A 110,868-nucleotide genomic window follows, 5' to 3' on the forward strand; every position below is an offset into this window, starting at 1 on the left:
CAGGCCGGCGCGTGTGCCGAAATGATCGTAGACGACCGGCTTGGCGATTTCAGCCCGCTCCGCCAGACGGCCAAGCGAAAGCGCCTCTGTTCCTTCCTCCCGCACCAATTGCCAGGCGACGCGAACAAGCTGCTCGTGCCGGTCCTGCCGCGACAGGCGGCGTCTGGTTTTCACCAGCGATGAAATCGGTTTTGCCACGCTTGACACCACTATATACCAAAAGTAGGTTACTAAAAGTATATAAGCAAAACCGCCTCTCGGCAAACGATCAAAAAGGATTTCCGATGCATGCTCTCATTGTTGTCGCACACCCCAATTCCAACTCCTTCACCCACGCACTGGGCAGGCGTGTTGCCGAGGGCATCTCCAAGTCAGATTCGCTGCACACTTTTGAATTTGCCGATCTGGCCGCCGAACAATTCGATCCGCGCTTCACGGCCAGCGATATCGGTGTCCACCTTCGGCAGGGGCCGACGTCGGACGACATTGCCGCTGAGCAGGCACGCATCGACCGGGCGGATGCGCTGGTGCTGGTCTACCCCGTCTACTGGTGGTCCATGCCGGCTTTGCTCAAGGGGTGGATCGAACGCGTCTTCGCCAATGGCTGGGCCTATGACGAGGGCGCAGAGGGGAGACTGGTCAAGAAGCTTCAACGTCTCCCGGTACACCTGATCGCCAGCGCCGGCGCCAATCAGCGGACCTATGCGCGCCACGGCTATTTCGGCGCCATGAAGACGCAGATCGACCACGGCATCTTTGACTATTGCGGTGCCCGCGTCGTCACCTCGGAGTTGCTGATCCAGCCCGATGCCCAGGATCTGAATGCGCTGCTGGAAACGGCGGAGCGCATCGGGCGCTGGGTTTTTGGCCGGCAGAGGCAGGACGGCGTGACCAAGGCGGCGTGATCAGTCCGGTCCGGTGATGCATAGCCGGTTCCGTTTCGGGACAGTGGTGGGCAGGTCCGTCCACCGACAAGATGGCATAAGGCAGTCGTTCCGGTTGTGTTCCGAGAACGGCTGCGCTACTCCAAGGCGTCATGCGGAGAGTCTCTTGATCGGTTCCCACATCCTCTCCAATCCCCGAAAAATCGCTTCCGGTCCGGCGTCCGTCTGATGTCGGCACAGGCAGCGAGTGTCCGGGCCGAGGATCCCAAGCGGCGCGTCCTGAAGGACGTGTTCGGCTTCGACGATTTCCGCCCCGGCCAGGCCGATGTCATGGACGCGCTGCTCGGCGGGCGCCATGTGCTGGCCGTGATGCCGACAGGTGCGGGCAAGTCGCTCTGCTACCAGGTGCCGGCGCTGGTCATGGGCGGGCTTACCCTCGTCGTTTCGCCGCTCGTGGCGCTGATGCAGGATCAGGTCGCCGCCTTGCGGCTGGCCGGCGTTGGCGCCGATACGATCAATTCCTCGCTCGACCGCGAAGCCAATGTCGCGGCCTGGCGCCGCGTGGCATCCGGCCAGACGCGGCTGCTCTATCTGGCGCCGGAGCGGCTGATGACAGAGCGCATGCTTGAGGCGCTCTCGAGGCTCGACATCAGCCTGATCGCCATCGACGAGGCGCATTGCATCTCGCAATGGGGACCGGCGTTCCGGCCTGAGTATGAGGATTTGTCGCGGCTGCGGCACATCTTCCCCAACGTGCCGATCATCGCGGTGACGGCGACGGCGGACGAGAGCACGCGCAGCGACATCGAAGCCAGGTTGTTCGCCGAGCGGGTCGAAACGCTGGTGCTGGGTTTCGACCGGCCCAACATCAAGCTCGCCATCGAATCCAAGCAGGACAGCAAGCGGCAATTGCTGCGTTTCATCGAGCGTCATCCAGGCAAGAGCGGCATCGTCTACTGCCTGTCGCGCAAGAAGACCGAGGAGATGGCGGCCTTCCTCGAGAAGAACGGCGTCACCGCGCTCGCCTACCATGCCGGCATGAGCAAGGAGGCGCGCGAGGCCAATCAAAACGCGTTCATGACGCTGTCCGGCGTCGTCATGGTGGCGACCATCGCCTTCGGCATGGGCATCGACAAGCCCGATGTCGCCTATGTCTTCCACACCGATATGCCGGGCAGCCTTGAGGCCTACTATCAGGAGATCGGCCGCGCCGGGCGTGACGGACGCAAGGCCGAGGCGCACATGCTTTACGGGCTTGGCGACATCCGTATGCGCCGGCTGTTCATCGATGACGAGGATGCAGCGGTGGAGCACAAGAGGCGCGCGCATCGCCGGCTCGACACGCTTATCGGCTATTGCGAGACGGCGCAATGCCGTCGCCAGGTGCTGCTTGGCTATTTCGGCGAGGAAGCCGAACCTTGCGGCAATTGCGACAACTGCCTGAACCAGGTGCCGCGCGCCGATGGCGCCGCCGAGGCGCGCATCATCCTGGCCGCCGTCGCGCAGAGCGGCGAGCGCTTCGGCGCCGCCCATGTCATCGACATCCTGCTCGGCCATGAGACCGAGAAGATTTTGGCCAGAGGCCATCAGAGGCTGGCCAGCTTCGGCGGCGGCGCGGCGCACAAGAAAGATCTTTGGCTGTCGCTGATCCGGCAGCTTGTCGCCGGCGGTTTCCTCGAGCCGGACCCGAGCGGCCATGGCGGCCTCGCCATTGCTGAAAAAGGCCATGCGCTTGGCCGCGGCGAGGTGCCCTTCCACTACCGCGTCGAGATGCGCAGCCGCGCCCTGCGCAAGATGCGAGCGGCGGAGGGTGCCAACGCCGAAGGCGTCGATGCTTCGCTGCTGGCCACGCTCAAGACGCTTCGCTTGCGTCTCGCCAAGGAGCGCCAGGTGCCGGCCTATGTGGTGTTCTCCGACCGCACGCTGATCGACATGGCTGAACGGCGCCCGCGCGACCTCGACGCCTTCGCCGAGGTCAATGGCGTCGGAGGGGCCAAGCTCAAGGAGTTCGGCGAGATTTTTCTAAAGGCGATTGCCGGACACCAATCCGGCCCATCGAGCTGAAGAAGCGCTTCACGGTTCACGTCACTTGTTGAAATTCGCGATAAACTGCCCGAATTGCTGGGTGGGAGGGTGCGCGAACATCTCCTTTGGCTCACCCACCGAATCCACCTCACCCTTGTGAAGGAACATCACCTTGCTCGATACGTCGCGGGCAAAACTCATTTCGTGCGTTACCACCAACATGGTGCGCCCCTCCTCGGCAAGCGAGCGCATGACGCGCAGCACCTCGCCGACCAGTTCCGGATCGAGCGCGGAAGTCGGCTCGTCGAACAGCATCACCTTGGGATTCATCGCCAGCGCGCGCGCTATGGCGGCGCGCTGTTGCTGGCCGCCTGACATGTGAGGAGGATAGTAGTTGCGACGCTCCCATATCCCCACGCGCTTCAGCAATGCCTCGGCCTGCTCCACGCATTCGGCGCGCGGCCGCTTGAGCACATGCGTCGGCGCGGCGACAAGGTTCTCGAGCACGGTCATGTGCGACCAGAGATTGAAGCTCTGGAACACCATGGCGAGATTGGCCCGAATCCGTTCGACCTGGCGCATATCGGCCGGCGCTTGATGACCGTCGCGGCTTTGCTTCATCTTGATGAGCTCGCCGTCGACCCGCACTTCGCCGGAGTCAGGGGTCTCAAGGAGGTTGATGCAGCGAAGCATCGTGCTCTTGCCCGAGCCCGAGGAGCCGAGGATAGAAATGACGTCGCCCTTATGGGCTTCGAGCGAAATGCCCTTGAGCACCTCATGATCGCCAAAGCACTTGCGCATGTCCTTGACGCTGATGGCTGACTTGTCGTCCGGGGACGATGCTGCTTTCGCGGCAGCGGCGACATTTGCCGACATCACAACACCTCCGGGACGGGCTTGATTTGCTGGGACTGATCGGGCGCGGGGCGCAGATGCGGTGAAAGCACGTATTCAACCCAGGCAAACAGGCGCGCGATCGACAGGTTGAGCAGCAGGTAGATCACGCCGGCGCAGGTCAGCACCTCGATCGGCCGGAACGTGTCGTGCTGGATCTTCTGCGCCGTTCCCATCATCTCCATGATGGTCACCACGGAAGCGAGCGCGGTCGCCTTGGTCATCAGGATGATCTCGGTCGAATAGGCCGGCAAGGCCAGGCGGAGCGCTATGGGCAATGTGACAATACGGAAGCGTGTGAATGGAGACATGCCGAAAGCCTTGGCCGCCTCGATTTGCCCGACCGGCACGGCCCGGAGCGCGCCGCGGAAAATCTCGCTCTCATAAGCGGCGGTGTTGAGCGCCATCGCGACGATCGTGCAATACATGGGGTCCCGCAGGATCGGCCACAGGATCGGGCTGTGGCGCACAAAATCGAACTGGGAAAGCCCGAAATAGATCAGATAGAGCTGCACCAGCAGCGGCGATCCGCGGAAGACGAAGACATAGGCGCGGGTGAAATATTCGCCCGATTTGTAGCCCGAGGCCCGCAACCAGGTCAGGCCGGTGGCGATGACCAGGCCGAAGGCGATGCCGAAGAACCAGATCTCAAGCGTCAGCGGCAGTGCTTTCAGCACGCTCCACATGGTCGAAAGGTAGAAGTTGAAATCCACCGCCACCTCCTATTTCGGACGCAGAAAGCTGCGTGAGGTGTAGCGCTCGGCCTTGTCGAAGATCGGCGTCGAGATCGACGTCATCACGAGGTAGAGGATGCCGGCGACGGTGTAGAAAAGCAGCGAGTGGTGTGTTGAACGCGCGGCCTTGTTCGCCGTCAGCATCAGCTCGGCGACGCCGGTGACCGAGATCAAAGCCGAATCCTTGATGGTCAGCTGCCACACATTGCCCAGCCCCGGTACCGCCAGACGCAGGACCTGAGGCATGATCACGAGGCGAAAACGCAGCCAGGCCGACATGCCATAGGCGCGCGCCGCTTCCAGCTCGCCGCGATGGATCGCCAGGAACGACCCGCGGAAGACCTCGGCCTGATAGGCGCCCGAAATGATGCCGACAGCGAGCACGCCGCCGAGGAAGCTCGGCATGTTCAAGATGTCGGCCGAACCGATCGATCCCGTGGACCTTGCCACGCCTGTCAGGATCTGCGTGCCGCCATAGTAGAAAAGGTAGATGACCAGAAGCTCCGGCTCGCCGCGGAACACGGTCGTGTAGCTCTCGCCGATGAATCTCAGTCCGCCGCGATGCGATAGCTTGGCCGCCGCCACGAGCGAGCCCAGCACGGCGCCGATCATCATCGAAACGAGAGTGACGGCGAGCGTCCAGCCGATGCCCCAGAGCAGCTGCAAGCCCCAGCCGGCCGCCAACAGCTCATAGGCCGTCGACAGCTGATCCTTGAGACTGTTGAGAAAGTCCACCTACGCCTCCCCGGGCGTCGAGATGATGCAACGACGGCTCGCCTTGCTTCGGTGCATCCCGTTTCCCGAAACCGCCTGGCATTTTCGGGCGACATGCACTCGATGCAAAAAGGGAGCAGCCCTGGCTGCTCCCTTTGCGACATTACTTGGTAATGTCGATCTTGAACCACTGCATCGAGTATTTCGACACCGACCCGTCATCGAGAGCGGCCTTGAGCGCCTTGTTGTAGATGTCCTGCAGGTCCTTGTCGGTCTTGCGGAAGGCAGCACCGATGCCCGGTCCGAGGATCGGACCGCCCTTGAACTGCGGCCCGACGAATTCGAGGTCCTTGGCGTCGGGCTTGGCCAGCGTGCCGAGGAAGTATGTGGTGTCGGCGAAGGCCACGTCGAGGCGCCCGGCCATCAGGTCGAGATCATGCTCGTCGGTGGTCTTGTATTCGTGGACGTTGGCGACATCCTTGAGATATTTGTCGGCAAACGTCGCCTCCGTGGTCGAAACCTGCAGGCCGACATTCTTGCCGGTCAGCTCCTTGCGCAGCGTGTCGAGCGCCGCCTTGGACTCGGCGTCGTCCTTGGAAAGATCGATCATCTTGCCGCTGTTGGACAGCTGTGCCAGCGGCCCATTCTTGTCGGCGAGGAAAGCCACCGGCGATGAGGCATAGGGGATCGAGAAGTCGATGGTCTTCAGGCGCTCATCGGTGATCGACATGCCGTCCATGACGATGTCGAACTTGCCCGCGGTGAGGCCGGGAATGACGCCGTCCCAGTCCTGCGCCTGGATCTTGCATTCGAGCTTCGCGCGAGCGCAGACGTCGTTGAGGATGTCCACCTCGAAGCCGACGATCTTGCCGCTGGGGTCGGTCTGGTTCCATGGGGCATAGGAGCCCTCCATGGCAACCGTCACGGTCTTCCAGTCCTTGGCCAACGCCGGGGTTGAAAAGGTCAGCGCCAGCGCGGCAAGCGCAATCCAACGTGATGATGTCACGATACTTTCTCCCATTTTTATTCTTGGAACCCTCAGATACCAATTGCTTAGCCTAGCCCCAATTCCCCCACAAGTGCTGTTTTCCGCTCCGCATTGAGCGCATTCTTGAGGCTGCGCGGGTGCAGGTTCCGCGGCACGTGGAAATCCGGCGCGATGGCGGGGTCGCCTTGCTAAGCCATTGTCTTGCCGGAGTAAGCCATCGCGCGGTGCTGCCCGCTGGCTGTTCACAGCCTTCGCTCTGGCGCCAGTGCCGTGCGTGATCAGCGCCAGGCGTGTCATCAAGATCTCGTGAAGAGGCGAAGTCCGCGAAGTCATTTTGAAAGCCTCTAGTGCCAGAGGCAAACCTTGACGTCCTTCCCGACATAGCAGGCGCCTTCGCGACGAAGCTCACCCCAATCGAGTTCGTCAGCGTGCGTTTCGTCAATCTCCGAGTTAGAATAGCCTGTCCAGGAATCTTCGTCCTTGTAGACAACCGCCCAGTAATCCCGGGACATTTCACCGGCCCCGCTGTGCGGGTCAGGATAGTCGATACCTGCAAAAACCTGCTTAGGCCCCTGGATATTGAAATCGCCGCCCGTCTCGATTTGATAATAGCATTTTCCGGATATGCGGGTCTGGCCGTGAACAACAAGCAGGCACCGGCCCCATTTATAGCCGCTCGGCAAGCGATGCTGTGGTCGTGCATGCGCAGGCGAGAGGGAAACCGCAATTGCAAAGGCAGCCGCCAGTGTTCGCCCGATCATCTTGTCACCCGTTGTGAAACAGCCGATCCAAAGAGCGATCGGACGCTGTTGGGTTGCGCGCGGAGCGCATATCGAAACGGTTCTCCGCAGGATGGTCCCTTCGAGATCCTGTTATTGATCGACCATAGCCGGATTTTTGTCACGTGACATGTGCGCCGCTGCACGGCGAAAAAAGCCAGCCAGCGTGAAAAATCGTTACGTATCAGATAGATAATAAATTTATGGCGGAGAGGGAGGGATTCGAACCCCCGATGGGCTTGCACCCATGCCGCATTTCGAGTGCGGTGCATTCGACCACTCTGCCACCTCTCCGCGGTCATGGTCGGCCGTTGCCGGCGCGGCGCACTAGATAACGGCTGAACGGGCAGGTTACAAGGCCAAATCCACCGATATTTGGCTTGCCGCCTGGCCTGCCGGGCAAGCCGCTGAAACAGGGCGGGACTTTGCAGCCAAGCCCATGCGATTTCACGGGTCGGCAACGCATCCTCGCCGCCTGGCGACGGCAACGCCTGGGTGGTCATGCCTACTTGCCCGGTCTTTGCCGGCCAATGACTGTCCCGGCAACGGCTGTTGCCTTGACTCCTACGCAACCTTCGGTTAGGGACAGCGCGCAATCGGCGTGGAGGGTTCTTCCGCGCCGCTTGTTTTTTGAACCCGCAGACTGACAAAAAGACGGCCGAACCGCCTCAGGCGGTTCATCAAGGCCGACCGAACAGCGAAAGGCAAAAAATGTTCGCAGTCATTAAAACGGGCGGTAAGCAGTATCGCGTTGCCGCCAACGATCTCCTGAAGATCGAAAAAGTCGAAGCCAATGTCGGCGATATCGTCGAGATCGGCCACGTGCTCGCGCATGGCGAGGGCGAGAATGTCACGTTCGGCGCGCCGTTCGTCGATGGCGCTCTGGTCACCGCCGAAGTCGTCGAGCAGGGCAAGAACCGCACGGTCATCGCTTTCAAGAAGCGTCGCCGCCAGAATTCGCGCCGCAAGATCGGCCATCGCCAGCTTTTGACCACCGTGCGGATCGCCGAGATCCTGCTGGGTGGCGCGAAGCCCGCCAAGAAGGCCGCCGCGAAGGCGGAAGCCAAGGCCGAAGTCGCCGCCGACGCTGCGCCGAAGGAAGCCAAGGCCAAGAAGGAAGCTGCTCCGAAGGCAGAAGTGACGGCCGAGACGGCCGCCGCGCCGCTGTTCAAGGCGCCGAAAGGCGAGCCGGACGACCTGACCGTGATCAAGGGCATCGGCCCGGTCGCCGCCAAGGATCTCAACGAGCAGGGCATCATCACCTTCGCGCAGCTCGCCAAGCTGACCGACAAGGATGTCGCCAAGATCGACGAGCACATGCCCTTCAGCGCCGACCAGATCAAGGACTGGCGCGAGCAGGCCAAGGAACTGGCGAAGAAGTAATTTTTCCGGCGAAACATCCGCCGGATCGGACTTGAAACGGAACGCGAACGCGTTCATAAGGCCTTTTAGGCGCCTTGCGGCGCAACGGAGTTAGTTAGATGGCACACAAGAAAGCTGGCGGCTCGTCGCGCAACGGTCGCGACTCGCATTCCAAGCGTCTGGGCGTGAAGAAGTTCGGCGGCGAAGCCGTCATCCCGGGCAACATCATCATTCGTCAACGCGGCACCACCTGGCATCCCGGCGTCAATGTCGGCATGGGCACGGACCATACGCTTTTTGCGCTCGAATCCGGCGCCGTGACGTTCAACAAAAAGGCCAACGGCCGAACCTACGTATCGGTCAACCCGATTACCAAAGCCGCGGAGTAGCCGGTTCCGCACTAGAACACCGGCGCCCATCTCGGGAACCGGTGTCTGGCAACGCCAGGAAAAGGATCAGGGGAGATGGGTTTCCATCTCCCCTTTTTCTTGCCTGGAGGACTAAAATGGTTGCCGAAGCGGAAGACTCAGAAGACGAAAGTTACGCGATAGACTGCCCGGTGCTGGTCACCGAACGGCTGGTGATGCGGGCGCCGCGCGAGGGCGACATCGCCCAACTGGTCGAGCTTGCCGACAACCGTCACGTCGCTGAAATGCTGGCGCGCATGCCGCACCCCTACGGCGAGGCCGAGGCGCGCGCTTTCCTGGCCATGACAAGGTCGCGCCGCTCCGGCATCGCCTATGCCTTGACGCTGGCCGGCACCGGCACGTTTGTCGGCTGCGCCGGGCTCAACACCACCGATCGCGGGCTGGAGCTCGGCTACTGGATCGGCGAACCCTACTGGAAGCGCGGCTATGCGACGGAAGCCGCCCACGCGCTGGTCGACCTCGCCTTCCAGAAGACGTCGGTCCAGGTGCTGCATGCCTCGACGCGGGTCATCAATCCGGCCTCGCGCCGGGTGATCCACAAGTGCGGCTTCCAGTATGCCGGGCAGGGCATGCTGAACTCGATCGTCGCCGGCCAGGTGCCGGTCGAGCGCTACAGGCTTGACAGGAAGACGTGGACCAGCCTGCGCAACTGGGTGCATTTCTGATGGATGGCGCCGGGCAAGCCAATGGCCGATGACAGCAACGATATTGAAACGATCGCGATCGCGCCGATAACGCCGGATCGCATCGAAAGCTTTCATCGCGCGCTCGATCTCGTTGCGCGTGAGCGCAAGTACCTGTCCTTCCTCGAGGCGCCACCGCTCGATCAAGTCAGGCGATTCGTATTGGACCGTATCGCGGCAGGCGATCCAGGTTTCGTTGCCGTTGTTCGTGGGGAGGTTGTCGGTTGGTGCGATATCTCACGCCATGACCGGGTCATCCATGCCCATCGCGGCACGCTGGGAATGGGGATTGTTGCCTCCCATCGCGGGCGTGGCCTCGGATCGCGGCTTATCAATGCGGCCCTGGCGCAGGCACACAAGGCCGGCTTTGTCCGCGTCGAGCTGTGCGTCCATGCCGACAATGCCCGCGCCATCGCTCTTTACGACAAGGTCGGGTTTGTCAGGGAAGGCGGGCAGCGCGACGCCATCCGCATCGACGGGCAATATGGCGATACGATCATGATGGCGATCGTCGAACGCGAAAACGCAGCCGGATGAACAGCCGTCAGCCCAGTTCGGCCCAGACAGGCAGATGGTCCGAACCGGTCGCCTTGTGGTCGACCCACAGGCGCTGCAGCGACCGGGCAAGCGAGGCGCTGGTAAAGACGTAGTCGATGCGCTTGTGGCGGCTGGTGTTTGCCGGGTCCTTGGGGTCGACCCAACTGAAGAGGTCGTCGCCGGTGACGTTGAGGCGCACGGCGGCATCGACGGCGAAGTCGGCGGTCAGCGGCATGCCGAACTGATGGTCCGGCCGGCCGGCGAGTTCGACATATTCGGGCGAGCCGGCCAGCATGTTGAAATCGCCCATCGCCACAAAGGCCTCGGGGTGCGGCAATTCCGGCAGGCCGATCTCGGCGACGCCGGACAACGCGCCGCCTTCGAGCGCATAGTTCAACAGGCGCCGGCGCAGGAACTGGATCTGGCTGGCGCGTTCGACCGGGCTGCGGTGATCGAGATGGATGGAATAGAAGCGGATGAAACCCAGCGGCGTCTCGATCAGTGCCTCCAGCGCGCCGCGCTGGAAATTCATCATCTCGAAGCTGCGGCTGCGCGGCAAAAGCAGGTTGCGCGACAGATGAATGGGTGTTTTCGACAGCATCATGTTGCCAAGCTGGAAGGTGGTGGTGATGGCGCGGCCGTTCTCGATGCGCGAGCCGAGATTGGCCTCGAAATTGCTGCCATAGACGGCGAAATAGTCGGGCAGTGCCTCGCCGATCTCGGCGACCATGTCGCGCCCGCCGTTCCTGGGATTGTTGCGGGTGACCTCCTGCAGCGCGATCACGTCGGCGCCGCGCACCGTGTCGGCAATGCGCGCGACATCGTAGTGGCCATCAAGCCCGATGCCGTACTGGATGTTATAGGTTACAAGCTTCATAGCAACATTTCTCCGGCCGACCCCAAGCGGCCATTGTCACAAAACGGCCTCGCCCTTGGCCGCGCCTTGGTTTAGAGCAAGGCCCAAGGTTTAGAGCAATGCCGCAAGGCCAATAAAAGAAACTGCAATCCCATGAAATTTCTCGATCAAGCCAAGGTCTATGTCCGCTCGGGTGACGGAGGCGCCGGTTCGGTGTCGTTCCGGCGCGAGAAATTCATCGAGTTCGGCGGGCCGGATGGCGGCGATGGCGGGCGCGGCGGCGATGTCTGGCTGGAAGCGGTCGACGGGCTGAACACGCTGATCGACTATCGCTACCAGCAGCATTTCAAGGCCAAGACCGGTGTCCACGGCATGGGCCGCAACATGACCGGCGCCAAGGGCGCCGACGTCACGCTGAAAGTGCCGGCTGGAACCCAGGTGTTCGAGGAAGACAATGAGACGCTGATCTGCGACCTCACCGTGGTCGGCCAGCGCTTCCTGCTCGCCAAGGGCGGCAATGGCGGCTTCGGCAACCAGCATTTCAAGACCTCGACCAACCAGGCGCCGCGCCGCGCCAATCCCGGCCTTCCCGGCGAGGAACTCAACATCTGGCTGCGGCTGAAGCTGATCGCCGATGCCGGTCTGGTCGGCCTGCCCAATGCCGGCAAGTCGACGTTTCTCGCGGCCGTAACCGCGGCCAAGCCGAAGATCGCCGACTATCCGTTCACGACGCTGCATCCCGGCCTCGGCGTCGCGCGCATCGACGCGCGCGAATTCGTCATTGCCGACATTCCCGGCCTCATCGAGGGGGCGCATGAGGGCGTCGGCATCGGCGACCGCTTCCTCGGCCATGTCGAGCGCACGCGCGTGCTGTTGCATCTGGTCTCGGCGCAGGAGGAAAATCCGGGCAAGGCCTACAAGACCGTGCGCGCCGAACTCAAGGCCTATGGCCAGGGGCTGACCGACAAGGTCGAGATCCTGGCGCTCAGCCAGGTCGACACGATCGATGCCGATGAACGCAAGAAGAAGGTCGCTTCGCTGAAGCGCGCCGCAGGCCGCGCGCCCATGCTTCTGTCCGCCGTCACCGGCGAAGGCGTGGAGGCGGTGTTGCGGGCGCTGATGGCTGTCGTTGCAGAGGCGCGGGCGCAGACTGCCGCGCCGGTCGAGACGCGCTGGGAAAAGTAAGGCCATGCAATCGCTGAAGAAATACCGGCGCATCACCGTCAAGATCGGCTCGGCTTTGCTCGTCGACCGCGCGAGCGGCCTGAAGCGCGACTGGCTGGATTCGCTCGCCGACGACATCGCGGTTCTCGCCCAGGGCGGCGCCGAAATCCTCGTCGTGTCGTCGGGCGCCATCGCGCTTGGTCGCACCATCCTTGGCCTCGGCAAGCGCGCCTTGAAGCTCGAGGAGAGCCAGGCGGCGGCCGCCGTCGGCCAGATCGCGCTCGCTGGCGCCTGGTCGGATGCACTCGGCAGGGGTGCGCTGAAATCGGGGCAGATTCTTCTGACACTTGGCGACACCGAGGAGCGCCGCCGCTATCTCAATGCCCGCGCGACGATCTCGACGTTGCTCAAGATGAAGGCGGTGCCGGTCATCAATGAGAACGATACGGTCGCCACGTCCGAAATCCGCTATGGCGACAATGACCGGTTGGCCGCGCGCGTGGCCACCATGATGGGCGCCGATCTTCTGGTGCTGCTGTCGGACATCGATGGGCTCTACACGGCGCCGCCGGCGCGCGATCCGCAAGCAAAATTCATTCCGGTGGTCGATCGCATCACGCCCGACATCGAGGCGATGGCGGGGGCGGCGGCGTCCGAGCTGTCGCGCGGCGGCATGCGGACAAAACTCGATGCCGGCAAGATCGCCACCGCCGCCGGCACCGCGATGATCATCACCTCGGGCACTCGGCTGTCGCCGCTGATGGCGATCGAGCGCGGGGAACGCGCCACCTTCTTCCGGCCGAGCGCCAATCCGGTGAAAGGCTACAAGACCTGGATCGCCGGCCAGCTCGAACCGGCCGGCCGGCTGACGGTCGACGCTGGCGCCATCGGTGCGCTCGCATCAGGCAAATCGCTGCTGCCGGCCGGTGTCAAACTGGTCAGCGGCAATTTCTCGCGCGGCGATACGGTGGCGATCCTCTCGCCCGAGGGGCGCGAGATCGCGCGCGGGCTGGTTGCCTATGATGCCGCCGATGCCGTAAGGATCGCAGGCCTGAAGACGGCCGAGATCGAAACCGTGCTCGGTTACGAAGCGCGTTCGGCGATGATCCACCGCGACGATCTCGTGGTGAGTCACGCTGGAGGCGACATAGACGGAGGATGAGCCATGCTGAAGCTGCATGAAAAATCCGGCGACGACACCGTGGCGCTGATGGCCGATATCGGCCGCCGCGCCCGCGCCGCCGCCCGACCGCTGGCCATCGCTTCGACCGCCGCCAAGAACGCCGCTCTTGCCGCCATGGCGGAAGCGATCGTCGCCCGCGAGCAGGACATTCTCGACGCCAATGCCATCGACATCTCGAATGGCGAGGAGTCGGGGCTTTCCGCGTCCTTCATGGACCGGCTGAAGCTCAATCCGGCGCGCATCCGCGCGATGGCCGACGGCATTCGTGAAATTGCCGAACTCAAGGATCCGGTCGGCGACGTGATCGCCGCATGGGAACGGCCGAACGGTCTGCAAATCGAGCGCGTGCGCACGCCGCTCGGCGTCGTCGGCGTCATCTATGAGAGCCGGCCGAACGTCACGGCGGATGCCGGGGCGCTCTGCCTCAAGGCCGGCAATCCGGTGATCCTGCGCGGCGGCTCGGATTCGCTCAATTCGTCCGCTGCCATCCATGCCTGCCTGGTCGAAGGCCTGAAGGCCGCCGGCCTGCCTGAAGACGCCATCCAACTGGTGCCGACCACCGATCGCGCCGCCGTCGGCGAGATGCTCAAGGGGTTAGGTGGTGCGCTCGACGTCATCATTCCGCGCGGCGGCAAAAGCCTGGTTGGCCGGGTGCAGAGCGAGGCGCGGGTGCCGGTCTTTGCCCATCTCGAAGGCATCTGCCATCTCTACATCGACCGTTCGGCCGATCTCGACATGGCGGTGAAGATCGCCGTCAACGCCAAGATGCGGCGCACCGGCGTCTGCGGCGCCGCCGAGACGCTGCTGGTCGACCGCGCGGTGGCGTCCACGCACCTGGTGCCGATCCTCGACGCGCTGCGCGCCGCCGGCTGCGAGATCCATGCCGATCAAGAGGTGCTGAAGGTGTTTTTCGACGCCAAGCCGGCGACCGTTGCCGACTGGGTGACGGAATATCTCGACGCCATCATCGCGGTGAAGCTGGTCGACGGCATCGGTGGCGCGATCGAGCATATCGAGACCTTCTCCTCGCATCACACCGAGGCGATCATCGCGCAGGACGCGAAGGCCGTGGAGCGGTTCTTCAACGAGATCGATTCGGCGATCCTGCTGCACAACGCCTCAACGCAGTTCGCCGATGGTGGCGAATTCGGCATGGGCGCCGAAATCGGCATCGCCACCGGCAAGATGCATGCGCGCGGGCCGGTCGGCGTCGAGCAGCTGACCTCGTTCAAATACCGCGTGCGCGGGTCGGGACAGGTGAGGCCTTGAGCGCTGGCCTTACCCTCCCCCTTGTGGGGAGGGTGGCGAGCGCAGCGAGCCGGGTGGGGGAAAGACGCTGAATTCCACGATACCCCCACCCCGTTCCGCTTCGCGGATCGACCCTCCCCACAAGGGGGAGGGTGAGGAAGCCGCTTCTTCACGTTATCTCCGCATGCCGCACGCCGAAAAAGGCCTGGCTGTCGGCCTGTTCGGCGGCTCGTTCAACCCGCCGCATGCCGGCCATGCGCTGGTCGCTGAAATCGCGCTGAGGCGCCTGGCGCTCGACCAACTGTGGTGGATGGTGACGCCGGGCAATCCGCTGAAGAGCACCAGGGAATTGGCGCCGCTGACTGAGCGGCTGCAACTGTCCGAGCAGATCGCCAAGAACCCGAAGATCAAGGTCACCGCCTTCGAGGCGGCGCATCATGTGCGCTACACCGCCGACACGCTGGCGCTGGTGAAGGCGCGCAATCCCGGCGTCGAATTCGTCTGGATCATGGGCGCGGACAGTTTGCGCGATTTCCATCGCTGGCAGCGCTGGCGCGAGATCGTGCTGACCTTCCCGATCGCGGTGATCGACCGGCCAGGCGCGACGCTGTCGTTCCTGTCGTCGGTGGTCGCCAAGACCTTCGACTATGCCCGCATCGACGAAGGCGACGCGCCGCTGCTCGCCCGCATGAAAGCGCCGGCCTGGACCTTCATCCACGGTCCGCGCTCCTCGCTGTCGTCGAGCGCGATCCGGAAGATGGCGAAGGGGTAGCGGCTCTCCGCAACGGGGCTCCAGTGTTTCGGCCGCCCGCCGATGTCGTTTTTGCAGCGGCACTTGCCCGACGGATCGGCGATGCTGGCCTGATATGGCAATTCAAACCAAGACCCAACCCGCAGTCGAGCCGGATGATGGCAGCGCGCCGACGCCGCTGATCGCGATCGCCAGCGTCATCGTGTCGATGGCGCTGATCGCCATCGGCAACGGGCTGATGTTTGCCTACATCCCGGTCCGGCTCGGCGTCGAGGGCTTCGATCCGACCTGGGCGGGGCTGATCGTCACCGGCCTTTCGGCCGGCGGGCTTGCCGGCTGCATCCTGACCGGGCCGCTGGTGCGCAGGGTCGGCCATGCCCGTGCCTTCATGGTGCTGTCGGCGCTGATCGCGCTTTCCAACGCGGCCATCGGCGCCGGGCCGCACCCCTTGCTGTGGATCGGCGCGCGCGCCCTCTACGGCTTTGCCATATGCGGCCTGTTCATCGTCGCGCAGAGCTGGCTGAACGACGCCGTCGCCAACGCCATACGCGGCCGGGTGATGGCCTTTTTCTACGTCGCCTATGTCGCCGGGCTCGGCGTCGGCTATGCGACGCTGGCGCTGGTCGACATCAAAACCGCGGACGCGCCGCTGATCGGCATCGTCTTCACCGCTCTGTCGATCCTGCCCGTCGGGATGACGCGGCTTGCGCAGCCGCCGGCGCCGCAGGCGGCCTCGGTGGCGCTGCGCCGGGCCTGGCGGATTTCACCGGTCGGCGTCGCCGGCATGCTGGCGGTCGGCGGCCTGTCCATGTCGATTTCCGGTTTCGCGCCGATCCACGCCACGGCCAAGGGCTACAGCCAAGCCGATGTGGCGCTGCTGCTTTCGGTGATGCCGCTCGGCACGCTGATCCTGCAGCTTCCCTTCGGCTGGATTTCCGACCGCACCGACCGCCGCTACGTGCTGGTCGGGGCATCCGCGCTGGCCGCAGTGGCCGGCATGCTCGCGCTCGGTTTCGACGGCGGCGCGCTGCCGGCGCTGCTGGTGATCTACGTCTTGTGGGACGGCGCCTCGGAATCGATCTACTCTTTGTCCAGTGCGCACGCCGCCGACCGCGCCGGCAAGGACGACATGGTGGCGCTGTCCAGCTCGCTCCTGTTTGCCTGGTCGCTTTCGGGCTTCATCGTGCCGGGCATCGTGACGGCGCTGTCGGCCGTCTTCGGCACGCAGGCCTTCATCTACGTGGCCGTCGTCATCGCCTTCGCCTTCTGCCTGTTCGTGCTGTTGCGCGTGTTCACCACACGGGCGGTGCCCGCCACCGAGACCGGCAGCTTCGCACCGATGACGGCTACGGCGCCGCTGCCGGTCGAACTCGCTTATGCGCCGGAGGAGCCCGCAGGCCGGATCAAGGACTGAGAAGCATTCCCGCAATTTCCTACTGTTTGCGGGCCTGCGGCGCCGGCGCTTCCGGTGGCGGCAGCGGGATAGAGATGCCTTCGCTGTCGAAAGCCTGCTTTGCGCGCTTCGTCATGTCGATATTCGTGGACAAGTAGTCGGCGGCCGAGGTCCAATAGCGCAAGGTGAGCGAAACGGTCGTGTCGCCGAGGCTGGCGACGAAGGCGACCGGCGCCGGTTCACGACGAATGCGCTTCTCGGCGCCGGCGATGGCAAGCAATGTCTTCTGGGCGCCGTCGATGTCGTTCCACGAGCCGATGCTCAGACTGATATCGGCGCGACGCACCCCGTTGCGCGAAAAATTGCGCACCGGCTGGTTCCACAGCGTCGAATTGGGCGCCAGTATGTAGACGCCGTCGGCGGTCCTGAGCCTGGTGGCGAACAGGCCGATTTCCTCGATCGAGCCCGATATGGCGCCGACTTCGACGGATTCGCCGATGCGGAACGGCCGCAGCGCCAGAAGCATGATGCCGGCGGCGATGTTCTGCAGCGTGCCTTGCAGCGCCAGGCCGATGGCCAGGCCGATGGCGCCGATCGCGGCGATGATCGAGGCGGTCTGCACGCCGAACTGGCCGAGCACCATGATGACGACGAGGATCAGGATGGCATAGCGGACGATCTTGGAGAAGAAATGCCGCAGCGTCGCATCGAAACCGTGGATATGGCCGAGCCCGGCGAAGATGGAGCGCTCGGCGAGGCCGGCGACAATGTAGCCGACCACCAGCAGGATGATGGCGCCGATAGCGGAGAAGGAATAGGAGACGATCAGCGTGCTGAGTTGCGCCAGGCCGGCCTGGACGGTGAGAAGGGTGTTTTGCGGGTCGATCGGCATGGCGGGATTCCGGTTGGTCGGTCAGCCGATAACCCATGCCAGACGCCTGGGTTCCGATCTTTTTGCCTGCCCCATGGAACAAGCGGGCAACCGGCGAGTTCGCGTGAGTTGGGGCAGCGTCTTGAAACTGTCAGGGAACTCTGCCTATCTAAGTGGTGTCACCTGCTTTTGGGGGTGATTTGGTTGTTCTTGCTGCGAAAGGAAATACACTGAGAACAGCACTGCGGAAGAAGGCCGACATCGTGCCTTCGCCGGCCGGGATCAGCGTAAACGACGCCGTGTCCCGAGCCATCAACACAGTCCTTGCCAGTCTGGAAGACTCCAAGGCCGAAAACATCGTCTCAATCGACATTCAGGGGAAATCGAGCCTCGGCGACTACATGGTCGTCGCGTCGGGCCGATCGCACCGTCATGTCTCGGCTGTCGCCGACCATCTCCTCAAGGCGCTCAAGGATGCCGGCCTCGGCACGGCGCGCGTCGAGGGGCTGTCCGGCGCCGACTGGGTCCTGATCGATTCGGGCGACATCATCGTCCATGTCTTCCGCCCCGAAGTCCGCGAATTCTACAATCTCGAAAAGATGTGGCAGGCGCCGGATCTCGAGGAAGAGACCCTTCATTAAGCTGCTGCGTGTCGTTGCCCAAAATCGGATTTTCACCTTTGGGTGACGTGCACTAACGGCTTATAGAGGCGGGATGAAGATTTCAGTTCATGCCGTGGGCCGAATGAAAACCGGCCCCGAGCGGGAGTTGGCCGACCGCTATTTCGAGCGCTTCGCCAAGAGCGGGCCGGCGGTCGGGCTCGAATTCTCCGGGATTACCGAAATTGCCGAGGGCCGGTCGCAGAGCGCTATTGAGCGCCAGCGTGACGAAGGCTCGCGACTGCAGGCGCAGCTGCAGCCGGGCACGGCGCTGATCCTGCTCGATGAGCGCGGCAAGAGCCTTTCCTCGCAGGATTTAGCCAATCGCATCGGACAGTTGCGCGACGGCGGGCGCAAGGCGCTGGTGCTGGCCATAGGTGGCGCCGACGGCCACGATCCATCACTGCGCGACCAGGCCGACCTGGTGCTGTCGTTCGGAGCGCTGACCTGGCCGCACCAGCTGGTGCGGGTGATGCTGGGGGAGCAGCTCTACAGGGTGGCGACGATCCTCTCCGGCCACCCCTATCATCGCTCCTGAACCTGCCGCTAGAGTTGCCGCCAGCTGTGATTCGTCGCCCATTGCCCGGATTTCCGCCCCAATGCCGTACTAGATTCAAACCGTGATTTTGATGCATGCCGTTGCCCAAGACGGGGACCATTTTGGGCGACATGTATTCTGGGGTCGGCCCGTCAAAACATGGTTGATGATTCGTTAACGAAGCCGCGGATAGTATAGATCGCGAATGTCTGAAGGCTGGAAATCGACACCGGCCCCAACAGGGGGCTCCTGGCGCGCGCGCTGCGGCATCGCGGCAGCGACGGTCTTTCTGTCGTTCCATGGCGCCTGGGCCGAAAACACGCTCGACATGGCGCCGGATCCGGACCAGAGCCGCGCCGAATACGAGCAGGTTTCCAAGGAAATAACGCTCTCGTCGGAACGGCTGGCCAAGCTCGCCGCCGATATCGCCGCGGTCAAGAAGGACCATGCGTCGATCACCGCCGCGCTGATCCAGTCGGCGATGACCGAGCAGAAGCTCGGCCAGGACATCGAGGATATCGGCGCCAAGCTGGAGGGGCTGAAGGACCAGCAGCAGAAGATACGCGCCTCGCTCGTGGCGCGCCGCGACGTGCTGGCCGAAGTGCTGGGCGCGCTGCAGCGCATGGGGCTCAACCCGCCGCCGGCCATCCTGGTCAAGCCGGAGGATGCGCTGTCGTCGGTGCGCAGCGCCATCCTGCTTGGCGCGGTGGTGCCGGAATTGCGCCAGCAGACCGACAGCCTGCTGGCCGACCTCAAGGAGCAGACCCGGGTGACGGCCTCGATCGAGGCGGAACGGGCACGACTGACGGAGGCGGTCGGCGAGCAGGTGGCGGAAAAGAAGCGGCTCGCCATGCTGCTCGAGGCCAAGCAGAAGCTTGAAGCCGATACGCAGGCGCAAATGGCGGCTGAACAGCAGCGTTCGGAGCAGCTGGCGGCCAGGGCCTCCAGCCTGAAGGACCTGATCGCCTCGCTCGAAGCGCAGGCCGACAAGGCCCGCAAGGCCGCGGATGCCGCAAAGGCGGCCGCCGCGGCCCAAGCCAATAGCGATCAGACCGGCGGCGATACGACGGCATCGCTTGCGGCGCTGCCAGTTCCCGAAGGCAACCGGCTCACCGCGACCGCGCCGTTTTCGGCGCTGCAGGGGCAGATCGCGCTGCCGGTCACCGGCCGCATCAAGCGCCGGTTCGGCGCCGATGACGGTAACGGCGCGGTGATGCTAGGTGACATGCTTGCGACACAATCGGGAGCCATCGTCACAGCGCCGGCGGATGGGAATGTGCTTTATGCGGGGCCGTTTCGCTCCTATGGTCAACTCTTGATCCTCAATGCCGGCGACGGTTATCATGTCGTTCTGGCGGGGATGAGCAGAATCAGCGTCGTGACTGGCCAGTCGGTGCTCGCAGGAGAGCCGGTCGGCGCGATGGGAGAGGCCCGGGTGGCAAGCACCTCGGTTTCGAAGAATGGAAATGCCACGCCGGAACTCTACGTCGAGTTTCGCAAGGATGGAAAACCCGTCGATCCGGCCCCATGGTGGGCGGACCGTTTTTCTGGAAGGACGTGAAATGATGCGGAAACTGTCGCTTCTGTTTGCCGGCGCGCTGATGGGCGCGTCCGCCATGAGCCTTGTCTATGGTGCTCCTGGCTCCTCGGCGAACGCTGCGGGCTCGGAGACCTACAAGCAGCTGGCGATCTTCGGCGACATCTTCGAGCGGGTGCGGGCACAATATGTCACGCCGCCCGACGACAAGTCGCTGGTCGAGAACGCCATCAACGGCATGCTTTCCTCTCTCGATCCGCACTCCTCCTACATGAATGCCGAACAGGCGCAGGACATGCGCGTGCAGACCAAGGGCGAGTTCGGCGGCCTCGGCATCGAGGTCACCATGGAGAACGACCTGGTCAAGGTGATCACGCCGATCGACGACACGCCCGCCGCCAAGGCCGGTGTGCTGGCCGGCGACTACATCGCCAAGATCGACGGCGAAGAGGTTCGCGGCCTGACGCTCAACGACGCGGTCGACAAGATGCGCGGCCTGGTCAACACGCCAATCAAGCTCACCATTCTGCGCCAAGGTGCCGACAAGCCGATCGAGCTGACGGTGGTGCGCGACATCATCAAGGTCAAGGCGGTCAAGTTCCGGGTCGAGAACGACATCGGCTACATGAAGATCACCTCCTTCACCGAAAAGACCTATGACGACCTCGAGAACGCCATCGAGACCATCAAGAAGCAGGTGCCGGACGACAAGCTCAAGGGCTATGTGCTAGACCTGCGCCTCAATCCGGGTGGCCTGCTCGACCAGGCGGTGAGCGTGTCCGACGCCTTCCTCAAGCGCGGCGAGATCGTCTCGACGCGCGGCCGCGATCCGAAGGACGTCACCCGCTTCGACGCCAAGCCGAAGCAGACCGACGACATCAACGGCAAGCCGATGATCGTGCTCGTCAATGGCGGCTCGGCCAGTGCGTCCGAAATCGTCGCCGGCGCGCTGCAGGATCTGCGCCGCGTCACGGTGGTGGGCACGCAGTCCTTCGGCAAGGGTTCGGTGCAGACCATCATTCCGCTCGGTGAGAATGGCGCGCTCAGGCTGACGACGGCGCTCTATTACACGCCGTCGGGCAAGTCGATCCAGGGCAAGGGCATCACGCCCGACATCAAGGTTGACCAGCCGCTGCCGCCTGAACTGCAGGGCAGGGACCTGACGCGCGGCGAATCCGATCTCAAGGGCCACATCAAGGGTGCCGACGAGAGCTCGACCGGCTCGGGCTCGGCCGCCTATGTGCCGCCGGATCCGAAGGACGATCTGCAGCTGATCTTCGCGGAGCAACTGCTGCGTGGACAGAAGACCGATCCGGCCTTCCCGCCGAATCCGGAAAAGGCCGTGCTCAACCAGTAACGGTTTGGCCGGCCGGGTCTGGCCGCCTGAACGAAGCAATGCGATGCTGCCGGGACCGAAAGGTTCCGGCAGTTTGATTCGGGGAGGCAAGACCAAGCCTCCGGATACGGCGCCAGAGGTGCGCCAGGGTTGATGAATTCGCGCATGTCGCCGAAGGGATCGCCTTCGGAACCATGCGCCCCGGGGACAGGGCTTGGCTGATATCGGCAAGGACATCGAACGCCCGCTTGGACAGACCGTCCGGGCGCCGCGCGCTGCCGGCAAGGTTAGCACGGGCATTGTCGCGGCGAGCGTCGTCGTGCTGGCGGTGGTTGGCGTCTCGGCTGCGATCGCGCTCAGGGAAAAGCCGTTTCGCAAGCCGCAAGAGGTCGCCGTTTCGACGCCGAAAGTGACGGCGGCGGCCGAACCTGCCGCGGCGCCATCCGCTCTGGCCCCGGTCGCGGCGCCAAAGGTCGAACCGCCGTCCAAGACCGGCGGTCCGCAGATCATCCATGTGCAGAAGGAGGAGGGCGATGGTCCTCCGCAGACGGCCATCGTCATCCGTGATCCGTCTGCTGTCGGGCAGAACCTCAAGATCGCGCATCTTCCCGACAAGGCGCTGATCGAAGCCAGCGACACCGGGCCCCTGCCGATCCGCTCCGCCGATGGCAGGCGACCGTTCGATGTCTATGCGCGGCCATGGTCCGGCGCGCGCGGCGCGCGGGTGGCGATCATCATCGGCGGGCTGGCCGTCTCGCAGACCGGCACCCAGGCTGCGATCGCCAAATTGCCTGCGGAAGTGACGCTGGCCTTCGCGCCGCAAGGCAACAGCATCGGCCGCTGGATGCAGGCCGCCCGGCAGAGCGGCCATGAGATCGTCATGCAGGTGCCGCTCGAACCGTTCGACTATCCCAACGTCAACCCCGGCCGCAACACGCTGACGGTGGCGGCGAGCGCCGAGGAGAACCTCAAGAATCTGCACTGGGCGCTGTCGCGGACGACGAACTATACCGGCGTCATGAATTATATGGGCGCGCGCTTCTCCGCCGATACGGCGGCGATGGAGCCGTTCATGGCCGAACTCGGCAAACGTGGTCTCGCCTATATCGACGATGGCTCGTCGGCGCGCAGCCTGGCCCCCGACCTGGCGCTGAAGGATGGCGTGCCCTTCGTCGCCGGCGACACGGCGATCGACGCGGTGCAGGATCGCGGCGCCATCCTGAAGAAACTCGACAGTCTCGAAGCCACGGCGCGGGCCAAGGGCACGGCCGTCGGCATCGGCTCGGCCTTCGACCTGACGGTCGACATCGTGACATCCTGGATTGCCGAGGCCAAGAAACGCGGCATCGAGATCGTGCCGATTTCAGCGGTGGCCATCGACCCGCAAAAAGGTTAGCGAAGCCTTCGCAAGATGGCTGGAGAAACTGACTGATGCCGAAGACGAAAAAGGTCGACCGCGAAACGCTGCCCTACCGTCCCTGTGTCGGGTTGATGATCCTCAATGGCGAGGGCCTGGTCTGGGTTGGGCATCGCATCGCCGAACCCGACAGCGAATTCGCCGGTACGACGCAGCTCTGGCAGATGCCGCAAGGCGGCATCGACAAGGGCGAGGAGCCGCTGCAGGCGGCCGAGCGCGAGCTTTATGAAGAGACCGGCATGCGCAGCGTCTCCATGCTCGCCGAGGCGCCGGACTGGATCAATTACGACCTGCCGGACCATCTCGTCGGCATTGCCTTCAAGGGCCGGTATCGCGGCCAGACGCAGAAATGGTTCGCTTTCCGCTTTCACGGCGACAGCAGCGAGATCCAGATCAATCCGCCGCCGGGCGGCCACACCGCCGAATTCGACAAATGGTCGTGGCGGCCGATGCAGGACCTGCCCGACCTGATCGTGCCGTTCAAGCGCAAGGTCTATGAAGACGTGGTGGCGGCGTTCCGCCATCTGGCGCGGTAATCGCGCGTCGAGGTTGCCGCGTTGGTGCCAGGGTCGTATTGATGGCCGATGCAATGAGGGTCGCCATGAACGACGCCGTCAACCGGGCTGCTGCGAACACCATCACCGGTTGGCCGGTCAGCGAGGCGGCGGCTGGCGCGATCCTGACCATCGATCTCGGTGCGGTCCGTGAAAACTATAGGCGATTGAAGGCGCGGCTGGGCGGCGCGCGCTGCGCCGGCGTGGTCAAGGCCAACGGCTATGGTCTCGGTGCGGCCCAGGTGGCGGCGGCACTGACCCGGGAAGGCTGCGACATCTTCTTCGTCGCACTGCTGGCCGAAGGCATCGCGCTGCGCGAGGCGATCGGGACGGGTCCGGACATATACGTGCTGAACGGGCTGCCGCCGGGCTCCGAGCCGGAAGCGATGGCGGCCGGGCTTTGCGCGGTCATCAACAGCGGCACGCAGTTGAAAGCCTGGCGCGCGGCGGCGCATGGCGCCGGTCGCCGGCTGCCGGCCGCCATTCAGGTCGACAGCGGCATGTCGCGGCTCGGCATGGCGCCGGCCGAAGTCGAGGCGCTGGGCGGGGATGGCAGTGCGTTTGACGGCATCGACGTCAGATATGTGATGAGCCATCTGGCCTGCGCCGACGAGCCGCGCCATCCGGCCAACGAACAGCAGAGGCTGGCCTTTGAACGGCTGCGCGCCATGCTTCCCCGGACGCCCGCCTCGCTCGCCAATTCCTCCGGCATCTTTCTCGGGCCGTCTTACCACTACGATCTCGCCCGGCCCGGTGCCGCGCTCTACGGCATCAACCCGACGCCGGGCGAGCCCAATCCGATGCTGCCGGTGGTGCGGCTGCAGGCCAAGGTGGCGCAGACGCGCCATGTCGAGAAGGGCGCCGGCATCGGCTATGGCCACAGCTATCACGCGGACGGTCCGCTGAGCCTGGCAACGATTTCGTTCGGCTATGCGGATGGCTGGCTGCGCCGCTCCGCTTCGGCGGCCTGGTTCGAGGGCGTGCGCCTGCCTTTCCTCGGGCGTGTGTCGATGGATTCGATCATTCTCGAGATATCGGCCCTGCCGCCCGGCAGGCTGCGCGAGGGCGATCTGGTCGAACTGCTCGGCCCCTCGCAGAGCGTCGACGATGCCGCCGGCCATGCCGGCACCATCGGCTATGAAATCCTGGCCAGTCTCGGCCCGCGCTTTCACCGCCACTATGTCGGCGGTTGAGCGGTTTGGCCGCGCTTGACAAGCGGGCGCCTGTCGGCAAGGTTCGAAGCATGAGCAACCTCGCTTACACCAGAACCTTGTTCAGGGTCTGCCCGATCGCGGGATCGTAGCCCCGGCGCGGCCGCCTTCTGGGCGTCCGTCCGTATCGGGGCATCCATACTTCCAGAACCGCCATCAAGCTGTACGGCCCTTCGCGGCTGCCGGCTTTTCATCACGCCGCTGTCAGTGCAGCGGCAGGCGCGCATTCGTTCGATGCGCCGATCCATGAGGTTTGCCATGCAACATGCAACAGGACTGCGTTCACCGAGCCGGATTCTGATCAGCGACACCGACCATGACAGGTTGACCGGCCTGGCGAGGGCCTTGCTCGACCGTGCCCCCGAACCCGCCGAGGAACTGCTTTCGGAAATGGACCGCGCCGTCGTCACGGACGCGGCGGCGATGCCGGCCGACGTGGTGCGTATGGGATCGATCGTGACGGTCCGCGGCGAAGGCGGGGAGATCCAGCGCATCATGCTGGTCTATCCCGGCGAAGCCGACATTGCCGAAAACAAGATTTCGGTGCTGACGCCGATGGGAACGGCGCTCATCGGAGTGTCGACAGGGCAGGCAGTGTGCTGGAGCAGCCGTGGCGGCCGGGAACTGTCGGTGACCATCGAAGCCGTCGACACGCCGGCCTCCGGCGCGCAGCGGCGCTGATCGTGGAGGCCGTGATGAAGAGCACGAATTGCTGTCTGACGACGAAGGACTTCGCCGTCCTCGAAGTCATGCTGGAGCGCCGGCGGGCATTCGCGGATCCGATCGTGCACATGCTCGAACACAAGCTTTCAACCGCCGATATCGTCCCGATCGATTCGGTCGGCCCCGATATCGTCACGCTGAACAGCAGGGTGGTGTTCAGCATCGATGCCGGTCACGCCGAGACGCGCACGCTGGTGCAGAACGAGGGGCGCGGACCGGTCGGCTCCAGCCTGTCGGTGGCAACCAGGCGTGGGCTCTGCATGCTTGGCATGGCACAGGGCCGAACGGCTTTGATCGAGCACGCCGACGGCCGCCGGGAGCAGATCCTGATCAAGGCCGTGCTTTACCAGCCGGAGGCTGCCCGGCGCGCGGTCAGGCAGAAAGACCGGGCAGACGGGCGGCGACCGCACGGGCTCACTCTCGTCTACAGCGCCGCGGACGATTGGCGGCCTCTTGGCGAGACGGCCGGAATGCGGCAGACAGAAGACGACGACCCCGGTCCCTCGGCGGCGTGAATGGCCACGGCGCATGGTCCTCGAAGATCGGCATCGATTTTCGTTCGGGATCATGCGCAAATCGAGAAATGCGGTCGCGTCCATGGGCGTCCCGAGGATGCGCGGCGCGGCAAGGAGTGAACGATGAAGATCATGGTGCTGGGCGGCGGCGTCATCGGGGTGACCACGGCCTATTATCTTGCCGAGGCCGGTCACGAGGTGACGGTGCTCGACCGCCAGAAAGGCCCGGCGCTGGAAACCAGCTTCGCCAATGCCGGCGAGATTTCGCCCGGCTATGCCTCGCCCTGGGCCGGGCCCGGCATTCCGCTGAAGGCGATCAAATGGCTGTTGATGAAGCACGGGCCATTGGTGGTGCGGCCGGCCTTCGACCCGCATATGTGGACCTGGCTGGTCAAGATGCTGCGCAACTGCACGGCCGAGCGCTATGCCATCAACAAGTCGCGCATGGTGCCGCTGGCCGAATACAGCCGCGACACGCTGAAGGCGCTGCGCGAGGCGACCGGCATCAGCTATGACGAGCGCACCCAGGGCACGCTGCAATTGTTCCGATCGCAAAAACAGCTCGATGGCACCGGCGGTGATGTCGAGGTGTTGAAGAAATATGGCGTGCCCTACGAGATCCTAGACCAGGACGGCTGCATCGCGGCGGAGCCGGCGCTGGCCGGCGTGCGCGAGAAATTCGTTGGCGGGCTGCGGCTGCCGCACGACGAAACCGGCGACTGCAAGATGTTCACCGAGAAACTGGCCGAGCTCTGCGTCGCGCGTGGCGTCACCTTCGAATACGACACGACGATCTGGCGCGTCATCCGCAGTCGCAACCGCATCGCCAATCTCAGCACCAGCAAGGGTTTCAAGGCCTCCGATGCCTATGTGATGGCACTGGGCAGCTACTCGGCCGGTTTCATGCGCCGGATGAAACGGTCAATCCCGGTCTATCCGGTCAAGGGCTATTCGATCACCGTGCCGATCAAGGATGCTGCGCTTGCGCCGGTGTCGACCGTGATGGACGAAACCTACAAGGTGGCGATCACCCGGCTGGGTGACCGCATCCGCGTCGGCGGCACGGCCGAGATTTCAGGCTTCGACCTCAGGCTGCATGAATCGCGGCGGCGCACGCTCGAACATTCGGTCGGCGACCTCTTTCCGGGCTCGGGCGCCATGCGCGAGGCGACCTTCTGGTGCGGGCTGCGGCCGATGACGCCGGACGGGCCGCCGCTGATCGGCCGCACCGAGCTGTCCAATCTCTTCCTCAACACCGGCCATGGCACGCTCGGCTGGACCATGGCCTGCGGCTCGGCAAAGGTGCTGGCCGACATCATGTCGAACAAGGTGCCCGACATCGATGCCCGTGCCCTGGCGCAGGAACGCTACCTGAAATAGGGGCGGCACGTCTCTTGGGTGGATGCAATTCCCGACGGAAAACCGCTTTACACTTTTCCTGGAATTGCATCAGAACGCCTGCCTGACCCAGGCCTCGTCGAACAGCAGCCGGTATGCCCATGGGATCGTCACGTTGCTGGAAACCGGGTTCGAGTGGGCGAGATAGTCGTCATAGATCGGCTTCATCCTGACGTAGAAGGCGGGATCGAGCACCATCATGCCGTTCTCTGAATCGTGGAAGAAGCTGCGGTTGTTGAGGTTGACCGAGGAAATGGCGACCAGCTTTTCGTCGATCATCATGATCTTTGAATGCAGCACCACGTCGGGCGCCTTGAACTCGCGGATGTTGATGCGGTCGCCATATTTCTCGACGAACAGCTTGTTGAGCGCGGTGAGGAACTTGCCGCCAATGTCGCCCTTGAGGTCGATGCGGCCGACAATGTCGATCTTGACGCCGCGGGCGAGCGCCCGGTCAAAGGCCTGGGCGAGGCTTGGCGTCAGATTGAGGTAGGGGTTGACGATCTGGATATGGTGGCGGGCGGCGTCGACCAGTTCGACGAAATAGGCCTCCAGCGCATGGTCGTCCTCATAGGGCACGGAAATGAAGTGCCGGGCATTGACGCGGGGGCGGCCATCGCCTCGCACCGGGATGGAGAAGGGGCGCGCCAGATTGGTGTCGGCATCGCGCAACCATATTGTCGACAGTTGCGCGGCGAGCGTTTCGGCCGTCGCCCTGTCGGCGAACTCGATGTCGAAGTCGCTCCAGTTCGAGTAGTAGTTCAGCGAAAACCCGTCGGTCTTGCCGTATTGTTCAAGGTTCGGATAGCGCGACAGGTCGATCGGCTGATGGAACAGGAAACCATCATGGATGTTGCGGCCGCCGATGATGACGCGCGAGCGCGCTGGGTCCACAGCCAGCGTCGCCAGCATCTTGATGTGATGGGTCTTGTGCAGCTGTGAGATCTGCTCGTCGATCGGTGCGCCGTGATCGGCGCGCCAGCGGTATTCCTGCAATTCGACATTGGGGAACTCCGCCGCCAGCCGGTGCAGCAGGGCGTCGTCCTTGTCGCGCTCCAGCACGTCGGTGACCAGAATGCGCACCTTGGTGCCCAGTGCGGCATGATGGCGGATCAGCCGCTCGATGATGCGGCCGGAAAAGTCGGCCTTGAATTCGAGCGAGGACAGATAGATCAGCTTCAGCCTTGGCGCCCTGGAGAAATCGAGCGGCAGCTCCGGGTCGCCTTTGTCTATGGCCGCATCGGACAGCGGCGCGCCCATCAGCGCCTCGACCTTGGCGTTGAAGCCGTCGCGCGACTTGCGCAGCAGCCGGGGCTTGTCGATGGGCAGGGCGCAGGTCTGCGACAGCCAGCGGCTGGCATAGAAGGCGCGCTCGAGCGCGTCGAGGCCGGCGCTGTCGGGAACCGGACAGCGCTCGTAGCGACTGTCGAAGCTGGCGAGAGCAGGATCGGCGATCTCTTCGCGCCGAATGGTGAGCGGCGACCCGCCCGGCGCAAGGCTGGAGCGGATCCTTGCCGTGCAACGGTTCAGCCCGTCGCTTGGAAACAGGTTGACGACGTCGTCCTCACCCGACAGGCGGAACCGGAATGCCGCGCCGGCGGCGATGGTGCGTGAGGCGCCGGCGGCGCGCATCGCCAGAGGACCGTCGCAGGTAGCCTCGATCTCGGCCGGCTGCTCGCCAGCCTGGCGCACGACGATTTCGGTGCTGCGCGCCTGCAGGCCGGAGAAATCGAAAATCTTGGGCGCCGAGGGCCGCGCCGCCGCATCGATGTAGAGCGTCTGCCGCGACACCCGCCAGCGTCCTTCGAAATGACCCTCGCCGCTGCCGCCATTGGCCGGCGGCAGATGCGCCCTGGCGACCGGTCCGGCCAGTTGCTGCAGCGCCGAATAGGTCGCCTGGAAGTCGCTGTTCTGCACGTCGCGGCGGTTGCGTCCGAACGGGCCGGTGCCGTTGGCGCGATCCATGGCGCCGAGCTCATTGTGGGCGAGCAGCGCCAGGAAGCGTCTTTCGTAGTCGCTGGTCTCTGCATTGCCAAAAAACTGCGACGCCTGGGGCCCGGGCGTGCTGGCCGACAAAGACGGCCGCGCGCAGGCTTCCTGTCCCGGCAGCAGATCGCAGGCATTGCGGCCCGTGCCGGCACAACCGGCAAGGGCGGTCAGCCCGAACAGGGCAAGGATGCTAAATGCGTGGCGATTCACCCGGTGGCTCCGGCCTTCATGGCGCTCAACTGTGCCGGGTCGCGCGGCGGCATGAAGCCCTGTGGAAACACCTTGCAAACGGGGATGGCGAAGGTCGCGATCAGCAATTCCGCCTCGCCGCGCATCTTGCGCGGCGCCGCCTTGTCGTCACGGATTGCCCTGGCCGAGGCGACAAGCGCGCCGTCGCAGTCGCAATGATTGTGGCGGGCGATGTAGCAGGCGTCGTGGATCCGGCACACCGCGTCGAGGCGGTCGACCGGCCGGGCCGACAGATCGCCGGTGCGGGTGCCGGGGCCGCAATAATTGCCGATGACGAAAGGCGAGGGGCGCGCCATCGCGTAACGGATCGGCTTGGGCAATTCGGCTTCCGGCACTTTTGTCCACGGGTTGGCGCAGGCCGAAACGAAAATCAGCGGCAGGATGGCAAGAACGGCTCGCATTGTTTCCGCGCCAGCTTTCTGAACGATTTCCCCACCGGCGGCCCTGCCCATGGCCGGCGACCGCATGCCTGATGCCACACTGGCCGGTTTTGTGGCAAGGAAAAGGCGGCGTCCATCACCTGACCGTGTTATCACCGGGGCGGTACAATCTGTCAGGCGCATCGTTCCGGCCTGGCATTCGCGAGCACCCGTGATGCGTATCGGCTTTGTGGTTACCGCTATCGTGTTTCTGTCCTGCACCTCGGCGGCCAATGCCGCCGACAAGACCGTTCACGACAAGGACAACGGATTTTCCCTGACCTTTCCGGAGGGTTGGACCAACGAGGAACCTTCCGGCAAGACCATGCGGCTGAAGATCAAGTCCGGCGATCAGGGCCTCACCTGCCGGGTATCGGTCGGTCTCTATGATCCGCAGGCGTCCGATTCACCAGCCGATCCCAAGGCATTTCTCGAAACGGGCTGGTCGCCGCGGGCCTGGCACGAGATGGTCGGCGCCGCCTTTACCGCGGCGGCCTTCAGCAACGAAAAGTTGATCCGCTTTCCCGATGGCTATCCGGCACGAATGGCCGACATGGATTTCCAGGTCGGCGACGGCAACGCCAGCTTCCCCGGCCACGCCATGGTCGTGCTTTCGCTGCGCGGCACCCGCTTCGGGCTGGTGACCTGCGGGCTCACGGGCGACAGCGCCGAGCAAATGAAGCAGAAGTGGGTGCCATTGGCTGACGAAGCCCAACGGGTGGCGAGATCTCTTGTTCTCGATGGACCGTGAGCACCTTTACAGGAAAAGGCTTCTTTCCCGCTCCACCGCCTTGGTGATGAAGCCGGCGACGATCTGGATGCGGCGCAGCGGCCTGACCGATTCGTGATAGACCAGCCAGTAGGCGCGGCGGATGGGCGCCACAACATCGACGGCCACCAGTTCCGGCATCGAACGCGCCACGAAAGTGTGCAGGATGCCGATGCCGGCGCCCGAGCGCACCGCTTCGGCCTGGCCGAGCGCCGAGGAAATGGCGAAGCTGGTGCGCCAGTCGGCGCTGAATTCGGCGGCGTAATCGAGCGAAGGGCTGACGATGAGATCGGGCACATAGCCGATGAGCGGGTGCTGGCCGAGTTCGGCCGGTGTTTTGGGCAGACCATTGGCGTCGGCGTAGGCGCGCGAGGCAAACAGGCCGAGCGAATAGTCGACCAGCTTTCCCGCCACCAAGCGGCCTTCCGTCGGTCGCTCGACGGTGATGGCGATGTCGGCCTCGCGCCGGGAGAGCGAGAAGGAGCGCGGCACCGGCACGAGCTGGATCGTCAGTTCGCGATGCAGCGCGGTCAGTTCGCCAAGGCGCCTGGCCAGGAAGGCGACGCCGAACCCGTCCGGCGCGCCGATGCGCACGGTGCCGGAGATATCGTCGCCCTCGCCCGAAATGGTCGAGCGCGCAGCGATCATGTCGCCCTCCATGCGCTCGGCAATGTCGAGGAAGCGCTCGCCGGCCGGCGTCAGTTCGCTGCCGGTGGTCAAACGGCGAAAGAGCTTCGTGCGCAGTGCGTCCTCGAGTGCTGCGATGCGGCGCGAGACGGTGGCGTGGTTCAGCTCCAGCCGCCTGGCGGCCCCGAGGATCTGGCCGGCGCGAGCCACGGCGAGGAAGATGCGGACGTCATCCCAGTTCATGGGAATCCCCAGGAGATATCTTGTAGCCTGCCATTTGCGAGAATTGATGCTCGCCCGTCAACCGTTATCTACTTTTCGCACAACGGTTGCGTTCTTCCTCGCGTTGCCTTCGCCACCGCAAAGGCGGACAATGCGCCCATCACAAACAAGGGAGAGATATTATGATCGAATACGGTCATTTCATCGGTGGCAAGCGTGTCGCCGGCACCAGCGGCCGCAAACAGGACGTCATGCAGCCGATGGACGGCACGGTGCGCGGCACGGTGGCGCTGGCCTCGCAGGCGGAACTGCGCGCGGCGGTCGAGAACGCCAAGGCGGCGCAACCGAAATGGGCCGCCACCAACCCGCAGCGCCGCGTGCGCGTGCTGATGAAATTCCTCGAACTGGTCGCCCGCGACTATGACGAACTGGCCGACATCCTGGCGCGCGAACACGGCAAGACCATCGCCGACGCCAAGGGCGACATCCAGCGCGGCCTCGAAGTGGTCGAAGTCTGCATCGGCGCGCCGCACATGATGAAGGGCGAGTTCACCGATGGCGCCGGCCCCGGCATCGACGTCTATTCGATGCGCCAGCCGCTCGGCGTCGTCGCCGGCATCACCCCGTTCAACTTCCCGGCGATGATCCCGCTGTGGAAGATCGCGCCGGCCATCGCCTGCGGCAATGCCTTCATCCTGAAGCCGTCCGAGCGTGACCCGGGCGTGCCGATCCGCATCGCCGAATTGTTCCTCGAGGCCGGCCTGCCGGCTGGCATCCTCAACGTCGTCAATGGCGACAAGGAAGTCGTCGACGCCATCCTCGACGATCCCGACATCAAGGCCGTCGGCTTTGTCGGCTCGACGCCGATCGCCCACTACATCTATTCGCGCGGCACCGCGGCGGGCAAGCGCGTGCAGTGCTTCGGCGGCGCCAAGAACCACATGATCATCATGCCCGACGCCGACATGGACCAGACCGTAGACGCGCTGATCGGCGCCGGCTACGGCTCGGCCGGCGAGCGCTGCATGGCGATCTCGGTGGCCGTTCCGGTCGGCAACGACACCGCCAACCGGTTGATGGAAAAGCTGATCCCGCGCGTCGAAAGCCTCAAGGTCGGCCCGTCGACGGATTCGGCCGCCGATTTCGGCCCGCTGGTGACGGCGCAGGCGCTGGAGCGCGTCAAGGGCTATGTCGACACCGGCGTCAAGGAAGGCGCCACGCTCGTCGTCGATGGCCGCGGCTTCAAGATGCAGGGCTATGAGGACGGCTACTATATGGGCGGCTGCCTGTTCGACAACGTCACGGCGGACATGCGCATCTACAAGGAAGAGATTTTTGGGCCGGTGCTCTCGGTGGTGCGCGCGCCGACCTATGAGAGCGCGATCAAGCTCGCCAACGACCACGAGATGGGCAATGGCGTCGCCATCTTCACCCGCGACGGCGACGCCGCGCGTGATTTCGCGAGCCGTGTCCAGGTCGGCATGGTCGGCGTCAACGTGCCGATCCCGGTTCCGATCGCCTATTACACCTTCGGCGGCTGGAAGGCATCTTCCTTCGGCGACCTCAACCAGCACGGACCGGACGCCTTCCGCTTCTACACCAAGACCAAGACGGTGACCTCGCGCTGGCCGTCCGGCATCAAGGACGGCGCCGAGTTCGTCATCCCGACGATGAACTGACATCGGACACTTGTTTCACCGAGTTAAGGGCGCGGCTTTGGTCGCGCCCTTTTTGCGTGTCATGCGCCGATCTCCAGCCGCGTGATCCGGTCGCGGGTCAGCGTGAAGGCGTAGTGGAGCGTCGCAGGACTGCCGGGGAAATTTCCCGAGACGATGCCGGCGATCCGCCATGCATCGCCCTTGACCGTCGCGTCGGCGACCTCGACGGTCACCCGGTATTTGCGTGTCGTCTCCTCCATCCAGCCGCGGATGGCGGCCAAACCCCGATGGGTTCTTCCTTCGTCCTTGACCGTGGCGTCGGGCGAGAAGGGGACGAGCATGGCGTCGATATCGTGCCTGTTCTTGGCGGTGAAATAGTCGGCCAACGGCTGTGGAAGCTTTGCGGTCATGATGTCATCTCCGGTGCGGGTTGCCGCCATCAGCCGAGGCCGGCGGCGCTTGTCCGGCTTCTAAAATGCGATATGCTGGCGAAATGACAAGAACCGACGAAAAAGTAAGGTACTTACCTGAAGGTAAGGCCGAGCCTGAAGGTAAGGTTCGGCCCGAAGTTAAGCCCGCGACATTGACGCCGTCATCGGCGGCGAGCGGCGTCGAGAATGTGCTGCGCATCCTCGAAGGCCGCTGGAAACTGGTGATCCTGTTTCACCTGTTCGGTGGCAAGGTGCTGCGCTTCTCCGATCTCGAACGGGCGATCCCGGCGATCTCGCAGAAGATGCTGATCCAGCAGCTGCGGCAGATGGAGGCCGACGGCATCGTGCGCCGTATCGTGCATCACCAGGTGCCGCCGAAGGTCGAATATTGCCTGACCGATTGGGGCCAGTCCCTGTGCCCGGCCCTCGACGCCTTGCTGAAATGGGCGGCACTTCGCGAGCCAGCGCAAGACTGACGCGGCCGTTGCCCTGCAACGCGCCGCGCTCCCCGAAATGGTGCTTGTTTTCGGATCAGGACCTCACCATATCGATTCCAGGGAATGATAAAATTCCCATGCCTCCTTTTGCCGGAACGCGGAGGCGAAGGAGGTGCCAAATGGCACACAAATTTTCGTTTCGATGGATCAGGATGGGTGCTATCGGCATCGCGCTGGCGCTGTCGACGCTAGCGGCACGGGCGCAATTCATCTGCGGCGGCCACAGTGATCTTGTCGCGGGATTGGCGCAGGCCTTTCAACAAAAGCAGATCGGCTACGGCGTGGTCGGCCAGGCCGCCATTTTCGAGATTTACGTTTCGGCAAACGGGAGCTGGTCCATGCTGGTGACCGACGTGCAGGGCCAAAGCTGCATTTTCGCGACCGGTGACGGATGGGAGAATACCGCCGTCGCCACCGCGCAAGGAATCTGATCGCCCGTTCAGCGCGTCGCGGCGACCTCGGCATGGCCGCGCAACAGCGCCATCAGCCGCTTGGCATCCTTGGCGGCTCCCTCCTCGTCGCCGTCGAGGATCGAGCGGATCAGCGCGACGTGATGCTCGGCTGACTCGGCCAGGCCCGTGTCCGCCTTGTAGCGGAACCAGAAGCGGCGGCTGTGGGTCTGCAGGGGCGCGGCCAGCCGCGCGGCAAAGGGGTTGTCCGCGGCCATCGCCAGCGCCTCGTCGAGCGCCTTGTCGGCCTGGATGAAGGCAAGCACATTGCCCGAGATGACCGCCTTCTGCATGGCGAGCGCCGCCTCGTGAAACAGGTCGGCGGCCTCGCGGGTGACGAAGCGCGCGGCCGAGCGGGCCAGCACCACCTCGACGCCGCGCCGCGCGTCGAGCACGCGCAGCCAGTCGCCGGGATGCAGCGGCGCGATCGCGATGCCGGCGCGTGGCCTGACATCCAGCAGCCCTTCCCAGGCCAGCCGCTGGATCGCCTCGCGCACCGGCGTGCGGCCAAGGTCCAGCTTTTCGATGAGCGCCCCTTCGGTGACGAAGCTCGCCGGCGCCAGTTCCAGCGTGACGATCATTTGCTCGAGCACGTGGTACGCCCTGGTCGCGGCCGGCTCGGCGGATGCTCTGATTGCTTCGGTGGATATCAAAGGCGGCCTCCTGATATATTTTGAATATATCATAGCAGAATCCGCATTGACAGTCCGTTTCTTAACAGATATACGGCTGATATATCAGATGGAGACACGACTATGTGGACCGGAGTTTTCCCCGCCGTCACGACCAAATTCACCGCCGATGATCGGCTTGACCATGCCGAGATGGAGCGCTGCTTCGGCCTGCAGATGGAAGCCGGTTGCGATGGCATCATCGTCTGCGGCTCGCTCGGCGAAGGGCCGATGCTGTCGGCTGACGAGAAGATCGAGGTGCTCAAGACCGCGCAGAAAGTCGCCGGCAAGAAGCCGGTGCTGATGACTGTGAATGAGCCAGGCACCCGGGAAGCGGCCAGCATCGCCAGGCGCGCCGCGAAGGAAGGTGCCAATGGCCTGATGGTGGTGCCGAGCCCGATCTACCACACCAACGAGGAAGAGACGGTCGCGGCGCTGCGCGCGGTCGCCGAGGCCGGCGACCTGCCGGTCATGATCTACTCCAACCGGCTCGCCTATCGCGTCGACGTCACCGTCGACCAGATGGAGGAACTGGCGTCCGACAAGCGCTTCGTCGCCGTCAAGGAATCCTCCGACGACATCAGGCGCACGACCGAGATCATCAACCGGCTGGGCGACCGCTACGATTTGTTCACCGGCGTCGACAACCTCGCCTTCGAGGCGCTGTCGGTCGGCGCCATCGGCTGGGTGGCCGGCCTGGTCACCGCCTTCCCGCGCGAGACGGTCGCCATCTACCAGCTAATGAAGCAGGGCCGCCGCGAGGAGGCGCTCGCCATCTACCGCTGGTTCCGGCCGCTGCTCGATCTCGACGTCTCGACCTATCTGGTTCAGAACATCAAGCTTGCCGAAGTGCTGGCAATCGATACCAATGACCGCGTGCGCATGCCGCGCCAGCCGCTGTCGGGCGAGCGCCGCAAGGCGGTGGAGAAGATCATACGGGATGCGCTGGCGGTGCGGCCGAAGCTGCCGTCGCTCCAGACGTCTTCTCTACCGGCGGACAAACTGGTGGCAGCCGAGTAAGGGACAGCACCGACGTGCCAGGAAATTCCAAATCCCCGGAACAGGAGCGACGCTCCGCCACTGGGGCACCTTCTCCCCGTTCAGCGGGGGAAGGCGAGGACATCGCCATCATCGGTGGCGGCATCATCGGTATCTGTGCCGCTGCTTTCCTCGCCGAGGCGGGGCGCAGCGTCACTGTCTTCGACCGCACCGGTGTCTGCGAGGAGACGAGTTCCGGCAACGCGGCAGCCTTTGCTTTCTCCGATGTGCTGCCGCTGGCGCACAAGGGCATGATCAAGAACCTGCCGAAATGGCTGGCCGATCCGCTCGGTCCGCTCAGCATTCCGCCGGCCTACCTGCCGCAGCTCCTGCCCTGGCTGATCCGCTTCTGGCGCGCCGGTGCGCCGGCGAAATACGAGGCCAGCCTCGCCGCCCAGGCCGGCATGATGAAGCTCGCCGAGGCGGAATGGATGGGCCTGCTCGATCGCTCCGGCACGCGGCCGATGCTGCGCGAGGATGGCTCGCTCGAACTTTACGAAAGCGAGGCCGAGTTCCGCGCCTCGCTGTCCGGCTGGGCCGCGCGCGAGCGTTTCGGCATCGGCTTTCGCCATGTCGAGGGCGATGGCCTGGCGGGTTTGCAGCCTGGCCTGTCCCCGCGCTTCATCAAGGGCACCTTCGTGCCGGGCTGGAAGACGGTCGCCGATCCGAAATTGCTCGGCAAGGCGGTGTGGGCTTATGCCGAGGCCAGGGGCGCCCGCTTTGAAATGGGCCGCATCGACCAGATTACGGCAGACCAGCATGGCGCGACGCTGACTTTGGCCGACGGCACGACCAGGCAGGCGCGGCAGCTCGTCGTCGCAGCCGGCGCCTGGTCGCACCTTCTGGCGCGGCAGCTTGGCGACCGCATTCCGCTGGAGACCGAGCGCGGCTACAACACGACCTTGCCCAAGGGCGCCTTCGACGTGAAGCGGCAGCTGATCTTCTCCGGCCATGGCTTCGTCGTCACGCCGCTCGATACCGGCCTGCGCGTCGGCGGCGCCGTCGAGCTCGGCGGCATCGAGCGGCCGCCCAATTTCAACAGATCGAAGGCGCTCCTGAAGAAAGCGCAGCAATTCCTGCCCGGGCTCGATCCCTCGGGCGGGCGCGAATGGATGGGGTTCCGGCCCTCTCTGCCGGATTCTGTACCTGTCATAGGCAAGGCATCAGGAAACCGTCCGGTGGTCTATGCTTTCGGTCATGGCCATCTCGGCCTGACCCAGGCCGCGGCGACCGCACGGTTGATCCGGGAAATCATCATGGGGCAGGTTGCGTCTGTTGATCTCGCCCCCTTCAGTCCACAACGGTTTTGAATTTTTTCGAGGAGCGACATGGCCAAGAAATCCTTCTTCTGCATCGACGGCCACACATGCGGCAATCCGGTGCGGCTGGTTGCCGGCGGCGGTCCGCTGCTCGAGGGCGCGACGATGATGGAGCGGCGCGCGCATTTCCTCGCCGAATATGACTGGATCCGCACGGGCCTGATGTTCGAGCCGCGCGGCCATGACGTCATGTCGGGTTCGATCCTCTATCCGCCGACGCGCGAGGATTGCGACATCGCCATCCTGTTCATCGAAACCTCGGGCTGCCTGCCGATGTGCGGCCACGGCACGATCGGCACGGTGACGATGGCCATCGAGCACGGGCTGATCAAGCCGAAGACGCCGGGCGTGCTGAGGCTCGACACGCCGGCCGGGCTGGTCATCGCCGAGTACAAGCAGGTCGGCGAATATGTCGAGGAGGTGCGTATCACCAACGTGCCGTCGTTCCTCCACGCCGAAGGGCTGACGGTCGAATGTCCCCATCTGGGCGAGATCACCGTCGACGTCGCCTATGGCGGCAATTTCTACGCCATCGTCGAACCGCAGAAGAATTACCGCGACATGGCCGATCATTCCGCCGGCGACCTCATCGCCTGGAGCCCGGTGGTGCGGCAGCGGCTCAACGAGAAATACACTTTCGTGCATCCGGAAAACCCCGGCATCAACCGGCTGTCGCACATGCTGTGGACCGGCAAGCCGACGGTGGAAGGGGCCGACGCCCGCAACGCCGTCTTCTACGGCGACAAGGCGATCGACCGCTCGCCATGCGGCACCGGCACCTCGGCGCGCATGGCGCAGCTCCATGCCAAGGGCAGGCTCAAGGCGGGTGACGCCTTCGTGCATGAATCGATCATCGGTTCGCTGTTCAAGGGCAAGGTCGAAAAGGAGGTCACGGTCGCGGGCAAACCGGCGATCATCCCCTCGATCGGCGGCTGGGCGCGCATGACCGGTTTGAACACGATCTTCATCGACGACCGCGATCCGTTCGCGCATGGTTTCGTGGTCAAGTGAAGAGAATCCTGACCCAGCGGAAGGAAGTGTGGCGAAATGACGAACCCTGTCAGGAACGCAACGATTCTTCTTATCACCTAATTTTGACGGTGATTTCTTCGAAACGGCGCGCATGATGCGGCCGAATCGTCAAAGACATTGCGTTATGCCAATGATAGGGTCCGCGATAGTCCAGGGGTCGGGTGCAGAAAACGGGCGGTCGGAACGACGTGAATCGGAAACACGCGGGGCGGTCAAAAAAATCACGTTGCAATCCGGCCTCGAAACTTTACGACTAGGGGAAATACGAAAAGGAATGCGTCTGCATGGGCGACATTCCAGGGGAGCCATGTACACATGCAGTACTTTGTCCAGCAGCTTATCAATGGGCTGACGCTGGGATCGATCTATGGCCTGATCGCAATCGGCTACACGATGGTCTACGGCATCATCGGCATGATCAACTTCGCCCATGGCGACATTTTCATGGTGGGCGCCTTCACGGCGCTGATCGTCTTCCTCATCCTTGGCTCGCTGTTCTATTCGGTGCCCGTGGTCATCGCGCTGCTGGTCATGATGATCGTGGCGATGCTGCTTACCAGCCTCTACAACTGGACGATCGAGAAGGTGGCCTACCGGCCGCTACGCGGATCGTTCCGGCTGGCGCCGCTGATCACCGCCATCGGCATGTCGATCGCGCTGTCGAACTTCGTCCAGGTGACGCAAGGTCCGCGCAACAAGCCGATCCCGCCGATGGTCAGCCAGGTCTACAACATTGACGGTGTCAGCGTGTCGCTGAAGCAGATCATCATCGTCATCGTCACCGCGCTGCTGCTGGTGCTGTTCTGGTATCTGGTCAACAGGACCTCGCTTGGCCGGGCGCAACGCGCCTGCGAACAGGACCGCAAGATGGCCGCCCTTCTGGGCATCGACGTCGACCGCACCATCTCGATCACCTTCATCATGGGAGCCTCGCTTGCCGCCGTCGCCGGTACGCTGTTCCTGATGTACTATGGCGTGGTGGCCTTCTCCGACGGTTTTGTGCCGGGTGTGAAGGCATTCACCGCGGCGGTGCTTGGCGGCATCGGCTCATTGCCGGGCGCCGTGCTCGGCGGGCTGCTGATCGGCTTCATCGAGAGCATGTGGTCGGCCTATTTCTCGATCGACTACAAGGACGTTGCGGCGTTCTCGATCCTGGCCATCGTGCTGATCTTCCTGCCTTCCGGCATCTTGGGCCGGCCTGAAGTCGAAAAGGTCTGAGATCATGGCCGTGACCGTATCTCGCGAAGGCGACAGCGTCGCCACCCCCACCCAGCGCGCGCTTAAGGAAGCGTTCTATGCCGGCGCCATCGCGCTTGGCCTGTTCGTGCTGTTCATCGGTCTGAAGACCGGTCAGAACATGTCCAACGAACTGGTCCTGACCCAGCGCTGGGGCTTGCTCGCCGCTGTGGTGATCGCCACGGCCGTCGGCCGTTTCCTCTATGTCGCCTATGGCCAGCCCTTCATGGCCAACCAAAAGATCGCCAACGTCGCCACCGGTCTGTTGCCGGCCAGCGTGGGGTCGCGCTTCTTTCAGTTGCCGGCGTTCATCGTGGCTTTCGTCGCGGCGGTGCTGCTGTTCGCACTGAACAGCTCCCTTGCCGGATGGGTGGGAGCGGAAGCGGCCGGGTATCTGCAATTCCTGCGCGCCCTGGCGGTCGTCTATGTGCTGGCCTGCGTGATCTACTACTTCCGCGCCTTCATCCACGCCAACTTCACCAAATTGGGCATCACGGCGCTTGTGCTGTACCCGATCCTCGTGGTCGCGGTGCTTTCGCTGAACGCCTGGTCGATTGCCGGAGGGCTGCAGGGCTCGCTGAAATGGGTCGACAATTTCGGCATCCAGATCCTGATCTATGTGATGCTGGCCTGGGGGCTGAACATCGTCGTTGGCCTCGCCGGCCTGCTCGACCTCGGCTACGTCGCCTTCTATGCGCTTGGCGCCTATGCCTATGCGCTTCTTGCCACGCAATACGGCCTGTCGTTCTGGATCCTGCTGCCGGCCGCGGGCTGCATGGCAGCCCTCTGGGGGGTGCTGCTCGGTTTCCCCGTGTTGCGCCTGCGTGGCGATTATCTGGCGATCGTGACGCTCGCCTTCGGCGAGATCATCCGCCTGGTGCTGATCAACTGGCGCGAGGTCACCAACGGCTCGGCCGGCATCTCCGGCATTCCCAAGGTTTCCTTCTTCGGCCTGATGACCTTCAACGTGTCGGACCCCAACTACATTGCCAAGGTCCTGCACATCGCGACCTCAAGCGCCTACTACAAGATCTTCCTCTACTATCTGATCCTGGGCCTGTGCCTGCTTACCGCGTTCGTCACCATCAGGCTGCGCCGCCTGCCGGTCGGCCGCGCCTGGGAAGCCTTGCGTGAGGACGAGATCGCCTGCCGCTCGCTGGGCATCAACACCACCACGACCAAGCTGACGGCGTTCGCCACAGGCGCCATGTTCGGTGGTTTCGCCGGCTCGTTCTTCGCCGCGCGGCAGGGCTTCGTCAGCCCGGAATCCTTCGTCTTCCTGGAATCGGCCATCATCCTTGCCATCGTCGTTCTCGGCGGCATGGGCTCGCTGGTCGGCATCGCGGTCGCCGCGATGGTGATGATCGGCGGCACCGAGGCGCTACGCGAACTCGACTTCCTCAAGCAGATCTTCGGGCCGGACTTCACTCCCGAACTCTACCGCATGCTTCTGTTCGGCATGGCCATGGTCATCGTCATGCTGTGGAAGCCGCGCGGCTTCGTCGGCAGTCGAGAACCGACCGCCTTCCTCAAGGAGCGAAGGGCTGTCTCAAGCTCCTTCACCAAGGAGGGCCACGGCTGATGAATGCGACCACGCAAATGAACGACGCCATCCTGCAGGTCGACCATCTGTCGATGAAGTTCGGCGGCCTGGTCGCCATCGGCGACCTGTCCTTCACCGCCAGACGCGGCGAGATCACGGCGCTGATCGGCCCCAACGGCGCCGGCAAGACCACGGTGTTCAACTGCATCACCGGCTTCTACAAGCCGTCGGAAGGCATGATCACGCTCAATCGCGCCGATGGTTCCAGCTACCTGCTGGAGCGGTTGCCCAACCATGAGATCCCGGCGCGCGCCAAGGTGGCGCGCACCTTCCAGAACATCCGCCTGTTCTCGGGCATGACGCTGCTGGAGAACCTTCTGGTTGCCCAGCATAACAAGCTGATGAAGGCATCGGGCTACACGGTGCTTGGCCTGTTCGGCTTCAGCGGGTACCGCAAGGCATCGGCCGAGTCGATGGACCTGGCCAAGCACTGGCTGGAGAAGGCCGATCTCGTCGATCGCGCCGACGATCCGGCAGGCGATTTGCCCTATGGCGCGCAGCGGCGCCTCGAGATCGCGCGCGCCATGTGCACGGGTCCGGAGCTTCTGTGTCTCGACGAGCCGGCGGCCGGCCTCAACCCGAAGGAATCGGCGGCGCTCAACGAGCTCTTGATCGACATCAAGAACAACACCGGCACCTCGATCCTGCTGATCGAACACGACATGTCGGTGGTCATGCAGATTTCAGACCATGTCGTGGTGCTGGAATATGGCCGCAAGATCTCCGACGGCAATCCTCAGTCGGTACGCACCGATCCGCGCGTCATCGCCGCCTATCTCGGCGTCGACGACGAGGAGGTCGAGACCGTGCTGACCGAGGTCGGCGACGAGGACGTCATCGAGCAGCTCGACATAGGTCCGGATGCCGCGCATGGCCCGGGGACATCGTCATCATACCTGGCCGGACCGGTGAGCGACACGGTCGGACACAGCGATGGCGAGCGTGTCACCGTGTCGAAGGGCGCCTCGAAGGCGGCGCAGGTCGATGCAAAGGCCAATTTGCCAAGAAAGCCGTCCGAGCGGGCCACGGCCAAGCCGACCGGAAAATCCTCGACAGCCAAGCCGCGTGGGGGGCGTAAATAATGGCCGGGACAACGCTGCTCGATATCAAGGGCGTGGAGACCTACTACGGCAACATCCGGGCGCTGAACGGGGTCGATGTCACCGTCAAGGAGGGTGAGATCGTGGCGCTGATCGGCGCCAACGGCGCCGGCAAGTCGACGCTGATGATGACCATTTTCGGGGCTCCGCGCGCCCGCTCGGGCACCATCACCTTCGCCGGCACCGACATCACCCAATTGCCGACGCACGAGATCGCGCGCATGCGCATCGCCCAATCACCCGAAGGCCGGCGCATCTTCCCGCGCATGACGGTGATGGAAAACCTGCAGATGGGCGCCAGCCTCGACAACCTCAAGCACTATGACGAGGACGTCGAGAAGGTGTTCACGCTGTTCCCGCGGCTCAAGGAGCGCATCGCCCAGCGCGGCGGCACGCTGTCGGGCGGCGAGCAGCAGATGCTGTCGATCGGACGTGCGCTGATGGCGCGGCCAAAGCTGCTTCTGCTCGACGAGCCGTCGCTGGGCCTGGCGCCGCTGATCGTCAAGCAGATCTTCGACGCCATCCGCGAGCTGAACCGCACGCAAGGGCTGACCGTGTTCCTGGTCGAGCAGAACGCGTTCGGCGCGTTGAAACTCGCCACGCGCGGCTATGTCATGGTCAACGGCAATGTGACGATGAGCGGCACCGGCAAGGAACTGCTCGCCAATCCGGAAGTGCGCGCCGCCTATCTCGAAGGCGGGCATCACTGAGTTTGGAGCGGAATGTGCATCCGGTACCCCGCTCCAACTTGTTCGTTTGTCGCGTGATCCTTGTCCGAAAAGTCCGCGACTTTTCGGGATCATGCTAGGGAGACTTCATCATGCAGGGCATTCTCTATGAGGAACCCTCGATCTGGCAGTTCTTCTTCGTCACCTGCCTGCTCGGCGGCTGGGCGGCCTGGATGACCGGCAAGGCCAGCGCCCAGACATGGCGCTCCTTCATCCAGCTTTTCGCCTATCTGCTGGGTCTCGGCATCGGCATCCGCTTCATCCATCACGCGCTGTTCGACGGAACGATGTTCTCGCTGCACTACTATATCGTCGATACCATCGTGCTGATGATACTGGGCTTCGTCGGCTATCAATACACACGAACGAACCAGATGGTCACACAGTATAATTGGCTCTACGAAAGAGCTTCAATCTTGAGCTGGAAACCGAAAGGTTGACGTTCATCATTAACGCCGCGTCAGGGATGAATCGGCGTGACAAGTGCCTGAAAATCGGCAAACTATGCTTTCTGCGATAAGGGTGGGCATCGCATGAAAGCTTCATCCACGCCCACTCCGTTAATGGGAGCGTTTAAATGAAAAAGTCACTTTTGTCCGCCGTCGCCCTGACCGCGCTGGTCGCGTTCGGCGGCAACGCGTGGGCTGATGTAGTATTCGCCGTTGCCGGTCCGATCACCGGTCCGAACGCGGCCTTCGGAGCGCAGCTGCAGAAGGGCGCGGAGGCGGCGGTCGCCGAGATCAACGCCAAGGGCGGCATCAACGGCGAACAGATCAAGCTCGAAGTCGGCGACGACGTCTCCGACCCGAAGCAGGGCATCTCGGTCGCCAACAAGTTCGTCGGTGACGGCGTCAAGTTCGTGATCGGCCACTTCAACTCGGGCGTCTCGATCCCGGCCTCGGAAGTCTACGCCGAAAACAACATCGTCGAAATCACCCCGGCCGCGACCAACCCGAAGTTCACCGAGCGTGGCCTGTGGAACGTGTTCCGCACCTGCGGACGCGACGATCAGCAGGGCAGCATCGCCGGCGCCTATATCGCCGCGAATTTCAAGGATGCCAAGGTCGCCGTCGTGCACGACAAGACCCCTTATGGCCAGGGCCTCGCCGATGAAACCAAGAAGGCGATGAACGCCGCCGGCGTCAAGGAAGTGATGTATGAAGGCGTCAATGTCGGCGACAAGGACTTCTCGGCACTGATCGCCAAGATGAAGGAAGCCGGCGTCACCCTGATCTACTGGGGCGGCCTGCATACCGAAGCCGGCCTGATCATCCGCCAGTCGGCGGACCAGGGCCTCAAGGCACCGATGATGTCGGGTGACGGCATCGTGACGGACGAACTCGCCGCCATCGCGGGCGACGCCGTTGCCGGCACGCTCAACACGTTCGGACCCGATCCGCGCCTGATCCCGGCCAACAAGGAACTCGTCGAGAAGTTCCGTGCGCAGGGCTTCGAGCCGGAAGCCTACACGCTCTACGCCTACGCCGCCGTGCAGGTGGTCGCCGAGGCGGCCGCCGCCGCCAAGTCGAACGACCCGCAGGTCGTTGCCAAGGCGATGCATGAAAACGGCCCGTTCCCGACCGTTCTGGGCGATCTCGCCTATGACGCCAAGGGCGACCCGAAGCTGCCGGGCTACATCATGTACGAGTGGAAGAAGAAGGACGACGGCAAGTATTCCTGGTTCCCGAAATAAGCTGCTCAGCAGGTCTGAAATCCATGATGCCCGGCGCGTTGCGCCGGGCATTTTCTTTGGGTTGCTCCGGCGGCCGATGGCTTGCTTTGCCGGGCACTTCTCGATCGGCGAGATCGCATCCAGGATCGAAATTGTCGCCCTTGTTCCGTCCGTTTGGGCCGGGGCGTGCGAGTGTTTGCCGGATAATTGATTTAAATCGGTTTAAATCAGCACTGATTTTGTTTGCACTGCAGCATTTTCACGCTAATCATTGCACCGATTTCCCGTCCCTTCCGCTGCTGGAGCCCAGTCCTTGGCCATCACGAAGATCCTCGTCGCCAACCGGTCAGAAATCGCCATCCGCGTCTTTCGCGCGGCCAACGAGCTGGGCCTGAAAACCGTGGCGATCTGGGCCGAGGAAGACAAATATTCGCTGCACCGTTTCAAGGCCGACGAAAGCTACCAGGTCGGGCGCGGCCCGCATCTGGCCAAGGATATGGGGCCGATCGAGAGTTATCTGTCGATCGAGGAGGTGATCCGCGTCGCCAGGCTTTCGGGCGCCGATGCCATCCACCCCGGCTACGGGCTTCTGTCCGAAAGCCCCGAATTCGCCGAAGCCTGCGCGCAGGCCGGCATCACCTTCATCGGGCCGAAGCCGGACACGATGCGCCGCCTCGGCAACAAGGTCGCGGCGCGCAATCTCGCCATCGAGGTCGGCGTGCCGGTCATTCCCGCCACCGATCCTTTGCCGGACGATATGGAGGCGGTCAAGAAACTGGCCAAGGAGATCGGCTATCCGGTGATGCTGAAGGCCTCCTGGGGCGGCGGCGGGCGCGGCATGCGCGCCATCCGCTCCGAGGCGGAACTCGCCCGCGAGGTGACGGAAGGCAAGCGCGAGGCGAAGGCCGCCTTCGGCAAGGACGAGGTCTATCTCGAAAAGCTGATCGAGCGCGCCCGCCACGTCGAGGTGCAGGTGCTCGGCGACACGCATGGCAATGTCGTGCACCTGTTCGAGCGCGACTGCTCGATCCAGCGCCGCAACCAGAAGGTCGTCGAGCGGGCGCCCGCGCCCTATCTCGAAATGGCGCAGCGCGAGGAGCTTTGCGGCTACGCGCTGAAGATCGCGCGCGAAACCAGCTATATCGGCGCCGGCACGGTCGAGTTCCTGCAGGATGCGGATACCGGAAAATTCTATTTCATCGAGGTCAACCCGCGCATCCAGGTCGAGCATACCGTCACCGAACAGGTGACCGGCATCGACATCGTCAAGGCGCAGATTCACATCCTCGACGGCTTCGCCATCGGCACGCCGCAATCGGGCGTGCCGGCGCAGAAGGACGTCAGGCTGAACGGCCATGCCTTGCAGTGCCGCATCACCACCGAGGACCCCGAGCACAATTTCATCCCGGACTATGGCCGCATCACCGCCTATCGCGGCGCCACCGGCTTCGGCATCCGGCTGGATGGCGGCACCGCCTATTCCGGCGCGGTCATCACCCGCTTCTACGATCCGCTGCTGGAGAAGGTGACGGCCTGGGCGCCGACGCCGGCCGAGACGATCGCCCGCATGAACCGGGCGCTGCGCGAATTCCGCATCCGCGGCGTCGCCACCAACCTCACCTTCCTCGAAGCGATCATCAACCACACGAGCTTCGCCGACAATTCCTACACGACCAAGTTCATCGACACGACGCCGGAGCTGTTCCAGCAGGTCAAGCGGCAGGACCGCGCCACCAAGCTGCTCAACTACCTGGCCGATGTCAGCGTCAATGGCCACCCCGAGACGCGCGGCCGGCCGATGCCGAAGGCCGATGCGGCGGCACCCGTCGTGCCTTACCTCAACGGCAACGTGCCCACCGGCAGCAAGCAGAAGCTCGACGTGCTCGGCCCGGAAAAATTCGCCGGCTGGATGCGCGAGCAAAGGCAAGTGCTGGTCACCGACACGACGATGCGCGATGGCCACCAGTCGCTGCTGGCGACCCGCATGCGCACGCACGACATTGCCAATATCGCCGGCACCTATGCGCGCGCCCTGCCACAGCTTCTGTCGCTCGAATGCTGGGGCGGCGCGACCTTCGACGTCGCCATGCGCTTCCTCACCGAGGATCCGTGGGAGCGGCTGTCGCTGGTGCGCGAGGCGGCGCCCAACCTGCTGCTGCAGATGCTGCTGCGCGGCGCCAACGGCGTCGGCTACACCAACTATCCCGACAATGTCGTGCAGCATTTCGTCAAGCAGGCGGCTGCCGGCGGCATCGATCTGTTCCGCGTCTTCGATTGCCTGAACTGGGTGGAGAACATGCGCGTCGCCATGGACGCGGTCGGCGCCGAAGGCAAGCTGTGTGAGGCGGCGATGTGCTACACCGGCGACATTCTCGACCCGGCGCGGGCCAAGTACGATCTGAAATACTATGTCGGCCTGGCCGGCGAATTGCAGGCCGCCGGCGCCCACATCATCGCCGTCAAGGACATGGCCGGCCTGTTGAAGCCAGCGGCCGCCCGCGTGCTCTTCAAGGCGCTGCGCGAGGCGACCGACCTGCCGATCCATTTCCACACACACGACACGTCAGGCCTGTCGGCGGCGACGGTGCTGGCGGCGGTGGAGAGCGGCGTCGACGCCATCGACGCGGCGATGGACGCCTTCTCCGGCAACACGTCGCAGCCTTGCCTGGGCTCGATCGTCGAGGCGCTGAAGGGCACCGAGCGCGACCCCGGCCTCGACCCGCAATGGATCCGCAAGATCTCGTTCTACTGGGAAGCGGTGCGCAACCAGTACGCCGCTTTCGAAAGCGACCTCAAGGGGCCGGCCTCGGAAGTCTACCTGCATGAAATGCCGGGCGGACAGTTCACCAACCTCAAGGAACAGGCGCGTTCGCTCGGACTGGAGACGCGCTGGCACGAGGTGGCGCAGACCTATCACGACGTCAATCTGATGTTCGGCGACATCGTCAAGGTGACGCCGTCGTCCAAGGTCGTCGGCGACATGGCGCTGATGATGGTGAGCCAGGACCTGACCGTCGCCGATGTCGAGAACCCGACCAGGGACATCGCCTTCCCGGATTCGGTCGTCTCGATGCTGCGTGGCGATCTCGGCCAGTCGCCCGGCGGTTGGCCGGCGGCGTTGCAGAAGAAGGCGCTGAAAGGCGACAAGCCGATCACGGCCCGGCCCGGCTCGCTGCTCAAGCCCGCCGATCTCAAGGCCAGCCGCAAGGAGATCGAGGAGAAGCTGGAGCGCAAGCTCTCGGAATACGAATTCGCTTCGTGGCTGATGTATCCGAAAGTGTTCACCGACTTTGCCGGTGCACAGGAAACCTACGGCCCGGTCAGCGTCCTGCCGACGCCGACCTATTTCTACGGCATGAAGTCGGAAGACGAGATCTTCGTCGACATCGAGAAGGGCAAGACGCTGGTGGTGCGATGCCTTGCCATCGGCGATGTCGACGACAAGGGCATGGTCACCGTGTTCTTCGAGCTCAACGGCCAGCCGCGGCGCATCAAGGTGCCGGACCGGGCGCATGGGGCGTCGGCCGCCAAGGCGCGCCGCAAGGCGGAGCCTGGCAACGAGGCGCATGTCGGTGCACCGATGCCGGGCGTGGTTTCGGCGCTTTCGGTTGCCATCGGCCAGGCGGTGAAGGCCGGTGACGTGCTGCTCTCCATCGAGGCGATGAAGATGGAGACGGCGCTGCATGCCGAGCGCGACGGCACCGTCGCCGAGGTGCTGGTCAAGGCGGGCGACCAGATCGATGCCAAGGATTTGTTGATCGCGTTCGCCTGAGAGCCGGCAAGGAGCAGGCAGGCTGTCGGCTTCTGTCGGCAGCCATTCTGTCTTGTTCGATAACAGCTTGACCCGCCGCCGCCGGTCGGGCATCGAACCGGCTCAAATTTGCCGCCGTCTTTCGCCGAGTCGCGGCCCAGAACCAATTTGGAGAAAAACATGGCCGACGATATCACCGAGACCAGCCAGACTGTTGCCGCCGGCCAGCTGCGTGCCCTCATCGAGCGCATCGAGCGGCTCGAGGAAGAGAAGAAGACGATCGCCGACGACATCAAGGAAGTGTTCGCCGAGGCCAAGGGCACCGGTTTCGACACCAAGGCGATCCGCACCATCATCCGTCTGCGCAAGAAGGACCAGGCCGAGCGCCAGGAAGAGGACGCCATCCTCGATCTCTACATGGCCGCGCTCGGCATGGTGTGAGGCGCTTGGCCGGAAACCGGCGGCTTCTCATCACGAGAGCGATGCTCCGCGCTTGCGCAGGACTTATCGATGAACGAGACCGTTGTTGAAATCCGAAGATACTCCGGGGAGATCGAGCGGCATCAGCACGACTACCCCCAAGTGATCCTGCCCATTTCCGGAGTACTTGAAATCGATCTGGGGCATCATTCAGGACGGGTTTCGGGCAGCACTGGCGCTTTTGTTTCTGCCGGTTGCCAGCACGCGTTCTACGCCAAGCAGTCCGACTCGTTCGTTGTCCTCGACCTGCCGTCCCGCCCCGGCCTCCCGGCGCTGGATGAAGACATACCCGCATTTTTTGCGATCGGCCGGGAGGTTCATGGCCTGATCGACTACATGGCGGTGCTGGCGGCATCGCAGGAGCTTTCCGCCTCGCTTCGACGCGCCTGGTCCACATTGCTGCTGGATCGCATCGCTTCTCCCAGGGATCGTCCGGGTCGCGCAGAGCTTGCTGTCAGAAGAGCCACGGCGTTCATGGAACGAAAGCTTGCCGACCCAATCCGCATTGCCGATATCGCAGAAGCGGCAGGGATGAGCCCAACCCGTCTGCATGAAGCCTTCATCAGACGGCGCGCGACCACTCCGCACGCGCATTTGGTTGCGATGCGCCTCGATGCGGCTGAACGGATGCTTGCCGATCCGCGCCTTTCCATCGCGGATATCGCGGTTTTCAGTGGTCACTCTGACCAGAGCGCCTTGACGCGCGCAATGCGGCGGGAGCGAAACTCAACCCCGGCCGACGTTCGCCGAAATCTGCTCGGAAGAACGGGAGGAAAAGCCTAAAATCCGGAAAGTTTTGCCGAGATATCGGCCTCGCGCGGCGCTACGGATGCGAAAATTTAGCGTGTGTGAGGATCACTGATATGGATTTGGCTCGCTTCAAAGTGCTGACATTCGATGTCTATGGCACGCTGATGGACTGGGAAACCGGCATTTGGAACGCGCTTCAGCCGCTTTTGAGCCTGGCAAATCGCGAAATCAGCCGAGACGAAGCGTTAGAAACCTATGGCGATATAGAGACGCGGCAGGAAGCCGAAACGCCTTCCTTACACTACAGAACACTGTTGGCGGCAGTGCACGCAAGACTCGCTCGGCATTGGGGAATTGCCGCCCAGCCTGATCTGCATGAACGTTTCGGTACGTCGGTGCCCGATTGGCCCGCCTTTCCGGATTCCAGGGAGGCGCTGGCCTATCTGAAACAGCACTTCCGTTTGGTCGTATTATCCAATGTCGACGGCCAGAGTTTCGCGGCTTCAAACCGCAAGCTCGGTGTGAGCTTCGATGCCGTTTACACGGCGGAAGACATAGGCAGCTACAAGCCGGATCTGGGCAATTTTCGTTTCCTGTTCGACAGGCTGAAGCAGGATCTGGGCATTCAGCGGGACGAAGTCCTTCATGTGGCTCAGAGTCTGTTTCATGATCATGCGCCGGCAGAAAGCATCGGGCTCGCCAGCGTTTGGATTGACCGCAGGTTTGGGATGGAGGGGCCAGGTGCAACGAAGCGTCCTCTTGCCCAGCCGAAGGTCGGAGGTCATTTTCCAACCTTGGCAGAATTTGCCGCTATGCATCGCGCAGCGAATGAGAAGCATTGATCCCGTTCGGCAGATACAGGTGACGAGATGTGACGGTCCGCGCCGTCTTCGGGCGAGACCAAATGCGGCATTTGCCGCATCGGCCGTCTGATGGCATTTTCTGCGTTTGCGTTGCGCACGGACCCAAATGTCCGCTACGCTACGGTTCTCAAAACGCCATCACATGACTCGCCAAAACGAATTTCGAAACAGTCTCGGGCAACGGGGCAGCCGGCCATGAACGAACTCGACTTCGGTGGCCGCCGTGCCTCGGAGTTCCGTCATCGCGGCTTCTGGGCGCTGTTCGCCGAGCGGCATCCGGAAGAGAGAGCCCGGCTGGCGCGGCGCGGACCCTGGTTCTGGCAGCGCGGGCTGCCCGACTTCGCTTTGGTCATTTCCATGTATGTCGCGCCGGCGCAGAACCATGTCGGCGTCTTCTTCGGCCGCAACGAGAAGTTCGGCGCCACGCAAAGCTGGTCGCGGTTGAAGCCGTTCCAGCCGGCGATCGAAGAGAGGCTTAAGCTCAGGCCGGAGCAAAGCTGCGAGGGGCTCGGCATCAATTCGATGTGGCGGGTCAACTGCTTTGCCGTGGACAATTGGCCTGCCATGACCGACTGGCTGGTGACGGAATGCTCGCGCGTCGAGCGCGCCGTCGCCGAAGTGCTTGGACAGGGGTAGGGCGCCGTTGTCCCCGGAAGGCGTCGGATCTTTCTTCCGCTCGCGCTGGCTTGGCCAAGTGCCGATCGACCGGCTGTTCTGGCGCGACATGCTGCTGGTCGGGACGGCGATCAGTATTGCCTCGTCCGTGGTCGCTCTGATTCTGCTTGGGCTGAAGATGCCGCTCGGGCTCGTGCTGGCGGTGCATTTCGCGCCGGTGCCCTACAACATCTTCCTCACCATTGCGGTCTGGCGGACGGCCGAGCAATCGGGCGCCAAAGCCTCGCTTATGCTGCTGGGCTCGGCTCTCTGGCTCATCGCCATGGTGGTGGTCTAAGCTGGCGTCACGAAAAAGGGCGGCCGAAGCCGCCCTTTGCAGAAAACCTACAGGATGCCGATCAGGCCGCCGGCTCGAATGTCAGCGCCACGCCGTTGATGCAGTAGCGCAGGCCGGTCGGCGGCGGGCCGTCCTCGAAGACGTGGCCGAGATGGCTGCCGCAGCGCGAGCAATGGCATTCGGTGCGGACCATGCCATAGCTGCGGTCGACGGTGGTTTCGATCGAGCCGGGAACCGGGTCGTTGAAGCTCGGCCAGCCGGTGCCGCTCTCGAACTTCAGCTTGGATTCGAACAGCGGCTGGTCGCAGCCGACGCAGGAAAATGTGCCGGCGCGCTTCTCGTAGAGCAAGGCGCAGCTGCCCGGCCGCTCGGTGCCGTGGTTGCGCATGACCGCGTATTGCTCCGGCGTCAGCCGGGCGCGCCATTCGGCATCGGTGCGGGTGACGGGGTAGGTGTGGGTGTCCATTTGATCTCCTCAGCCTTGGCGGCTCGTTCTTCGTTGCAACCTCATATTCGCAACAAATAGGCATTTGTTACAAGGTTTGCCCGCATTCTCGCTCGCCATCATCATCCTATCGCCGCGAGATAGCGCGCGACAGAGGTGGCCAGGGCCGTTTTGCCACCGCCGATGATGTTCAGGTCCCACCACGCGCCGCGGATATCGTCGAAGTCGAACGGTTCCAATGCCGCCGCGATACGGCGCACGGCCGTCGCGTTGAGCGGTATCTGGTTGGGATAGCTGTACATGAAGCTGACATGGCGGCGCGTCGGCGTCACCTGCACGGTGTCGCCGGTGAGCAGCGCGTTGCCGCCCTGGCGCTGCCAGTGCAGCACCTGGCTGCCGGCAAAATGGCCGCCGCAGCGGACGAGCGTGAGAGACGGATTGAGGGCCAGCGTCTCGCCTTGCCAGCTGACGATCGAGCGATGCGGTCGCATGATCCATTGGCGGTCGTCGGCGTGTAGATAGATCGGCACGCCGTCAAACGCGTCACTCCATTCGCCCATCGCCGAATAGAAATGGCAATGCGAGATGGCGATGGCCGCCAGGCCACCGCGCCGGGTGATCTCGGCCACGGCCTCGTCACTGACCATCGAGACGCAGTCCCACAGCACATTGCCGTGCGGCGTCTGCACCAGTTGCGCCCGCTGGCCGATGGCGAAGCGCGGCTCGATGCCGAAGCCGAGCACGCCGGCATCGTCCCGCATCACCAGCCGATGCCCGGCAGCGAGATCCTGCGGTGTAGCCCAGGCTTGGCCTTCCCAGCGCACATACTGCCGCTCATCCTCACAGACCGGGCAGTGCTGCGGCGGTGTTTCCGTCGCCGCGAACTGGACGCCGCATTGCAGGCAGAGGAAGCTGGTCATGAAGGCTCCGGAATTGCTCAGTGCTTTCTGGAAAGCTGCTTCGTCGCGGCTTCGAGCCCGGCCAGCGTCAGCGGGAACATGCGGCCGCCGAAGATGTCGCGGATCATCGTGATGGAATGGGTGTAGCCCCAGTTCTTCTCGCTCTCGGGGTTCAGCCATACCGCATTCGGCCATTGCTGCAGCAGGCGGCCGAGCCAGACGGCGCCGGCCTCCGGATTCCAATGCTCCACCGAGCCGCCGGGGTGGGCGATCTCGTAAGGGCTCATCGAGGCGTCGCCGACGACGATCACCTTGTAGTCGGGGCCGTATTTGTGGAGGAGGTCTGATGTCGGGATCACCTCGGCATGGCGGCGGCGGTTGTCCTTCCAGACGCCTTCGTAGAGGCAGTTGTGGAAGTAGAAATATTCGAGCTGGCGGAATTCGGCACGCGCCGCCGAAAACAGCTCCTCGACACTTTTGATGTGATCGTCCATCGAGCCGCCGACATCGAAGAACATCAAAAGCTTCACCGCGTTGCGCCGTTCGGGCCGCGTCTGCACGTCGAGATAGCCGTGCTCGGCGGTGGCGTGGATGGTGCCGGGCAGGTCGAATTCCTCCTCGGCACCCTCGCGCACCCATCGGCGCAGCCGCTTCAGCGCGATCTTGATGTTGCGCGTGCCAAGCTCGACGGCATCGTCGAAATTGCGGAACTCGCGCTTGTCCCAGACCTTCACCGCGCGCCGGTTGCGGCTTTCGTGCTGGCCGATGCGCACGCCTTCGGGATTGTAGCCATAGGCGCCGAAGGGCGAGGTGCCGCCGGTGCCGATCCATTTCGAGCCGCCCTGGTGGCGGCCTTTCTGCTCCTCGAGCCGCTGCTTCAGCGTCTCCATCAGCTTTTCGAAACCGCCGAGCGCCTCGACCAGCTTTTTCTCTTCCTCGGTCAGGTGCTTTTCGGCGAGCCGGCGGAGCCATTCCTCGGGAATATTGGCGACGTCGACCGCATGCGGCCCGCCCAGCGCTTCAATGCCCTTGAAGACATGCGCGAACACCTGGTCGAAGCGGTCGATGTGGCGCTCGTCCTTCACCAGGGCAGCACGGGCCAGATAGTAGAAACCCTCGACGTCGTAGTCGACCAGCCCGGCTTCCAGCCCTTCCAGCAGCGACAGATATTCCCGGAGCGAAACGGGAACGCGCGCGGCCTTCAGTTCGAGGAAGAAGGGGATGAACATTTCTATCTACAGCACATCATACTCGATGAAGCCAGTGCGGCGCGCCACGTGGTCGTAGAGTTTGCGCGCGGTTGTGTTGGTCTCGTGCGTCATCCAGTAGACATTCTTGACGCCGATTTTTTCCGCCGAGTCTTTCACCGCCTTGATCAGAGCCGCGCCGATGCCCTTGCCGCGCACATCCGGGTCGGCGAACAGGTCCTGCAGGTAGCAGTTGTTTTTCTCCGACCAGCCCGAGCGGTGGTAGAGATAGTGGGTAAGACCGACGGCCTTGCCGTCAAGCGTGGCGATAAACCCCTTCGGCTCGAATTCGGCTTCTGTGAACAGCCGCTTCCAGGTCACGGCATAGACCTCTTCCGGCAGCCTGGTTTCATAGAAGGTGAGGTAGTCGGTCCACAGGCGCTTCCAGTCGGCGTGGTCGGACTGCGCGAGCGGGCGGACAACAATCTCGGACATTTCATCTCCTCCAAAGGGTTGTGGCCAAAGCTGCCTTCCTGCCCGGCCGGCGGCAACGGTCCACGGAAGGGGAAAGCGCTATTGCTGCCTGCCTATTGCTGCCTTCTGGCCATGAAGGCCAGCCGCTCGAACAGGTGCACGTCCTGTTCGTTCTTCAGCAGCGCGCCATGCAGTTTGGGCAGGGCGTTCTTCGGGTCGGCGCGCAAATCCTCTGGCGCGATGTCGTCGGCGACCAGCAGGCGGATCCAGTCGAGCGCCTCGGAGGTCGACGGCTTCTTCTTCAGGCCAGGCACCTCGCGGATCTCGTAGAACTGGGTGAGCGCTGCCCGTACCAGATTCTGCTTGATGCCGGGATAATGGACGTCGACGATCCTGTGCAGCGTGTCGACGTCGGGAAAGCGGATGTAGTGGAAGAAGCAGCGGCGCAGGAAGGCGTCCGGCAGTTCCTTTTCGTTGTTGGAGGTGATGATGACGATCGGCCGCACCGCTGCGCGGATGGTCTCGCCGGTCTCGTAGACGAAGAACTCCATCCGATCGAGTTCCTGCAGCAGGTCGTTGGGGAATTCGATGTCGGCCTTGTCGATCTCGTCGATCAAAAGCACGACCTTCCTGCCCGCCGCGAACGCCTCCCACAGCTTGCCGCGCTTGATGTAGTTCTTGATGTCGTTGAACCTGGCATCGCCGAGCTGGCTGTCGCGCAGCCGCGAGACGGCGTCATACTCGTAAAGACCCTGCTGTGCCCGCGTCGTCGATTTGACGTGCCACTCTATGAGGTCGAGGCCGAGTCCTGATGCTACCTGGCGGGCAAGCTCAGTCTTGCCGGTGCCGGGCTCGCCCTTGACCAGCAGGGGCCGCTCCAGCGCGATCGCCGCGTTGACGGCCACCATCAGATCCTTGTCGGCGACATAAGCCGCCGTGCCTTCGAAACGCATTTTTGCTCCTTGGTTCATGCCATGAGCGTAAGGATGCCGGTCAGCCTGTGCAAGGGTGAGCCGGCTGCGACGCGAATGGGCTTGAAACCCAGGGTCAGAATTATCCGTTGATGCATCAAGGCCGCTTGGCAGGCCGAAGGGCGTCGGCATGAATGAATCAGGCAAGACAGCACTACAGATCGCTGTCGCGGTGCTGGCGGCCACGCCGGTCCTGGTCGGCATCGAGGGTATCCTGTCCGGGCCGGAATTCCTGCACGCCATCCGTCCATGGCCGGTCGATCTCGACAGCCATTTCCGCTTCCTGTCGGGGTTTTTCCTGGCCTTCGGCATTGCCTGGTACAGCTGCATTCCCGGCATCGAGACCAAGACCGAGCGGTTCCGGCTGCTTGCCGCCTGCACGTTCACCGGCGGACTGGCGCGTCTTGTTTCGCTGATTCTGGTTGGCGCACCGTCGGCGGGACACATCGCCGGCCTCTGCATCGAACTGCTGGCGGTGCCGGCGCTGGTCTGGTGGCAGGGGCGTGTCGCGAATAAAGCCGCCGAGGTGCCCAGCTCACTGGCGCTTAGGCAACCAGCGGCCTATATTGGGGAGGACGGTCTGTGCTTCCCGGCAGGAGAACATTTTCCCCGGGGCCTTAACGATCCTTAGGGAGCTGTCCCTGGGAAGACCCGTGGGTTTTCTCACACGGCGCCCACCTACTTTGTAGGTTCCCGGGATCGCTCTCTCCACCGGTTGTGTGGATCGTCACTTCTTGCAGCGCATCCATGCATTGCGGTGGATAGTGCGGTGGAAAACGTCGCTCCCGAAACGCCATCCCGATCCGGGATTTTCTATCGTCCGCGCATGACATCTCTCAAAGACCAGAAAAAACAGCTGCGACTCGAGGCGCTTGGACGCCGCGATGCGCTTGATGAATTCTGGCGGGTGGAGGTGGCCCTCGAAATGGCCGAGACGGCGCGCGACCATTTCGCCATCGAGCCCGGCCAGATCGTCTCCGGCTTCTGGCCGATGCGTTCGGAAGTCGACGTCAGGCCGCTTATGTTCGCCTTGCGCGAACAGGGCGCCAGGCTTTGCCTGCCTGCCATTCTCGACAAGACCACGATCGTCTTTCGCGAACTGGTGCGCGGCGCGCCGATGGTCGACATGGGCTTCGGCACGGTCGGGCCCCATGAAGAGGCCGAGGTGCTTGATCCCGAGGTGATGCTGGTGCCGCTCGCCGCCTTCGACGCGCGCGGCCACCGCATCGGCTATGGCGCCGGCTATTACGACCGCGCGATCGCGAAGCTCGTCGACAAGGGGCATGCGCCCCGGCTGATCGGCATCGCCTTCGACTGCCAGGAGGTGGCGCAGGTTCCAGACGAGAACCATGACGTGGTCATCCCGGAAATACTGACCGAGAGCGGGTTGCGCCGCTTCACGCCAAAATTGTAGATAATGGAGGCATGATCTTTTCGCGGATGTCATGCAGCTTTTGCTTCGCTGACTTTCGGTGCGGGATCATATGAGACTTCTCTTCCTCGGTGACATGGTTGGCAAGACGGGACGCACGGCAGTGTGGGAGCAACTGCCTGGGCTGATCTCGGATTTCAAACTCGATTTCGTCATCGTCAATGGCGAGAATGCAGCCGGCGGCTTCGGTATCACCGAAGAGATCTTTCGCGAGACGATCGCGGCGGGCGCCGATGTCGTCACCACCGGCAACCATGTGTGGGACCAGCGCGATGCGCTGGCCTTCGCGCCGCGTGAAGAACGCTTCCTGCGCCCCTCCAATTTTCCCAGGGGTACGCCGGGGCGCGGCTCCGGCGTCTATATCGCCAGGAGTGGAGCGCGCGTGCTGGTCGCCAACATCATGGGCCGGGTGTTCATGCATCCCGAACTCGACGATCCGTTCCAGGCCGGGGAGCGCGAGCTTGCCGCCTGCCCGCTCGGCGAACAGGCCGATGCGGTGGTGATCGACTTCCACGCCGAGGCGACTTCGGAAAAGATGTGCTTCGCGCATTTCGTTGACGGCCGCGCCAGTCTGGTCGTCGGCACCCACACCCACCAGCCGACCGCCGATCACCAGATCCTCAATGGCGGCACCGGCTATCTGTCGGATGCCGGCATGTGCGGCGACTATGATTCCTCGCTCGGCATGGACAAGGAGGAGCCGCTCAACCGGTTCCTGTCGAAAGTGCCGAAAGGGCGCTTTGAGGCGGCGACCGGACCGGCGACCTTGTGTGGGGTCGGTGTCGATATTTCCGATCGCACGGGGCTGACCGAGAAGATCGCGCCGTTTCGTCGCGGGCCGAGACTCGAAGAAACGGCTCCGTCCTTCTGGTCATGACATTGATATAGGGGTTCGCAGTACCTAATTGCCGGCGACACTGCTCTAGATCGTAGGGGACGACCTCCATGCAGCTTATTGAATTCCTGGCGCCGCATTTTCAATTTGTTTCCGATCCAACCGCATGGGTCGCCTTGCTGACGCTGGTGGTGCTCGAGATTGTGCTCGGCATCGACAATCTGATCTTCATCTCGATCCTGACCAACAAGCTGCCGGAAGCGCAACGGGCCCGCGCCCGCCGGCTTGGTATCTCGGCGGCGCTGATCATGCGGCTGGTGCTGCTGGCCACCATCTCGATCATCGTCCAGCTGACGACGCCGGTCTTCACGGCCTTCGGCCATGGCTTCTCGTGGCGCGACTTGATCCTGATCGCCGGCGGCCTGTTCCTGGTGTGGAAGGCGACCAAGGAAATCCATCACACGGTCGATCCCGACGATCATCAGGACACGATGCTGGGCGAGACGCTCAAGATCTCGCTCGCCGGCGCGATCTTCCAGATCCTGCTGCTCGACCTCGTCTTCTCGATCGATTCCATCATCACCGCCGTCGGCATGACCGACGAGATCGCCATCATGTACATCGCCGTGATCGTGGCCGTCACCGTCATGATGCTGGCGGCCGGGCCGCTGGCCAACTTCATCGCCAAGAACCCCAGCATCGTCATGCTGGCGCTGGGCTTCCTGCTGATGATCGGCATGACGCTGATCGCCGACGGCATGGGCTACCACGTGCCCAAGGGCTACATCTACGCTGCGATGGGTTTCTCGGCCCTGGTCGAAGGGCTCAACATGCTGGCGCGGCGGCGCAGGAAAGCGAAGCCCGGCGACGGCCATTGAGACGGGCGTGCCGGGGCATTTAGCGCCCCGGCACCCCCTTCGGGTGGCGGTCACCGATCAGGCCCAGTGTCAGGCCCTGTTCCAGCCAGGCCTTGGCGCCGGCCAGCACAAGCGTGAAGCCGCCGGTCGAGCCGATCGCTTCCTTCACCTGCTCGTCGGCCGTGCCGGCGAAGCCGAAGTTACGGACCTCGAGAAAGGTGGCCTCATCAGGCATTTCGGTGAAGTTCCAGACCACCGTGGTCGGCGGATCGCTCCACCGCATGACGATCTTTTCGTTCGTCACGATTTCGCTGACCTTGGCGGTCGTCGAGACACCGTACATGCGCCATTCCCAGCGGACCTCCTTGCCGCTGTCCAGCCGGCCGCTGCCATGGGTGAACCAGAATTTGGTGGTGATGGCCGGATCGACAATGGCCTCGAACACCTCGGCGACAGGCCGCCGGATCAGCATGCCGGCCTCGGCTGTTGGGGTTTCGCGGATCTCCATGGCAGTCTCCTTTCTGGGCTTGGCGCTCACCAGGCGTCGGGCTCGCGCAGCATGTGAACGATGCTGGCCGGATTGGTGATCCAGCCGCCGCGAAAGCCTTCGCCCAAGGGCTCGATGGCATCGCAACGCACGATGCCGGCCTCTGCGAAATGGGCGGCGGCTTTGGTAAAATCGTCGGCGAACAGTTCCAGCCAGATTTCGGCCTGGCTCAACATCGGCGCCTCGTCGATCCACAGCCGGTTCGGGCCGAGCTCGAAGCCAATGGCCGGCGCCTTGGCGATGAACGGCTTCAGCCCGACGATGTCGCGGTAGAAGGCGACCGTCGCCTCATACTGATGCGGCGGCACCTTCATGGCGATGTTGATGCCGCCGGTGATCTTCGCGGTCATTGCTGTCTCCATTGCGCTGCGGTTGGGCTGTCTTCGTGATCTCGGCCAGGTCCGGTCAGGCCAGGTTGACCTGCCAGGAGACGCCGAACCTGTCGTTGAGCCAGGCGAAGCGGCGGCTGAAGCCGTAATTGTCCGGCGGCATCAGAAATCCGCCATCCTTCGCCAAAACGTCGACGATGCGGTTCAACTCCTCTTCCGAGGAACAGTCGACATAGAACGAGACCGACGGCGTGAAAGTGAAAGCGTGATGCACGGGACTGTTGAAGACCATGACCTCCAGGCCGGCGATGGAGGCGCGCGCCAGCTTCAGTGTCCCTTGCGGGCCATCCTCGCCTGCGCCATAGCGGGTGATGTCGAGGATGCCGCTGCCGGGAATGGTCTCGCAATAAAGAGCCATTGCCTCCTCGGCCTTGCCCTCGAACATCAGGAACGGCGTTGCTTTCGTCATCGCGGGCCTCCGTTTTCCTCACTCAGACATTGGTCTCGTTGGCGGGTTCGCCCTTCATTTCGCTGCGGTAATAGCCGTCGCGCAGATTGATGCCGTATTCGACATAGGCCTTCATGCAGGCCAGCATCTGCGACCAGCCCTCGCAGTTGAGGTACGATTTCTTCAAGCCGACCGCGCCTTCCTGCCAGCCGCTCTCGGCGATGGTGACGAAGGTGCCGCCATCGTCCAGCGGCTCGAAATTCATTTCGATGCGCGTCTTGTAGGCAGGCTTGCCGTCGGCGTCCGTGGCATCCCAGCGCAGCACGATGCGGCTGTCCTTGACCACTTCGTCGACCTCGACCGGCACCTTGCCCCACCAGACGACGCCAACACCGGTTTGCAGCGGCGCGCTGGCGCCGCCGATCGTGGTGAAATAGCCGCTCAGCTTCTTCGGGTTGACGACGGCGTCGAAAACTTCGGCGACCGGTCGGCCGATGCGGCCGGAAACGCGGAATCCGAGAGACATATCCACAGCTCCATCCTTGATCGATCTGACGATATGTTATAGAAATATAACATGTCAAGCCGATCGCAAGACGACAATGTTTTCAGGGCGCTGGCGCATCCGCGCCGACGCGAAATGCTCGATCAGCTGAAGGACGAGCCGAAGACCACCGGCATGCTGTGCGATGCCTTTCCCGACATCGATCGCTGCACGGTCATGCTGCATCTCAAGGTGCTGGAGGAGGCGGAGCTGATCGTCGCCCGCCGTGACGGACGCGAACGCTGGAACCACCTCAATGCGCTACCGATCAAGCAGATCCACGATCGCTGGATCAGTCAGTATGCCGGCCATGCGCTCAGCATCATCGATCGGCTGAAGTCCGATCTGGAAGCGTGAGCGCTTGCAGCTGTCCTTGTCAGGCTGCCGCAGCACGGTGCGGCTGGACGAATTGAGCCGATTTATCTATAAGCCGGCCATTCCGACAGAGAACGCCGTGCTTCCGCGGGTTGCACCTGGGACGCTCTGAGATTTTGAATTCGAGCATTTTGCAGAAGGCGAGGCAACGCATCTCGCTGCAGGACGCTCTAGCCGAGAACACGACAGGGGTGCCATGGCTGGCCATTCACAGTTCAAGAACATCATGCACCGCAAGGGCCGTCAGGACGCGGTGCGGTCGAAAATGTTTTCCAAGCTGGCGCGCGAAATCACCGTGGCCGCCAAGAGCGGCACGCCGGACCCGTCGATGAACCCACGCCTGCGTCTGGCCGTCCAGAACGCCAAGGCGGTGTCGATGCCGAAGGACAACATCCAGCGCGCCATCAACAAGGCGTCGATGGGCGATGCCGAAAATTACGAGGCGGTGCGCTATGAAGGCTATGGCCCAGGCGGCGTCGCCGTCATCGTCGAGGCCCTGACCGACAACCGCAACCGCTCGGCCTCGAATGTGCGCGCGGCCTTCACCAAGGCCGGCGGCGCGATGGGCGAAACCGGCTCGGTGTCCTTCATGTGGGACCGTGTCGGCGAGATCTACTATCCGGCCTCTGCCGGCAGCGCCGACAAGGTCATGGAAGCGGCGATCGAAGCCGGCGCAGACGATGTCGAAACCGACGAGGAAGGCCACACGATCTATTGCGCCTTCGAGAATCTCGGCGAAGTGTCGAAGGCGCTGGAAGCCTCGCTCGGCGAAGCGGAATCGGTGAAGCTGATCTGGCGGCCGCAGAACAATGTTCCGGTCGACGAGGAGCGGGCCCAGTCGCTGATGAAGCTGGTCGCCACGCTCGAGGACGACGATGACGTGCAAAGCGTCTACGCCAACTTCGAGGTCGACGACGAGACCTTGGCCAAGCTCAGCGCGGCGTGATCGGCTGGGATATGAGCGGAGCTCAATCCGATATGAGCAAAGCTCAATCCGATGATATCCCGGCCGACATGAGCGAAACGCCGTTGCCCACCGTCCGCATCACCTATTGCACGCAGTGCCAGTGGCTGCTGCGCGCCGGCTGGATGGCGCAGGAGCTGCTCTCCACCTTCGGCACGGATCTCGGCGAAGTGACGCTGGTGCCCGGCACCGGCGGCATCTTCACCATCTCCTGCAATGAGGTGCTGGTCTGGGACCGCAAACGCGACGGCGGCTTTCCCGACGCGGCAAAACTCAAGCAGCTGGTGCGCGACGTGATCGACCCCGATCGCGATCTCGGTCATTCCGACCGCAAGGGCCACACGTCAAAGGGGCACACGCAAGAAGACCCAGCCTGAGCGGAGCCTTTTGCGTTTCATCGACTGCTTTGTTTGACGCAATTCCCAAGGGAAAGCGCGTCAGGACCTTTCCTGGAACTGCTTAGAGCAACGCGAAGATAAAGCAGGCCATCGCCACGATGGCGGTGACGGTGCGGACGTGGTTCCACATCACCCATTGGCTGAGATGGTTCGCCCACGCGGCGGCGCCGGCGCTGCTGGCCGGGTCGACGGCGGCGAGCGCATCGTTGAGCGGTACGTTGAAGACCATGGTCACGATTGGGTTGCCAATCACGTAGATCACCGCGCCGGCGAGCAGCCAGTACGAGCCGGACTGGGCCCAGCCCATGAAAGCGGCGGCGATAAGCACCAGACAGATGAGGCCGGTGCCGAAAAGCGCCGTCATGAAAGTTGGCGTGATCACCGTGATGTTGATCGAATTCATCGCGGCGATGCCTTGCGGGACAGGCAGCCGGGCTAGCGCAGCCATGACGAAATTGGAAAAGGCGAAGAACACGCCGCCGACGAGGCCCGAACCGATCGCGGCGATGATGGTGAGGGCGGGAACAAGCTTGATCATCTCAGTTACTCCAGATGCCGCTAGCGGCGGTTTCGGTTGCGTAGGCGGAAAAGTCTTTCGGCGCACGGCCGAGCACGCGCTGGACGCCGTCGGTGAGCGACTCGTTGCGGCCGTCGAGCACCTGAGTGAACAGCTCATTGAGCAGCCAGACGATTTCGGGTGGCAGTTCGTACGACGCGACAGCGGCGGTGAACTCGTCATTCGAAATCCTGACAAAGCGGATGTCGCGTCCTGCCGCCTTGGCGATCTCGGCGACCGCGTCGGTGAAGCTCAACAGCCGCGGCCCCGTCAGCTCATAGAGCTGGCCGACATGACCGGGCTGGGTCAGCACCGCTTCGGCGGCGTCGGCGATGTCGTCGACATCGACAAAGGGTTCACCGACAGGTCCGACCGGCAGTGCAACCTCGCCCGCCAGCAGCGGCTCGACGAGAAAGCCCTCGCTGAAATTCTGCGAGAACCATGCGCAGCGCAGGATCGTCCAGTCGGCCCCGGAAGCCTTCAGCATCTCTTCGGCGCGCTGCGCCTCGTGCTCGCCGCGGCCCGACAAAAGCACCAGCCGGCGAACGCCATTCGCAACGGCAAGGCGGGCGAAGGCACCGACCACTTCGGCGGCGCCCGGCACGGCGATGTCGGGATAGTAGCTGATGTAGACCGCGCTGACGTCCTCGAGTGCGGGAGCCCAGGTCGCGGGAACTTCCCAGTCGAAACGCGGCGTGGCGGAACGGGAGCCGATCCGCACCGGAATGCCGCGCGCCGTCAGCCGCTCGGCAAGACGGCGGCCGGTCTTGCCGGTGCCGCCAAGGATCAGAATTGGTTTGGTGTCGGTCATGGTGGTTTTCCTCGGGTTGAAAACATGAGCAATCCTCACATTTGCAAAACGTGATAAACCCTCGTATTTTGTGAGTCAAGCCATTTTCCCGGCGATTGTGCCGAATGCGTTGTTGGAGACAGTCATGGAAGGCACGCCGGCCAACGAACAGATCGCTTCGCCACGGCGGGCGCCAAGCCAGCAGCGCAGCCGCGAGCGGGTGGAGCGCATGCTGGCCGCCGCCTCGGCGCTGATCACCGAGCAAGGCAGCGACGCCATGCGCATGGGCGAGGTCGCGGAGCGGGCAGGGGTGTCGATCGGTTCGCTCTACCAGTTCTTCCCAGACAAACGGGCGATCATCTGGGCGCTGGCCGAGCGCTACACGGCCGAGAGCCAGGCCTGTATCTCGGCCGCGCTCAAGGATGTCAGCGACGTCGAAGGCCTGCGGCGGGCTTTCTCGGAGCTGGTCGATATCTACTACGGGCTGTTCCTGGCCGAGCCGGTGATGCGCGACATCTGGTCGGGCACGCAGGTCGACAAGGCGCTGCGCCAGCTCGAACTCGCCGACAGCCGGGCCAATGCGGAGTTCCTCGTGGCGGTGCTGAAGCGGTTGCGTCCCGACGCCGACCCCGTTGCCCTGGAGACAACGGCATTCCTCGTCTGGCAAATGGGCGAGGCTGCGGTACGGCTGGCCATCTCGGTCGAGCGGCAGGAGGGCGAGAGGCTGGTCGCCGCCTACAAGCGCATGGCGCTGCGGGAACTGGCCGGCGACTGAGTGGCGCCGCGCCCGGTCAGTTTTTCCCCGTTCGACATGACCGACACCGCGCCGCCCGGCGGCTGGTGCTCAAGCCGCCAGGCCTTCGGGCTCAGGCCGGTGATGCGCAGAAACTCGCGGTTGAAGTTCGATTTGCTGAGGAAGCCGGCGTCGAACATGATGCGGGTGATCGGTTCGTCCGTCGTCGCAAGCAGGCGGCGCGCTTCATCGATCCTGTGGTTGTTGACATATTGCGACACGCTCGATCCGTGGATGCGATTGATCGCCGACGACACGTGCCGAGCCGGCAGGCCGAGCCGCCTGGCGATGCGGCTAAGGTTGAGATCGACGTCCTTGTAGAGTTCCTTCGACCGCATCAGCGCGTCGATCGCCGCCGCGATCGCGGGCTCTTCGCTGGTTGCCGATGGCGTGGTCTGCACCCGAGACGCTTCGTCGTTTTCCTCGTCTTCATCCGGAGCAGCGGCTTCGCTGGCAACCGCGGCGGCGCCGCCGAGCAGCAACAGCGCCAGCACGTTGCCGCCGGCAATGACCGCGCCGGAATGAGCGCCGCCGGTCCATTGCATGTCGAAACTGATGATGATGTCGGTGATGGGCGATGCGAGGATCGCCACCGCCGTCACCCACAGCGATCGGTAGGACCGCAAGACGCCGTCGAGGCGCGATTCGACGAGGATATCGGGACCGGCCAGCGCCAGCCAAAGAAGCGCCGGCCCATACGACAGGAACACCAGGATGATCGCCGGCCCGACCGGCTCGCGCCAGAAGATCAGTAGCAGGGCAACCAGGCAGGCCGGCAGCAGATGCGGCCACAGCCGTGCCAGGCGATGCTCCGACCGTTCCTTCGTCAGGCCGCTGAAGGCGATCCAAGCAAGCGGCGCGATCAGCGCCGCCAGCACCGACAGGAACGGCATGACGACCCTGGTATCATACCCCCAGCGAATACCGATCAGCACCGACTGCAGAGCATAGGCCGCCATCAGCAGCATGAAGGCGCCGTTCTCGCGCAGGTCGGCCTCGCTTCGGCGGGCCATCTGCATGAGCAGGATGACGAGCAGCAAGGAGACGACGAACGGCAGGGGAATGAAGATCATGATCGCAGGCGTGATTCCAGGGCTGGCGGCGACCGACAATGACCCGGATTGCGTTCACGGTCGTCCCGGATCGCGATCGAGGTCGCGGAAATTGACGTTCCCGGTCACTCCGACAACGCCACGGTCCAGCGGGGACCGCCACACATGATCGGAGATATCAATGAAATCCGCAATTCTTGGCCTGCTGTCATTTGCCAGCGCAGCGCTTACGTCGCCAGCAAGCGGCGATGCCGGCAAGACACTCGATCTCGCCGGCGTGAACGCCGTCGTCATTTCGGGCGAAGCCAGTTCCGTCAGGCTCACCACTTCGGCCTCGGCTCCTTACCAGGCGACGATCGGCAGCCGCCGCGAAGGCTGGTTCGCGCGCTGGTATTCGAGCTGGTTCGCCAATGACTGCAGCCTTGCCAGCGACATGAGGCTGGAGGCCTCGACATTGCGTATCGACGTTGCCCCTTCCTCATGGCTCGACCCCTCCGACTGCCGGGTCGAGATCAACGCCAACATCCAGCCGGAAAGTTCGGTGTCGATCGACCAGGCGGCACTACAGGCCAACATGGCGGGGCGTTTCTCCACCATCGCCATTTCAAGCAAGGCGGCCGATGTTTCGCTGGACGGACATGCCTCGACCGTCGAGCTCAAGGGCGAGGCGCTGAGAGCCAATCTCGCCTTTGGCAGCGTCAGGAAGGACGAAAACATCGCCATCACCGGCAAGGCGCTGGATGCCACGCTGTCTTTCGGCCAGGGGGCCGCGATCAGCTATTCAGTCACCGCGACAGCGTCCTTCGTCGACAGCACGCTTCCCAGCACCGCCGGCGCCAGGCCCTCGGTCGTCATCAAGGGGGACTTTGTTCGCGCCACCATCCGTTGAAGCAAAAAACCCGCCACAAGGGCGGGTTTTGATCTGCAGGCAGCCAATGCGGCTTGCACGTAGCCTTAGAGGCCGAAACCTTCGAAACGCTTCTTGAACTTCGACAAGCGGCCGCCGCGGTCGAGCAGGGTCTGCTGGCCGCCGGTCCAGGCCGGGTGGGTGGTCGGGTCGATATCGAGGTTCATCGTATCGCCTTCCTTGCCCCAGGTCGAACGGGTCGTGTATTCGGTGCCGTCGGTCATGACGACCTTGATGGTGTGGTAGTCGGGGTGAATAGCGCTCTTCATGGTTCGGTTCCTGGCTTGCCGGCGCGGCTGACGGGCATGAGCCTGCGTCGATGCGCCTCTTTTTAAAACTCGAAGCCGCAGCTAATGAGGAGCCACGGCTTCTAAAACGGTCGGCGAGCCTATACATCAGGCGGAATTGAATCACAAGGCCGCGGCAAGCGCATATTGCGGCGCATGAAGCCGAAGCGGCTAGAGGACACACCGAGATGGCGCAATCAAGCAGCGCAGACGAGCGTCGACGCTCGCTCAAGCCGCTCAGGCGCCTGTTCCCCTACATCACGCAATATCGCACGCTGGTCGTCGGCGCCCTCATCTCGCTGGCCATCGCGGCGGCAACGACATTGACGCTGCCGCTGGCGGTACGGCGCATGATCGACCATGGTTTCTCGTCGTCCAGCACCACCTTCATCGCCGAATACTTCGCCGCATTGGTGGCGATGGCCGCCGTGCTGGCGGCGGCATCGGCCGGCCGCTATTATTTCGTCATCACGCTTGGCGAACGCGTCGTCGCCGATATCCGCCGCGATGTCTTTGCCCATGTGACGACGCTGTCGCCATCCTTCTTCGACACCGCCCAGTCGGGCGAGATCGTGTCGCGGCTTGCCGCTGACACCACGCAGGTCAAATCGGCGGTCGGCGCGACCGCCTCGGTGGCGCTGCGCAACGTAATCCTCGGTCTCGGCGCGGTGGGAATGATGGTCGTCACCAGCCCGAAACTGTCCGGCCTTGTCATTGCAGCCATTCCCGTCATCGTGCTGCCGCTGGTCGCGTTCGGCCGTTCGGTGCGGCGCAAGTCAAGGCAGGCGCAGGACACGCTCGCCGAGGCGACAGCCTATGCCAGCGAGCAGATCGGCGCGGTGCGCACGCTGCAGGCCTTCACCAACGAGAAGCTGGTCACGGGGCGGTTTTCGGATGCGGTGGAGGCTGCCTTCGAGGCGGCGCGCGCCTCGATCTTCGCGCGCTCCTTCCTCACCTTCTTCGCCATCTTCACCATCTTCTCGTCGGTCGTGGCGGTGCTCTGGTTCGGCTCGCGCGATGTGCTCGATGGCACGATATCGCCGGGCACGCTCGGCCAGTTCCTGCTCTATTCGGTGTTCGCCGCAGGCGCACTCGGCGCGCTGTCGGAAGTCTGGGGCGAACTTGCGCAAGCGGCCGGCGCGGCCGAGCGGCTGACCGAGATCCTGGCCGAGAAGCCGGCGATCCAGGCGCCGTCCGAGCCGAAGCCGCTGCCGGCGGTCGCCAAGGGCGCCATCGTCTTCGACGACGTTTCCTTCTCCTACCCGGCGCGGCCCGACCGGGCGGCCGTCCACGGCCTGAGTTTCCAGGTCATGCCCGGCGAGACGGTGGCCATTGTCGGCCCCTCAGGCGCCGGCAAGAGCACGGTCTTTTCGCTGATCCTGCGCTTCTACGATCCCGAAACCGGCAAGATCCTGATCGATGGCGTCGACGTGCGCGAAGCCGATCCGGTTTCGGTGCGCGAGCGCATCGCCATCGTGCCGCAGGACGTCACCATCTTCGCGGCGAGCGCGCGCGACAATATAGGCTTCGGCCGGCCGGGTGCCGGCAATGCCGAGATCGAGGCGGCAGCCAAGGATGCGCTGGCCGACGAATTCATCCTCAAGCTCGAACGCGGCTATGACAGCCAGGTCGGCGAGCGCGGCGTGACGCTGTCCGGCGGCCAGCGCCAGCGCGTGGCGATCGCCCGCGCCATCCTGCGCGACGCGCCGATCCTGCTGCTCGACGAAGCCACCTCGGCGCTCGACGCCGAAAGCGAGACGCTGGTGCAGACGGCGCTGGAGCGGCTGATGCAAGGCCGCACCACGATCGTCATCGCTCACCGGCTGGCAACGGTGCTGAAGGCCGACAGGATCCTGGTCATGGACGGCGGCCGCATCGTCGAGGAAGGCACGCATCAGAGCCTGGTGGCCAAGGGCGGCATCTATGCCAGGCTGGCCAAGCTGCAGTTCGAGACCGGCGCCAGCGCCTTCAGGGGCGCGGCGGAGTAGGCAGGCCTTGTCGGTCTTGCCCCGAAGCCTCACGCGGTTCCATACCGTTTGCGCAGGTGATCGGTGAAATACACGGCGTTGAGCCTTTCGCCGGTGGCGCGTTCGAGCAGCTCCGGGGTCGACCAGCGCGAGCCCTGCGACCATATCTTCTTGCGGCGCCAGTCATTGATGGCGGTGAAATTGCCTTTCGCCAGGTCGTCATCGGCGGATGGATGATCGCGCGTCAGCGCGGCCCATTGCTGCGCCGCCATCATCGCGCCCAGCGTGTAGGACGGGAAGTAGCCGAAGGCGGCGCCCGGCCAGTGCACGTCCTGCATTGGTCCGTCGGCCGGATTGTCCGCCGTGGAGAGGCCGAGATAATCGCGCATCTTGGCGTCCCAGGCCTCGGGCAAATCGGCAACCTCCAGCCTGCCCGAGACCAGCTCCTGCTCCAGCTCGTAGCGCAGGATGACATGCAGGGGATAGGTCACCTCGTCGGCGTCGACGCGGATCAGGCCGCGCTCGACACGATGCACATGCGGCAGGAGATCGTCGAGCGACCAGGCCTCGCCGAGATGTTTTTCGACCACCGGCAGCGCCCAGCGCCAGAAGGCGGGATTGCGGCCGATCTGCTTTTCGACGAACAGGCTCTGGCTTTCATGCACGGCCATGCCGCGCGCCTTGCCGAGCGGCCAGTGCGACCAGGCCTTCGGCAGGTTCTGTTCATAGAGCGCGTGCCCGGTCTCGTGCAGCACGCCCATCAGCGCCGACAGGAAATCCGATGTCTTGTAACGGGTGGTGATGCGCACGTCGCTGGGCACGCCGCCGCAGAAGGGATGGTGCGACACCGACAGCGAGCCGTGCGTCAGGTCGAAACCAACCGCCGCCATCATGGCAAGGCCGAGTTCGCGCTGCTTGTCGATCGCGTAGGTGCCTGAGAGCGGCTTCAGCGGATGCTTGCGCAGCCTCGCTTCCTGGATCGCCAGCGCTTCCGGCACGAAGCCTTTGAGGAAGGCTTTCAAATCGGCGAAGACGGGGGTGATGTCGGCGGTGCGGTTGCCGGGGTCGAATTGCTCCATCAGCGCGTCATAGGGGGCGAGGCCGAGCACGTCGGAGCGCAGGGCCGCCTCTTCGCGCACCAGCGCCACCACGCCCTCGAGCGCCGGCTGGAAAGCCGCCCAATCGTTCTTGGCACGCAGATCGCGCCACAGCTGCTCGCAACGCATGCGCGCCGTCGTCTGGCGTTCGACGAATTCCACCGGCAGGCAGGTCAGGTTGGTGTATTGCCGCCGCAGCTCGGCGAGCGCCGCGCGCTGGTCGTCGTCGAGCGCCTCGCCTTCAGCGGCGGCGATCCAGTCGGCGATTTCCGGTGCGGTCGCCCTGCTGTGATACATGCCGGCCAGTGCCGCCATCGCCTCGGCACGCTTTTCGCCGCCGCCGACGGCCATGTGGGTGGCTTCGTCGGCGCCGAGGATGGCCAGCGCATGCTCAAGCGCTTCGAGCTTGTGGCCGAGGTCGTCGAGTTTCTGAAAGGACATGGCGGCTTCCGTGATTGAGGACGGCGCGAAAAGACACCAACGCAAAAGCGTTGGCAACCCTCAGAGCAGTTCACCGTTTCACGGAAACGGCAACCTGCTCTGACTCTTTGTTTTGACGCAAATTCCCAAGGGAAAACCGCTTCACACTTTTCCTGGAATTGCTCTGGATACCGCCCGGCAGATGCAGCTTGCGCAGCCGATGCCACACATGAAATGCTGCCGGCAACGCATGAAGGGGGAGCAAATGATCGCCAATATCCTGGTCGCACTGGTGGCCTTGATCCATGTCTACATCGTCTATCTCGAGATGGTGCTGTGGGACACGCCACGCGGGCACAAGACATTCCGCCTGACGCCTGAATTCGCCAACGCCTCGAAGGTGCTCGCCGCCAATCAGGGCCTCTACAACGGATTTCTCGCAGCCGGCCTGATCTGGGGGCTTTACCTCGGCGCCGCCGGTTTCCAGGTCAAGGTCTTCTTCCTGTTGTGCGTGGCGATTGCCGGCCTCTATGGCGCGGCAACCGTCGGTAGCAAGATCCTGTTCATCCAGACCGTGCCGGCGGTGATTGCCCTGATCGCGATCTGGCTTGGCTGGTAGGCAAGTGGGGCTGGTAGGCAGGCCGGCTGGCGAGGAAAAAGGACGCCCGCGGGATTGGGGTCCCGAAGGCGCCAGGTGGTCCCTTCCTCTTGGACCTCGCCGGATGGCCTCAGCCGTTCGGATAGGTTCCGCCGTCGGCGCCGTCACCCATCAGGAAACCGCTGCCAGTGTCGACCCGCAGCCGCTGGTCGACATTGTCGAGACGGCGCAGCAGGTCATGATATTGCGCGGCCGGTATCCTGCCGTGATCGGACGCGGCTATCTTCTCGGCCGCCTGACCGATGCGGGCGGTGCGCATCTCCAGGCGTTCCGCCACCACCGGGGTGATGCTGTTGGCCTGCCTGGCGTCGACTATGCCCTTATGGACGCCCTGAACCTGTTCGATGAGGGCCTCCACGCGCGGGCCGGTCATGTCGGTCGGATCCGTCGCGTCGAGAGCGCCCTTGTGATGGCCCGCGGCATAGGCGCCGGCGAGCGGAGCGGCGATGAGAATTGCGGCAAGCGTTGCCGTCTTGAGAGATGCTGATGTGCGCATGGGGCGCTTCCTCCTGCTGGGAAGGGGGCGGTCGCGCCGCCTCGCCTTCCGACCGTTTGGGTCGTCCAGTTCCGTCGCGTCGCGATGGGAGGCATCGCCGGCGGTCCTCGGCCCTGAACGGCAAGCTAGGAGCGCTCCGGCGGGAAGTGTAATTAAAAAAAGATAATCTTTTCAGGCCTTGCCGGCTCCGGCCTGCGCCCTAGAGTTGAGCCGACGAACAATTTCGCGTGAGATCGCGTGATGAGAAATCAACGTTCGGTGAGCTTCAGTTCAATGCGGCGGTTCTTGTTGCGCGCTTCGTCGGTGTCGGCGGGGTCGAGCGGCTGGAACTCGCCGAAGCCGGCGGCGACAAGCCGGTTGGCCGGCACGCCGTTCTCGATCAGGAACTTGACCACCGAGGTCGAACGCGCCGTCGACAATTCCCAATTGTCGCGATAGCGGCCGGTGCCGGAGAGCGGCTTGTTGTCGGTGTGGCCGTCGACGCGCAGCACCCAGTTGATCTCGGGCGGGATTTCCTTCTGCAGCTCGATGATGGCGTCGGCGAGCTTCTTCATCTCGACCTTGCCGGCATCGTTGATCACCTCGGAGCCGGTCGGGAACAGCACTTCCGACTGGAAGACGAAGCGGTCGCCGACGATGCGGATGTTCTCGCGGTCGGCGAGGATCTCGCGCAGACGTCCGAAGAAGTCGGAGCGGTAGCGGTTCAGTTCCTGCACGCGCTGCGCCAGGGCGACGTTCAGCCGCCGGCCGAGATCGGCGATCTTGGTGTTGGAATCGCGGTCGCGGGCCTCGGACACATTGAGTGCGTCTTCAAGGGCGCCGATCTGCTTGCGCAGCGCGGCGATCTGCTGGTTGAGGATCTCGACCTGGCTCAGCGCCTGCTGGCTGATCTGGCGCTGGCTGTCGAGTTCGCCCGAAAGTGCCGCGGCGCGCTGGTTGGCCTGGTCGCCGGCGCCGGCGCCTTGCGCCAGCAACTGTTCGAGCCGGCTCTTCTCTGCCTCGGCGGCCGACAGCGACGCCTGCAGATTGGCGAGCGAATCGTCCTTGTCCTGCGCCGTCGAGCGCTCCAGCGCCAGCAACTGGGTCAGTTCGTTGATCTGCGAGTTGAGACGGGCGAGCACCGTATCCTTGCCGGAAATCTCGCGGCCGAGCAGAAACTGCGCCAGCACGAAGACGGTGAGCAGGAACATGATGGCGAGCAGCAGTGTCGACAGCGCGTCGACAAAGCCCGGCCAGTAGTCGATGCGGCGATCGGTACGCCGGCCCCTGGCGAGCGCCATGTCAGTGCACCCCAGGCTTCTTCAGCGCGTCGGCGATCTTTTCCAGCGTGTTGCGCATCGCCTTCTGCTCATCGGACTGAGCCTCGACCCAGTCGCGCATGATCTGCTGCTCGGAGCGCATGTTCTTGACCAGGCCGGAAATGCCGTCGGCGAGATTGGCCATGGCGGTGGCGACGCGCGGGTTCGAGCCGCCGCCATTCTCCTGCATGCTGCGCAGCCGCTCCGACAACAGACGGATTTCGTCGGATGGTTCGCTCTTGGCCGAATCGGAGACGACAATATCGGAAGAGAGATCGGTGACCGAAGACAGCCAGTTCTCAAGCTCGGTGTAGAAGCGCGTCTGCGCGCGGCCCGCCTGCAGGTCGAGAAAGCCGAGCACGAGCGAGCCGGACAGGCCGAACAGCGAGGACGAGAAGGCGGTACCCATGCCGGCCAGCGGCGCCGACAGGCCCTGTTTCAGGGAATCGAGCACCGCCGCGGCGTCACCCGTGCCGGGGTCGAGCGATTCGATGGTCTCGCGGATCGAGCCGATCGTGTTCAACAGGCCCCAGAAGGTGCCGAGCAGGCCGAGAAACACCAGGAGGCCGACCAGGTAGCGCGAGGTATCGCGGCTCTCGTCGAGGCGCGTGGCGATGGAATCGAGCATGGTGCGCATCGACGAGGTCGAGAAGGCCATGGTCGAGGAGCGGCCGATCATGGCTTTCATCGGCGCCAGCAGCACCGGTTCGGTGGTCTCGGAGCCGGCGCGGAAGGAATTGAGCCAGCGCACCTCGCGAAACAGCCGCCCGACCTGGGCGAAGGCAAGCAGGATGCCGACCGCGAGCACGCCGATGATCAGGCCGTTGAGCCCGGGATTGGTGACGAAAGCCGTCGAGATCTGTCGGGTCAGGATGGCGGCGATGAAGGCGACAATGGCGAGGAAGATGACCATGGTCAGCAGGAACACCTGCGGACTCGACAGCTTGTGCGGATCGTAGATCAGTACGTCGGAGCGCCTGCCCATGCCGAAGGATCTGAGAAAAGCCATCCGTGCCCCGTTTTCGCTGCCGCTGCCGCCGATCACGTCGTTCGCGACTCTAAACGGAATTGTGACCAAATTGAATGGCGCTTGGCAATATTGCCGCAGGCGGATCAGAAACGGTTTATCACCAGGCAATCGACCATGGCCGCCAGATGCAGGCCCGCGCCGGTGACGACGAAGCCGTGCCAGAGTGCGTTGTGGAAGCGCAGACCCTTCCAGGCGAAGAAGATGACGCCGCAGGAATAGACGACGCCCCCGGCGACGATGAGGACGATCGACGTCGTCGGCAGCGTCTCGACGAGCGGCTTGACCAGGACGATGCCGCTCCAGCCGATGGCGAGATAGAAGACGATCGCCAGCCGGTCGAAACGGCCAGGAAAGAACACCTTGATGGCGATGCCCGCCGCTGCCGCGATCCAGACCAGCACGATCATCCAGCGGGCCAGCGGCGAAGCGTCGAGCTGGGCCAGAAAAGGCGTGTAGGTGGCGGCGATCAGAAGATAGATCGCGGCGTGATCGAAGCGCCGCAGAACCCATTTGGCCGGGGACGACACCGGCCACAGATTGTAGGCGAGCGACACCGACAGCACGGTGAGCAGCGAGACGACGTAGAAGGCGGCGGCGATGTACTCGCCGGGGCCGACACGGAACGCCGCCAGCGCCAGCAGCGTCGAGCCGGCCGCGATCGCCAGTACGATGCCGACAGCATGGACAATGCCGTCGGCGATCATCTCCGCGCGGGAGTAGTGCCAGCGCCCAACAAAGGGGATTTCGAGTTGCGGCGGGATATTGGTCATCTGCGGTCCTGCGTCACCCCATATCTGGGCAACCACCGGACAGTATTTCAAGCTTGCGTTGCGGTTTTGCGACTGCGGCGCATCGGCGCGCCGCGCCGTGTCAGCGCGGTGCAAACGGCGTTTTCACCGTCTTCAGCAAAGCGCGCTGGATGACCTCGTTGCCGGCGACGACCGAGCCATTGTCCAGCATGTCCTGCCCGCCATCCATGTCGGAGACGAAACCGCCGGCTTCGCGGATCAGGAGCAGACCCGCGGCGATATCCCAGGCCGACAGGCCGGTTTCCCAGAAACCGTCCATGCGGCCGGCGGCGACATAGGCGAGATCCAGCGCGGCGGAACCAAGACGGCGCACGCCCGAGACCTCGGCCATGACGTTACGCAGTTCGACGAGGAAATTGCCGTGGTGGCCGCGTCCCAGATGCGGCATGCCGCAGCCGATCACCGTGTCGACCAGCTTGATGCGGCCGGCGACGCGCAGCCGGCGGTCGTTCATGAAAGCGCCGCCACCGCGCTCGGTCGTGTAGAGCTCGTCCATGGCCGGGTTGTAGATGACGCCGGCGACGATCTGGCCCTGGCGCTCCAGCGCGATCGAGACAGCGAAAAGCGGAATGCCGTGCAGGAAATTGGTGGTGCCGTCGAGCGGATCGACGATCCAGCGGTGCTGGCTGTCTTCGCCTTCCACCACGCCGCGCTCTTCCATCAGGAAACCGTAGCCCGGGCGCGCCTTCGACAATTCGGCAAAGATGATGTCCTCGGCCTTGCGGTCGGCCTGGCTGACATAGTCGCCGGGCCCCTTCAACGAGACCTGCAGGTTCTGAACCTCACCGAAGTCGCGCGACAGCGAGCGGCCGGCCTTCATTGCGGCCTGGACCATGACGTTGAGAAGGGCTGAGCGTGCCATAGTGTGTCTTCCTGCTGCTACGCGTCAGTCGGCGCGGCGCACGTAAGTGATTTCGTTGGTGTCGACGATGATGCGTTCGCCGGCGCCGATGAAGGGCGGCACCAGCACGCGAATGCCGTTCTCCAGCACCGCCGGCTTGTAGGAGGATGCCGCCGTCTGGCCCTTCACCACCGGGTCGGCCTCGGTGATGGTCAGGGTGACGTAATCAGGCAGCGAGATGCCGATCGGCCTCTCCTCGTAGAGCTGGACCGTCACCATCATGCCGTCCTGGAGGAACGCTGCGCGGTCGCCGACGAACTCCTTGTTCAGTTCGAGCTGTTCGTAGCTCTGGGTGTCCATGAACACCAGCGCGTCGTCCTGCTCGTAGAGGAAGGAAAAATCCTTCAGGTCAAGGCGGATCTGTTCGACCGTCTCGGCCGAGCGGAACCGCTCGTTGAGCTTGGTGCCGTTGATCAGGTTCTTCAGTTCGACCTGGTTGTAGGCGCCGCCCTTGCCGGGCTTGACGGTGTTGGTCCTGACCGCCACCCACAGGCCGCCATCATGTTCGATGACGTAGCCGGGACGGATTTCGTTGCCATTGATCTTGGCCATGATGATGGGATCCGGAATGAGATTTTCGCCGGGACAAGCGATTTCGGGCTCCCAAGACCACAAATCGCCCGGAGAGGCAAGGGACGCCGGATCGGCCCCGGCCGGTCAGCCGGCATCAGGTCCCGATCTTGATGGCTTCGCCGACGGCTTTCGCAATGGCCTCCACGGCCTTCGCCAGCCGGTTGAGATGTGGCGAGCGCAGCGCCACGACCTGCAATGAAAGGTCGACACCTTCGAGATCGACAAGCGCGAGGCCGTCGGGAAGCCCGCGCGCCGCGAGCCGCAACGGCATGAGGCCGAGGCCGTGTCCACGGCGTACCCATTCCATCTGCATCGCCGGGTCCTGGATTTCTGCAGCCACGACGAGCGGATGCCGTCCGCCGCCCAAGCTGGAGACGAGCGTCTGACGGGCGTCGCAAGGCTCGGGGCTGAGAACCCAAGGCATCCGAGCGTCCGCGAGATGGGCGCCTGCCTGCGCTATGATGCAGAGACGTTCGCTGCCGAGCGCCTCCGGGCCTTGATGATCGGCAGGTCGCAGAACGATCGCCATGTCGAGTTGACCGCGTTCGAACTGCTCGATGAGTTCCGCGCTCCAGCCGGTCTTGAGCCGCAACGATATTTTTGCAAACGCGGCGGCCGCGCCGGCGATAGCGCCGGCAACGCTTGCATCGGACAAGCCATGCGCCAGGCCGACACGCAGCACGCCCTGCGGCTCGGCGTCGGCGGCGAATTCTTTCAGAGCCTCGACCGAAGCCAGTATGTCCTTTGCGCGCGCCAGCACCTCCAGTCCCGCCGAGGTCAGGCGCGGCGGCTTCTGCCGGCGATCGAGAAGTGTTGTCGCGAGCATATCCTCCAGCCGCTGCATCTGCCTTGTGACGGCCGGCTGCGTCAAAGGCAGGCGGCGGGCCACATTCTGGATCGAGCCTTCCTCGGCGAACAGGACAAGCGTGCGCAGTTCCTCCAGCATGATTTGATCCTCCAAATGCATAATCATTCTGACTATTATGAATTTGAAATCAGAATGCCGGCAAGCGATTTTCCTTTCGACGGATTTTTCAAAGGAAGGAAAGACAATGCAGGCGATCGAATTGCAGGCTCCCGGCGGCATCGACAATCTCAGGTCGGTCGAGCGGCCGATGCCGGAACCGGGCCGCCAGGAGATGATCATCAAGGTCAAGGCAACGGCGCTCAATTACCGCGACGTCGAGATTGCCCGTGGCAGTTACCACACCGCTTTTGCGCTGCCGCTGATACCGCTTTCGGACGGTGTGGGCGAAGTTGTCGCTGTCGGCGCCGAAGTGACCCGTTTCAAAGTTGGTGACCGCGTCTGCGGCACGTTCTGGCAGCGCTGGGTCGGCGGCGGCTTCGCCATGGCCGAGCCCTCCTATCAGCGTGGTGGGCCCATCGATGGCCTGCTCAGCGAATTCGCGCGGCTGGACGAACAGGCGGCCGTGCTCGCACCGCCGCATCTGAGCGATATCGAAGCGGCGACATTGCCTTGCGCGGGGGTCACGGCCTGGCATGCGCTGTTCACCGAAGGCCAGTTGAAGCCGGGCGAGACGGTGCTCAGCCTGGGCACTGGCGGCGTCTCGCTGTTTGCGGTGCAGTTCGCCGCGGCGGCCGGCGCGCATGTCATCGTCACGTCGAGCAGCGACGACAAGCTCGCGCGGGCAAAGGCGCTTGGCGCGCATCACGGCATCAACTATCGCGACAATCCCGATTGGTCGTCAGCCGTGCTGGCGCTGACCGACGGCCGCGGCGCCGACCACATTATCGAGGTCGGCGGGCCGCAAAGCTTCGCCCAGTCGCTGAAGGCTTCGGCACGTGGCGCCCAGATCAACGTCATCGGCTATCTCGGCGGCAGCGAAGGGTCGATCAACCCCCTCGACATCTTCCGCCGCCAGGTCAGGGCGCGCGGTATACCGGTGGGCTCACGCGAATCCTTCGAGGCGATGAACCGGGGCCTGACAGTCAACCGGATAAGACCCGTGATCGAGAAGGTGTTTGCCTGGAAGGACGCGGCTGCAGCTTTCCGGCACCTTGAACACGGATCGCCCTTCGGCAAGGTCGTCCTCGATCATATGCAGTAGTCGAGCGGCCGCCGTCAGGGCAGGCGGTTTGCCTTCTGCAGGGCCTGTTTGGTCTGGTCGTCGCTCAGCCCTTGCAGGAAATCGTCCATGTCGGGGTCGATGAGGCCGGCACGGCGGGCGACGATGTACCAGGCGCCGGCCAGCACCAGGTCGGGATCGGTGCCGATGCCTTGCATATAGAGCTTTGCCAGCCGGTTCTGCGCGGCGACGTTACCGCCCTCGGCTGCCTGCTTGGTCCAGCCGAAAGCCGATTTCAGGTCGCGGGCGCCGCCGCGGCCTTCGATCATCCAGGCGGCGAGATCGATCTGCGCGGTGTCGTAGTTCTGCCGCGCGGCCTGGGCCAGGAAGCGTCTTGCCTGCGCATCGTCGTGCGGCTTGCCGCCGACGCCATTGGCATAGATCTGGGACATGGCGTATTGCGCGTCGGCGAGGCCGGTCGCGGCGGCGCGCTCATAATAGGAGACCGCCCTGGCCAGGCCCGCGTCGCCGGGATCCTGCTGGACCAGCATCTGCGCGAAATTGAATTGCGCCAGCTGGTTGCCGGCTTCGGCGGCGGCCTGCATCAGCGCGTAGGCCGCCTTGGTGTCCTTCTTGACGTAACGGCCGTCGAGCAGCATCAGCGCGTACTGGAACTGCGCTTCAGGCACGCCTTGTTCCGCGGCAAGTGCATACCATTTCGAGGCTTCCGCCGCATTCAACGGCACGCCGAGCCCGCGCGACAGAATCTCGGCCACCAATGTCTGCCCCGCCGGGTCGCCGTTCTGGGCACGGGTCAGCGCCAGATTATAGGCCGTCTTGTAGAGCCCGCGCTGGAAGGCGCCATAGGCCGCGTCCGCCGGCTTGGCGCCGAAGCGGTCGGGATTGATGTTGTCCGCCGAGGGCAGCGGTGCGGGCTGCGCCGTGGTGGCGGGCTGCGGCAGCTGCTTTTCGATCGGCTTGTCGGTGTGCACGCCGGTTTCAGGCTTGGGCTGCGGCAAAGGTACGGTTTCGGCGGCGGCGGCCTGGATCATGACCGCTGCAAGCAAGGCCTGAAGGGGTAGCCTTACCGGAGCCACATCAGTCCTCGAAGCGCGGCGCGGTTTCGTCGAGCAGCGCGTTGGCCCGGGCCACGGCCGTTTTCGGATCGACACCGTCGGCGAACACCGCGCTCGACAGCGCGACGAACTCGGCGCCGGTGGCGGCCACTTCCTCGACGGAAGCCAGATCGGATCCGGCCATGACGATGCAGGGGATCTGGATCATCTGCGCCCACCATTCGCCCAGCGCCAGGTTGCGCGGATGCGGCTCCGGTTTGTTGTCGTAACCGAAGCGGCCGAAGAAGATGTAGTCGGGCCGCGTCTCGCCAAGCTCGAGCGCGTCGTCGCGCTTCTTGGCGCCGCCGGCGCCGACCATCATCTTCGCCTGAAAATGTTCGATCGTTTCGGCGAGCTCGGCCTTGGACGCCTCGACGTGGATGCCGTCCGCCTGGACACGGCCCGCGATGCGGGTGTCGCCGGCGATGATCACAGCGACGCCGGCGGCCTGTGCCGTCGGCACGATCTGTTCGGCAAAGGCCTGGAAAGAGGCCTCGTCCATGCCGTTCTCGGGCAGGATCAGCGAGGCGACGTCGCCGCCCTCGAATGCGGTGGCGATGCGGGCGGCCGGCACGCCTTGCGGCGCGATCAGCACGATGCGGCAACGATTGGGAGGTGTGGCGTCGTTCATGGTTCTTCGATCCCGGGTTTCGCCTATGCCGGGCGAAGATGGTTGGATTGCGGCATAGAGCAAACTGCCGGGATTGAACAGACATCAGCTATCAGGCGGCATCAGGCGGAACGAAGGGCATTGCGGGCTTTCATGACGATGTCGAAGACTTTCGACGGGTCCTCGATGCCAAGGAACTGCGGGACGGGGTCGAGAGCCGGCGACCAGCTGGCAAAATTCTGATAGCGCGACTGAGGCCAGCCGCCCGGACTTCCGAAGAACGATGTCCCCACGCCGAAGCGCAAAGTGCCACGCTTTTCGCCCTCGCCGGTCACCTGGATGTCGGGAAGACGCTCCAGATCGATCGACGTGAAGTTGGCGAAAGGCGCGGTGCGCATGATGAGAATGCGTTTGTCCGTGACCGCATAGGAGATACGCCGTCTCAACCACGCGTCGACTGCAAACCTGCCAAAGACGAAGAAGAGACCAATGCAAATGAACATTACTCCCCATGCGTCGAAGAAAAGTGGTGCGCCTTGCCTTGCCGCGTTATAGGTCCAGAAAATCGCAAAGCCGCACCAGAGCAGGCTGAACGGAATGAGAAACATATCCCGGCTGGTGAAGAACAGGCCTTGCGTGGGAATACCGCTCCACATGATGTGTTCGCGGGGCAATAGCCGTCCCTGGAAAGATCCGCTCGCCACGCCTTTGCCCCGTTGCTTTGTGCCCGCACCCACATCGCATGGACTATGATCGCTGTGCAAATCAGCAACACGTTATCCGCCCACAACGTCATGCGGTCGAAAGTATCGCAGCATCTATCCAACCTTGAGCACTCTATGCCGGCACTTTCGACTTCCACAGCGACCAGCCAAGATTCATGCCGGCCGCAGCCGTCAGGATCAAAGCGGCGCCGACGACCTGGCTGAGATGCAGCCGATGGCCGAAAGCCACGACATCGACCAGGATGGCAACCACCGGATAGATGAAGGACAGCGATCCCTGCAAATGCGTCGGCAGCTTCTGGATGGCGCCGTACATCAATATGTACATCAGCCCGGTATGGACGATGCCCAGCGTCGCCAGCATGGCCCAGCTCCACGCGTCGGGGGGAAGATGCGAGAGATTGGCGAGGGGCGCCAGCATGACGACGCCGACGCAGACCTGGATGAGCGCGATCAGATGCGGCGGCGTGCCCTTGAGCTTCTTGGTGACGATGGCAGCGACCGCCCAGAAGAAGGCCGCGGCCAGCGCCATGAGGATGCCGGCAAAATAGTTGGTGCCGACATCGCCGGCGTCAGGCGCGGCCTCGATGATCAAGACCATGCCGGCGAAGGCTATGGCCAGCCATGTCAGCTTGGTCAGCGTCAATCGCTCGGCGAAGAAGAGCGCGCCGAAGGCGACCAGCATGAAGGGCTGGGTGTTGTAGACGGCGGTGGCGATGGAGATCGACGCGCGGGAAAAGGCGCTGAACAGCAGAACCCAGTTGATGACAATGGCCGCACCGCCAAGCGCGGCCAGACCGATGACGCGCAAGGACAGCCTGTTGCGAAACAGGCCCAGGCAAGCACAGATGACGAGCAGCGTCACCGCGCCGAACGCGCAGCGCCAGAACACCACATCCATGATCGGCTGGCCGGACATGATGACGAACCATCCGATCGTCCCAAGGATCGCCATTGCAGCCGACATTTCGACCGTGCCGCGTACCGTATCGTTCATGATAGACCTCTGAACCCTGTTGAGATGGCATAATCTCATGCGATGTGGCCACTTTCCATCATATGGAAAAGGCGCTATGGAGAGGTGACCTAATTATATTAGGCAATTGCCTGGAAATCGTGAGAAATCTGAAATGCTGGATGATCTCGACCGAAGCCTCCTCGAAATCCTGGTCAGGGATGCGCGGACCTCGCTGAAGGAGCTGGCTGCCCAGGTCGGGCTGTCGTCGCCAAGTGTTTCGGAGCGGCTGCGGCGGCTCGAGGAGCGCGGCGTCATCCGGGCGTTCACCGTCGAGATCGATCCGCTGGCGCTCGGCTACACCTTGCAGGCGATCGTGCGCATCAAGCCTTTGCCGGGCAAGCTGCACATCGTCCAGAAGCTGATCGAGGAGATCGCCGAATTCGGCGAATGCGACAAGGTGACGGGCGACGACTGTTTCGTCGCCCGGCTGTTCGTGCGCTCGATCGGCGACCTCGACGGCATTCTCGACCGCATCGCCGACAAGGCCGAAACCAGCACCGCGATCATCAAGGCGCAGCCGATCCGGCGGCGGCCGCCGCCGCTCGGAGTTCCATCCTCGTCTTGACTCCGCATGGCCCTGGTGAAAAGGCGCGGCCAGTCCGCTAGATGTCTGTCCGGCAGATGATGGGGCCGAGAGACGAGGAAAGCATGGCGCAGAATATCTATGACCAGCCGGATTTCTTCGCCGGTTACAGCCAGCTTGGCCGGTCGATCGAAGGCCTTGAAGGTGCCGCCGAGTGGCCGGCGCTGCGCGCCATGCTGCCTGACATCGGCGGCTTGCGGATCGTCGACCTCGGCTGCGGTTTCGGCTGGTTCTGCCGCTGGGCGCACGAGCATGGGGCGCGCCACGTCCTGGGGCTGGACCTGTCGGAGAAGATGCTGGCGCGGGCGAAGGCCGCCGGGCCGGACGCCGGCATCGCCTACGAGCGTGCCGACCTCGACCAGCTCGCCCTGCCGCAAGACAGCTTCGATCTCGCCTACAGTTCGCTTGCCTTGCACTATGTCGAGGACGTCGCGCGGCTGTTCAGGACGGTGCATCAGGCGCTGTCGCCCGGGGGGCATTTCGTCTTCTCGACGGAGCATCCGATCTACATGGCCCCGACCAGGCCCGGCTGGGCGGTCGATGCCGAAGGCCACAGGACATGGCCTGTCGACCGCTATCTGGTGGAAGGCCCGCGCAAGACCGACTGGCTGGCCAAGGGCGTGGTGAAACACCACCGCACCATCGGCACCACGCTGAACGCGCTGATCGGGTCCGGTTTCACCATCGGACATGTCGAAGAATTCCGTCCGACGGAAGCCCAGATCACGGCCAGGGCGGAACTGGCGGAAGAGCTCGAGCGGCCGATGTTCCTGCTGGTCTCGGCGAGTGTATCCCCTTGACGGCGTACCCGCGAAGGAAGTCCAGCGCACGATTTGGGTGACCTGTAGGATCGCTTGGCCAAGAGCGTAGATCCAAATCCAATAGCTGCTCAGAACGAGTGAACATCTTTGTTGCGGCAGCTTGCCCCGATTCCGAGCGCTTGTGTAGTGGGCGACTCATCAGCACTATGCGGTCGAGCAGGAGTGGCTGGCATGCGAATCTTGGTGTTCTTGACGTTCTTGGTGCTAGCCACCCATGTAAGCGCGAAGGAAGCCCAAGGGGTGGCCGATCAGACCATACCAAGCCAATCCGAAGGCAGAAGGCAGGGCAACGGCGGCAACAACTCCACCCAACCTTTTTCTGTCCCGGTCCGGATACTCGAAGAACCAGAAGAGGCCGAGAGTACCAAACTGGAGAAGCAGGAAGCCGCTCAACGCGAGATAGACGATCTTGCAGCGCAACAAGGTGTCGATCAGTCCACCAAAAAACTCGTTCTGTTGACCATCGCACAGACCGTGCTTGCGTTTTTCGGAACGATCGCTTTGCTTTACTCTCTCCTCCTCAACAGGAAAGCCACCTATGCCGCCGTCGAGGCTTCCACCGCCGCACGGGAGGCAATCGGCGTAGAGCGAGCTTGGCTCACCTTCAGCGGCATGAGAAATGAATTCCATACCGACTTGAAGATGCCTGACGGAGTTGTACACGCCAAGGCTATCGCTTTTTCCCCCAAATGGATGAATACGGGGAGAACTCCGGCGCTGAAGAGCGAAGCGCTCAGCATGGGCAATATTATTGGGTTTGAAGATCCTATCCCAGAGTTCACTCCAAAGGACAATGATGGTGAGGTGATGGCCATGGTGATTGGTCCGGGAGTGACCGTGAATTCGTTTCCTTTCTATGTCGTAGGGGACAACCTGACAGCGCTTCTTGGAAGGCATAAACGGGTCGCTATTTATTCCAAGGTCACTTATGCTGATGTCTATCAGCCAGGTATCACTAGGTGCAGCGAATGCTGCATATCCATCAAGTACAAAGGACAGCATCTGGCCGAGAATGGCGAGGTCACTGAAATATTCGATGTGGCGGCGACCGGACCACAGAACACCGCATCCTGAGGGTCTGCCATTAGCGGTCAACCTCATAGTAGGTATCGTGAGTATCACCCCGACAGCGAAAACAAGTGCGTTCGCGCGGCGGATCGCATGGTAGGGTGAAGTCGTTTCCTTGCTATATGCTCCGAGGGGACACATCCGGTCTCGGCCCGGCGGTAGGGCACGAGCCGGACATTGGTTGGTGTTCGGCTATCGGTCCGGATTTGCAGTCGCCCAAAGCACAATTCTGGGCTATTCAGGCGTTGACGCCTTCCCTCCAGACCAGTCCCTCCCCATGTCAGGCCTGCTTCTCGATCCGTGGTTCTACGCGGCCGCCATTCCGGCGGTCATTCTGGTCGGCCTGTCCAAGGGCGGGTTTGGCGGTGCTGTCGGTTTCGTCGGCGTGCCGCTGATGGCGCTGACCATACCGCCGGTGCAGGCGGCGGCCATCCTGCTGCCGATCCTGTGCCTGATGGACATCGTCTCGGTCTGGACGTGGTGGGGCGTGTATGACCGCAAGATGCTGGTCGACATGATGCCCGGCGCCGTCATCGGCATCGGGCTCGGCTGGCTGACGGCCGCGCTGGTCACCGAAGAGGCGGTGCGGCTTATCGTGGGCGCCGTCGCGATCATCTTCGTGCTGCGCTGGCTTTATCTGCAGTTCCGCCATGGTTCCGACCATGCCGCCGAACCCAATCGTTTTGCGGCCGCGGTCTGGGGCACGGTCGCCGGCTTCACCAGCTTCGTCGCCCATGTCGGCGGCCCGCCCTTCCAGGTCTATGCCTTGCCGATCCGGCTCGATCCCAAGGTCCTGTCGGGCACCGCCGCGATCTTCTTTGCCGCGACCAATGCGTTGAAGCTCATCCCCTATTTCGCGCTCGGCCAGTTCGACACCGCCAATCTCACGGCATCCGCCGTGCTGATGCCGCTGGCACCGCTGTCGACCATCGCCGGCGCCTGGCTGGTGCGGCGCATGCGGCCCGAGATCTTTTATCCCTTCACCTATGCGACCGTGGCTGTCGTGGCCGTCAAACTGCTGTGGGACGGCCTCGCCGGCCTCATGTAAGCAGGCGAGGCGGCTGCTCAGCCGCTCTCGCCCTCAGGGGAATCAGGCGGCGCTTTCCACCAGCCGGCGGCTTCCGCCGATGGCCAGCGTGGCGCCTGCCGCCAGGACCAGCATCATGCCGGCGAGGATGCCGATGTCATGCGTGGTCGGCTTGAGCACCATGTCGGCGACGATCACCAGCATCACCGCGTAGTCGAAGCGCGCCGCGCTCATCATGCGCTGGCCGATGACAAGCACGGAAGGTGTCACACCGTCCTTGGCGATCATCGCGCCCATGCGCTCGCCGGTCGGCTTGAAGATGAACATGCCGATCGAGAAGGTCGTGGCGTAGCCGGCCAGGCCGATGATGATCCACAGGTCGGAGAAGCCGACCCAGAAGGTGCACATGATGAGGCCGAAGAGCAGGGTCAGCATCGACATCGGCGCGAAGAAACGCCCCCCCAGTTGCCCGCTGGCACGCATTGCCTGAAGCTTGTCCTCGATGTTGCCGGCGCGCTCGGCAAGCATGCCGAGCAGGAACAGCACGAAGCCGCCGCCGACCCACAAGGTGGCTGAGACGATGTGGAGAAACTTGACGATCGAATACCAGTCCATGGTTTTGCTCCGGTTCAATTGGGTTACGGTGGAGCGGATATGCGCCAGCCGTCAGAGAAGCGGGCGTTTAGCGCCGTGGCTGTTTCGGAACGATGCCGCGAAAAAGCCGGCTCTGTTTCGGCTGCGGTCAAAATCGATGTCGCTTGCAACGACGGCGAACGTGCTGCCCGATTTTCTGCTATTGCTGCATGCGTCGGGAGGGGTTGGCGACGACATCGTGCGGAAACAGTAGCGATGCTAGTGCGCCGAGGCCCGGTGGCGACAGCAGTCGCCGGACGATCAACCCATTCCCGGGAAACGGGAAGAGGCAACCAGGGGGAACATTATGCAAGGGGTAGCACGGAATTTCTTCACGCTGGCCATCATCTACGCGCTGTGCGGCATGGCGCTCGGCATCCACATGGCGATCAGCGAAGACCATGGCCAGATGCCAACCCACGCCCATATCATGGTAGCCGGCTGGCTGATGTCGGCGGTCTTCGCCTTCTTCTACCATCTGTTTCCGGCCACCGGGCAAAAGGCAATCGCCGCCGTCCATTTCTGGCTGACGGCAATCAGCGGGATCGGGCTGATGATCGGCCTCTTCTTCCTGCTTGCGGGCAATCCGGCCATAGAGCCGGTGCTGGGGATCGCCTCGATCGGCTTCTATGCGGGAATGCTGCTGTTTGCCTTCATCGCTTTGCCGGTTGTTTGGAAAAAGGCCTGAACCGAAGGTCCGAGAGGGTTATTGGGGCTGTGCTGTTACGGCACAGGCATGCGGCGTTCGGTCAAAAAACATCGGTGCCGTTAAAGGTTCATTAAGCTTTACAGGCGTTTACTATGCGCATCCAGTGATCTGGATTCTTACCGAGTGGTTGGAGCCACTTTGTTTGACGCCTCCCTGTTAAACTCCTGAGAGCCGCCTTATCCGCGGCTCTTTTTTTGTCCGCATTCCGGGGACCCCATGGCAGCGGCCCGCCGTTAACCTTCTGTTAAACATGTGCTTGCCTTCACCCCGTGCAAAGCGCATTTTCAAGCTTCAGTCATATAGGGTGCCGGGTGTATCGGCAGTGAACCGAATCGGCCGGTTGCAAGTGCAGGGGCGTATCAATGAACGAGCCTTCGAAGGGCAGTGCGAAAACCGTCAAACTGGCGGAGCGTCGGGTTTTTTCGCACTCCTTCAAACCGCTCTACCAGGAAGGCATGGGGCTGGTCGAACAGGCGGCCGAGTATCTTGACGGCAAGGGCCGCGCCGAGGCCAAGAAGCTGTCGCGGCTGGCGGCCACGCTCTACGCGGCCGAATCGATGCGGCTGACGACCAGGCTGATGCAGGTCGCCTCCTGGCTGCTTTTGCAGCGCGCGGCCAATTCCGGCGAGATGACCCGCGACCAGGTTGCTTCGGAAAAGTCCAAGGTGCGTCTCGACACCGCTTCCGCGCATGACGAAGCCGCCGGCTGGGCCGAACTGCCCGAGGATTTCCTCGACCTCGTCAACCGCTCGCTTCGCCTGCAGGCGCTGGTGCGCCGCATGGACGACGAGATTTACGGTGCCGGCGCCGTGGTCGACATGCAGCCGATGGGCCGCCGGCCCAATCCGGTTTCCGACCAGATCAGCCTGCTGAACACGGCTTTCGCCCGCAACTAATAGCCTGCTTGATAACCCTACTCTGACGGATACCCGAGGCGGTTTTCTGCGCTTCCGGTGCTCACGTACTTTAGTACGCTCCGCTCGTCGCGGGGCGACCCCGAAAACCTCCCCATCTGTCTCGTCGGAGCGAGTTCTCAAACAGCCCATGGCTGTTTCGAGCGTTGTCGTTTCCGGTTTGTTCACATTTCGCTGGCATCGCTGTCGGCGGGAGGTAGAGTGACCGGATGGGGGACGCGATTCGCATCATTGGCATCGATCCGGGGCTCAGGCGCACCGGCTGGGGCATCGTCGAGAGCCTCGGCAATTCCTTGCGCTTCGTCGCGTCCGGCACCGTGCGCTCCGAGGACAAGGCAGCGCTGGCGACGCGGCTCTGCCAATTGCATGACGGGCTCGCCGAAGTCCTGCATGCGGCAATGCCGCATGAGGCGGCCGTCGAACAGACCTTTGTCAACAAGGATGCCGTGGCGACGCTGAAGCTCGGCCAGGCGCGCGGCATCGCCATGCTGGTGCCGGCGCGTGCCGGGCTCGTCGTCGCCGAATATGCGCCCAATGCGGTGAAGAAGGCGGTGATCGGCGTTGGCCATGGCGACAAGAAGCAGATCCACATGATGGTGAAGGTGCTGCTGCCCAAGGCGACCTTCGACACCGAACATGCCGCCGACGCGCTGGCGATCGCGATTTGCCACGCGCATCACCGCCAGAGCGCCGCCTACCGGATGGCGCTTGCCGGGTAACGATGTTCTTGACTTGTTCACGTCTTGGGGATAAGTAATACCTTAGAGGTATTACCATGCGCGTGACCACCAAGGGGCAAGTCACAATCCCCAAGCCGATAAGGGACCATCTGGGCATCGGTCCGGGCTCGGAGGTGGAATTCGTGGCGACAGACGGGGGCGTTCAGCTTGTTCCCGTCAACGAGAACCTCTCGCAGGAGGAGAAATTGCGCAGGTTCCACGATGTCCTCGACCGGATGGAGGGGACGTTGGATCTGGGGGGCATGACGGCCGATCAGTACATGGAGTGGTTGAGGGGGCCTCGTGAAGATCTCGACGTTGATTGACACAAATGTCCTGATCGACGTTTGGGGACCGGCGGGGCCGATGAAAGAATGGTCGGCATCGGCGATCGCTTCCTGCCGTCGCGATGGCGCATTGGTCGTCAATACGATCATCTGGTCGGAGCTGGCGCCGCTGATCGCGACAGAGGGGGCGCTTCGAAAAGCCGCCGACATGCTCGAGATGGATCGCGAACTTGTGCCCTGGGACGCGGCATTCCTGGCCGGCGTCACGCATTCCCGCTATCGCCGGGCCGGCGGCGTCAGGGAAAGGACCTTGCCCGATTTCTTTATCGGCGCTCATGCGACCGTTGCCGGGCATCGTCTTTTGACACGCGACGCCGCGCGGTATCGCAGTTACTTTCCCGATCTCGACATCATTTCTCCGGAAAGCCACCCATGAGGGCCCATATTCCATGAAAAATCTGGCATGATCGGCAAGCTCAAGGGCACGTTGGACGAGATCGACGAGGATCATTGCCTCGTCGACATCCATGGCGTTGGCTATGTCGCCTACTGTTCGGCGCGCACGCTTGCCGCACTGCCTTCGCCCGGCGAAGCGGTGGTGCTGTTCATCGAGACCTATGTGCGCGAGGACATGATCCGGCTTTACGGCTTCCAGTCGCAGCTTGAGCGCGAGTGGTTTCGGTTGCTGATGAACAATGTGCCGGGTGTCGGCGCCAAGGTGGCGCTGGCCATCCTGTCGACGCTGGCGCCGGCCGATCTCGCCAATGCCATCGCGCTGCGCGACATCGCCATGGTCAGCCGAGCCCCCGGCGTCGGCAAGAAGGTGGCCGAGCGCATCGTCACCGAGCTGAAGAACAAGGCGCCGGCCTATGCGGGTACCGCCTCCGGCACCATCGGCCTGAAGCAGGAGCTCGGCGAAGGCGTGGCTCCGGCGCCGATCACCGACGCGGTCTCGGCGCTGGTCAATCTCGGCTATTCGCGCGACACCGCCGCCAATGCGGTTGCCGCGGCGTTGAAGACGGCAGGCGAGGACGCGGACGCCTCGAAGCTGATCCGCTTCGGATTGAAGGAACTGGCGCGGTGAGGGCTCGCTTGTCGGTTTGCCTGCCATGTGCAAGGAAGACGGCATGAGCCTGTCGCCCCGCCTCATTGCTCCCGAAAAACGCGGCGAGGATGCCGATCAGACCTTGCGGCCGCAGACGCTTGCCGACTTCGTCGGCCAGGCGGCGGTGCGGGCCAACCTCAAGGTCTTCATCGAGGCCGCCAAGGGCCGCAACGAGGCGCTCGACCATGTGCTGTTCGTCGGGCCGCCGGGGCTGGGCAAGACGACGCTGGCGCAGATCATGGCGCGCGAACTCGGCGTCAATTTCCGCTCGACCTCCGGTCCGGTCATCGCCAAGGCCGGCGATCTCGCCGCGCTGCTCACCAATCTCGAAGAAGGCGACGTGCTGTTCATCGACGAGATCCACCGGCTCAACCCGGCGGTGGAGGAAATCCTCTATCCGGCGATGGAGGATTTCCAGCTCGACCTGATCATCGGCGAGGGACCGGCGGCGCGCTCGGTCAAGATCGATCTTGCCCGTTTCACGCTGGTCGCCGCCACCACGCGGCTCGGCCTGCTCACCAATCCGCTGCGCGATCGGTTCGGCATTCCTGTGCGGCTCAATTTCTACACGGTCGAGGAGCTGGAGCAGATCGTCCGTCGCGGTGCGCGCATCCTGCAGATGCCGCTCGGCGACGACGGCGCGCTGGAGATCGCGCGGCGCGCGCGCGGCACGCCGCGCATAGCGGGGCGGCTGTTGCGCCGCGTGCGCGATTTCGCCTCGGTCGCCGGCGATGGCCATGTCGACCGTCTCATCGCCGACGAGGCGCTGACCCGGCTCGAAGTCGACGCGCTCGGCCTCGACGCGCTCGACCGCCGGTATCTGTCGATGATCGCCCGCAATTTCGGCGGCGGGCCGGTGGGCATCGAGACGATCGCGGCGGGCCTTTCCGAGCCGCGCGACGCCATCGAGGACATCATCGAGCCCTATCTCATCCAGCAGGGCTTCATCCAGCGCACGCCGCGCGGCCGCATGCTGACGGCCAATGCCTGGCGCCATCTCGGCCTCGACGCGCCAAAGGACCTGGCGCAGCAGCAGATCAACCTGTTCCAGGAAGAATAGCGGCGCGGCGTCCGGGCGCGGGTTCTCAGACAGTGATCAAGAATATGTGACCCGTCCTGCGCAAAATCTGCGCGTCTTTGCCGATTTGCCGGCGTAATCCTGGATTTTATCGAACGCATGCGGGGAGCCGCTGCGATCGAAGGGCTGGGAGCCAATCCATGATAACCAGACGCGGGTTCCTGCGCTTCATCGGCGGGTCGTTCCTGACCGCCGCCGCGCTCGGCGCCTATGCGGTCGGCATCGAGCCGATGCTGTTGACGCATGTGAAGCGCTACGCGCTGAAGCCGCCGCACTGGCCTGATGGCCTGAAGCTGAGGGTTGTCGCACTCGCCGACATCCATGCCTGCCGGCCCTGGATGACGCAGGAGCATATTGCTTCGCTCTGCGACGATGCGAATGCGTTGCAGCCGGACGTCATCGTGCTGCTGGGCGATTACATTGCCGGCATGCCCATGGTGACGGGGCCGGTGACGCCATCGCAATGGGCATCCGCCCTGTCGGGCCTCAAGGCGCCGCTCGGCGTCCTGTCGATCCTCGGCAATCACGATTGGTGGAGCGATGGCTTCGCGCAGCGCGCCGGAGCCGGCCCGATCATCGCGCGCAAGGCCCTGGAGACGGTCGGCATCCCGGTGCTGGAGAACGATGTCGTGCGCCTGGAGAAAGATGGGCATGGCGTCTGGATCGCTGGCCTGGCCGATCAGCTGGCGCTGCTGCCGGCCAGGAGGGGCGATGACTGCAAGGGGCTCGACGATCTCGACGGCACGCTGGCCAAGGTAGGTGACACCGCGCCGATCATCCTGCTTGCCCATGAGCCTGACATTTTCCCGACCGTGCCGTGGCGGGTTTCGCTGACCCTGTCGGGCCACACCCATGGCGGGCAGGTGCGGCTGTTCGGCTATTCGCCTGTCGTGCCGTCGCGTTTTGGCAATCGCTACGCCTATGGCCATGTCGTCGAGAACGATCGCAATCTGATCGTCTCCGGCGGGCTCGGCTTCAGCATCATGCCGGTGCGTTTTGGCGTGCGGCCGGAGATCCTGCAGATCGACCTCGGCTGATCTGAGGGCAGTTCTCAGTGAAGCGAGCGGATCACGTCCATCACATCCGGCTCAGCCTTGTCGCCATTGAAGGCGTCGACGATGCCGAAGGCGCCGCCATAACTCCACACCGACCATGAGAAGCCATGCGCCTCGGCGCGGGCGATCATGTCCTTGACATAGGCGGCGCGGTACTGCGCCGGCATCACATAGGCATTGCCATATTCCTGGCGGATCATGCCGAACTCGCCCAGCGTGATGTTTTCCGGCTTGATGCCATTGGCCTTCGCCCATGCTTCGACTTTGTTGAACGGCGCATCCATCAGGCCGAGCAGCTTGTCGGGGCTGTCCATACTGGCGACCTGCTCGTCGAGATAGGCAAGCAGGCCGCTTTGCCGTGTCCACGGCGCCTCTGCCTTGATCCGGGCACGGATGGTGTCGAGCGTCACGTCGAGTTGCGCCTTCGGCACCGATGTCAGCGGGTAGGGCAGGCCGGTCACATAGGGGATGAAATCGCCGGCCCAGGTCGCGCCCTGATGGGTGAGCAGGAATGGATCATAGGAATGGAAGGTCCAGATGACATTGTCGTCGGGGATCGCCTTGGGATCGATCTTCTCCAGGGACGAGGCGGCGGAATAGCAGGCGCCGGTCAGAACCAGCGTCAGTCTCGTCGCCGAGGATCGCGCCGCGGCAAACAATTTGCGCTGGCGGTCGGGCCACAGGCTGGTGCCCTCACTGTCGCAGTCGACAACCGGTTCGTTCATCAATTCGAACGCGACTTGTCTGGGGTCCTCACCGGCGAGGGTGCGGGCCATCTTGCGCACCATGTCGACGTAGCGGTCGAAGGTCTGCGGATCGTCCATCACCTCGGCCATGCCGATCTTGCGGCTGCCGCCGGCCGGGATCAGATGCATGTCGACGATCACCTTCAGGCCGGCGCGGTTGATCAGGCGCACCGAGTCCAGCACGCTGGCATAGAGATCGTCGCGCAACGCCGTCGTCTGGTCGGACAGAAAGGGTGAGGGATCGACCGGCATGCGCAGGAAGTCGAAGCCAGCCTCCTTCACCGCCTTGAGGTCGTCGTCGTTGAGGAATTTGCGCCATTCCGGATAGGGAAGGATGGCTTTGCGATCACCCCACTGATCCTCGCCGGGCCAGGTGACCCACTGGTCGAGATTGAGGCCGCGCTTCATCGTGAAAGTCGCCGCCTGGCCGGGCAGCGCCAAGACCGCCAGCACGAACAGCGCCGCCATCAAACTCTTGATCATCGCCGTCAACAGTGCCATCCGATGCTTTGTCGCGCGGAGAACAGGTGCCTCTTCGGGACCTAAAAAGGAAGCGCTATGGACGATCATGGTGAATCGGCAACGCTGCTGGCCGGGCTTTCCGGCGCGCTGACGGCGTTCGGCCACCGGCTGATGGCGCGGGTCTATTATGCCGACACCGATTTCTCCGGCGTCGTCTACCACGCGCGCTATCTCGAATTCCTCGAGCGCGGCCGCTCCGACTATCTCAGGCTCACCGGCGTGCATCACACGGAACTCGCCGACGGCAAGCACGGCGAGAAGATCGTGTGGGTGGTGCGCCGCATGGAGATCGACTTCCGCATCCCCGCCCGCATCGACGACATCCTGACCGTAGACACAAGCACCGACAGCATTTCCGGCGCGCGCATCTTCATGGCGCAGCAGCTCAAGCGCGGCGACGAAGTGCTGGTCGAAGCCAAGGTCGAGGCGGCGATCATCGGCGAGAACGGCCGGCCGAGGCGTTTTCCCAAGGAATGGGTCGCAGCGTTCATGCCCAAGGCGCTGCCGACAGCCGATTAGGCGAATTACGCCGCAGGCGACTGTGCTTGTCCCCAATCGGGCGCGGCAATGCGCCGCGCCTTATTCACTAACCCATCCTTAACCATAACGGTTCATGAAGAGATTGGTGAAGATTGGCGTTATCCAACGCCTTCCTTTCACCAATATTTGCCCTGAAAAGGCCGCTAACGGCACGGTTTGGGGCGTCCGGTAGCTTCGTGCGAACCGACCACAAGGGATGCCAGGGGCCAGCCGCCAGCTTCGCCCGGAAATCTTAAGGACGTAATGATGGAAAATATCGCACTCGCCGAACCGGGCGCGCAATTGTCGATTTGGGCGCTGTTCATGCAGGCCAGCTGGGTGGTCAAGCTGGTCATGATCGGGCTGCTCTGCGCCTCGGTGTGGACCTGGGCGATCATCATCGACAAGCTGGTCGCCTATGGCCGCATGCGGCTGGCGCTGAACCGCTTCGAGCAGGTCTTCTGGTCCGGGCAGTCGCTGGAAGAGCTCTACCGCACGCTCGCCGACCGCAAGACATCAGGGATGGGCGCCATTTTCGTCGCCGCCATGCGCGAGTGGAAGAAGAGTTTCGAGAAGGGCGCCAAGACGCCGCTCGGGCTGCAGACCCGCATCGACAAGGCGATGGACCTGGCGCTGACCCGCGAGATGGAGAAGCTGGAGGGCCGCCTCGGCTTTCTCGCCACCACGGGCTCGGCGGCTCCGTTCATCGGTCTGTTCGGCACGGTCATCGGCATCATGACCTCGTTCCAGGCCATTGCCGGCTCCAAGAACACCAGCCTCGCGGTGGTTGCGCCCGGTATCGCCGAGGCGCTGCTGGCGACCGCCATCGGCCTGCTCGCCGCCATCCCGGCGGTCATCGCCTACAACAAGCTGTCATCGGATGCGAGCAAGCTCGCGGTGCGCATGGAAGGGTTCTCCGACGAGTTCTCCGCCATACTCTCGCGCCAAATCGATGAAAAAGTCGCGCCGAAGGCCTGAGGAGTAGCTGATGGGTATGTCCGTAGGCATGGCGGGACGCGGCGGGCGCGGCCACAGGCGGCGCGGCCGTCACCATGCGCTGATGTCCGAAATCAACGTCACGCCAATGGTCGACGTCATGCTGGTGCTCCTGATTATCTTCATGGTCGCCGCACCGATGCTGACCGTCGGCGTGCCGATCGACCTGCCCGACACGCAAGCCAAGGCGATGAATGCCGACACGCAGCCGATCACCGTCTCGATCGATGCCACGGGCAAGATCTTTCTGCAGGAAACCGAGATCCCGATCGAAGAACTGGTGGCCAAGCTGCAGGCGATTTCGAAGACCGGCTACGAGGAGCGCATCTTTATCCGTGGCGACAAGTCCACCGACTATGGCACGGCGATGAAGGTGATGGCCCGCATTTCGGCCGCCGGCTACAAGAATATCGGCCTGGTTTCGCTGCAGGAACAGGATCAATAGACGCGAGATGAAGACCGGCCTCACCACATCGGTGATCTTGCACACGGCGGTACTGGCCTTCGGCCTGTTCACGCTGTCGGCGCCGGCCGCGCTGCCGTCCGCCGATGTCGAGTCGGTCGCGGTCGACATCGTGCCGATGGAAGCCATCGCGCAGACCTTGCAGGGCGACAAGAAGGCCGTGATGCATGAAAAGCCGGCGCCGCTGCCGACGCAGCGTCCCGACATCGTGCCGGCTTCGCAGAAGGTCGGTGAAAACAGCGTCGACACCGACAAGCCGATAACGCCGGAAGCCAAGCCGAAGCCCGTCGACATGACCTCGGCCCCGCCGCCCGCGCCGACCCCGAAAGAAAAGCCGAAGACCGAGGACGTGCCGAAGCCGCAGGAAAAGCCCAAGCCCATACCCGCGACGGAAGTGGCGCCCGCGCCGACGCCCAAGGAAGAGGTCAAGCCCGAGCCGGTCAAGCAAACGGAACCCAAGCCGACTCCGGCCAAGCCGGCGCCGACCCCGCCGCCGCAGGACAAGACCGCTGCTATCGATCCGACGCCCGAGGTCAAGCCGGATGCCGTCGCCGAGGCCATAGCCAAGGACCCGCCGACCGAAGAGACGCAATTGCCGAGCTCGGCGCCAGCACCTGAAGCGCGGCCGAAGCCGCAGCCGGCTCCGGCTGAAAGCGCCAAGGCGCCTGAACGCAAGGATGCTGACAAGCCGGTCAAGGAAGCTTCATCGAAGCCGAAGTCGGACGACAAGCAATTCAATGCGAACGAGATTTCCGCGCTGCTCGACAAGCAGAAGCCATCCGGCGGCGGCGCCAAGCGTTCGACGCAGCAGGCGTCGCTCGGTGGCGACAAGGATCAGGGCCAGAAGCTGTCGAAGTCGGAGCAGGGGGCGCTGGAAGATCAGCTAGGTCATTGCTGGACCCTTCCGGTCGGCCTCGAAGGGTCCGAGGATTTCACTGTGGTTATCCGCTTCAACCTGGACGCCTCGGGCAAGTTGACGGGCCGCCCGACTGTCGAAAAGTCCAGCGGCAACCCTCAATTCGACGCCAGCGCGGTTCGCGCCGTGCAGAAATGTGACGTTGCCGGATTGCAGGTTCCCGCGGGGAAGCAGGACATATGGTCTGACGTCCGCGTCAATTTCGATCCAAGAGCGATGCTTGGCCTTTAGCCTGAGCACCCAAAAATCAGCAAGAGAAGCGAGAAGACATGAAATCCATCCTCAAGCCGCTCCTGATGGTCGCCGCGATGGCGATGGGCATAATTTCGGTCGCCACCTTGCCTGCTCGGGCAACCCTTGAGCTCAACGTCAACAAAGGCAATGTCGAGCCGATGCCGATCGCCATCCCCGACTTTCAAGGCGAGCTCGGAGCGCAGATATCGGCAATCGTCACAGCCGATCTGAAACGGTCAGGACTGTTCGCGCCGATCGACAAGGCAGCCTTTGTCGAAAAGATCACGAATCCGGACGCGCCCCCCCGCTATGAAGACTGGAAGGTCATCAACGCACAGGCACTGGTGACCGGAAGCGTCAGCAAGGAAGCGGATGGCCGCATCCGCGCCCAGTACCGGCTGTGGGATATTTTTGGCAACACGCAGTTGGCTGGCGAGCAGTTTTTCGCAAACGACGCCAATCAACGCCGCGTCGCCCACATAATCGCAGATGCGATCTATGAGAAGATCACCGGCGAGAAGGGCTATTTCGACACGCGGGTGGTGTTCATCGACGAGTCCGGCGCCAAGAACGCGCGCAAGAAGCGGCTCGCCATCATGGACCAGGACGGCGCCAATGTCCGCTATCTCTCGGACGGGCGCTCGATCGTGCTGACGCCGCGTTTCTCGCCGAACCGGCAGGAAATCACCTACATGTCCTATGAGAGTGGCCAGCCGCGCGTCTATCTCCTGCAGATCGAGACCGGGCAGCGCGAACTGGTCGGCAATTTCCCCGGCATGACCTTTGCGCCGCGCTTCTCGCCTGACGGCCAGAAGGTGATCATGAGCCTGCTGCGCGACGACGGCAATTCCAACATCTTCGCCATGGACCTGCGCAGCCGCTCGACGACGCGGCTGACCAATTCGACCGCCATCGACACCTCGCCCTCCTATTCGCCCGACGGCAGCAAGGTGGTGTTCACCTCCGACCGTGGCGGCCGCGCGCAGATTTATGTGATGGGTGCCGACGGCTCGGGCCAGACCCGCATCTCCTTCGGCGACGGCGTCTATTCGACGCCGGTGTGGTCGCCGCGCGGCGACCTCATCGCCTTCACCAAGCAGACCGGCGGCGAGTTCCAGATCGGCGTCATGAAGACCGACGGTTCGGGCGAGCGCATCCTGTCGTCCGGTTTCCAGCAGGAAGGACCGACCTGGGCGCCGAACGGCCGCGTCTTGATGTTCTTCCGCGACTCCAATGGCGGCCCGAAACTGGTTTCGGTCGACCTCACCGGCCGCAACGAGCAGCCGATCCCGACCGCGAACTTCGCGTCCGATCCGGCCTGGTCGCCGCTGCTGGAATAGGGTTCGGCCGAATTGCCACACATGCTGAAAAGGGGCCGTTTCGGCCCCTTTTCCACGCATTGGTCGCGTTTTGGCCGCATTTCCGCCTAGGGTCCGCACGCAATGTCGCCCCTGGTTCAGCGTTGGGCGTAATGGCTGTGGACGGGCAGCTAACCAAATTTTAACCGTGTTTCTTGAATGCCGGTTAACCCAAACGTGGTTACTGGGTGATCAACGAAATCACTCAAATACGATCACTCGAAATACGAAGGAGAGGCGGCATGGGCCGTATCGCAGCACTTACCAGAAACCCGGCCATGATCGCACTGGTGGCGATGCTCGCCATCACCGGTTGCGCCTCGAAGAAGACGCCGAACAACGCCGCTGACCTTGGCCTCAATGGCGCGGGCGCTGCAACGCCGGGTTCGGCGCAGGACTTCACCGTCAATATCGGCGACCGCATCTTCTTCGACACGGACTCGACCTCGATCCGGGCTGACGCACAGCAGACGCTTTCGCGCCAGGCGCAGTGGCTGAACCAGTACAAGCAGTATGCCATCGTCGTCGAAGGTCATGCCGACGAGCGCGGCACGCGCGAATACAATCTGGCGCTTGGCGCCCGCCGCGCCGCAGCCACCCGCGACTTCCTCGTGTCCAAGGGTGTCGCCTCCAGCCGCCTGAAGACCATTTCCTACGGCAAGGAACGTCCTGTCGCGGTCTGCGATGACATCTCCTGCTGGTCGCAGAACCGCCGTGCGGTCACCACGCTCAGTGGCGCCGGTTCCTGATCGGCAAAAATACAACACTGCTTTGGGAAAGGCGGCCTCCGGGCCGCCTTTTTCATGTCCGGATGCCCGAAACAAAATTTGGCCGAAGTCTCGCGCCCTGCTATGAGCCGAGGGCGCTTGGCTGGTCCCACCCTGATTGGAAGGCGCGAAACAGACTAACGACACGGCGAGAGGCACATGCATTTGAGATCGGTTCTGAGCGGCACGCTTGCGGCGCTGCTTCTATCAGGCTTCACCGCGCTGGCTAGTGGCTTGGGGGCCAGCGGCACAGGGCAATCGACCGACAGCGGCTTTTCCTTCCACCTGCCCAGCATCGAGTTGCCCAAGCTTTTCGGAGAAAAGAAGAAACCGGACCAGGTTCAACTGGCGCAGTCCGATCCTACTGCCGTCACCAGCCTGGAAGACCAGCTGCGGCAGATGAACGGCAAGATCGAGGAACTCAACTTCCAGGTCCTGCAGATGCAGGAGCAGATGCGCAAGCAGCAGGAAGACAACGAGTTCCGCTTCCAGCAGCTGGAAGGCGGCTCGCAGGGCGGACAGACACCGGCGGCACCGAAGAAAAAGTCCGACGCCACCACCGACACCAACACCGATGTGGCGGCCGCCCCGGCAATGCAGGCTCCGGTCGATGCCGGTGCCGCGCCCGGCGGGAATCAGTCCGCAGGCGGCAAGACGGTCGAGGACGTCATCGTCGAATCACCCGACGGCGACCCCGGCAAGGTGATCCCGGGTACGGGAGCGCCGGAAAAGACCTTTGGCTCCATCACCGTCGACAAGAACGGCAATGTGATCGATGCCGGAGGCAACACCCAGTCGACCGCGCCGGTGCAAGATACCGCCCCGGCCGCCGGCGCTCCGGCCAAGGCCGGCAAGTCCAATGGCACGATCGTCGCGGCGCTGCCTTCCACCAAGGACCCGGAGGAGCTTTACCGCAACTCCTATCAGTTCATCCTGTCGGGCGATTACAGCACCGCCGAACAGGGTTTTCGCGATCACATCTCGCGCTTCCCGCGCGATGCCAAGACGGCGGACGCGCATTACTGGCTGGGTGAATCGCTGCTTGGCCAGCAGAAATATCGTGACGCGGCCGAGGTCTTCCTCTCCGCCAGCAAGGACTATCCGAAGGCCAAGAAGGCGCCCGACATGCTGTTGAAGCTCGGCGTGTCGCTGGTCGGCCTCAAGCAGCACGATGTCGCCTGCGCAACCTTCAGCGAGGTCGGCAAGCGCTACCCCGACATTTCCAACGCACTCAAGGAACGCGTCAAGCAGGAGAAGGCCCTGGCCGCCTGCTGATGCTCGCGACCGAGCCAGATTTTTCGACCGGACTTTTTTCGCATATCGATTTTACCCACGGCGCCGTTGCGGCCGTGTCCGGCGGCAGCGACTCGATCGCCCTGCTTCTCCTTCTCAAACGCCATCTCGACCGAACCGCATCGTCCGCGAAGCTGCTGGCGGTGACGATCGACCATGGCTTGCGTCAGGGTTCGGTAGCCGAGGCGCAAGCCGTGGCGAAACTATGTGCGGAACGCGGCATTGCCCACCGCACCCTGACGTGGTCCGGGCGCAAGCCGTCGACCGGCCTGCCGGCGGCGGCGCGTGAAGCGCGCTATCATCTGCTGGCCGAGGCGGCGCGCGCGGAAGGCATCGGCCTGATCGTCACCGGTCATACCGCCGACGACCAGGCCGAGACGGTGCTGATGCGGCATGCGCGGGATGACGGCCGAGCGTTTGCCGAATTGACGGGCCGTGGGCTTGCCGGCATGGCGCCTGGCACCCTCTATGACTGGCGCGAGTGGATCGTCCGTCCGCTTCTGGGCACACGGCGCTCGGTGCTTCGCGATTTCCTGCGGCGTGAAGGGGTTGGCTGGGCCGATGACCCGACCAATATCGACGAAGCCTTCGAGCGGCCGCGCGTGCGCGCGGCACTTGCCGGGGAAAGCGCCAGGCATATGGAGAATGCGCTGCGGCTCGCCGGCCAGGCCGCCGTCGCGCGCAGGCAGCTTGGCGCCGGCGCCGCCGATCTGATCCGTCGCTTCGCCAGCCAGCCGGGCACGGGCCTCATCCGGCTCGATCCCGCTCTGCTGACCGCGGACGACGACCGGGCGGCCACCTACGCGTTGCGCATCCTGCTGGCCACCGCCGGCGGCGTTGCCTTCCTGCCGGACCAGGCGCGGGGCGAGGCGCTGTTCGGCCGGCTGAAGGCTGGATTTCTTTGCGCCACATTGTCGCGGACGGTGGTCGATTTCCGGCGCACCGGCGTCTTCCTGCGCCGGGAGGCGCGGGGCTTGCCGCTCACCGCCCCGGCTGTCGACGACACCATCTGGGACGGCCGCCGCCACATCACATTGAACGACAGGTCCGGCGCATTGTTGATCGCACCGTTGGGGACCGCAGCGGCGAAGCGGCTGACGATCGATGATGGAGAAACCCCGGCAAGCCTGATGCGCGCGGCGTTGGCTGCGGAACCGACATTGCGGCAAGTCCTTGAAACCCCTGGTTTGCCGCAGGCGCATCCGGGGTCGCCTGCGTTCGCGGCGCGACCGGTCGTGTCGCCTCTTGCCCGCTTCCTGCCGTCCTTCGATCTGGCGCCGGCGCGGGCCGTCGCCGAACTGATCGGCGCGTCACCGCTTCCCGCTTCGCCACTGGGCAGCCACAGTGGCGATTGATGGTGGTTCGAAAGCTTAACCCAGACGTGCTGTTCTGCTTGGCAAGGGGAGACGCTCTCCCTATGTTAGGCCCAAGTTTCCTCTCATGATGCTGTCCGTGCGCGGACGCCAACGGGACAATTGATGAATCCGAACTATCGCAACCTCGCGCTTTGGGCGATCATAGCGGTCCTGCTCATCGCCCTCTTCAATCTGTTCCAGACGCCGCAGACGCGCGGGGCTTCGAGCGATGTGCCTTATTCGCAGTTCCTGCAGGATGTCGCGGCCGGCCGGGTCAAGACAGTGACCATTGCGGGCGCCCGCATCACCGGCACCTACACCGACAATTCCACCGGCTTCCAGACCTATTCGCCAGGCGATCCCCAGCTGGTCTCGCGGCTGCAGGACAAGAACGTCACCATCAATGCGCGGCCCGAGACCGACGGTTCCAATTCGCTGTTCGGCTACCTGATCTCGTGGCTGCCAATGATCCTGATCCTCGGCGTCTGGATATTCTTCATGCGCCAGATGCAGTCCGGATCCGGAAGGGCCATGGGTTTTGGCAAGTCGAAGGCCAAGCTTCTGACCGAGGCGCATGGCCGCGTCACCTTCCAGGACGTCGCCGGCGTCGACGAAGCCAAGGAGGATCTGGAGGAGATCGTCGAGTTCCTGCGCGACCCGCAGAAGTTCCAGCGCCTCGGAGGCAAGATTCCGCGCGGCGTGCTTCTGGTCGGCCCTCCCGGCACCGGCAAGACGCTGCTCGCCCGCTCGGTCGCCGGCGAAGCCAACGTGCCGTTCTTCACCATTTCGGGTTCGGACTTCGTCGAGATGTTCGTCGGCGTCGGCGCGAGCCGCGTGCGTGACATGTTCGACCAGGCCAAGAAGAACGCGCCCTGCATCATCTTCATCGACGAAATCGACGCGGTCGGGCGCCATCGCGGCGCCGGCCTTGGCGGCGGCAACGACGAGCGCGAGCAGACGCTGAACCAGCTGCTGGTCGAGATGGACGGCTTCGAATCCAATGAAAGCATCATCCTGATCGCCGCCACCAACCGTCCCGACGTGCTCGATCCGGCGCTGCTGCGTCCGGGCCGTTTCGACCGCCAGGTGGTGGTGCCGAACCCCGACATCGTCGGCCGCGAGAAGATCCTCAAGGTGCATGTGCGCAACGTGCCGCTGGCGCCCAATGTCGACCTCAAGGTCGTCGCGCGCGGCACGCCGGGCTTCTCCGGCGCCGACCTCATGAACCTCGTCAACGAATCCGCGCTGATGGCGGCGCGGCGCAACAAGCGCCTCGTCACCATGGCCGAGTTCGAGGACGCCAAGGACAAGATCATGATGGGCGCGGAGCGCCGCTCGTCGGCCATGACCCAGGCCGAGAAGGAGCTGACCGCCTATCACGAAGCCGGCCACGCCATACTGGCGCTCAACGTGCCGTCGGCCGATCCGCTGCACAAGGCCACCATCATCCCGCGTGGCCGCGCGCTCGGCATGGTCATGCAGTTGCCGGAAGGCGACCGCTATTCGATGAGCTACAAGTACATGATCTCGCGCCTCGCCATCATGATGGGCGGCCGCGTCGCCGAGGAGTTCAAGTTCGGCAAGGAGAACATCACCTCGGGCGCTTCCTCAGACATCGAGCAGGCGACCAAACTGGCGCGCGCGATGGTCACGCGCTGGGGGTTCTCCGACAAGCTCGGTCATGTCGCCTATGGCGACAACCAGGAGGAAGTGTTCCTCGGCCATTCGGTGGCGCGCACGCAGAACATCTCGGAAGAGACCGCGCAAATCATCGACGCTGAAGTGCGCCGCCTGATCGACGAGGCCTATTCGACGGCGAAATCCATCCTGACCAAGAAGAAGAAGGAATGGATTGCGCTGGCGCAGGGCCTGCTCGAATACGAGACGCTGTCGGGCGACGAGATCAAGCAGCTGATCGCCGGCGAAAAGCCAGCGCGTGACCTCGGCGACGACACGCCGCCCAGCCGTGGCTCGGCCGTGCCGAAGTCCGGCGGCCGCCGCAAGAAAGGCCCCGAGCCCGAAGGCGGCATGGAGCCGCAGCCGTCGAGTTGAGTTGAGTTTACCCATTTCAAGAAAGCGCCGCGGCTTCAACCCGCGGCGTTTTGCTGTTTAGACCAGACTAGGCGGCTCACCGTTTCACCGAACGTAGAAGCGCTCCACTATTTCGTTTGACGTTATTCCCGACGGGATTCAGGCGACGCGCCGCACGTTGGAGCGTCATTCTCGGCTTGTTCCGAGGGACCTGCCAACTCATACCGGCGCCCTGAAATCGCCCGACAGCAGATCCTCGGAACAAGCCGAGGATGACGGCCTAACGTCTGCAGGAAAAACGGTGAATTGCTTCTGTATTCGATTTTTACGATTCAGCTTTCAGCCGCGCATTGCACAGGCTGTAATAACCGCCACCCTTCTGGATCCAGCGAAGGCCGTTCAACGTTCCCGCCTCCTTGTTGCCGTGGTAACCCTGCAGGCAGGTCTTCATCCGCGCCTTCGCGGGCTTCTCGGTCTTGAACTCGGCGGCGAGGGTGGTCGGGAATGTCACGCCCGCCGGCGCTACAGTGGGGGCGACCGCCGCGTCGTTTTCCTTTTTCGGCTGCGTCGCGGTTTTGACGGTATCCGAGCTGACACTCTCCGTAGCGGAGGTCGCGCATTTCTCCTTGCGGAAAGCGGCCCAGTCCATGCCGTTCAGAGTGCCGCCTTCCTTGGCTGCCCGATAGGTCTCGCCGCATTCCTTCATCGTCAGTGCGCTTGCAGGGGCGACGCCCCACGCACCCAATGCCGTCACAGCCAATACGGCCAATTTCAAACTAGACATCAGACCCTCCTGATTGATAACGAGTTCGATGTCTGTTTGTATACTGTTTGTTCCGTATATGTTCAACTGGAATCTTTACGAGCTGCTTGTAAGCCTGGAGTGTGGGCCGGGTTGATGATGCCGGTCGCTCCCGACACATGCGGATGCGAGCGGAGCCGCAAGCGTCTTGGCGCGCAACAAACGCGTAACAAAAAGGCCCGCGCATCTCACGATGCGCGGGCCTTCCTTCTTCGAGAACAACTAGGCGTCAGCCCTTCAGCTTGGCGTTGCACAGGCTGTAGAAGCCGCCGCCCTTCTGGATCCACTTCAGGCCGCCAAGCGCATTGGCGTCCTTGAGCACATAGTACTGATCGAGGCAGGTGTGCATGCGGCCCTTTCCGGGGGTCTCGCTGGCATATTTCGGCGAGATCGCGGACGGGAAGGTGACGCCCTTGGGCGCGACCGTCGTCGGCTTTGCCGGTTCCTTGGTGTAATTTGCTTCGCTCGGAGCAGGCACGCTGTCATCATCGGCGGCCGCGGCGCCGCATTCGGCCTTGCGGAAGTCGTTCCACTTCTGGCCCTTCAGCGTGTTCGCCGTCTTCGCAGCCTGGTACTTGGTGCTGCACTCGGCCATGGTCAGGCCCTTGCCATCGGCAGGAGCCGCGGCGGCCTTGGTGGTTGCCGGCTTGGTGGTGTCGGCGGCGGCGGATGCACCGGCTGCGCATTCGCTCTTGCGGAAGTCGTTCCACTTCATGCCGTTCAGCGTGCCGGCGGCCTTTGCCGCTTGGTACTTGGCGCTGCATTCCTTGGCCGTCAGGCCTTTCGCGGAGCCGTCGTCGGCGGCTGCAGCCTTGGCCGGCTTGGCTGGCTTGGTTTCGGCCGCCTTCTTCGTGTCGGCCGGCTTGGTGTCCGTGGTCGCGGCGGCGTCGGTGCCGCATTGTGCCTTGCGGAACTGGTTCCAAGTTTGCCCGGCAAGTGTCCCAGCGTCCTTGGCGGCGTTATACTTCGTGCTGCACTCGGCCATCGTCAGTGCGTTGGCTGGCGCGGCCAGGAACAACGTCACTACGGCGAGGCCGGTCAAAGTGGCAAGTCGGTGGATGAGCATAGCGTTTCTCCGTTGCAGCAGCCCATTATACGTCCCTGCGAATCAATAACGCTCAACGGTCGGTTGCGCCAGATGCTAAGTGGCGTATATATCGCCCGAACCCCGATCCTCCCGATAAGGTGATGAAATCATTGCCCCTTACCGGGTTGAAAACAAGATTTTCCGCGTGCATCCGCGCCGAATAGCTCGCATAGATGGTATATTGCGGTGCCACAATGCCACTACGTCAGGCCGCAGCCTTGTTGTGCGCGGCTCACAACAATGGTTTTCTAAGGATTGGTAACATACAATCACACAATGTGATCATGGCGTATCGGCCAATTGTGGCATGAAATGCCGGCAAAGAACCTTCAAGGACTTTAACTAGCATGGCAGGGAATTACTTCGGCACGGACGGCATCCGCGGGCGCGCCAACAAGTTTCCGATGACCGCGGAAATCGCCATGCGCGTCGGCATGGCCGCCGGCCTTTCGTTCCAGCGCGGCAGCCACCGTCATCGCGTCGTTCTGGGCAAGGACACCAGGCTTTCCGGCTACATGATCGAGAATGCGATGGTGGCGGGTCTTTGCGCCGCCGGCATGGATGTGTTCCTGCTCGGCCCGATCCCGACCCCGGCCGTCGCCATGCTGGTGCGTTCGCTGCGCGCCGATATCGGCGTGATGATCTCGGCTTCGCACAATCCCTATTACGACAACGGCATCAAGCTGTTCGGGCCGGACGGCTACAAGCTCTCCGACGAGATCGAAGAGCGCATCGAGAGCATGCTCGACAAGGATATCGAACTGACACTCGCCGACTCCGACGGGCTTGGCCGCGCCAAGCGTGTCGATGGCGTGCATGACCGCTACATCGAGTTCGCCAAGCGCACATTGCCGCGCTCGATGTCGCTTTCGGGCCTCAGGATCGTCGTCGATTGCGCCAATGGCGCGGCCTACAAGGTGGCGCCCGAGGCGCTGTGGGAACTCGGCGCCGAGGTCGTGGCCATCAATGTCGAGCCCAACGGCTTCAACATCAACAAGGAATGCGGCTCGACCCATCCGGCCGGCCTGCAGAAGAAGGTGCATGAAGTGCGCGCCGATATCGGCATCGCGCTCGATGGTGATGCGGACCGTGTCGTCATCGTCGACGAGAATGGCGCGATCGTCGACGGCGATCAGATCATGGCGATGATCGCCGAGTCCTGGCACCAGAGCGGACGGCTTGCCGGCGGCGGCGTGGTTTCGACGGTCATGTCCAATCTCGGCCTCGAGCGCTTCCTCGGCGACATGAAGCTGCAATTGCACCGCACCAAGGTCGGCGACCGCTATGTCGTGGAGCATATGCGCGCGCATGGGCTCAATGTCGGCGGCGAACAGTCCGGCCATATCGTGCTGTCGGATTTCTCGACCACCGGCGACGGTCTGGTGTCGGCGCTGCAGGTGCTGGCCTGCATCAAGCGCCAGGGACGCCCGGTCAGCGAACTGTCGAAGAAGTTCGAGCCGGTGCCGCAGCTCTTGAAGAATGTCCGTATCGCCGGCGGCAAGCCGCTCGAGGAAGCTCCGGTCAAGGCCGCAATCGAGGATGCGCGCAACCGTCTCGGCAAGGCCGGGCGTCTGGTTATCCGCCCGTCGGGCACCGAGCCGCTGATCCGTGTCATGGCGGAGGGCGACGATCCGCAACTGGTCGAGGCCGTCGTCAACGACATTGTCGAGGTCATTTCGGAGACCCGCAGCGCAGCCTGATCTCCGGCGCGCCCCAGCGCGTCACGCCGCCGCGCCGGTTGCATCCAGGCCCGCCCTTCCGGCGGGCTTTTTACTGACCGGGGACCGGCCCCCAACGTCGAAATCATTGCCGGATTCCTCGAATTTTAGAGATTCGTGGTTAATCGACAGGGTTAAACGCCTTTTAACTTTTCCAATTCATTATCCACGCCTGAAAGCCAATCTCGTTCGGACGCGATCGCGGTCCGAGGGTTCCTAGGGGTGACAAGCATGTTCAATACAGCAAGAAAGGCCCTGTTCGCGCTGCTGTTCGCGGGCCTGGCCTGGCCAGTGTTCGCAGCCGACCTGCCTGAGCCGCAGGTCGAAGAGGCGCCGCCACCACCAGTCTACGAGCAGCCGGTCGACGTCGGCGGCTGGTATATCCGTGGCGACATCGACTATCACAAGTCCAAGATGGGTGACATCGACTACATCACCTACGGCGCGGCACCTTGCCCCTGCGGACCTCCTGTCGGGGTCGCTGGCAGCAAGTCCTTCGACTATGGCAAGCTCAAGGGCGGCTTCTCGCTTGGCGCCGGCGTCGGCTACAAGATCAACGAACGTTTCCGCACCGACCTGACCGCCGACTACTGGTTCAAGTCGAACTTCAACGGCGGAACCTCGGATCTCGTCTCGACCTCGACCGAAGTGTCGAAGATGAGCGCCCTGCTGCTGCTGGCCAATGCCTATGTCGATATCGGCACCTGGCACGGCATCACGCCCTATGTCGGCGCCGGTATCGGCGGCGCGCGGGTCAAGTGGGATACCGTCTACGACCCGAACACCACCGAGACCAACCCCGGCGTATCCAGCTGGCGCTTCGCCTACGCGGTCATGGCAGGTGCGTCCTACTGCCTGACCGACAAGGTCATCCTCGATGCGGGCTACCGCTTCTCCCATATCCAGGGCGGCCGCATGTTCGAATATGATACGAGCAGCGCCGGCCCGGGCTTCGATCACGGCTTCAACACCCACGAAGTGCGTGGCGGCCTGCGCTATCAGTTTGGCGGCAACAATGGGTGCAGCGTACCGGTGGCCTACCAGCCCGAACCCGAGCCGATCTACACTAAGTAAGACTTTCCGGCCTCGAATGGTCGCGAACCGCCCGGCTCAGCCGGGCGGTTTTCGTTTGAGTCGGCGCCGATGAGGGACCTGGAGCATCGCCTCGAAACGAAGGTCATTTTGGGCGACATGCGTCAGCGAAATCAATTCGCTAACGCTCTGTTAGCCTTAACCGCGACTTAACCACTATGGTTAACAATGCTCTCTGAAAACGATGGCTGCCGTGTTGGTTGCAGCTGTCGTCAAATCCGGGAGTCGGGGACCATGACACTCATATCGCGTATTGTGCTGGCGCTTGCCGGACTCGGCCTCTTGCCGCTGACACCGGCATTCGCCGCCGACTACGATCCACCGATCTACGTCGACCAGGCGCCCGATTATGTGCCGGTCGAGGTCGGCTCAGGCTGGTACCTGCGCGGTGACGTCGGTTACGCCTTCAGTCATCCTTTCACTGATGAGGAAGTCTCGAGCGGGCCTCTGAACAGCTTCACTTCCAGCAGTGGCCTTTTTACCGGCAGCGTCGGAATGGGTTACCACATCAATGACTATCTTCGGGTGGAACTGAATGGTGGCATTCTGCCGACGAACAAATTCAGTGATCATCAGAAGCTTGCGACCACCTGCAAAGGCTCGACACTCGTAGATGACGGCTTCGGAACCATCAATTCCGCCGCAGCAACGCAGACGTGCGATCAGATCGACAACGGCTCCAACAAAGCCTACAGCCTCATGGCCAACGGCTATGTCGATCTCGGCACCTACGTGGGGATCACCCCCTATATCGGCGGTGGAATCGGCGTGGCCTACAACAAATATTATAAGAGCATTGGCGCGAAAGATTGCAGGGAGACACCGGCGAATTCCGCCGGAACAGGCGGGTTCTTCTGCGATGATCCCGCAGGATATGAAGGTCAAACCGACACGGCAGCCAAATTCAATCTCGCTTATTCGATCGGCGCCGGGCTTTCCTATCAGGTCAGCAAGAATGTCTCAGTTGACCTCGGATACGAGTATTTTTCGGTCCCCGATGCCAAATATGTCGCCTATGACAATGGCGCCTTCGGCATCCACAAGGGAATTGACTATCAGACAGTCAAGCTCGGGCTGCGCTACGATCTCTGGTAGGCCAGGGACGGAGCAGGATTTTGGCGGCGGATCCCTGCGGTCCGCCGTTCGCGTTTGAGATCACGCGATCCTGATCGCGGATCGCCGGTATCCCGGCAGCGACAAAAACTTTCCTCTTGACGCCCGAAGCCTGAACGCATATCGCCGTCCGTGGGCCACCCCTCCCCAACGAGGGGCCACTATCTGGAAGGATAGACCACGATGACGACGCATACGAAGCCCGGACTCCGTCCGGCAAACCCCAATTTCTCCTCAGGTCCCTGCGCAAAACGCCCCGGCTGGTCGGTCGAGGCGCTGAAGAATGCCGCGCTCGGCCGTTCCCATCGCGCCAAGATCGGCAAGACCAAGCTCGAACAGGCGATCGAGCTGACGCGCGAAATCCTCAAGGTTCCGGCCGACTACCGCATCGGCATCGTGCCGGCGTCGGACACCGGCGCCGTCGAGATGGCGCTGTGGTCGCTGCTCGGCGAGCGCGGCGTCGACATGGTCGCCTGGGAAAGCTTCGGCTCCGGCTGGGTCACCGATGTGGTCAAGCAGCTGAAGCTCCCCGACGTGCGCAAGCTCGAGGCTGGCTATGGCGAATTGCCGGATCTCGCCAAGATCGATTTCGACCGCGACGTGGTCTTCACCTGGAACGGCACCACGTCGGGCGTGCGCGTGCCGAACGGTGACTTCATCCCGGCGGACCGCATGGGCCTGACCATCTGCGACGCGACTTCCGCCGCCTTCGCGCAAAAGCTCGATTTCGAAAAGCTCGATGTCGTCACCTTCTCCTGGCAGAAGGTGCTGGGCGGCGAGGGCGCGCATGGCATGCTGATCCTGTCGCCGCGCGCCGTCGCGCGGCTGGAGAGCTACAAGCCTGCATGGCCGCTGCCGAAGATCTTCCGGCTGACCTCCGGCGGCAAGCTGATCGAGGGCATCTTCAAGGGCGAGACCATCAACACGCCGTCGATGCTGTGCGTCGAGGACTATCTCGACGCACTGCACTGGGCGAAGTCGATCGGCGGCCTCGATGCGCTGGTCGCCAGGGCGGATGCCAATGCTGCCGTGCTCGACGGATTCGTCGACAAGTCCTCGTGGCTGGGCCACCTCGCCGTCCAGCCGGCGACGCGGTCGAACACCTCGGTCTGCCTGTCCTTCACCGATCCGGATATCGCGGCGCTCGACGCCGACGGACAGGCGGCGTTCGCCAAGGGGCTGGTCTCGGCGCTCGACAAGGAAGGTGTCGCCTATGACGTCGGCTCCTATCGCGATGCGCCTCCCGGCCTGCGTATCTGGTGTGGCGCGACGGTCGAGACATCCGATCTCGAAGCGCTGCTGCCCTGGCTCGACTGGGCTTTCGCCGCGCAGAAGGCGTCGCTGAAAGCAGCGGCCTGAGACTTTCCGTGGCGGCCCGCGGGCCGCCCATTCCCGGATCAATCCCATTTTCAAGGAGGCCGCCATGGCGCCCCGCGTTCTCGTCTCTGACAAACTCTCTCCCACCGCCGTGCAGATCTTCAAGGATCGCGGCGTCGAGGTCGACTATCTGCCCGATCTCGGCAAGGACAAGGAAAAGCTTCTCGAAGTGATCGGCCAGTATGACGGCCTCGCCATCCGCTCGGCGACCAAGGTCACCGAAAAGCTGATAAGCGCCGCCACGAAGCTCAAGGTCATCGGCCGCGCCGGCATCGGCGTCGACAATGTCGATATCCCGGCGGCGAGCCGCAAGGGTATCATCGTGATGAACACGCCCTTCGGCAATTCGATCACGACAGCCGAGCATGCCGTGGCGATGATCTTCGCCCTGGCGCGGCAGATTCCGGAAGCGAACGCCTCGACCCATGCCGGCAAGTGGGAGAAGAACCGCTTCATGGGCGTCGAAATCACCGGCAAGACGCTGGGCGTCATCGGCTGCGGCAATATCGGCTCGATCGTCGCCACCCGCGGCGTCGGCCTGAAAATGCATGTCGTCGCCTTCGACCCGTTCCTGTCGGACAAGCGTGCCGAGGAGCTCGGCGTCGACAAGGTCGAGCTCGACGAGCTGTTCGCCCGCGCGGACTTCATCACGCTGCACACGCCGCTGACCGACAAGACACGCAACATCATCGATGCCGGGGCAATCGCCAAGATGAAGAACGGCGTGCGCATCATCAATTGCGCGCGCGGCGGGCTGGT

At 63.5% G+C, this 110,868-nt stretch carries 117 protein-coding genes, 1 tRNA gene, 1 other RNA gene and 4 pseudogenes (2 of these 123 only partly in view); 80 read left to right on the forward strand and 43 right to left on the reverse strand.

Translation table 11 applies throughout. From position 1 onward, the window contains the following. Positions 1-198, reverse strand: the start of a protein-coding gene (locus tag JG746_RS06180; protein WP_342216536.1) for a TetR/AcrR family transcriptional regulator. The gene continues 474 nt to the left of window position 1, outside the view; 198 of the gene's 672 nt are visible here — the first part of the coding sequence; its start codon is at positions 196-198; its stop codon lies beyond the left edge, outside the window. An 86-nt stretch (positions 199-284) separates the two neighbouring features. Between JG746_RS06180 and JG746_RS06185 the strand changes: the two genes are divergently transcribed. Both JG746_RS06185 and recQ read left to right on the forward strand, forming a co-directional pair. Continuing rightward, positions 285-905, forward strand: a complete 621-nt coding sequence (locus tag JG746_RS06185; RefSeq protein ID WP_202357364.1) for an NAD(P)H-dependent oxidoreductase — start codon at positions 285-287, stop codon at positions 903-905. 207 nt (positions 906-1,112) lie between these two features. After that, positions 1,113-2,948 carry a DNA helicase RecQ gene (gene recQ / locus JG746_RS06190; protein ID WP_202357365.1) on the forward strand — a complete coding sequence of 612 codons (1,836 nt, stop codon included), beginning with the start codon at positions 1,113-1,115 and terminating at the stop codon, positions 2,946-2,948. Between the two features lie 21 nt (positions 2,949-2,969). On the opposite strand, the gene JG746_RS06195 is transcribed toward recQ, so the two are convergent. The 6 genes from JG746_RS06195 to JG746_RS06220 all read right to left on the reverse strand — a co-directional run bounded on the left by JG746_RS06195 (position 2,970) and on the right by JG746_RS06220 (position 7,312). Further along, positions 2,970-3,785, reverse strand: coding sequence for an ABC transporter ATP-binding protein (locus JG746_RS06195; protein ID WP_202357366.1), 816 nt, complete (start codon positions 3,783-3,785; stop codon positions 2,970-2,972). Next, on the reverse strand, positions 3,785-4,516 hold the full coding sequence (locus tag JG746_RS06200) for an ABC transporter permease (protein WP_202357367.1): 732 nt from the start codon (positions 4,514-4,516) through the stop codon (positions 3,785-3,787). The genes JG746_RS06195 and JG746_RS06200 overlap by 1 nt, the downstream gene beginning before the upstream one ends. 9 nt (positions 4,517-4,525) lie before the next feature. After that, entirely contained in the window at positions 4,526-5,272 is a 747-nt protein-coding gene (locus JG746_RS06205; protein WP_202357368.1) for an ABC transporter permease, read from the reverse strand. A gap of 142 nt (positions 5,273-5,414) precedes the next feature. Further along, entirely contained in the window at positions 5,415-6,257 is an 843-nt protein-coding gene (locus tag JG746_RS06210; RefSeq protein WP_202357369.1) for a transporter substrate-binding domain-containing protein, read from the reverse strand. A gap of 326 nt (positions 6,258-6,583) precedes the next feature. Further along, positions 6,584-7,000, reverse strand: a complete 417-nt coding sequence (locus JG746_RS06215) for a hypothetical protein (protein ID WP_202357370.1) — start codon at positions 6,998-7,000, stop codon at positions 6,584-6,586. Between the two features lie 222 nt (positions 7,001-7,222). After that, a tRNA-Ser gene (locus JG746_RS06220) sits at positions 7,223-7,312 on the reverse strand. Positions 7,313-7,729: 417 nt separating this feature from the next. Here JG746_RS06220 and JG746_RS06225 point away from each other — a divergent pair. From JG746_RS06225 to JG746_RS06240, 4 genes are all read left to right on the forward strand, one after another. Then, entirely contained in the window at positions 7,730-8,401 is a 672-nt protein-coding gene (locus tag JG746_RS06225; RefSeq protein ID WP_202357371.1) for a 50S ribosomal protein L21, read from the forward strand. Between the two features lie 98 nt (positions 8,402-8,499). After that, complete coding sequence (gene rpmA, locus JG746_RS06230) at positions 8,500-8,769, forward strand: 50S ribosomal protein L27 (protein WP_010912120.1); 270 nt, start codon at positions 8,500-8,502, stop codon at positions 8,767-8,769. 116 nt (positions 8,770-8,885) lie between these two features. Beyond that, positions 8,886-9,473: a GNAT family N-acetyltransferase gene (locus JG746_RS06235; protein ID WP_202357372.1), complete on the forward strand. Its 588-nt coding sequence runs from the start codon at positions 8,886-8,888 to the stop codon at positions 9,471-9,473. Between the two features lie 21 nt (positions 9,474-9,494). Next, entirely contained in the window at positions 9,495-10,028 is a 534-nt protein-coding gene (locus tag JG746_RS06240; protein WP_202357373.1) for a GNAT family N-acetyltransferase, read from the forward strand. A gap of 7 nt (positions 10,029-10,035) precedes the next feature. On the opposite strand, the gene JG746_RS06245 is transcribed toward JG746_RS06240, so the two are convergent. Beyond that, positions 10,036-10,905 (reverse strand): endonuclease/exonuclease/phosphatase family protein, encoded by an 870-nt coding sequence (locus JG746_RS06245; RefSeq protein ID WP_202357374.1) that lies wholly within the window; start codon positions 10,903-10,905, stop codon positions 10,036-10,038. A gap of 132 nt (positions 10,906-11,037) precedes the next feature. Here JG746_RS06245 and obgE point away from each other — a divergent pair, with 132 nt between their 5' ends. The 5 genes from obgE to JG746_RS06270 all read left to right on the forward strand — a co-directional run bounded on the left by obgE (position 11,038) and on the right by JG746_RS06270 (position 16,644). Continuing rightward, positions 11,038-12,069 (forward strand): GTPase ObgE, encoded by a 1,032-nt coding sequence (gene obgE / locus JG746_RS06250; RefSeq protein WP_202357375.1) that lies wholly within the window; start codon positions 11,038-11,040, stop codon positions 12,067-12,069. A 4-nt stretch (positions 12,070-12,073) separates the two neighbouring features. Then, a complete protein-coding gene (gene proB / locus JG746_RS06255) occupies positions 12,074-13,210 on the forward strand; it encodes a glutamate 5-kinase (RefSeq protein WP_202357376.1) in 1,137 nt (378 codons plus the stop codon). Positions 13,211-13,213: 3 nt separating this feature from the next. Beyond that, entirely contained in the window at positions 13,214-14,500 is a 1,287-nt protein-coding gene (locus JG746_RS06260; RefSeq protein ID WP_202357377.1) for a glutamate-5-semialdehyde dehydrogenase, read from the forward strand. A gap of 163 nt (positions 14,501-14,663) precedes the next feature. Further along, positions 14,664-15,251, forward strand: coding sequence for a nicotinate-nucleotide adenylyltransferase (locus JG746_RS06265; RefSeq protein ID WP_202357378.1), 588 nt, complete (start codon positions 14,664-14,666; stop codon positions 15,249-15,251). A 94-nt stretch (positions 15,252-15,345) separates the two neighbouring features. Further along, entirely contained in the window at positions 15,346-16,644 is a 1,299-nt protein-coding gene (locus tag JG746_RS06270) for an MFS transporter (RefSeq protein WP_202357379.1), read from the forward strand. Positions 16,645-16,663: 19 nt separating this feature from the next. Here the strand turns inward: JG746_RS06270 and JG746_RS06275 are convergent, their stop codons facing one another. Beyond that, entirely contained in the window at positions 16,664-17,515 is an 852-nt protein-coding gene (locus JG746_RS06275) for a mechanosensitive ion channel family protein (RefSeq protein ID WP_202357380.1), read from the reverse strand. Positions 17,516-17,757: 242 nt separating this feature from the next. Between JG746_RS06275 and rsfS the strand changes: the two genes are divergently transcribed. The 10 genes from rsfS (at position 17,758) to JG746_RS06325 (ending at position 27,364) form a co-directional block, all read left to right on the forward strand. Next, the gene (rsfS, locus tag JG746_RS06280) at positions 17,758-18,135 is read left to right on the forward strand and encodes a ribosome silencing factor (protein WP_010912111.1); all 378 of its coding nucleotides are present in this window, start codon (positions 17,758-17,760) and stop codon (positions 18,133-18,135) included. A gap of 73 nt (positions 18,136-18,208) precedes the next feature. Next, a complete protein-coding gene (gene rlmH, locus JG746_RS06285; protein ID WP_202357381.1) occupies positions 18,209-18,691 on the forward strand; it encodes a 23S rRNA (pseudouridine(1915)-N(3))-methyltransferase RlmH in 483 nt (160 codons plus the stop codon). A gap of 205 nt (positions 18,692-18,896) precedes the next feature. Beyond that, positions 18,897-20,252, forward strand: coding sequence for a murein hydrolase activator EnvC family protein (locus JG746_RS06290; RefSeq protein WP_202357382.1), 1,356 nt, complete (start codon positions 18,897-18,899; stop codon positions 20,250-20,252). A 1-nt stretch (position 20,253) separates the two neighbouring features. After that, positions 20,254-21,585, forward strand: a complete 1,332-nt coding sequence (locus tag JG746_RS06295) for a S41 family peptidase (protein WP_202357383.1) — start codon at positions 20,254-20,256, stop codon at positions 21,583-21,585. A gap of 193 nt (positions 21,586-21,778) precedes the next feature. After that, positions 21,779-22,960 carry a divergent polysaccharide deacetylase family protein gene (locus JG746_RS06300; RefSeq protein ID WP_202357384.1) on the forward strand — a complete coding sequence of 394 codons (1,182 nt, stop codon included), beginning with the start codon at positions 21,779-21,781 and terminating at the stop codon, positions 22,958-22,960. Positions 22,961-22,995: 35 nt separating this feature from the next. Beyond that, positions 22,996-23,517, forward strand: coding sequence for an RNA pyrophosphohydrolase (locus JG746_RS06305; RefSeq protein ID WP_202357385.1), 522 nt, complete (start codon positions 22,996-22,998; stop codon positions 23,515-23,517). A 65-nt stretch (positions 23,518-23,582) separates the two neighbouring features. After that, on the forward strand, positions 23,583-24,728 hold the full coding sequence (gene alr, locus JG746_RS06310) for an alanine racemase (RefSeq protein ID WP_202357386.1): 1,146 nt from the start codon (positions 23,583-23,585) through the stop codon (positions 24,726-24,728). Between the two features lie 276 nt (positions 24,729-25,004). Then, positions 25,005-25,427: a nucleoside diphosphate kinase regulator gene (gene rnk, locus JG746_RS06315; RefSeq protein WP_202357387.1), complete on the forward strand. Its 423-nt coding sequence runs from the start codon at positions 25,005-25,007 to the stop codon at positions 25,425-25,427. A 14-nt stretch (positions 25,428-25,441) separates the two neighbouring features. Next, a complete protein-coding gene (locus tag JG746_RS06320) occupies positions 25,442-25,984 on the forward strand; it encodes a nucleoside-diphosphate kinase (RefSeq protein WP_202357388.1) in 543 nt (180 codons plus the stop codon). 123 nt (positions 25,985-26,107) lie between these two features. Further along, positions 26,108-27,364 carry a D-amino acid dehydrogenase gene (locus tag JG746_RS06325; protein ID WP_202357389.1) on the forward strand — a complete coding sequence of 419 codons (1,257 nt, stop codon included), beginning with the start codon at positions 26,108-26,110 and terminating at the stop codon, positions 27,362-27,364. 69 nt (positions 27,365-27,433) lie between these two features. Here JG746_RS06325 and JG746_RS06330 read toward each other — a convergent pair whose 3' ends face one another. Beyond that, positions 27,434-29,581 (reverse strand): phospholipase D-like domain-containing protein, encoded by a 2,148-nt coding sequence (locus tag JG746_RS06330; RefSeq protein WP_202357390.1) that lies wholly within the window; start codon positions 29,579-29,581, stop codon positions 27,434-27,436. Beyond that, on the reverse strand, positions 29,578-30,021 hold the full coding sequence (locus JG746_RS06335) for a hypothetical protein (RefSeq protein ID WP_202357391.1): 444 nt from the start codon (positions 30,019-30,021) through the stop codon (positions 29,578-29,580). The genes JG746_RS06330 and JG746_RS06335 overlap by 4 nt, the downstream gene beginning before the upstream one ends. A 193-nt stretch (positions 30,022-30,214) precedes the next feature. On the opposite strand from JG746_RS06335, the gene JG746_RS06340 reads away from it, so the two are divergent. Next, positions 30,215-30,790 (forward strand): hypothetical protein, encoded by a 576-nt coding sequence (locus tag JG746_RS06340; protein ID WP_202357392.1) that lies wholly within the window; start codon positions 30,215-30,217, stop codon positions 30,788-30,790. Between the two features lie 6 nt (positions 30,791-30,796). On the opposite strand, the gene JG746_RS06345 is transcribed toward JG746_RS06340, so the two are convergent. Then, positions 30,797-31,678 (reverse strand): LysR family transcriptional regulator, encoded by an 882-nt coding sequence (locus JG746_RS06345; protein ID WP_202357393.1) that lies wholly within the window; start codon positions 31,676-31,678, stop codon positions 30,797-30,799. Between the two features lie 161 nt (positions 31,679-31,839). Here JG746_RS06345 and JG746_RS06350 point away from each other — a divergent pair, with 161 nt between their 5' ends. Beyond that, on the forward strand, positions 31,840-33,336 hold the full coding sequence (locus JG746_RS06350; protein WP_202357394.1) for a CoA-acylating methylmalonate-semialdehyde dehydrogenase: 1,497 nt from the start codon (positions 31,840-31,842) through the stop codon (positions 33,334-33,336). Positions 33,337-33,395: 59 nt separating this feature from the next. On the opposite strand, the gene JG746_RS06355 is transcribed toward JG746_RS06350, so the two are convergent. Next, positions 33,396-33,725, reverse strand: coding sequence for a nuclear transport factor 2 family protein (locus JG746_RS06355; RefSeq protein ID WP_202357395.1), 330 nt, complete (start codon positions 33,723-33,725; stop codon positions 33,396-33,398). An 83-nt stretch (positions 33,726-33,808) separates the two neighbouring features. Here JG746_RS06355 and JG746_RS06360 point away from each other — a divergent pair, with 83 nt between their 5' ends. Together JG746_RS06360 and JG746_RS06365 are read left to right on the forward strand one after the other, a co-directional pair. Then, positions 33,809-34,222 carry a winged helix-turn-helix transcriptional regulator gene (locus tag JG746_RS06360; RefSeq protein WP_244730684.1) on the forward strand — a complete coding sequence of 138 codons (414 nt, stop codon included), beginning with the start codon at positions 33,809-33,811 and terminating at the stop codon, positions 34,220-34,222. Between the two features lie 140 nt (positions 34,223-34,362). Further along, positions 34,363-34,674, forward strand: a complete 312-nt coding sequence (locus tag JG746_RS06365) for a hypothetical protein (RefSeq protein WP_202357396.1) — start codon at positions 34,363-34,365, stop codon at positions 34,672-34,674. An 8-nt stretch (positions 34,675-34,682) separates the two neighbouring features. On the opposite strand, the gene JG746_RS06370 is transcribed toward JG746_RS06365, so the two are convergent. After that, complete coding sequence (locus JG746_RS06370; protein WP_202357397.1) at positions 34,683-35,378, reverse strand: GntR family transcriptional regulator; 696 nt, start codon at positions 35,376-35,378, stop codon at positions 34,683-34,685. 69 nt (positions 35,379-35,447) lie between these two features. Here JG746_RS06370 and JG746_RS06375 point away from each other — a divergent pair, with 69 nt between their 5' ends. From JG746_RS06375 to JG746_RS06445, 16 genes and pseudogenes are all read left to right on the forward strand, one after another. Then, entirely contained in the window at positions 35,448-36,383 is a 936-nt protein-coding gene (locus JG746_RS06375) for a dihydrodipicolinate synthase family protein (RefSeq protein WP_202357398.1), read from the forward strand. Positions 36,384-36,397: 14 nt separating this feature from the next. Next, on the forward strand, positions 36,398-37,711 hold the full coding sequence (locus JG746_RS06380; protein WP_202357399.1) for an NAD(P)/FAD-dependent oxidoreductase: 1,314 nt from the start codon (positions 36,398-36,400) through the stop codon (positions 37,709-37,711). A gap of 18 nt (positions 37,712-37,729) precedes the next feature. Then, positions 37,730-38,731, forward strand: a complete 1,002-nt coding sequence (locus JG746_RS06385; RefSeq protein WP_202357400.1) for a 4-hydroxyproline epimerase — start codon at positions 37,730-37,732, stop codon at positions 38,729-38,731. A gap of 336 nt (positions 38,732-39,067) precedes the next feature. Continuing rightward, positions 39,068-39,970: a branched-chain amino acid ABC transporter permease gene (locus JG746_RS06390; RefSeq protein ID WP_202357401.1), complete on the forward strand. Its 903-nt coding sequence runs from the start codon at positions 39,068-39,070 to the stop codon at positions 39,968-39,970. 4 nt (positions 39,971-39,974) lie between these two features. Beyond that, positions 39,975-40,301, forward strand: a pseudogene (locus tag JG746_RS37810) (DUF3382 domain-containing protein); the annotation flags it as partial. A gap of 144 nt (positions 40,302-40,445) precedes the next feature. Beyond that, positions 40,446-41,570, forward strand: a pseudogene (gene livM / locus JG746_RS06395) (high-affinity branched-chain amino acid ABC transporter permease LivM); the annotation flags it as partial. After that, positions 41,570-42,661: pseudogene (locus JG746_RS06400) on the forward strand (ABC transporter ATP-binding protein); the annotation flags it as partial. The pseudogenes livM and JG746_RS06400, both read left to right, overlap by 1 nt. Positions 42,662-42,672: 11 nt before the next feature. Further along, positions 42,673-43,401 (forward strand): ABC transporter ATP-binding protein, encoded by a 729-nt coding sequence (locus JG746_RS06405; protein WP_202357403.1) that lies wholly within the window; start codon positions 42,673-42,675, stop codon positions 43,399-43,401. A gap of 110 nt (positions 43,402-43,511) precedes the next feature. Beyond that, positions 43,512-43,859 carry a DUF6867 family protein gene (locus tag JG746_RS06410; RefSeq protein ID WP_013892487.1) on the forward strand — a complete coding sequence of 116 codons (348 nt, stop codon included), beginning with the start codon at positions 43,512-43,514 and terminating at the stop codon, positions 43,857-43,859. Between the two features lie 137 nt (positions 43,860-43,996). After that, positions 43,997-45,112 (forward strand): branched-chain amino acid ABC transporter substrate-binding protein, encoded by a 1,116-nt coding sequence (locus JG746_RS06415; protein ID WP_202357404.1) that lies wholly within the window; start codon positions 43,997-43,999, stop codon positions 45,110-45,112. 292 nt (positions 45,113-45,404) lie between these two features. Next, on the forward strand, positions 45,405-48,863 hold the full coding sequence (gene pyc / locus JG746_RS06420; RefSeq protein ID WP_202357405.1) for a pyruvate carboxylase: 3,459 nt from the start codon (positions 45,405-45,407) through the stop codon (positions 48,861-48,863). A 159-nt stretch (positions 48,864-49,022) separates the two neighbouring features. Then, positions 49,023-49,283, forward strand: a complete 261-nt coding sequence (locus JG746_RS06425) for a DUF2312 domain-containing protein (RefSeq protein ID WP_010912082.1) — start codon at positions 49,023-49,025, stop codon at positions 49,281-49,283. Positions 49,284-49,352: 69 nt separating this feature from the next. Continuing rightward, a complete protein-coding gene (locus tag JG746_RS06430) occupies positions 49,353-50,105 on the forward strand; it encodes an AraC family transcriptional regulator (protein ID WP_202357406.1) in 753 nt (250 codons plus the stop codon). 80 nt (positions 50,106-50,185) lie between these two features. After that, entirely contained in the window at positions 50,186-50,914 is a 729-nt protein-coding gene (locus JG746_RS06435; protein WP_202357407.1) for a haloacid dehalogenase type II, read from the forward strand. 216 nt (positions 50,915-51,130) lie between these two features. Beyond that, a complete protein-coding gene (locus JG746_RS06440) occupies positions 51,131-51,571 on the forward strand; it encodes a hypothetical protein (RefSeq protein WP_202357408.1) in 441 nt (146 codons plus the stop codon). A 7-nt stretch (positions 51,572-51,578) separates the two neighbouring features. Continuing rightward, complete coding sequence (locus tag JG746_RS06445) at positions 51,579-51,887, forward strand: hypothetical protein (RefSeq protein ID WP_202357409.1); 309 nt, start codon at positions 51,579-51,581, stop codon at positions 51,885-51,887. A gap of 61 nt (positions 51,888-51,948) precedes the next feature. Here JG746_RS06445 and msrB read toward each other — a convergent pair whose 3' ends face one another. The 5 genes from msrB to JG746_RS06470 all read right to left on the reverse strand — a co-directional run bounded on the left by msrB (position 51,949) and on the right by JG746_RS06470 (position 55,845). Then, a complete protein-coding gene (gene msrB / locus JG746_RS06450; RefSeq protein WP_202357410.1) occupies positions 51,949-52,353 on the reverse strand; it encodes a peptide-methionine (R)-S-oxide reductase MsrB in 405 nt (134 codons plus the stop codon). A gap of 101 nt (positions 52,354-52,454) precedes the next feature. After that, positions 52,455-53,252: an MBL fold metallo-hydrolase gene (locus tag JG746_RS06455; RefSeq protein WP_202357411.1), complete on the reverse strand. Its 798-nt coding sequence runs from the start codon at positions 53,250-53,252 to the stop codon at positions 52,455-52,457. A gap of 17 nt (positions 53,253-53,269) precedes the next feature. Continuing rightward, positions 53,270-54,460 (reverse strand): vWA domain-containing protein, encoded by a 1,191-nt coding sequence (locus tag JG746_RS06460; RefSeq protein WP_202357412.1) that lies wholly within the window; start codon positions 54,458-54,460, stop codon positions 53,270-53,272. Between the two features lie 6 nt (positions 54,461-54,466). Continuing rightward, the gene (locus tag JG746_RS06465) at positions 54,467-54,913 is read right to left on the reverse strand and encodes a GNAT family N-acetyltransferase (protein ID WP_202357413.1); all 447 of its coding nucleotides are present in this window, start codon (positions 54,911-54,913) and stop codon (positions 54,467-54,469) included. Positions 54,914-55,005: 92 nt separating this feature from the next. After that, positions 55,006-55,845: an AAA family ATPase gene (locus JG746_RS06470; protein WP_202357414.1), complete on the reverse strand. Its 840-nt coding sequence runs from the start codon at positions 55,843-55,845 to the stop codon at positions 55,006-55,008. Positions 55,846-55,993: 148 nt separating this feature from the next. Between JG746_RS06470 and JG746_RS06475 the strand changes: the two are divergent. The 5 genes and pseudogenes from JG746_RS06475 to JG746_RS06495 form a co-directional block, all read left to right on the forward strand. Then, positions 55,994-56,302: pseudogene (locus JG746_RS06475) on the forward strand (DUF4345 domain-containing protein); the annotation flags it as partial. Between the two features lie 135 nt (positions 56,303-56,437). Then, a non-coding RNA gene (gene ssrS, locus JG746_RS06480) (6S RNA) lies at positions 56,438-56,593 on the forward strand. Positions 56,594-56,689: 96 nt separating this feature from the next. Further along, positions 56,690-57,277, forward strand: a complete 588-nt coding sequence (locus tag JG746_RS06485; RefSeq protein ID WP_202357415.1) for a 5-formyltetrahydrofolate cyclo-ligase — start codon at positions 56,690-56,692, stop codon at positions 57,275-57,277. Between the two features lie 70 nt (positions 57,278-57,347). Further along, on the forward strand, positions 57,348-58,172 hold the full coding sequence (locus JG746_RS06490; RefSeq protein WP_202357416.1) for a TIGR00282 family metallophosphoesterase: 825 nt from the start codon (positions 57,348-57,350) through the stop codon (positions 58,170-58,172). A 68-nt stretch (positions 58,173-58,240) separates the two neighbouring features. Continuing rightward, positions 58,241-59,008: a TerC family protein gene (locus JG746_RS06495; RefSeq protein WP_202357417.1), complete on the forward strand. Its 768-nt coding sequence runs from the start codon at positions 58,241-58,243 to the stop codon at positions 59,006-59,008. 19 nt (positions 59,009-59,027) lie between these two features. Here JG746_RS06495 and JG746_RS06500 read toward each other — a convergent pair whose 3' ends face one another. Genes JG746_RS06500 through JG746_RS06515 form a run of 4 tightly spaced genes read right to left on the reverse strand, consistent with a single transcriptional unit; the run spans position 59,028 to position 60,837 of the window. Further along, positions 59,028-59,495: an SRPBCC family protein gene (locus tag JG746_RS06500; RefSeq protein WP_202357418.1), complete on the reverse strand. Its 468-nt coding sequence runs from the start codon at positions 59,493-59,495 to the stop codon at positions 59,028-59,030. A gap of 26 nt (positions 59,496-59,521) precedes the next feature. Continuing rightward, positions 59,522-59,884: a hypothetical protein gene (locus tag JG746_RS06505; RefSeq protein WP_202357419.1), complete on the reverse strand. Its 363-nt coding sequence runs from the start codon at positions 59,882-59,884 to the stop codon at positions 59,522-59,524. A 55-nt stretch (positions 59,885-59,939) separates the two neighbouring features. After that, positions 59,940-60,332 (reverse strand): VOC family protein, encoded by a 393-nt coding sequence (locus tag JG746_RS06510; RefSeq protein ID WP_202357420.1) that lies wholly within the window; start codon positions 60,330-60,332, stop codon positions 59,940-59,942. A 22-nt stretch (positions 60,333-60,354) separates the two neighbouring features. After that, entirely contained in the window at positions 60,355-60,837 is a 483-nt protein-coding gene (locus JG746_RS06515; protein ID WP_202357421.1) for an SRPBCC domain-containing protein, read from the reverse strand. A gap of 51 nt (positions 60,838-60,888) precedes the next feature. Here JG746_RS06515 and JG746_RS06520 point away from each other — a divergent pair, with 51 nt between their 5' ends. The 3 genes from JG746_RS06520 (at position 60,889) to JG746_RS06530 (ending at position 62,571) form a co-directional block, all read left to right on the forward strand. After that, complete coding sequence (locus tag JG746_RS06520) at positions 60,889-61,212, forward strand: ArsR/SmtB family transcription factor (protein WP_202357422.1); 324 nt, start codon at positions 60,889-60,891, stop codon at positions 61,210-61,212. Between the two features lie 214 nt (positions 61,213-61,426). Further along, positions 61,427-62,176 carry a YebC/PmpR family DNA-binding transcriptional regulator gene (locus tag JG746_RS06525; RefSeq protein ID WP_143975664.1) on the forward strand — a complete coding sequence of 250 codons (750 nt, stop codon included), beginning with the start codon at positions 61,427-61,429 and terminating at the stop codon, positions 62,174-62,176. Between the two features lie 68 nt (positions 62,177-62,244). Next, positions 62,245-62,571, forward strand: coding sequence for a SelT/SelW/SelH family protein (locus tag JG746_RS06530; protein ID WP_202359275.1), 327 nt, complete (start codon positions 62,245-62,247; stop codon positions 62,569-62,571). An 82-nt stretch (positions 62,572-62,653) separates the two neighbouring features. Here the strand turns inward: JG746_RS06530 and JG746_RS06535 are convergent, their stop codons facing one another. Together JG746_RS06535 and JG746_RS06540 are read right to left on the reverse strand one after the other, a co-directional pair. Beyond that, on the reverse strand, positions 62,654-63,130 hold the full coding sequence (locus JG746_RS06535) for an anthrone oxygenase family protein (protein ID WP_202357423.1): 477 nt from the start codon (positions 63,128-63,130) through the stop codon (positions 62,654-62,656). A gap of 1 nt (position 63,131) precedes the next feature. Then, positions 63,132-63,959, reverse strand: a complete 828-nt coding sequence (locus JG746_RS06540) for an NAD(P)H-binding protein (protein WP_202357424.1) — start codon at positions 63,957-63,959, stop codon at positions 63,132-63,134. Positions 63,960-64,083: 124 nt separating this feature from the next. On the opposite strand from JG746_RS06540, the gene JG746_RS06545 reads away from it, so the two are divergent. After that, positions 64,084-64,713, forward strand: a complete 630-nt coding sequence (locus JG746_RS06545) for a TetR/AcrR family transcriptional regulator (protein WP_202357425.1) — start codon at positions 64,084-64,086, stop codon at positions 64,711-64,713. Here the strand turns inward: JG746_RS06545 and JG746_RS06550 are convergent. Then, entirely contained in the window at positions 64,674-65,804 is a 1,131-nt protein-coding gene (locus tag JG746_RS06550) for a helix-turn-helix domain-containing protein (protein WP_202357426.1), read from the reverse strand. The genes JG746_RS06545 and JG746_RS06550 overlap by 40 nt on opposite strands. A gap of 160 nt (positions 65,805-65,964) precedes the next feature. Between JG746_RS06550 and JG746_RS06555 the strand changes: the two genes are divergently transcribed. After that, positions 65,965-66,672, forward strand: coding sequence for a hypothetical protein (locus tag JG746_RS06555; RefSeq protein ID WP_202357427.1), 708 nt, complete (start codon positions 65,965-65,967; stop codon positions 66,670-66,672). Between the two features lie 65 nt (positions 66,673-66,737). Here the strand turns inward: JG746_RS06555 and rpmE are convergent, their stop codons facing one another. After that, positions 66,738-66,959 (reverse strand): 50S ribosomal protein L31, encoded by a 222-nt coding sequence (rpmE, locus tag JG746_RS06560; protein ID WP_010912060.1) that lies wholly within the window; start codon positions 66,957-66,959, stop codon positions 66,738-66,740. A 206-nt stretch (positions 66,960-67,165) separates the two neighbouring features. On the opposite strand from rpmE, the gene JG746_RS06565 reads away from it, so the two are divergent. Continuing rightward, the gene (locus JG746_RS06565) at positions 67,166-68,965 is read left to right on the forward strand and encodes an ABC transporter transmembrane domain-containing protein (RefSeq protein ID WP_202357428.1); all 1,800 of its coding nucleotides are present in this window, start codon (positions 67,166-67,168) and stop codon (positions 68,963-68,965) included. Positions 68,966-68,994: 29 nt separating this feature from the next. Here JG746_RS06565 and JG746_RS06570 read toward each other — a convergent pair whose 3' ends face one another. Continuing rightward, positions 68,995-70,482: a carboxypeptidase M32 gene (locus JG746_RS06570; protein WP_202357429.1), complete on the reverse strand. Its 1,488-nt coding sequence runs from the start codon at positions 70,480-70,482 to the stop codon at positions 68,995-68,997. Between the two features lie 244 nt (positions 70,483-70,726). On the opposite strand from JG746_RS06570, the gene JG746_RS06575 reads away from it, so the two are divergent. Continuing rightward, the gene (locus JG746_RS06575) at positions 70,727-71,080 is read left to right on the forward strand and encodes a DUF1304 domain-containing protein (protein WP_202357430.1); all 354 of its coding nucleotides are present in this window, start codon (positions 70,727-70,729) and stop codon (positions 71,078-71,080) included. Positions 71,081-71,189: 109 nt separating this feature from the next. Here JG746_RS06575 and JG746_RS06580 read toward each other — a convergent pair whose 3' ends face one another. From JG746_RS06580 to JG746_RS06610, 7 genes are all read right to left on the reverse strand, one after another. Next, positions 71,190-71,615: a hypothetical protein gene (locus JG746_RS06580; protein WP_202357431.1), complete on the reverse strand. Its 426-nt coding sequence runs from the start codon at positions 71,613-71,615 to the stop codon at positions 71,190-71,192. A gap of 248 nt (positions 71,616-71,863) precedes the next feature. Then, positions 71,864-72,895 carry a peptidoglycan -binding protein gene (locus JG746_RS06585; protein WP_019861763.1) on the reverse strand — a complete coding sequence of 344 codons (1,032 nt, stop codon included), beginning with the start codon at positions 72,893-72,895 and terminating at the stop codon, positions 71,864-71,866. Position 72,896: 1 nt separating this feature from the next. Next, a complete protein-coding gene (locus JG746_RS06590) occupies positions 72,897-73,922 on the reverse strand; it encodes a MotA/TolQ/ExbB proton channel family protein (protein ID WP_202357432.1) in 1,026 nt (341 codons plus the stop codon). Between the two features lie 104 nt (positions 73,923-74,026). After that, positions 74,027-74,713: a PAQR family membrane homeostasis protein TrhA gene (trhA, locus tag JG746_RS06595; protein WP_202357433.1), complete on the reverse strand. Its 687-nt coding sequence runs from the start codon at positions 74,711-74,713 to the stop codon at positions 74,027-74,029. Between the two features lie 100 nt (positions 74,714-74,813). After that, positions 74,814-75,614: an inositol monophosphatase family protein gene (locus JG746_RS06600; RefSeq protein ID WP_202357434.1), complete on the reverse strand. Its 801-nt coding sequence runs from the start codon at positions 75,612-75,614 to the stop codon at positions 74,814-74,816. Positions 75,615-75,638: 24 nt separating this feature from the next. Continuing rightward, positions 75,639-76,205, reverse strand: a complete 567-nt coding sequence (gene efp, locus JG746_RS06605; protein ID WP_115140848.1) for an elongation factor P — start codon at positions 76,203-76,205, stop codon at positions 75,639-75,641. Between the two features lie 115 nt (positions 76,206-76,320). Further along, positions 76,321-77,313: a LysR family transcriptional regulator gene (locus JG746_RS06610; protein ID WP_244730873.1), complete on the reverse strand. Its 993-nt coding sequence runs from the start codon at positions 77,311-77,313 to the stop codon at positions 76,321-76,323. On the opposite strand from JG746_RS06610, the gene JG746_RS06615 reads away from it, so the two are divergent. Further along, positions 77,279-78,295, forward strand: coding sequence for a zinc-dependent alcohol dehydrogenase family protein (locus JG746_RS06615; protein ID WP_202357436.1), 1,017 nt, complete (start codon positions 77,279-77,281; stop codon positions 78,293-78,295). The two genes, JG746_RS06610 and JG746_RS06615, sit on opposite strands and share 35 nt — an antisense overlap. Positions 78,296-78,309: 14 nt before the next feature. Here the strand turns inward: JG746_RS06615 and JG746_RS06620 are convergent, their stop codons facing one another. The 4 genes from JG746_RS06620 to JG746_RS06635 all read right to left on the reverse strand — a co-directional run bounded on the left by JG746_RS06620 (position 78,310) and on the right by JG746_RS06635 (position 81,700). Further along, the gene (locus JG746_RS06620) at positions 78,310-79,305 is read right to left on the reverse strand and encodes a tetratricopeptide repeat protein (protein WP_446721185.1); all 996 of its coding nucleotides are present in this window, start codon (positions 79,303-79,305) and stop codon (positions 78,310-78,312) included. A 46-nt stretch (positions 79,306-79,351) separates the two neighbouring features. Continuing rightward, positions 79,352-79,999 (reverse strand): thiamine phosphate synthase, encoded by a 648-nt coding sequence (locus JG746_RS06625; RefSeq protein ID WP_202357438.1) that lies wholly within the window; start codon positions 79,997-79,999, stop codon positions 79,352-79,354. A 101-nt stretch (positions 80,000-80,100) separates the two neighbouring features. Continuing rightward, positions 80,101-80,682, reverse strand: a complete 582-nt coding sequence (locus JG746_RS06630; RefSeq protein WP_202357439.1) for a PH domain-containing protein — start codon at positions 80,680-80,682, stop codon at positions 80,101-80,103. Positions 80,683-80,815: 133 nt separating this feature from the next. Then, a complete protein-coding gene (locus JG746_RS06635) occupies positions 80,816-81,700 on the reverse strand; it encodes a DMT family transporter (RefSeq protein ID WP_202357440.1) in 885 nt (294 codons plus the stop codon). Positions 81,701-81,833: 133 nt separating this feature from the next. Between JG746_RS06635 and JG746_RS06640 the strand changes: the two genes are divergently transcribed. The 4 genes from JG746_RS06640 (at position 81,834) to JG746_RS06655 (ending at position 85,241) form a co-directional block, all read left to right on the forward strand. Next, positions 81,834-82,286 carry an Lrp/AsnC family transcriptional regulator gene (locus JG746_RS06640; protein ID WP_202357441.1) on the forward strand — a complete coding sequence of 151 codons (453 nt, stop codon included), beginning with the start codon at positions 81,834-81,836 and terminating at the stop codon, positions 82,284-82,286. Positions 82,287-82,369: 83 nt separating this feature from the next. Beyond that, on the forward strand, positions 82,370-83,104 hold the full coding sequence (locus JG746_RS06645; RefSeq protein ID WP_202357442.1) for a class I SAM-dependent methyltransferase: 735 nt from the start codon (positions 82,370-82,372) through the stop codon (positions 83,102-83,104). 192 nt (positions 83,105-83,296) lie between these two features. After that, the gene (locus JG746_RS06650; RefSeq protein WP_202357443.1) at positions 83,297-84,199 is read left to right on the forward strand and encodes a hypothetical protein; all 903 of its coding nucleotides are present in this window, start codon (positions 83,297-83,299) and stop codon (positions 84,197-84,199) included. A 271-nt stretch (positions 84,200-84,470) separates the two neighbouring features. After that, positions 84,471-85,241 carry a sulfite exporter TauE/SafE family protein gene (locus tag JG746_RS06655; protein WP_202357444.1) on the forward strand — a complete coding sequence of 257 codons (771 nt, stop codon included), beginning with the start codon at positions 84,471-84,473 and terminating at the stop codon, positions 85,239-85,241. Positions 85,242-85,283: 42 nt separating this feature from the next. On the opposite strand, the gene JG746_RS06660 is transcribed toward JG746_RS06655, so the two are convergent. Further along, the gene (locus tag JG746_RS06660; RefSeq protein WP_202357445.1) at positions 85,284-85,835 is read right to left on the reverse strand and encodes a DUF2269 family protein; all 552 of its coding nucleotides are present in this window, start codon (positions 85,833-85,835) and stop codon (positions 85,284-85,286) included. A 325-nt stretch (positions 85,836-86,160) separates the two neighbouring features. On the opposite strand from JG746_RS06660, the gene JG746_RS06665 reads away from it, so the two are divergent. The 8 genes from JG746_RS06665 (at position 86,161) to JG746_RS06700 (ending at position 91,702) form a co-directional block, all read left to right on the forward strand. Next, a complete protein-coding gene (locus tag JG746_RS06665; protein WP_202357446.1) occupies positions 86,161-86,541 on the forward strand; it encodes a hypothetical protein in 381 nt (126 codons plus the stop codon). Positions 86,542-86,924: 383 nt separating this feature from the next. Next, positions 86,925-87,458 carry a protease adaptor protein RcdA gene (rcdA, locus tag JG746_RS06670; protein WP_096451211.1) on the forward strand — a complete coding sequence of 178 codons (534 nt, stop codon included), beginning with the start codon at positions 86,925-86,927 and terminating at the stop codon, positions 87,456-87,458. A 227-nt stretch (positions 87,459-87,685) separates the two neighbouring features. Then, positions 87,686-88,195 carry a crossover junction endodeoxyribonuclease RuvC gene (ruvC, locus tag JG746_RS06675; protein ID WP_010912038.1) on the forward strand — a complete coding sequence of 170 codons (510 nt, stop codon included), beginning with the start codon at positions 87,686-87,688 and terminating at the stop codon, positions 88,193-88,195. A 56-nt stretch (positions 88,196-88,251) separates the two neighbouring features. Continuing rightward, a complete protein-coding gene (locus JG746_RS06680; RefSeq protein WP_202357447.1) occupies positions 88,252-88,521 on the forward strand; it encodes an AbrB/MazE/SpoVT family DNA-binding domain-containing protein in 270 nt (89 codons plus the stop codon). Continuing rightward, positions 88,499-88,918, forward strand: a complete 420-nt coding sequence (locus tag JG746_RS06685) for a type II toxin-antitoxin system VapC family toxin (RefSeq protein ID WP_202357448.1) — start codon at positions 88,499-88,501, stop codon at positions 88,916-88,918. Before JG746_RS06680 ends, JG746_RS06685 begins: the two co-directional genes overlap by 23 nt. A 27-nt stretch (positions 88,919-88,945) precedes the next feature. Next, a complete protein-coding gene (ruvA, locus tag JG746_RS06690; RefSeq protein ID WP_202357449.1) occupies positions 88,946-89,566 on the forward strand; it encodes a Holliday junction branch migration protein RuvA in 621 nt (206 codons plus the stop codon). A 43-nt stretch (positions 89,567-89,609) separates the two neighbouring features. Then, positions 89,610-90,647: a Holliday junction branch migration DNA helicase RuvB gene (ruvB, locus tag JG746_RS06695; RefSeq protein ID WP_010912034.1), complete on the forward strand. Its 1,038-nt coding sequence runs from the start codon at positions 89,610-89,612 to the stop codon at positions 90,645-90,647. Positions 90,648-90,805: 158 nt separating this feature from the next. Next, positions 90,806-91,702, forward strand: a complete 897-nt coding sequence (locus JG746_RS06700) for a metallophosphoesterase (protein WP_202357450.1) — start codon at positions 90,806-90,808, stop codon at positions 91,700-91,702. Positions 91,703-91,716: 14 nt separating this feature from the next. Here JG746_RS06700 and JG746_RS06705 read toward each other — a convergent pair whose 3' ends face one another. Next, on the reverse strand, positions 91,717-92,967 hold the full coding sequence (locus JG746_RS06705) for a glycoside hydrolase family 5 protein (RefSeq protein WP_202357451.1): 1,251 nt from the start codon (positions 92,965-92,967) through the stop codon (positions 91,717-91,719). Positions 92,968-93,024: 57 nt separating this feature from the next. Between JG746_RS06705 and ybgC the strand changes: the two genes are divergently transcribed. The 9 genes from ybgC (at position 93,025) to ftsH (ending at position 102,941) form a co-directional block, all read left to right on the forward strand. Beyond that, positions 93,025-93,507 carry a tol-pal system-associated acyl-CoA thioesterase gene (gene ybgC / locus JG746_RS06710; RefSeq protein WP_202357452.1) on the forward strand — a complete coding sequence of 161 codons (483 nt, stop codon included), beginning with the start codon at positions 93,025-93,027 and terminating at the stop codon, positions 93,505-93,507. A 267-nt stretch (positions 93,508-93,774) separates the two neighbouring features. Then, positions 93,775-94,485, forward strand: coding sequence for a protein TolQ (gene tolQ / locus JG746_RS06715; protein ID WP_019861737.1), 711 nt, complete (start codon positions 93,775-93,777; stop codon positions 94,483-94,485). Between the two features lie 10 nt (positions 94,486-94,495). Continuing rightward, on the forward strand, positions 94,496-94,948 hold the full coding sequence (tolR, locus tag JG746_RS06720) for a protein TolR (RefSeq protein WP_096451199.1): 453 nt from the start codon (positions 94,496-94,498) through the stop codon (positions 94,946-94,948). 7 nt (positions 94,949-94,955) lie between these two features. After that, a complete protein-coding gene (locus JG746_RS06725) occupies positions 94,956-96,113 on the forward strand; it encodes an energy transducer TonB family protein (protein ID WP_202357453.1) in 1,158 nt (385 codons plus the stop codon). Between the two features lie 38 nt (positions 96,114-96,151). Beyond that, positions 96,152-97,456 carry a Tol-Pal system beta propeller repeat protein TolB gene (gene tolB, locus JG746_RS06730; protein WP_202357454.1) on the forward strand — a complete coding sequence of 435 codons (1,305 nt, stop codon included), beginning with the start codon at positions 96,152-96,154 and terminating at the stop codon, positions 97,454-97,456. Between the two features lie 260 nt (positions 97,457-97,716). After that, the gene (pal, locus tag JG746_RS06735; protein WP_095201157.1) at positions 97,717-98,223 is read left to right on the forward strand and encodes a peptidoglycan-associated lipoprotein Pal; all 507 of its coding nucleotides are present in this window, start codon (positions 97,717-97,719) and stop codon (positions 98,221-98,223) included. 177 nt (positions 98,224-98,400) lie between these two features. Then, the gene (gene ybgF / locus JG746_RS06740) at positions 98,401-99,516 is read left to right on the forward strand and encodes a tol-pal system protein YbgF (RefSeq protein WP_202357455.1); all 1,116 of its coding nucleotides are present in this window, start codon (positions 98,401-98,403) and stop codon (positions 99,514-99,516) included. Further along, on the forward strand, positions 99,516-100,889 hold the full coding sequence (gene tilS, locus JG746_RS06745; RefSeq protein ID WP_202357456.1) for a tRNA lysidine(34) synthetase TilS: 1,374 nt from the start codon (positions 99,516-99,518) through the stop codon (positions 100,887-100,889). The genes ybgF and tilS overlap by 1 nt, the downstream gene beginning before the upstream one ends. A gap of 123 nt (positions 100,890-101,012) precedes the next feature. Beyond that, on the forward strand, positions 101,013-102,941 hold the full coding sequence (gene ftsH / locus JG746_RS06750; protein WP_019861731.1) for an ATP-dependent zinc metalloprotease FtsH: 1,929 nt from the start codon (positions 101,013-101,015) through the stop codon (positions 102,939-102,941). Between the two features lie 304 nt (positions 102,942-103,245). Here ftsH and JG746_RS06755 read toward each other — a convergent pair whose 3' ends face one another. Then, positions 103,246-103,704, reverse strand: a complete 459-nt coding sequence (locus tag JG746_RS06755) for a hypothetical protein (protein ID WP_202359276.1) — start codon at positions 103,702-103,704, stop codon at positions 103,246-103,248. Between the two features lie 247 nt (positions 103,705-103,951). After that, entirely contained in the window at positions 103,952-104,788 is an 837-nt protein-coding gene (locus JG746_RS06760) for a hypothetical protein (protein ID WP_202357457.1), read from the reverse strand. Between the two features lie 368 nt (positions 104,789-105,156). Here JG746_RS06760 and glmM point away from each other — a divergent pair, with 368 nt between their 5' ends. The 5 genes from glmM to serA all read left to right on the forward strand — a co-directional run. Further along, entirely contained in the window at positions 105,157-106,509 is a 1,353-nt protein-coding gene (glmM, locus tag JG746_RS06765; protein WP_095772060.1) for a phosphoglucosamine mutase, read from the forward strand. A gap of 249 nt (positions 106,510-106,758) precedes the next feature. Further along, the gene (locus tag JG746_RS06770) at positions 106,759-107,601 is read left to right on the forward strand and encodes an outer membrane protein (protein ID WP_202357458.1); all 843 of its coding nucleotides are present in this window, start codon (positions 106,759-106,761) and stop codon (positions 107,599-107,601) included. A gap of 252 nt (positions 107,602-107,853) precedes the next feature. Next, positions 107,854-108,714, forward strand: a complete 861-nt coding sequence (locus tag JG746_RS06775; protein ID WP_202357459.1) for an outer membrane protein — start codon at positions 107,854-107,856, stop codon at positions 108,712-108,714. Positions 108,715-108,915: 201 nt separating this feature from the next. Then, complete coding sequence (locus JG746_RS06780; protein WP_202357460.1) at positions 108,916-110,091, forward strand: phosphoserine transaminase; 1,176 nt, start codon at positions 108,916-108,918, stop codon at positions 110,089-110,091. Positions 110,092-110,155: 64 nt separating this feature from the next. After that, positions 110,156-110,868: the 5' end (the start) of a phosphoglycerate dehydrogenase gene (gene serA / locus JG746_RS06785; RefSeq protein WP_202357461.1), read on the forward strand. Its footprint extends 889 nt past the window's final position; the window shows 713 of its 1,602 coding nt (coding positions 1-713); its start codon is at positions 110,156-110,158; its stop codon lies beyond the right edge, outside the window.

It is taken from the genome of Mesorhizobium sp. 113-3-3 (assembly GCF_016756495.1).
Lineage (GTDB): Bacteria > Pseudomonadota > Alphaproteobacteria > Rhizobiales > Rhizobiaceae > Mesorhizobium.

Excerpts from the sequence above, each read along its gene's own strand:
- JG746_RS06185 (WP_202357364.1), top strand. The coding sequence starts at position 285 with ATGCATGCTCTCATTGTTGTCGCACACCCCAATTCCAACTCCTTCACC.
- recQ (WP_202357365.1), top strand. The coding sequence starts at position 1,113 with ATGTCGGCACAGGCAGCGAGTGTCCGGGCCGAGGATCCCAAGCGGCGC.
- JG746_RS06195 (WP_202357366.1), bottom strand. The coding sequence starts at position 3,785 with ATGTCGGCAAATGTCGCCGCTGCCGCGAAAGCAGCATCGTCCCCGGAC.
- JG746_RS06215 (WP_202357370.1), bottom strand. The coding sequence starts at position 7,000 with ATGATCGGGCGAACACTGGCGGCTGCCTTTGCAATTGCGGTTTCCCTC.
- JG746_RS06225 (WP_202357371.1), top strand. The coding sequence starts at position 7,730 with ATGTTCGCAGTCATTAAAACGGGCGGTAAGCAGTATCGCGTTGCCGCC.
- rpmA (WP_010912120.1), top strand. The coding sequence starts at position 8,500 with ATGGCACACAAGAAAGCTGGCGGCTCGTCGCGCAACGGTCGCGACTCG.
- JG746_RS06235 (WP_202357372.1), top strand. The coding sequence starts at position 8,886 with ATGGTTGCCGAAGCGGAAGACTCAGAAGACGAAAGTTACGCGATAGAC.
- JG746_RS06240 (WP_202357373.1), top strand. The coding sequence starts at position 9,495 with ATGGCCGATGACAGCAACGATATTGAAACGATCGCGATCGCGCCGATA.
- JG746_RS06245 (WP_202357374.1), bottom strand. The coding sequence starts at position 10,905 with ATGAAGCTTGTAACCTATAACATCCAGTACGGCATCGGGCTTGATGGC.
- obgE (WP_202357375.1), top strand. The coding sequence starts at position 11,038 with ATGAAATTTCTCGATCAAGCCAAGGTCTATGTCCGCTCGGGTGACGGA.
- proB (WP_202357376.1), top strand. The coding sequence starts at position 12,074 with ATGCAATCGCTGAAGAAATACCGGCGCATCACCGTCAAGATCGGCTCG.
- JG746_RS06260 (WP_202357377.1), top strand. The coding sequence starts at position 13,214 with ATGCTGAAGCTGCATGAAAAATCCGGCGACGACACCGTGGCGCTGATG.
- JG746_RS06265 (WP_202357378.1), top strand. The coding sequence starts at position 14,664 with ATGCCGCACGCCGAAAAAGGCCTGGCTGTCGGCCTGTTCGGCGGCTCG.
- JG746_RS06270 (WP_202357379.1), top strand. The coding sequence starts at position 15,346 with ATGGCAATTCAAACCAAGACCCAACCCGCAGTCGAGCCGGATGATGGC.
- JG746_RS06275 (WP_202357380.1), bottom strand. The coding sequence starts at position 17,515 with ATGCCGATCGACCCGCAAAACACCCTTCTCACCGTCCAGGCCGGCCTG.
- rlmH (WP_202357381.1), top strand. The coding sequence starts at position 18,209 with ATGAAGATTTCAGTTCATGCCGTGGGCCGAATGAAAACCGGCCCCGAG.
- JG746_RS06290 (WP_202357382.1), top strand. The coding sequence starts at position 18,897 with ATGTCTGAAGGCTGGAAATCGACACCGGCCCCAACAGGGGGCTCCTGG.
- JG746_RS06295 (WP_202357383.1), top strand. The coding sequence starts at position 20,254 with ATGATGCGGAAACTGTCGCTTCTGTTTGCCGGCGCGCTGATGGGCGCG.
- JG746_RS06305 (WP_202357385.1), top strand. The coding sequence starts at position 22,996 with ATGCCGAAGACGAAAAAGGTCGACCGCGAAACGCTGCCCTACCGTCCC.
- alr (WP_202357386.1), top strand. The coding sequence starts at position 23,583 with ATGAACGACGCCGTCAACCGGGCTGCTGCGAACACCATCACCGGTTGG.
- rnk (WP_202357387.1), top strand. The coding sequence starts at position 25,005 with ATGCAACATGCAACAGGACTGCGTTCACCGAGCCGGATTCTGATCAGC.
- JG746_RS06320 (WP_202357388.1), top strand. The coding sequence starts at position 25,442 with ATGAAGAGCACGAATTGCTGTCTGACGACGAAGGACTTCGCCGTCCTC.
- JG746_RS06325 (WP_202357389.1), top strand. The coding sequence starts at position 26,108 with ATGAAGATCATGGTGCTGGGCGGCGGCGTCATCGGGGTGACCACGGCC.
- JG746_RS06335 (WP_202357391.1), bottom strand. The coding sequence starts at position 30,021 with ATGCGAGCCGTTCTTGCCATCCTGCCGCTGATTTTCGTTTCGGCCTGC.
- JG746_RS06340 (WP_202357392.1), top strand. The coding sequence starts at position 30,215 with ATGCGTATCGGCTTTGTGGTTACCGCTATCGTGTTTCTGTCCTGCACC.
- JG746_RS06345 (WP_202357393.1), bottom strand. The coding sequence starts at position 31,678 with ATGAACTGGGATGACGTCCGCATCTTCCTCGCCGTGGCTCGCGCCGGC.
- JG746_RS06350 (WP_202357394.1), top strand. The coding sequence starts at position 31,840 with ATGATCGAATACGGTCATTTCATCGGTGGCAAGCGTGTCGCCGGCACC.
- JG746_RS06355 (WP_202357395.1), bottom strand. The coding sequence starts at position 33,725 with ATGACCGCAAAGCTTCCACAGCCGTTGGCCGACTATTTCACCGCCAAG.
- JG746_RS06360 (WP_244730684.1), top strand. The coding sequence starts at position 33,809 with ATGACAAGAACCGACGAAAAAGTAAGGTACTTACCTGAAGGTAAGGCC.
- JG746_RS06365 (WP_202357396.1), top strand. The coding sequence starts at position 34,363 with ATGGCACACAAATTTTCGTTTCGATGGATCAGGATGGGTGCTATCGGC.
- JG746_RS06370 (WP_202357397.1), bottom strand. The coding sequence starts at position 35,378 with ATGATATATTCAAAATATATCAGGAGGCCGCCTTTGATATCCACCGAA.
- JG746_RS06375 (WP_202357398.1), top strand. The coding sequence starts at position 35,448 with ATGTGGACCGGAGTTTTCCCCGCCGTCACGACCAAATTCACCGCCGAT.
- JG746_RS06385 (WP_202357400.1), top strand. The coding sequence starts at position 37,730 with ATGGCCAAGAAATCCTTCTTCTGCATCGACGGCCACACATGCGGCAAT.
- JG746_RS06390 (WP_202357401.1), top strand. The coding sequence starts at position 39,068 with ATGCAGTACTTTGTCCAGCAGCTTATCAATGGGCTGACGCTGGGATCG.
- JG746_RS06405 (WP_202357403.1), top strand. The coding sequence starts at position 42,673 with ATGGCCGGGACAACGCTGCTCGATATCAAGGGCGTGGAGACCTACTAC.
- JG746_RS06410 (WP_013892487.1), top strand. The coding sequence starts at position 43,512 with ATGCAGGGCATTCTCTATGAGGAACCCTCGATCTGGCAGTTCTTCTTC.
- JG746_RS06415 (WP_202357404.1), top strand. The coding sequence starts at position 43,997 with ATGAAAAAGTCACTTTTGTCCGCCGTCGCCCTGACCGCGCTGGTCGCG.
- JG746_RS06425 (WP_010912082.1), top strand. The coding sequence starts at position 49,023 with ATGGCCGACGATATCACCGAGACCAGCCAGACTGTTGCCGCCGGCCAG.
- JG746_RS06430 (WP_202357406.1), top strand. The coding sequence starts at position 49,353 with ATGAACGAGACCGTTGTTGAAATCCGAAGATACTCCGGGGAGATCGAG.
- JG746_RS06435 (WP_202357407.1), top strand. The coding sequence starts at position 50,186 with ATGGATTTGGCTCGCTTCAAAGTGCTGACATTCGATGTCTATGGCACG.
- JG746_RS06440 (WP_202357408.1), top strand. The coding sequence starts at position 51,131 with ATGAACGAACTCGACTTCGGTGGCCGCCGTGCCTCGGAGTTCCGTCAT.
- msrB (WP_202357410.1), bottom strand. The coding sequence starts at position 52,353 with ATGGACACCCACACCTACCCCGTCACCCGCACCGATGCCGAATGGCGC.
- JG746_RS06455 (WP_202357411.1), bottom strand. The coding sequence starts at position 53,252 with ATGACCAGCTTCCTCTGCCTGCAATGCGGCGTCCAGTTCGCGGCGACG.
- JG746_RS06460 (WP_202357412.1), bottom strand. The coding sequence starts at position 54,460 with ATGTTCATCCCCTTCTTCCTCGAACTGAAGGCCGCGCGCGTTCCCGTT.
- JG746_RS06465 (WP_202357413.1), bottom strand. The coding sequence starts at position 54,913 with ATGTCCGAGATTGTTGTCCGCCCGCTCGCGCAGTCCGACCACGCCGAC.
- JG746_RS06470 (WP_202357414.1), bottom strand. The coding sequence starts at position 55,845 with ATGCGTTTCGAAGGCACGGCGGCTTATGTCGCCGACAAGGATCTGATG.
- JG746_RS06485 (WP_202357415.1), top strand. The coding sequence starts at position 56,690 with ATGACATCTCTCAAAGACCAGAAAAAACAGCTGCGACTCGAGGCGCTT.
- JG746_RS06490 (WP_202357416.1), top strand. The coding sequence starts at position 57,348 with ATGAGACTTCTCTTCCTCGGTGACATGGTTGGCAAGACGGGACGCACG.
- JG746_RS06495 (WP_202357417.1), top strand. The coding sequence starts at position 58,241 with ATGCAGCTTATTGAATTCCTGGCGCCGCATTTTCAATTTGTTTCCGAT.
- JG746_RS06500 (WP_202357418.1), bottom strand. The coding sequence starts at position 59,495 with ATGGAGATCCGCGAAACCCCAACAGCCGAGGCCGGCATGCTGATCCGG.
- JG746_RS06505 (WP_202357419.1), bottom strand. The coding sequence starts at position 59,884 with ATGACCGCGAAGATCACCGGCGGCATCAACATCGCCATGAAGGTGCCG.
- JG746_RS06510 (WP_202357420.1), bottom strand. The coding sequence starts at position 60,332 with ATGACGAAAGCAACGCCGTTCCTGATGTTCGAGGGCAAGGCCGAGGAG.
- JG746_RS06515 (WP_202357421.1), bottom strand. The coding sequence starts at position 60,837 with ATGTCTCTCGGATTCCGCGTTTCCGGCCGCATCGGCCGACCGGTCGCC.
- JG746_RS06520 (WP_202357422.1), top strand. The coding sequence starts at position 60,889 with ATGTCAAGCCGATCGCAAGACGACAATGTTTTCAGGGCGCTGGCGCAT.
- JG746_RS06525 (WP_143975664.1), top strand. The coding sequence starts at position 61,427 with ATGGCTGGCCATTCACAGTTCAAGAACATCATGCACCGCAAGGGCCGT.
- JG746_RS06530 (WP_202359275.1), top strand. The coding sequence starts at position 62,245 with ATGAGCGAAACGCCGTTGCCCACCGTCCGCATCACCTATTGCACGCAG.
- JG746_RS06535 (WP_202357423.1), bottom strand. The coding sequence starts at position 63,130 with ATGATCAAGCTTGTTCCCGCCCTCACCATCATCGCCGCGATCGGTTCG.
- JG746_RS06540 (WP_202357424.1), bottom strand. The coding sequence starts at position 63,959 with ATGACCGACACCAAACCAATTCTGATCCTTGGCGGCACCGGCAAGACC.
- JG746_RS06545 (WP_202357425.1), top strand. The coding sequence starts at position 64,084 with ATGGAAGGCACGCCGGCCAACGAACAGATCGCTTCGCCACGGCGGGCG.
- JG746_RS06550 (WP_202357426.1), bottom strand. The coding sequence starts at position 65,804 with ATGATCTTCATTCCCCTGCCGTTCGTCGTCTCCTTGCTGCTCGTCATC.
- JG746_RS06555 (WP_202357427.1), top strand. The coding sequence starts at position 65,965 with ATGAAATCCGCAATTCTTGGCCTGCTGTCATTTGCCAGCGCAGCGCTT.
- rpmE (WP_010912060.1), bottom strand. The coding sequence starts at position 66,959 with ATGAAGAGCGCTATTCACCCCGACTACCACACCATCAAGGTCGTCATG.
- JG746_RS06565 (WP_202357428.1), top strand. The coding sequence starts at position 67,166 with ATGGCGCAATCAAGCAGCGCAGACGAGCGTCGACGCTCGCTCAAGCCG.
- JG746_RS06570 (WP_202357429.1), bottom strand. The coding sequence starts at position 70,482 with ATGTCCTTTCAGAAACTCGACGACCTCGGCCACAAGCTCGAAGCGCTT.
- JG746_RS06575 (WP_202357430.1), top strand. The coding sequence starts at position 70,727 with ATGATCGCCAATATCCTGGTCGCACTGGTGGCCTTGATCCATGTCTAC.
- JG746_RS06580 (WP_202357431.1), bottom strand. The coding sequence starts at position 71,615 with ATGCGCACATCAGCATCTCTCAAGACGGCAACGCTTGCCGCAATTCTC.
- JG746_RS06585 (WP_019861763.1), bottom strand. The coding sequence starts at position 72,895 with ATGGCGCTCGCCAGGGGCCGGCGTACCGATCGCCGCATCGACTACTGG.
- JG746_RS06590 (WP_202357432.1), bottom strand. The coding sequence starts at position 73,922 with ATGGCTTTTCTCAGATCCTTCGGCATGGGCAGGCGCTCCGACGTACTG.
- trhA (WP_202357433.1), bottom strand. The coding sequence starts at position 74,713 with ATGACCAATATCCCGCCGCAACTCGAAATCCCCTTTGTTGGGCGCTGG.
- JG746_RS06600 (WP_202357434.1), bottom strand. The coding sequence starts at position 75,614 with ATGGCACGCTCAGCCCTTCTCAACGTCATGGTCCAGGCCGCAATGAAG.
- efp (WP_115140848.1), bottom strand. The coding sequence starts at position 76,205 with ATGGCCAAGATCAATGGCAACGAAATCCGTCCCGGCTACGTCATCGAA.
- JG746_RS06615 (WP_202357436.1), top strand. The coding sequence starts at position 77,279 with ATGCAGGCGATCGAATTGCAGGCTCCCGGCGGCATCGACAATCTCAGG.
- JG746_RS06610 (WP_244730873.1), bottom strand. The coding sequence starts at position 77,313 with ATGCCGCCGGGAGCCTGCAATTCGATCGCCTGCATTGTCTTTCCTTCC.
- JG746_RS06620 (WP_446721185.1), bottom strand. The coding sequence starts at position 79,305 with ATGATCCAGGCCGCCGCCGCCGAAACCGTACCTTTGCCGCAGCCCAAG.
- JG746_RS06625 (WP_202357438.1), bottom strand. The coding sequence starts at position 79,999 with ATGAACGACGCCACACCTCCCAATCGTTGCCGCATCGTGCTGATCGCG.
- JG746_RS06635 (WP_202357440.1), bottom strand. The coding sequence starts at position 81,700 with ATGAACGATACGGTACGCGGCACGGTCGAAATGTCGGCTGCAATGGCG.
- JG746_RS06640 (WP_202357441.1), top strand. The coding sequence starts at position 81,834 with ATGCTGGATGATCTCGACCGAAGCCTCCTCGAAATCCTGGTCAGGGAT.
- JG746_RS06645 (WP_202357442.1), top strand. The coding sequence starts at position 82,370 with ATGGCGCAGAATATCTATGACCAGCCGGATTTCTTCGCCGGTTACAGC.
- JG746_RS06650 (WP_202357443.1), top strand. The coding sequence starts at position 83,297 with ATGCGAATCTTGGTGTTCTTGACGTTCTTGGTGCTAGCCACCCATGTA.
- JG746_RS06655 (WP_202357444.1), top strand. The coding sequence starts at position 84,471 with ATGTCAGGCCTGCTTCTCGATCCGTGGTTCTACGCGGCCGCCATTCCG.
- JG746_RS06660 (WP_202357445.1), bottom strand. The coding sequence starts at position 85,835 with ATGGACTGGTATTCGATCGTCAAGTTTCTCCACATCGTCTCAGCCACC.
- JG746_RS06665 (WP_202357446.1), top strand. The coding sequence starts at position 86,161 with ATGCAAGGGGTAGCACGGAATTTCTTCACGCTGGCCATCATCTACGCG.
- rcdA (WP_096451211.1), top strand. The coding sequence starts at position 86,925 with ATGAACGAGCCTTCGAAGGGCAGTGCGAAAACCGTCAAACTGGCGGAG.
- ruvC (WP_010912038.1), top strand. The coding sequence starts at position 87,686 with ATGGGGGACGCGATTCGCATCATTGGCATCGATCCGGGGCTCAGGCGC.
- JG746_RS06680 (WP_202357447.1), top strand. The coding sequence starts at position 88,252 with ATGCGCGTGACCACCAAGGGGCAAGTCACAATCCCCAAGCCGATAAGG.
- ruvA (WP_202357449.1), top strand. The coding sequence starts at position 88,946 with ATGATCGGCAAGCTCAAGGGCACGTTGGACGAGATCGACGAGGATCAT.
- ruvB (WP_010912034.1), top strand. The coding sequence starts at position 89,610 with ATGAGCCTGTCGCCCCGCCTCATTGCTCCCGAAAAACGCGGCGAGGAT.
- JG746_RS06700 (WP_202357450.1), top strand. The coding sequence starts at position 90,806 with ATGATAACCAGACGCGGGTTCCTGCGCTTCATCGGCGGGTCGTTCCTG.
- JG746_RS06705 (WP_202357451.1), bottom strand. The coding sequence starts at position 92,967 with ATGGCACTGTTGACGGCGATGATCAAGAGTTTGATGGCGGCGCTGTTC.
- ybgC (WP_202357452.1), top strand. The coding sequence starts at position 93,025 with ATGGACGATCATGGTGAATCGGCAACGCTGCTGGCCGGGCTTTCCGGC.
- tolQ (WP_019861737.1), top strand. The coding sequence starts at position 93,775 with ATGGAAAATATCGCACTCGCCGAACCGGGCGCGCAATTGTCGATTTGG.
- tolR (WP_096451199.1), top strand. The coding sequence starts at position 94,496 with ATGGGTATGTCCGTAGGCATGGCGGGACGCGGCGGGCGCGGCCACAGG.
- JG746_RS06725 (WP_202357453.1), top strand. The coding sequence starts at position 94,956 with ATGAAGACCGGCCTCACCACATCGGTGATCTTGCACACGGCGGTACTG.
- tolB (WP_202357454.1), top strand. The coding sequence starts at position 96,152 with ATGAAATCCATCCTCAAGCCGCTCCTGATGGTCGCCGCGATGGCGATG.
- pal (WP_095201157.1), top strand. The coding sequence starts at position 97,717 with ATGGGCCGTATCGCAGCACTTACCAGAAACCCGGCCATGATCGCACTG.
- ybgF (WP_202357455.1), top strand. The coding sequence starts at position 98,401 with ATGCATTTGAGATCGGTTCTGAGCGGCACGCTTGCGGCGCTGCTTCTA.
- tilS (WP_202357456.1), top strand. The coding sequence starts at position 99,516 with ATGCTCGCGACCGAGCCAGATTTTTCGACCGGACTTTTTTCGCATATC.
- ftsH (WP_019861731.1), top strand. The coding sequence starts at position 101,013 with ATGAATCCGAACTATCGCAACCTCGCGCTTTGGGCGATCATAGCGGTC.
- JG746_RS06755 (WP_202359276.1), bottom strand. The coding sequence starts at position 103,704 with ATGTCTAGTTTGAAATTGGCCGTATTGGCTGTGACGGCATTGGGTGCG.
- JG746_RS06760 (WP_202357457.1), bottom strand. The coding sequence starts at position 104,788 with ATGCTCATCCACCGACTTGCCACTTTGACCGGCCTCGCCGTAGTGACG.
- glmM (WP_095772060.1), top strand. The coding sequence starts at position 105,157 with ATGGCAGGGAATTACTTCGGCACGGACGGCATCCGCGGGCGCGCCAAC.
- JG746_RS06770 (WP_202357458.1), top strand. The coding sequence starts at position 106,759 with ATGTTCAATACAGCAAGAAAGGCCCTGTTCGCGCTGCTGTTCGCGGGC.
- JG746_RS06775 (WP_202357459.1), top strand. The coding sequence starts at position 107,854 with ATGACACTCATATCGCGTATTGTGCTGGCGCTTGCCGGACTCGGCCTC.
- JG746_RS06780 (WP_202357460.1), top strand. The coding sequence starts at position 108,916 with ATGACGACGCATACGAAGCCCGGACTCCGTCCGGCAAACCCCAATTTC.